Source organism: Ferruginibacter paludis, assembly GCF_030409685.1.
In the GTDB taxonomy this organism is placed as follows: domain Bacteria; phylum Bacteroidota; class Bacteroidia; order Chitinophagales; family Chitinophagaceae; genus Ferruginibacter; species Ferruginibacter paludis.
In genome coordinates this window covers 346,028-461,370 of record NZ_JAUFQJ010000015.1, presented here as the reverse complement: position 1 = coordinate 461,370, position 115,343 = coordinate 346,028, and the positions used below count along the sequence as shown (strand labels likewise).

Below are 115,343 nucleotides of genomic sequence, written 5' to 3'. Positions count from 1 at the left end.
TCAAAAATTGAATGGGTTAGAAAACTTCAAGCTTGCTAATCAGATCGTAATATCTTCTACCTTAAATTTTAACAGGCCCACAGGTACGGTTACTTCAGCTACGTCGCCAATTGCTTTGCCCAGCAATCCTTTTCCGATGGGAGAAGTTACTGAAATCTTGCCCAGCTTTAAATCAGCCTCTTTCTCCGACACAATCTGGTAGGTAACTTTCTTTTTGGTACCCAGGTTGGTTACAGTAACCTTCGTTAGAATAGATACTTTGCTGGTATCTATATTGTTTTCATCTAAAATACGGGCAGTCGCAATTACTCCTTCCAGGTATTTTATTTTGGCTTCCAGCATGCCCTGGGCTTCTTTTGCGGCATCGTACTCCGCATTTTCTTTCAGGTCACCTTTTTCACGTGCTTCGGCAATGGCTTTACTGGCAGCAGGGCGCTCTACACTTTTCATATGGTGCAGCTCAATTTTCATTTGCTCGAAGGTTTCTTGTTTTACATAGTTCATTCCGCTCATAACACTTCTTTTTAGATAATAGAAAAAAATACAACGCCCCGGGCTGTACCAAGGCGTTGTATTTGAATGCAAATATAAACAAATAATTAAATACCCAACTTTTGCAGAATTACAGCAGCCATTTTGTAAAAAGCCTCATTACTGTAGCCCGCTATATGAGGTGTAATAATAACATTGTTTTGTGAAGTTAAAAAGTCTAATTGTGCTTGTTGCAGAGGCGTTAAGGTAGCCAGATTTTCGTTTTCAAGTACATCCAGTGCTGCACCCGCAATTTGATTTTGCTTTAATGCCTCAATCAGGGCAGCAGTATCAGTCACCGGTCCCCGGCAGGCGTTGATAAAGAAAGGTTTTTCTTTAAGGGCGTTAAAAAAACCGGCGCCCGCCATGTACCTTGTCTCTTCCGTAAGCGGCACATGAAAACTTATTACATCTGCGTAACGGCAAATTTGCTCCATATTTGCTTCCTTTATAAACCCGGCGCCAAAGTCAAACTTATATTTATCATAGGCCAGTACGGTCACTTCAAACGCCGCCAGCAACTTTGCCAGCGCTGAACCTGTATTACCAAACCCTATAATACCTACCGTTTTACCACTCAATTCCGTGCCACGATTGGCATCCCTGATCCATTTTTTTTGCTTTACTTCATCCGCACTGAAAGATATCCGGTTCATCAAATTGAGTAAAAGCCCCAAAACATGTTCGGCCACAGCGTTACGATTACCTTCAGGACTGCTAACGCACGTAATGCCCTTGCTTTGCGCATACTCCACATCAATCAATTCCATACCACTACCCAGCCGGCCAATCCATTTCAATTTCGTAGCTTTTTCAAGCAATGGCTCATCAATTTTTAAACGGGTAGTTACAATTAAGCCGGTTGCCTGCCTAATTTGGATCGCTAACTCTTCGTATGTAATTTCTGGTAAATACAGTACATCATAACCCTTTTGTGCCAGGGTATTTTCTAGAAAAGGATGTGTTTTAGCGGTTATTATAACAACCTGTTTTGTATTATTCATAGTTGTATTTTCATCGGTATAAATAAAGAAGATAAGAGGTGGACAAAATTAGAAACCTTTTAAATCATTACTAGAGGATGTCGATGTGAACAGTAACCTTTTCAACGGCCTGCAGTTGCGCTCCATTGTGCAAAAGATCGATTTAGTGAATTCCTTTCCTCCGGTTTGATTATGGATTACATATCAATGGCGAAAGAAGCTTGATATCAGATGGCTGCGATTACACTGATTTCAACGTTGGCATTTTTAGGAAGTCCCTTTACTGCCACCGTTTCCCTGGCCGGAAAATCTCCGTCAAAATATTTCGCATAAATTTCATTTACCCGGCTAAACAAGTCCATATCACTTAAAAAAATGGTTGTTTTTACAATATTGCTAAAATCCATCTCAGCTTCGGCCAATATACTTTTTATATTTTGGAGTACCTGGTGAGTCTCTTCAATAATATCTGTATTGGCAAGGTCGTTTGTGCCGGGCTTAATGGCTACCTGGCCGGATACAAATAATAAATTACCGGCTTTTACAGCCTGGTTATATGGCCCGATTGGTGCCGGTGCATTGTTAGTCTGAATAATCTGTTTGCTCATGATTTTACTTAAGATTTACAAATATATCTTTTATCAACCACCTATTTTTGTAAAAATTTTCGTTAGATGGCCATTAGAACAATATCATTTATTCGAAAAAACAATGACTTAATAGATGAAGCATTAGGTTGTCAAAAGTTAAATCAGCCTTTGAAAAATCAACCTTCTGCTTAAAATTAAAAGGGAAAGAAAACTGTTGTTAGATAAATAATAAATGATTTAAATGAGCCTACTGTTAAATATCGATACGGCTAGTAACATAGCGGTTGTAAGCATTGCAAAGGATGGTTATATTTTGCAGGAAGCAACCAACAAGGAACAAAAAGACCATGCCTCCTTTTTACATATTGCAATCAAATCCATTTGCCAAACAGCAGGAGTCAATTTAAATCAACTAAATGCTATTGCGGTTGTTGCCGGCCCGGGAAGTTATACCGGCCTGAGGGTAGGCATGGCAAGTGCCAAAGGTCTCTGTTATACCTTACATATTCCACTAATAGCAATTGGAGCATTGGAGTTGATAGCCTGGCAGGCAATCAATGAAACTAAAAATTTACAACTTCCGTTACCAGTTTTATTTTGTCCCATGATAGATGCCAGGCGTATGGAAGTATTTACTGCAATATTTGACGCCAATCTTCAATCACTGCTAAAACCCGCAGCGCTCGTACTTGAAAATGATTTTTTTGCAAATTTTTTGTTAACGAATAAAATAGTTTTTTCTGGAAATGGTTCCACGAAATGGAGAGGGATATGTAGCAATGCAAATGCTTATTTTATAGAAAATGAAACAAATGCACTGTATATGAGCCAACTATCCTATAAAAAATTTATTAATAATAAATTTGAAGATATCGCCTACGTTCAGCCGCTGTACGTAAAGGAATTTTTTAATCCGTCTTAACGAAAAATATTAGTAAAAATCTAAATTATTCCAATAAGCATTTTCATAAATATTAAATGGTTTGTATCTTTGTTCTTTCAAGCACAATTAAAATTTAATTTCTATGACAAATCTCACAGCCTCAGCTCCGCCGGAGCAGCATCCAGCTTTACCACAAACTCCTACCACAGGTAGTATCAAAATTGATTACTACAGTGTAAAAAAAGCAGCCCTTATTTTAAGAGCGCTCAACCACAAATTACGCCAGCAATTGCTGAAACTAATCGAAGAAGAAAAGAAGATCACGGTAACCGAAATTTATGTTCGGTTAAGATTGGAGCAATCAGTAGCATCTCAGCACCTGGCCATCTTACGTAAGGCAGGTGTAGTTAGTACCCAGCGTGATGGCAAGTTTATTTTTTACATTATTAATCATAAAAGAATTGACGAAATAAGCAATTTTGTAAATGAACTTGTTGCATAATTATACAATTATTTGCAATTTAAAAGCGGGTGCCCAACAGCATCCGTTTTTTGTTTTTTATATTTGCAACCTTATTATTTTTAATGGGTATCGAGATATATTGAATTAGATGCAATAACCGGTTTACGCCAAATAGTTGCGCTCGTTTTTTCAGGTATACTGATTTTAAAAAATTCTTTTTTATGTTTATTAAACAGATATATACAAATTGTATAAGTGAGGCTGCCTATTACATTGAAAGCGATGGCGAGGCGGTAGTAATAGATCCGTTACGGGACACGGAAGAATATATTGCCCTGGCTGCTGAAAGGGATGCTGTTATCAAATATATTTTTGAAACACATTTTCATGCAGATTTTGTAAGTGGTCACTTAGATCTGGCTAAAAAAACCGGGGCAACTATTATTTACGGACCGGAGACATCCACTAGTTTTCCAGTACACATAGCAAAAGATGGTGAGGTATTTAAAGCAGGAAAAATTTCTTTTAAAGTACTGCATACACCCGGCCATACTATTGAAAGCAGCTGCTATTTATTGCAAGACGAATCAGGAAAAGACCATGCGCTTTTTACCGGCGATACTTTATTTGTAGGTGACGTTGGACGCCCGGATTTAAGCAGCGGCGACATGAGCAAAGAAGAACTCGCAGGCATTTTATATGATACCATCCAGAATAAAATATTGCCCCTGGCCGATGATGTTTTAGTGTACCCGGCACATGGCGCAGGAAGCAGTTGCGGTAAAAATTTAGGTCTCGATACACACAGTACAATCGGAGATGAACGCAAAAACAATTATGCTTTACAGCAACAGACGAAAGAAGATTTTATTGCTGCGATTACAGACGGGCTGGAAGATGCGCCAAGGTATTTTCCCATCAACGCCAAAATTAATAAGGAGGGATATGAGAGCCTGGATGCAATAAAATCAAATGGGCTTATTGCATTAACGATAACAGCATTTAAAAATAAATTAAAAGAAGATGTAGTTATAGCAGACACAAGGCATGCCGATATATTTACGGAAGGATTTATTCCTGGCAGTATTTTTATTGGGCTTGAGGGCCGCTTCGCGGAGTGGGCCGGCAGTTTGCTGCCCTTTGATAAACCACTACTACTTGTTACTGAAAAAGGCAAAGAAGAAGAAACAGTTGTGAGGCTGGCAAGGGTTGGATTTTCAAAAATTGATGGTTACCTGAAAGGCGGCTTTGATGCCTGGCAGAAAGCCGGTGAAAAAGTGGATATGATTATAAGTGTTGAAGCAGACGAGCTGGCAATGGATATTCCGTTTGATCCCAATTTGCAGGTGGTGGATGTGAGAAAAGAAATTGAATTTGCAGACGGGCATGTAAAAAATGCAATTAACATGCCGCTCGCCGATATGACAGACGTGGCGCTGATAGCAGGTTTTGAAGAAAATCAGAATTTATACCTGCATTGCGCCGGTGGCTATAGAAGTGTAATAGCTTGCTCCATATTAAAAAAACAGGGATTACATAACTTAAGAAATATCACCGGGGGCTGGGCAAAAATTAAAGAAGAAAACCGCATTAAAATTGAGAAGGATGCCAGTGTTTTGAATTAAAAAAAGGCCGGCAAATTGTTCTGTAAGAAAGCTGTTCTGCAGCCTTCTTACAGAACAATATTCTGCACCTTATCACTTTTTGCTGGATAATCCGTGTTAAAATGCAGCCCCCTGCTTTCGTGCCTGAATTCTGCACTTTTTACAATTAAATAAGCCACCGTGATCATGTTACGCAGTTCACATAATTGCGGTGACACAATCGTTCTTTTGAACAGTCCTTCGGTCTCTTCATGCAGCAAATCAAGGCGGCGGTTGGCCCTTTGTAAACGTTCATTATTACGCACAATGCCTACATAATCACTCATCAGTAATTTCATTTCTTTTAAACTCTGCGTAATCAAAATCATTTCCTTTGGGGCACTGGTGCCATCCGCCTTCCAGTCAGGGATGTTCTGCTGAAATGCAACCTGGTTAATTTTGTTTACCGCATCTAAATAACTGCGATGGGCAAACACCATGGCCTCCAGCAGACTGTTACTTGCCAGGCGGTTAGCGCCGTGTAGACCGGTACACGCACATTCGCCTGCCGCATATAAATTGCTGATGGAAGTTTTACCGGTCTCGTCGGTTTGTACGCCTCCGCAGCTGTAGTGTGCTGCCGGGGACACGGGTATCATGTCCTTCGTAATGTCAATACCAATGCTGATGCATTTATCATAAATATTGGGGAAGTGTTCTGTAAATTTCTCCTTACTAAAATGGCGGCAATCCAGGTAAACATGTTCGGTACCATTTATCTTCATCTCATTATCAATAGCTCTTGCAACAATATCCCTTGGCGCCAAATCTTTTCGTTCATCATATCGCTCCATAAATGCCTCGCCAGCATGGTTGCGCAAAATACCGCCATCGCCACGTACCGCTTCTGTAATTAAAAAGTTTTGTCCACGCACGCCAGGCTCGTACAAGGCTGTGGGATGAAACTGTATGAACTCCATATTTTCAATTCTTCCTTTGGCCCTGTACACCATTGCTACGCCATCACCTGTTGCAATGGCGGGATTGGTAGTGGTTCGGTAAACCTGGCCGTTACCTCCTGTTGCAAGCAACGTTATTTTTGCTACTATCTTTTCGATTTTATGGGTATTTAAATTCAACACATACACACCATAACATTCAATAGTTGGAGTAGCTTTTGTAACCAGGTAGCCGAGATGATGCTGTGTTAAAATATCCAGCACAAAACAATGGCTGATGAGTTGAATGTTGGGCTTGCTTTTTATAGCTTCCAATAAAGCTCTTTCCATTTCCTTACCCGTTACATCTTTGTGATGCAATATTCTAAATTCACTATGTCCGCCTTCTCTTCCCAAAGCATAATCGCCCTCTTTGTCTTTGTCAAAATTAGCACCCCATTCAATCAGTTCTTTTATTCGCTCCACGCCTTCCTTTACCACAATTTCTACTACAGCTCTGTTGCACAAACCATCACCCGCTATCAATGTATCCTCAATATGTTTTTCAAAACTATCATTGTCAAAATCCATCACACCTGCAATACCGCCTTGTGCATACTTGGTATTAGTTTCATCACTTTGGGTTTTAGTGAGTATGGTAATGGTTTTATCAGGACAAGCTTCTGCTACTTTGAGGGCATAGGTTAACCCAGCTATGCCGCTACCAATTACTAAAAAATCTGTCTGCATAATGTTGTTTGTAATTAACTGAACATTAAAATTAACAGATTAATGATTAATAATTTATTTTGAGTGGTGTTGCTTTTCCATACACTTTAATTTGTTTCTTTAAATTACAAAAGTCAACAGTTGCAATCAAGATCTCGTGGATTGCATTTTTTATTTTATCACAGCTTAATTGAAAGTTCAGGTAGCATTTCAGCTACAACATACATGGTTTCAATTTCAGCAGTTATCACTTTAGGGTATTTATTTAGTGGAGACCATTTTTTAAAATCATCACTTTGTGGTATTGCTACAGGCAAATTTTAATTGTAGGTTTACATCCTATTTAGCAATCAAGAAAGCTACTAACCCCCGATTCCTACCGACAGGTTACATCTGAGCATCTTAGAAGAACCCCCATAATTTTTACAGAGAGGATATAAAAAAACGAAGCGTTATTCGACAGGTATTCCTATGCGGGTGACTGAATAAACACACATTCTTAAAAAATAAAAATACAATCATGGCAAACGAAAAAGATGCTGCTGCAATTCCCTGCTGTCCTGACTTAATGAAAGATGATCATTGCGATGTCATCAATTTTAGCAGGGTACTTACCTACCCTACCGGTAACAACGATAACCGGCGAAGGGTGAACGTTGAGGTAATTCTTCACTTCAAACTTACGAGGTGTACACTGGGTCTCACCCTTGGCGATCCGGCCTATAGTACCACACTCTTACCCGGCGAAAAAGTGCGCCTTTCAACAACCGATAGAAGGAGCCGCTTTACGTACGACAGTGAAACGAAACTGAGCTACCGGAGTGAACAAATTTCAGAAGAACAATATTTTATGACGGCCACGCAAAAATACCTGGCCGATGCTTCCGCTTCGCAATCAGGCAACGCAGAAACTTCATCTGAAGGTAAATGGGATTTTCATGGCGATGCAGGCGGAAGTATCAATCCATTTAGTTTAAGTGCCAGTGCAAGCACAAGTGCGGGCGGAAGCCACAACAGCTCTTCGGTGGCTGATTATTTAAACCAGCAAAAATCGCATGTGCAAAGTTCAGCCACCCAGGCGGTAGGTGCTACGAGGAAAGCACACTCGATCTCCATCGGTGAAGTCAGCAGTCGCACCCATATCCAGGGCGAATCAGAAGATCATTTTGAAGCCGCTTCGCGGGAATTCAGCAACTACAATAAATGCCATGCGGTAACCTATATGTTTTACCGCATCAACAAAAAACAAAAAATAAATTTTGAACTGGTGGCTATTGAAAGAAGGGTGGCTGACAGCAATGCCCCTATCGGCGGTATTTTACAACCGGGTGCTGCAAAACTTCCCATTGCACTGGTACCGCAGGACATACCGGCCACTACCCTTTTAAGAAGAACAACAGTAGCAGCCAGTGCAACGGCTTTTGCAAATATTGATACGGCATCCCTGTTGAATGTTAATCAAACCCTTAACAGGTCTGCATTTGCTACTGAACAGAATTTTGGAATACCATTAGACGAAGCAACAAGAATGGCTGCATTGAAAGAAGTGGATCAGCAATTAATTGCAAAAAATCTGCTTGGAAAAGATGGTAAAGTTTCGCAGGAAACAAAACTCTCTATCAACTTCGACATGGAATTTTCACTTCCCACACCCGGCATTGTTGTTAAAGGTTGCCTGGATGATTGCGATACATGTGAGCCTCTTGTAAAAGAAAGGATGCAACTGGAAAATGACCTGTTGCGCAAGCAAATAGAACTGCTGGAAAAATCTCAGGAGTACAGGTGCTGCCCGGTGGCTTCGACAGACACCGATAATTAATTCCCTGAAGAAGATCATACGTTAAACACCACATTAATAATCATTTAAAAAATTAATCATGGCAAAATTAAAACAGCTATCAATTAAGGTGAGTTTTGAACAAACTCCAGAAAAAGAAATAGCACTAACAGGTTTTTTATTTTACTGTAACGGGTTGCTTTTACAGCAGCAGGCAGTAAGAGATAACACGCTTCAATTTAATTTTGAAAAATCAACCACGGGTAATTTCCCTGCAGAAATAGACTCAAATGAATTGAGGTTATTTATTGCACCTGCCGCGGACAAAAAACTCCAAAGCGTGAGTAGCATTGAAGAATTACAAAAGTACAAACCTTATGAACCCGTGCTTACCACAGATGCAAATGGTGGAATAAGTATCCTTCCTATCCCCCAAATCATAGTGCAATTCTGGCCTTTTTGCAATTGCAGGGTAACCGGCAAAGTATTAAAATGGTTTCAAATCGGCAATAACTGGAAGGAACGGTCCATTTGCAGGGCAAGGGTACACATTTGTGAAATTGATGCTATCCGGTATTGGATTTACCATATACCGGATACAATTATTGCAAAAATTCCTGAGGTAATTTTAACTCCAAAGGAAGTAATTAAATTTCCTGTTCCAACGCCTGACCCCGCTCCTTTTTTCAGAAATAAAGTTGCTGCTTCTACACAACAACCAGCTGATATATTTAAGACAGTTTCGATAGACCAGCAATTAATGGAAGCTGCCGCTACCTTACCTGAATTAAGTCTTGATATCCGGCAGAATCTTGCATCTGGTAACCTGAACCTGATCCGGGAAACTATTCTAAACAACTATACCCTCTTTCATCCGTGGTTTTGCTTATGGCCATGGTGGTGGCCATATTTCTATCGCTGCAATGAATTGGCCATTGTTTATACAGATGCCAATGGCCGTTTTGATACCAATGTTTCTTATTGGTGCTTTGGTGATAAACCAGATATTTATATCTGGGTGGAATATATGATTAATGGTGTATGGACTACTGTATACAATCCACCGATACCTTGCTATACGTTATGGAATTATGTCTGTGGCAGCAATATTAATATCCTTGTTACTGATCCACGTGTGCCGGGTGATTGTTGTTGCAATTGTCCAATACCTGGCGAACTGGTATGGATAAGAACTGTAGGAGGAAATGGAACAAGTGTTTCGCATATCAATCAATCAGCACTGATATCGCAACCACCGCCCGGACAAAACGTAGCCTACAACCGCATTGGATTAACAGATGCTGCGGCTAATGGTGATGGATTTTTTGCCACTGCAGTGGGAGACTTTAAACGCCCCTTTGGAGGTAGCCCCACGTTTTATATGGGCTTCGGCAGTGACCTTCCGAATGCGGGCATTTATTATTACCGATGGAGATATCAACAGGTTAGCAGAGCAGATTTATCTTCTGTTACTGGTTCGATAGAATATTTGACCAACCTTGAAATGAAAGGATATGATTTTGAATATATTGATTCAAATAGTGATGTACAAATTGGGTACAACAGTGTAAAACTTGGACCACAACTTCCTGTTGGCGGCACCAATAACCTGTATATCATTCCACCTACACAACCTAATTTACCACCATTCAATGCGCCTGAAGCGAGCCCACAATGGTATGAGCGTACACATAATACCAGGACTATTGCTTTCGATTCAACTGCATTGATGAATGGAACAATGCCGGGTGGCGATGGGTTATATGAGTTTACATTAGAATTGTTTGACCAGGCGGGGAATTTGCTGACCAATATTCCAAGGTCAACCTTTAAAGTGCCGGATTATAATGATGCAGGACTGAGTGTAAATGCACCGGATGAATTATTAGACGGCCCTACTGCCACCACCGCAAATGCTTTCAAGGTGCTTGTGCGAATTGATAATTCAAAATGTCAGTCAGATATTTATACAGTAAATGTAAATGGCTTACCTGCATCTACTGACTGTTGTGGATTTGTTAGCTATAAACCTGGAGGAGTAGAAGCAGATCTTGACTTATCATTTAAAGCCACACATCCTAACAACTTTGCAGTATTTAGTTTTGGCGTTACAAAAGGTACTTGTGGTGGTGTTCCAAATGCCGGTGCAAGCGGAATGGTGATCGATGACAGTCCATCTGGCTATGCACTAAACAGTGGCATTTACGATAAACATTTTACGCCAATACAATTATTAGATACTTGTTACATTGATGGCAAAGCTGCCTTTGCAGAAACATTGAGCGTAATTGCTATGGCAACAGATGGTAACAGTCGCGTTAGTGCTAATGATGCGCCTTACAGAATAGCAGCATTTGCATTAGAGCCTTAATAGTGACATTAATAAATTGCAACAATGAGCGCATTCCCGTTTATATTATTGGCTTTGGCCACCTGGCGCATCACGCATTTGTTTAGCAAGGAAGATGGCCCGTTTGATGTGATTTATTTAGTTAGAAAAAAAGCGGGGGCAGGCTTCTTCGGGAGCCTGCTCGATTGCTTTTACTGTGTGAGTGTTTGGGTAGCTTTTCCATTTGGTTTATGTCAGGGAAATAACTGGTGGCAAAAATTATTGTGTTGGTGGGCATTATCAGGTGCTGCCTGTTTGCTGGAACAAGCTACTACAACATTAAAAAACAATAAGGAGAATACTCCTGATTATAAAGAAGATTAAAAACTACAATAATGTGCAACTGCGGTAATAAAAGAACGGAGTTGGCAGGAACGCCATCATCTAAATTAAGCAATCAAATTTTTGAACCACAAAAACGCAGCATGTGGCCCGAAGTATATTTTGAGTACATTGGTAAAACCGCCATGACTGTAACTGGAAATATCAGTGGCAAACAATATCGCTTTAATAACCCTGGCGATAAGCAAATGGTGGACTACCGTGACGCATCGGGGATGATGAAAGTGCCTGTTTTAAAAAGGGTATTTAAGTAGTAGATAAATTTTACCCGGCAATGATCGTTACTGATGGCTATTTTTTGAAGATTGAAGCAGATTAATAATTGACAGCTGAACGGAGCGTCGCTAATAAAGCCAAATCATGGTTATTGGCCGATATTATAATTGTATTATTTCATTGCAATCTAAAATCGTTTTATTTTTCTTAACCTGCATCAATCCATACATCGCTTTCCTTTAGCAAATTGATTAGTTCATCTACTGCTATGGCACTGTCAATATTTCTTTTTACCACCTCTTTTCCGCGGTACAAAGTGATCTTGCCAACGCCGCTGCCAACATATCCAAAATCTGCATCCGCCATTTCGCCGGGTCCATTTACTATACATCCCATAATAGCGATTTTTAAGCCTTTTAAATGATTGGTAACTGCACGTATTTTACCGGTAGTTTCCTGCAGCTCAAATAAGGTTCTACCGCAACTTGGGCAACTGATATATTCTGTTTTAGATATTCTCGTACGCACTGCCTGTAAAATAGAAAACGATGTATTGTTGATAAACTGGTGGTTGTTTTTTGTCTGCAGATAAGTTCTTCCGGATACCTGCTGATGGATCAGTTTGGAGGGATCATTCATCAGCCAGATACCATCGCCCATTCCGTCCAAAAATAAAGCACCGGCTTCTGTGCTAAAGTGAATAAGCTGTTCATCAATAGAACTGTCACTGCTTTCAACAGATACAATTACCGGGCAATTTATTTGCTGTTGCATCAGCTTAGCAATACATGTTCTAACTTTTTGCATTGCATTTTGAGCAGTAGAATAAATACATAAAACAGCTGTTACATCTTCTTTTATTTTGTCAAGAAAGGTGTCAGAAATATCATGCACATTTGTTGCAATAAAGTTAACCGTACCTGATTTTCTTCCTGCCTTTAAATATTCATCCGGCTGAAAAAGCGGAAAATATTTTATATTATCTGCCTCTGTTAACCAGGTTGCATAATCACAAATAATCTGCAGTGTTCCAGGTAAAGCAAAGTCAATTTTTTTATTGGCGGTGTAGATATAATCTGCGGCGGCATCACTGATGCCCCATTTATCTGTACTGGAATTGTAAGTGTAACCGATCGCCTGTAAATCAGCATGGGTAATGGCTTGAGCCAGCATAAAATCTGCTATAACAACAGGCACATGCTTGTTACCGATGTTCACCACCTGGTTTGTATATCTTCTCTTATATTCAAAGGGAGAATAAGGAAGCTTAATTTCATCTGCCTTTTTAATATCATTTTGCGCACTAATTGAAGTGTATCTTTTTACCAGATCTTTACAAACCGGAATTTCGAATTCCGGATCTTCAGTAAGGCTTACCCGGATAGTATCGCCGATACCATCCTCCAGTAAAGTTCCGATACCGATTGCTGATTTTATCCTTCCGTCTTCTCCATCACCCGCTTCCGTTACGCCGAGGTGCAGCGGATAACATTCGCCAAATTCTTCCATCATATGATTGATAAGTAAACGGTAAGCCTGCACCATCACCAACGGGTTGCTGCTCTTCATACTCAAAATAATGTTGTGATAATCCAGCGCTCTTGCTATGCGTAAAAACTCCATGGCACTTTCAACCATACCCATGGCAGTATCGCCATACCTGCTCATGATGCGGTCGCTTAAACTGCCATGGTTGGTACCTATACGCATGGCCGTTCCATGTTCCTTACAAATCAGCACCAATGGTGAAAAGCGTTCCCCGATACGTTCTATCTCTTCTGCATATTCAGCATCGGTATATTCAATCTGCTCAAACTTTTTCTTATCAACATAATTGCCGGGATTAACCCTTACTTTTTCTACTATTCTTGCAGCAATTTCAGCCGCATTGGGTGTAAAATGAATATCTGCTACCAGCGGCACAAAATATCCCCGGCGGTTCAGTTCATCTTTAATATTTTGTAAATTCTCTGCCTCCTTTTTAGACGGTGCTGTAATCCGAACCATTTCAGCACCAGCTTCAATACAACGAATGGTTTGTTCCACTGTGGCAATAGTATCCATCGTATCCGTGGTGGTCATAGTCTGTACACGAATGGGATGGTTGTTTCCCAAAAGCAGGTTACCAATTTTGACTTCTCTTGTTTTTAGCCGTTTATATTCAGTAAGCGATTCACAGTAAAATTGCATATTTCTAATTTATCGCAACAGGTCACGAACGCATTGCTTTACAAAATAACAACAAAAAAGCAGGGGTTGTTTGCCCTGCTTCATTTCTTTTTAATTACCAATCCTTTTCAGGTTTGTCCGGCGAGGCCACATCTACTCGTCTTAATTTATTTTGAAGATTTTTTTCCTGCTGCAGCAAGGCTTTTAGTTTTTCCTCAGCTTCTTTTTTTGTCATTTTAGAAGGTTGCGGTTTGGGTTGCTGCTGCTCTTTCTCCTGCTGTTGTTTGTTTTTCTGCTTATCATCCTTAGGCTTCTTTTTTTCCTTGTCCTGCTGCTCTTTTTGCTGCTGTTCTTTTTGTTGCTGCAACAATGCTTTTTGCAGGTTAAACCTGGCATCTTCATCGGCCGGGTTTAGCTTCAGTGCATTTTTATAGGCATCTATACATTCTGGCAATTTCTTATTATTCTGTAATGATACGCCTTTGTTATACCAGGATGCAGATTGATCGCTTTTTGATTTGCTTGATTTTATTGCCGCATCATACGCCTGTAGTGCATCATCTGCGTTTCCCTTTTTGTAAAAGGCATTACCTAGATTGTATTGTGCCTTTTCATTGTTGGGTTCTTTATCAGCCGCTTTTTTATAATTGTCTGCAGCTACATCATATTCCTTTTTGTTATAAGCGTCATTGCCGTTTTTAATAAGGGTATTACTGTTTTGGGCAAACAACAAGGAAGGCAGTATAAATAATACTGTTAGCACTGCTACTTCCTTTTTTACAATTACTTTTTTTACTTTGGCGATTTTTTTTACTTCCGAAATAAAAAATTCTGTTAGTAACAGTGCCAGTGAAAGTCCCAGCAACCACGGAAAAAAGTTCCTGAAATTGACCAATGAATTTTCTGTAACCGACCGCTGCCCCATGCTTTGCAATTGTTTATCCATTGCATCCACTATTTCATCTGTATTGGTAAAAAGCTGGTATAAGCCGTTCCCGTTACCAGCAATGGACTTCAATTCCTGCTCATTCAGCTTTGTTATTACCGGGCGCCCCTCGGCATCCATTTTTGTTTCGCCGGTAGCCGGGTCAATAATAGTAGTTCCTTCGGGTGATCCAATCCCAACCGTATTGATCATTACCCCTTCATCAGCCATTGCCTTTGTTATTTTTTCGGCGGCTTTATCATGATCTTCTCCGTCGCTGATCAACACAACAGATTTATATTTCTTTTCTTTGGTGTTAAATGCATTGTAACACATTTTTAAAGCGTCACCAATTACTGTACCCTGTGTAGGCACAACGTCTGGTGTTGCTGAGGATAAATACATTTTAGCTGCGGAATGATCTGTTGTCAGCGGCATCTGCAAATAAGCTCTGCCGGCAAAAACAACAATTCCGATGCGATCATTGGGTAATTTATCAATCAGTTTGGCAATAAATTGTTTGGCACGTTCCAGCCTGTTTGGTTTTATATCATCGGCCAGCATACTCTTGCTTACATCCAATGCAATCATTACATCAATGCCGCTGCGGTTTACCATCGTACTGCCCTGCGGCATTCGCGGATTAGCCAGCGCTATAACGCCCGCTACAAAAGCAACAACAATCAAAAGGAATTTTAAAAGAAATTTCGATGGACTGTAATCTTTAATCAGCTGATTTACCAGGGCCGGATCGCCTATCTTTTTGATAGTATTTTTTTTACTGCGGAGCACATATAAAAATACCAGTACCATTAAGGGTACAAGTGCCAATGCCAATAAATACTCTATATGCTGAAAGCGGACCATCTGATGTTAATTCAAAAAAAATAAAATGGATAACATGTTTATTGCTGATTCAAAAATATCACCTTAAATGCTGCAACGCTGTGAAAACAATCACAAATTATCTGGCTGATTACTACTTCCTGCCATCAAAAAATCCAAGGTGTTTTAAAATGCCTTTTGTAATATTTAACCGAACAGCCTTCATATCAATTGCAGCATCGGCAGATTTTACCATTGTTACAAAAAAATAAGGATGTTTATTTTCTTCTATCCAGCCCACTATCCAGCCAATATTATTTTTCTTTTCGTCAAAACCCCAGCCTGTTTTATAGCTCAGGCTATAAGCTGTATTCTCTTCCTGCAACATAACATCCCGTACAATTTGCTGGGTTCTTTTTTGGAAAGGCAGTTGATCAAAATACAAACGTTTCATCAGTCCCAGTTGCTCATCGGGGGAAATCTTTAAATGATTGTCCAGCCAAAAGGTATCGATTTTATCGCCAATATTCTTATTACCGTAGCTTAAAGAATCTATCCACAGCTTCATGGTATCTTTTCCAATACGCCTTGCTACTTCCTGATAATAAGGCACACAACTTACTTTAAATGCTTCCAGCATATTCATATCCTTGTTCCAGTCCGCATTGGCCCGTTGAATTCCATCCCACTTAATCACCATCTTTTCATCTGTAATAACGCCGGTTTCCAAACCAATTAATGAGTTAACAATTTTGAATGTTGATGCCGGCAAAACCCGGGCCGTATCCAGCGCAAGATTGTAAACTGTTACCTTACCGTCGCCATTGCTAAGCATGGTAAAACATCCTTCCACCTTGTTATCATCAAAATACTTTTTAAGGCTGTCATCAACATTGGCCCTGTTTACCGAGCAGGAAAAAATTGTAACCAGTAATACAAAACAGGTAAGCTGCAACAGGGTATTTAATATTTTTTTCATGGTAGAAGTAGAATTGTTGCCATTTCAGCAACGCATTTGATTGTATGTCAGGATTTGCTTTTTAGGTGTTCGGCGGTCGCTTCCAGGGTTGCATAAAATTCGGTGCCATATTTTCTTGTTAATGCGTCTTTTAAAAAAACGTACACCGGCACCTTTAATTTTTCACCCAGCGTACAGGCGGCACTGCAAAGATCTTCTCTTGGTTCATAGTTTACATATTCAGTTTGCTTATCCCTGCTTTGTTGTATTCGTATCGGAAACAGGTGGCAACTGATTGGCTTTTTCCATTGTACCTTACCATCATTATACGCCTGCTCAATGCCACATTTAACAATGCCATTTTTGTCCACAATGCCATAAACACAAACCTTGCTTTCAATGGTAGGTGTTACCCAGCCAAACTCTTTATCATAAACGTATCTTCCCTGGCGTTGCAATTCTTTTTTGCTTTCTTCCGGCAAATAGGGCAACACCGCGTCGAAGACTTCGTTTATTTTTTCCAGTTCATCTTTATTAAGCGGAGCTCCGGCGTCACCATCCACACAACAACCTCCCTTACATTTGTTGAGGTCGCAAACAAATTGTTCCTGCACAATTTCATCACTTACTAAAATATTGTCTATAGCTATCATATCAGGTGCAAAAGTAATGCAAAGGCGGTAGCAATAAAAAGCTGTTTTAAAAGTTAGATAACAGGGTAAAAAACTTTGTCCGGGCCGTAAAGCCCTGTGATACTTCATATGCGTCGCACTCTTGTGCTGCAATTTTATGGCGTCTTTTACCGAAGCGAAGCTGGGAGGCCATTTAATACAAATAACCTTGCCTGATCCTGCTATTTATTCTTCCACTTAAAAGTATTGATCATATGTTCCATATCAACCTGCAAAAAGTCCTGCACGGGCTTCAAGGAATCTGCATTTGGCGTAACGTCAAAATATAGGGCGCCCCTTATAAAATTTTTTGTTGTATCGCTCAGGAAGAATTGTTTAGCCGTAGCTGCATTGCCTCCCACTTTAAAAAATACGCCGTGTATGCCGTTGGGCGTATGTATTAAACTATCGTTGATGGAATTGGATACCACGTTGTTTTTGTTTGTAAGCGTAAAGGCATCTGCTACCATTTTGTCAAATACATTTACAGCAAACGAATCTTTATACTGGCCGTTAGGCTGTTTTATTTTGTACATGGCTTTTCCTCCTATCTCTTTATAACTCAAAAATATTCTTGCATGAAATTGTGGAAAGTCGATATTTCTCCAGTAGGAGTTTTCAGGATTGTTGTCAAAATAAGTTGTGTCCTGCATAACGGTGGCGTAAACAGGATATTCAAAACTGTAAGGAAAACCGGGCTGATTGAATTGTTGATACTGGCGGCTGGGAAGATCAATAGTGTAGTATCCTCTTTTTTTAGAAACATAAGGGGAATTGCAGGCCACAAAAAAAACGCAGGAGCAGATAATAATAAAACCAAAATGAAATCGCCTGGCAGTAAATCTCCTTCTATTTTGCATCTAAACTTATTTGTTGTTTTTCAATTTTGGGCTGGCTGCTCACCATTAAACATTGATGATTACTTTCACTTTATCAATGCGGTTTTTGTTAATTTCCAAAGGTATAAATGTAAACGCACCGCTGGACACCTCTTCATTTACCTGGGGAAATTCACCTGCAATTTCTAACACCAGGCCAGCCAGTGAATCACTGTCTCCTCTTGCATCTTCAAAAGTATCACCCGGCAGCTGCATGGCTTTGCAAACATCATTGATCATTGTTTTACCTTCAAAAATATAGGTGCTGTCATCAATCTTTTTATTGATGCTTTCCTCATCGTCAAATTCATCTTTTATTTCCCCTATAATTTCTTCCATAATATCTTCCAGTGTAACAATGCCACTAGTGCCGCCAAATTCATCCACCACCACTGCAAAGTGTATACGGCGGTTACGAAACTCCTGCAGCAGATCTTCTATCAATTTTTGTTCATGAACAAATAAAGGTGCACGCATTAAACTATGCCAGTTGTAATTTTCCACTTTACTGGCATTCACATGCGGCAATAAATCTTTGGTATGTAAAATGCCTACAATTTCGTCCAGGTTACTCTTATATACCGGCAAACGGGAATAGTGCAGCTCTTCTACTTTTTTTATCACATCTTCAAAACTGCTGTTGTGATCAATGCCACTAACGTCAAGGCGTGTTCGCATTACCTGCTTAACAGTTGTGTCTCCAAATTTTCGGATACCCTTTAAAATTTGTTTTTCTTCACTGGTCGCTTCATGCTCAGGCAGTAAGTCAATGGCATAATCAAGCTGGCTGTTGTCCAGCAGGGAAGACCGGCTAACAGAAAGTTTTCTTTCAATTCCATCACTAAACCCAACCATTCTTTTGCTGAACCGAAAAAATAAAATATTAAAAATTTCTATTACCATCGAGGCAGTAGAAGCAAACCAAATTTTATGATGATTGGCCCATACTTTCGGCAATACTTCTGCAAATAGTACAAGTAAAAACGTAACTGATAAAACCTTTATTAAAAACTTTATCCAAAAACTCAAGTCCACTACTTCCAGCCATCCATCCATCACAATATTAGAAATTAAAATGATGCCGATATTTATAAAACTATTCGCAATCAGCATTGACGCAAGCAGTGTTTTAGGCTGCTCCAGCAAATTCACGATGCGCCTGAAGGACGGCTGTTTTTTAGTTTTCAGCATATTAATATCCTTATAAGTCAGCGAGAAAAACGCTACTTCAGCACCGGCCAATAAAAAGGAAATGATAAACAATAATACAATTATAAAGATCAGCACTGCAGATGCAGCAGGAGTTATTGCCAGTAAAGGGAAATGTAAAAACCTGGTATAATCAATGAACGGATGGTAATCCAAAATGATTCAATTTTAATGAAAAATATTTAACTGCAACAATTAACTGGCTGTTGCAGCACTGTAATTAAAAAGGCAGCCTCTCCGGGCCATCGTCTATTGGCGGTATATCGCCTTCAAGCCCTTCCATTCCATCAATGTTCCCCATTGCAGCACTTCCATCATGGCGCTTATCCAGCATGATAAGATTATCGCCCACTATTTCAGTTGCAAATTTTTTATTGCCTTCTTTATCTTCCCAACTCCGGGTTTTAAGGCGACCTTCTATATAAACCAAACTTCCTTTGTGTAAATATTTTTGTGCCAGTTCGGCTAATCCCCGCCACAGTACCACGGTATGCCATTCTGTTTGCGAAATAAGTTTTCCGCTTCTGTCTTTATAAGTTTCAGTAGTAGCCAGTGAAAACTTAGCTACGCCAATATTGCCTTCCAGAAATTGCATATCTGGGTCCTTCCCTAAATTGCCAATTAACACTACCCTGTTTACCCCTCTCATGTTGTTAACTTTAATCTGTTAAGTCTTACTGCTTACTACTCTAAAACAAATTTAAAGATACATTTTTATCTTTCAAATAGGCTGTTATAAATTTCGGAAATGGAAGGGTGTTTATTTCTTCAGCCGTAAAAAGTTTATAGTCGTCCACCGCCAGTTTTTTTTCAATTATAACCTTTATAAACTGCCCCTGAATTGTTTGATGAGTTAGCAGTTGTTTATATACCGGGGATATCTGGATAATCTCAAAACTAACCGACTTGAATATTTCTTTTACTTTTTGTAACCCGGCTATTTTTTCCGGCTGTACAGGTTTATCATCCTCTATCAGAATAAATTCATATAAGTTTTCCCATATATCCTTTGCGGCGCGTTTTCTTACATACAGTTTATTCTTGTACTCCACCACCAGGTAGTAAAACCACCTTGTAGTTTTTTTAATCTTTTTTTCCTTCACTGGAAGCTGGTTTACCTGGTCATCGGTATAGGCAACGCATTTATTTTTAAGAACACATGTTGCACATAGAGGAAGTTGCGGCTTGCATATAACCGCTCCAAAATCCATCAGCGCCTGGTTGTAAATGCCGGGCTGCTGTTTATCAAGTAATTCATTTGCCAATAAGGTAAATTGCAGCTTCCCCTGTAAACTATCTGTGGCTGTTGCAATGCCAAAGTAGCGGGCTAATACTCTAAACACGTTGCCATCAACTACTGCATGTGGCAGGTTGAATGCGAAAGACGCAATTGCAGCTGCAGTATAAGGGCCGATGCCTTTCAACTGTAATATTGCTTCATATTGATCAGGAAATTGACCGTTCAATTGCTGAGAAATAAATTTTGCCGTAGCGATGATATTTTTACAACGCGTATAATACCCCAGCCCTTCCCAAAGTTTAAATACGGTTGTCTCAGGAGCTGCGGCCAATTGATGCACATCCGGAAATGTAGCGATAAAACGATTGTAATATTCCAGTCCCTGGTCTACTCTTGTCTGTTGAAGAATTATTTCACTGAGCCATATTTTATATGGATCTTTTTCCCCTTTCCATGGCATCTGTCTGGTGTTCTGCTGCCGGTTCCATTCTAAAAGGTGCTTTACAAAAAAGTGGTTGTGTCCTGTAATTGTCATTATTGTCAAATTTGATTCATTTTCGGGGGAAACTAACTATTTTTAATCTAGAAGTTATAATATTAAATATCAGTACGTTGCATGCCTTTTTAAAAAAAATTGTAGCTTTGAAAATTATTAATATTACCTGATTATCAGTTTTTAGTATTGTTTTTTACAATTTAATGTGCTATCTTTCTGATAGATAGCTATTTACAAAAATATTATCAACATGAGAAAAGCAGATCTTATTTCCGAAATTTCTGATAAAACAGGAATTCCAAAAGTGGACGTGATGGTAACGCTGGAAACAATGTTTAAGGAAATAAAGTTGTCCCTGATTGCAGGAGAAAATATTTATATCCGTGGCTTTGGCAGTTTTATTACAAAAAAAAGAGCAGCAAAAATAGGGCGTAACATAAAGAAAAATATTGCCGTAGAAATTCCCGAGCATTATATCCCCGCTTTTAAACCTGCAAAAGAATTTGTGCAGGAGGTAAAAAATAAAAATTTGCCCGATAACGAACCCTCCGTATAGCTTACCTTTGCGCCTCAATATTTTTCTCCGTGAAAAGACAGCAACTTATTCTTACAGGCGCAGGCATTGTACTGATAGCTTCGTTATTCTTTTTTGGTACAACCGTTACCAAAAAAGAAAATACTGGCATGCCCGGTCCTGCAGCATCGTCAGTCCCTCTTTTTAACTGGAACAATTACCTGCAGGCCGCAAGGCAAAAGTTGCCTGTATACCAGCAAAACTATCTAAACAATCTTGAAAATAGTGTGAAAAGAGGCGATGTAAAAGACCAGCAAATCAAGTTAAATAACCAGTTGGCTTCATTTTGGAAAGACTCGGTTCATCAAAATGATTTTTATATTTTTTACACTGCAGAAGCTGCTAAGTTGGTAAATTCTGAAAAAAACCTCACCTTTGCCGCCCGACTGACTTTAAAAGACCTGCGTAACGAGGAAGATAATGCGAAAAGGGGCTGGAAAGCAGAACAGGCGATTAGTTTATTTGAAAAGGCAATTGATTTAAATCCTAATAACGACAGCTTGCAGGTAGAGCTTGGAAGTTGTTATGTTTTTGGTAAAGGAATGGCTGGCGATGCACAATCAACCATGAAGGGGATACAGCAACTTTTGCAGGTTGTTAAAAAAGATTCTGCTAATATGGAAGCACAACTGGTGCTGGGTATTGGCGGTGTTATTTCTTCACAATACGATAAAGCCGTTGACCGTTTACTAACCGTTATTAAAACGGAGCCTGGCAATATAGAAGCCATTTCATGGCTGGCAGATGCTTACGCAGGTAAAGGCGATAAGACAAACGCTTTAAAATGGTATGAAGTAAGTAAAAAGATGGTCAATGATCCGGCTTATACCAAAGCAGTAGATGAGCGTATAAAAATGCTAAAGTAAAAAAGTACATCGAAATTTATTTTCGATTATTAAGATATCGGGATTAAATTTCGAGCATACATAAAATTATTATTCAACAAAAAAAGACTTATTATGCCTTGTGGTAAAAAAAGAAAACGTCATAAAATTGCAACGCACAAGCGTAAAAAACGTTTAAGAAAGAATCGTCATAAAAAGAAATAGTGTCTTTTTATACCTCGTGACGGCATCTCCGCCGGCACCTGTTTATCAGCAATATTTTTATGCTTGCCCTATCGGTAAATCATAAAAATATTGCTGTACATTATCCTTCCGTGTGATGTACTCGTAGCTACTTAAATGTGTTTTTTTGACAAAGGAATTAATTATAAATGCTGCACCACAGGGCGTAGAAATAGCCTTGCTGGAAGATAAAAAACTGGTGGAGTTGCACAATGAAAAAGCTGATGCCAACTTTGCTGTGGGAGACTTATATCTTGGAAAAGTTAAGAAATTAATCCCCGGATTAAATGCTGCCTTTATAGATGTAGGTTTTGAAAAAGACGCCTTTTTACATTACACTGATTTAAGCCCCTACGTAAAATCGATATTAAAATTTACCAATGTAGCCATCAACGATAAAACCGAAGCTGGTCTTGATTTTGGTAGATTTTCAGTTGAGCCTGAAATTGTAAAGACAGGTAAAATTGCGGAAGTATTAAGTGGAAGGCCTAATATATTGGTACAGATTTTAAAAGAACCCATAGCAGCAAAAGGTCCGCGCCTTAGTTGTGAATTATCTTTACCAGGCCGTTTTGTTGTGATTACACCCTTCAATGATATTATTGCGGTATCGCGTAAAATTCATTCAAGCGATGAAAGAAAAAGACTTCAGAAAATTATAGAAGCGATTAAGCCCAAAAATTTTGGTGTCATCGTTCGTACAGCGGCAGAAGGTAAGCATACTGCTGAACTACATGAAGATCTGTTATCCCTGGTAAAAACATGGCAAACAATACAGGCCAATCTTAAAGATGCTACCCCTCCTTCAAAAATATTAAGTGAACAGGGCAAAGCCAACAGTATGTTGCGTGATTTACTGAATGAAGACTTCAACCGCATTGTGGTAAATGATAAAACCATTTTTGCAGAAACTAAAAGTTACATTCAGCGCATTGCTCCTGAAAAGGCCGACATCGTGACTTTTTATAACAATGGTTCCCCCATATTTGATAGCTTTGGTATTACAAAGCAGGTAAAGGCTGCTTTTGGCAAAACTGTTAACCTGCCAAGTGGTGCATACCTCATCATTGAGCACACAGAAGCTTTACATGTAATTGATGTAAACAGTGGCTATAAAAGCGTAAGCAATAACCAGGAACAAAACGCTTTGGAAACCAACCTGGAAGCTGCAGAAGAAATTGCAAGACAGCTTCGTTTAAGGGATTTAGGCGGTATTATAGTAGTTGATTTCATTGATATGAAATTGATGGAAAATAAAAAGCGCCTTGCTGATTCAATGGAAGTATTTATGAAAACAGATCGTGCAAAACACGCTGTTTTACCAATCAGTAAATTTGGTTTGATGCAAATTACCCGGCAGCGCATGAAGCCGGAAATGAACATCAATACTTCAGAAATTTGCCCCAGCTGCAATGGAAGTGGAAAGATTTCATCTACATTGATACTGGAAGATGAAATTGAAAAGAACCTCAGCTACTTAATAATGCAAAATCACAAGGGACTTACCATTGAGGTAAATCCTATTTTGTATACATTCCTCACCAGTGGTATAATTTCCAAACGCAGAAAATGGAGCTGGAAATACAAGCAAAAAATTAAGGTAGTTTCAAAGTCAACTTATCATTTAACTGAGTTTCGCTTTTTTGATGACAGCGATGAAGAGATTAAATTATAATGCCTTCTTCCAGCTTTTCAACTTTAACTAAGTCTATCCGATCAGCTTTGCGTCTGATCAAATTTAATTGCTTAATCCCTGTTTCTGCCTGAATAAATCATGATATAATACGCCAGCATTGCAACTGATGAAACTGCTGCCACCACATAAGTCAGAGCGGCCCATTTCAATGCATCCTTTGCTTTATCATGCTCAACAGATGTAGCAAGATTTGTTCCTTCCAGCCATTTTAATGCTCTTGCAGAGGCATCAAATTCAACAGGGAGCGTTACAATTGTAAATAAGGTGGTTACCGCAAATAAAAGAATCCCTATTAATAAAATAGTCTGACTTCCGCCACCAAAACCCATCACGCCTAAACCTGCCAGAATAATCCATTGGGAAAGTGTAGTGCTTATTTGTGTTACGGGTACCAGTTTACTCCTTAGCATAAGCATAGAATAGGCTGTTGCATGTTGTACTGCGTGGCCACATTCATGCGCAGCAACAGCCGCTGCAGATATATTTCTGCCTTCAAAAACATCAGCACTCAGGTTAACCGTTTTTTTTACCGGATCGTAATGGTCAGACAAGAAGCCATCAACAGAAATCACCTGTACATCATAAATGCCATTGTCCCTTAACATTTTTTCTGCTATTTCCTTTCCGCTCAAACCACTGCTGGTAGCTACTTTGCCGTATTCAGTAAACTTACTTTTCAACTGAAATTGCACCATCATCCCGATTAACATAAAAAGCAGTGATATTGCAATAATGCCTATTGTCATACCTCAATTGATTTATATTGAAAAGTTACAGCATATTGAATAAATAACAAAAGGCAACCTTTTACAGCTGCCTTTTGTTTAATTACTTTATAAAAAGCTTATAATTTTTGCAATTTTGAATTGTAATTGATTTCGTCATTTACAATTGTTACGTAATAAATGCCTGAGCCCAAAGAAGATGGCAGATTAGTAATTACGAGTGAATTGTTACCCTTATTCAGGTTAATATTTTTACTGTAAACCAACTGACCTGAGGTATTCTGAATTTTTAAAGTTGCGAAGTTTGTTTTAGTAGTATTAATAGTAACTGTGAAATTGTTTGTGAAGGGATTAGGGAAAATATATGCACCTGTACTTGCACCCATTGAAAGGCTTACGATTGAAGAAAAAGTTTCTTTACCATCTTTATCTACTTGTTTTAAACGATAGTATACATGGTTGCTTCCCGAAGCATGATCCTGGAAACTATAATTTTTAATTGTGTTGCTGGTGCCTGCACTTTTTATTTTTGTAACACTTGTAAAATCTGCACCATCATAACTTCTGAATAATTCAAAATGATCGCTGTTCAGCTCCTGGCTTGTTTGCCAGTTTAAAGTAGTCAGCCCATTTGAATAACTTCCGGTAAATGAAGTTAACTGGATCGGTAATGCACCGCCTGTTGCAACAATCAGGGTAAAATCATTAAAATAAGTACAAACCGGATCAGTCAAACCTGATTCTGTAGGAGAAACAATTAACCTGTATTTGAACCCATTCATGTTAGCACTAACAATACCAAGAGACAATGGTAAAGAAAAAGTATTACCGGTAAATGTAGTCTGGGCGGCTGAACCAAAGTCACTGAAAGTGGCGCCGCCGTTAGTGCTTTTCTGTAATTTATACCAGGTGTTAGTATGTGTTGGGTCAGTAACCACATAATTAACGGTTACAGCATTGCCTTCCATCACAGAAGAAGGGGCATTTACTGCTATCTGCGACTGGCATACATTGATTGAGATATCGTCAATTCCCAAATCATTTCCGCTTGCAACGGATGTTGCGTTTACAACCTGCAAATCAACAAAACTTGTAGTTGCTATAAAGGAACCGCCAACTTTTACCCAGGTTGGTGTATTGGTATAAGCTATAGCTCCCGAGTTGCCGATTATTGTACCATTTACTTTAAAAGATAGATTTGGTTCAGAACCTGCATTTGCAGATGGGCTTGAAGCAGGCAATACATTTAATACCCAGGCTGAAAATTCATATGTTGTTCCAATACAAACAGGGATGTGTTTGATTTGATAAAATATAGGGCTATAAGTTGTATTAGGAGCCCCATTAACAACCATAAAGTAACCGCCGTCGCCGGTGTGTTCCGAGCCTCTCCAATCGCCCTTTAAACAATTACCGCCGGTGCTGTTTCCAATTGTCTTTACAATTGAATAAGTAAATTCAGGCAGCAAACCGTCCTTGGAAGCTGTATAATTATAATCAGAGCAGGGAATAGAATTTCCGATGGCTGAAGTACAACCGGTTAATGCATTTCCTACATTTTCAACAGGACTATATATACTTGAACCGGATTCAGCGCAGTTGGAAGCATGTGTATTAATTGTGATGGCTGGTGAACTGAACGTTCCTTTTGCACCTAACAGGTTAGGCCCTTTAACACCGGTGCATTGAGCATTGGTGATGTGGTAGCTGTATAAGCTGATAACAGTTAAAATAATTGTGTAAAACTTTTTCATCTCTTTAAGGTTTAGAATTAACTAAAATTGTAAGCGGAGATACAAAAGATAAGTGGATAGGGTTACACGGATGATTAGCCGTTAATCTTTACAGACTAAATAAAACAGCTAATAATCAGGTGCTGATTAACTAAAATAAAAAGAGGATGTGTGGTAATTTTTCTTGTGGTAATTGTGTAGGATGGGGGATCTGGCTGGGTACGATTCGTATTTCTCTGGTAAAGGTAGACAGGAAAATGAAATCAACAAATCCTTTCGTCGAAAATATGCAAAATATCGTTTTCAGTATAAAAGGCAGTGATTAGTAGCCTTGACTTACAAACAAAAAGAGTTGCCTTCGCAACTCTTTTTGTTATTTCATTAGTTTTATGCCAGTTATTTATACTGAGCAGCCAAGCCTTTTGCAAGGTCGCCCATTTTATTTAAGCCATCCTGTGGCAAATTACCTTTTTTAAATTCAGCCAATAATTCAGGCATTGTACTTTCCATTTCCATTAAAAAATGTTCTTCAAATGCTTTTACATTTTTAACAGCAACGTCTTTTATCAACCCCTGTGTACCTAAGTAAATGATAGCTACCTGCTTTTCAACAGTCATTGGAGAATATTGCAATTGCTTCAAAATTTCCACGTTACGTGCACCTTTATCAATTACGTTTTTTGTAGCCGCATCCAGGTCGCCACCAAATTTCGAAAATGCTTCCAGTTCCCTGTATAACGCCTGATCCAGCTTCAATGTACCAGCTACTTTTTTCATTGATTTAATCTGCGCATTACCACCCACACGGCTAACAGAAATACCCACGTTAATAGCCGGACGAATACCTGCATTAAATAGGTTACCTTCCAGGAATATCTGTCCGTCCGTAATAGAAATAACGTTAGTAGGAATATAGGCTGATACGTCACCGGCCTGTGTTTCAATAACAGGTAAAGCAGTTAATGAACCTCCTCCTTTTACAAGATGTTTGATAGACTCAGGCAAATCATTCATCTGCTTTGCGATATCATCTCTTGCAATTACCTTGGCAGCTCTTTCCAGTAAACGGCTATGCAGATAAAACACATCACCCGGGTAAGCCTCACGGCCTGGCGGACGACGCAATAACAACGAAACTTCACGATAAGCCACCGCCTGCTTTGACAAATCATCATAAATAATCAAAGCCGGCCTTCCGGTATCCCTGAAAAATTCACCAATCGCTGCACCCGCAAACGGAGCGTAAAATTGCAAAGGAGCAGGGTCTGAAGCTGATGCGGCAACAATCGTTGTGTATGCCATCGCGCCATTTTCTTCCAGCGTTTTCATGATACCTGCAATGGTTGAAGCCTTCTGGCCAATCGCTACATAAATACAATAAACAGGCTTACCTGCAGCATAAAATTCTTTCTGATTGATAATGGTATCAACGCAAATCGCTGTTTTACCAGTCTGACGATCACCGATTACCAACTCCCTCTGACCGCGGCCAATTGGAATCATTGCATCAATCGCTTTGATACCTGTTTGCAGTGGTTCTTTTACAGGCTCCCTGAAAATTACACCCGGTGCTTTACGCTCCAGCGGCATTTCATATAGTTCACCCTGTAAAGGTCCTTTACCGTCTATCGGTTCTCCCAACGTATTAATTACGCGGCCGCTCATGCCTTCGCCCACACGGATAGAAGCAATCTTGTTAGTACGCTTTACTTTTGCACCTTCTTTAATTTCACTGCTTTCTCCCATGAGTACCACACCCACATTGTCTTCTTCAAGGTTCAATGCAATTGCCTTTACTCCGTTTTCAAATTCCACCAATTCACCGCTGCGCACATTGTTCAGTCCGTATACACGGGCAATACCATCTCCTACCTGCAAAACAGTTCCTACTTCTTCCAAACTTGCACCAGCATTAAAATTGCTTAACTGCTGACGGAGTATTGCTGAAATCTCATCCGGTTTAATTTGTACCATAACTATTTATTTTTAAAAAGTTGTTTTATCTGAGTTTATGGATGTATTGGTTGTCCATAAATTGTTTTTTAATATCCTTCAGGTCTTTTAAAATACTGGCGTCAATTAAAGAACCTTCCATTTCCAGCATATACCCGCCAATGAGTTCTTCCTTTATGTCTGTTTCAACTTCAATATGTTGGAAGGATGTAGATGCCTTTACCTTACTAATAATTTCATTTTTCAATTCATCACTGATGGGTGCAGCAGTTGTTATCTTTAGCTGGTGAATTCCTCTTGATACATTGAACTGATCTATATACGCATTCGCAATTTCAGGTAAATTTGTTTCTCTTCCCTTGCGAACCAACAGCCTTATGAATGCGGCAGTTGTATTATTTACCCTGCCCGTTGTGATGGATTCTATAATTTTTTCTTTAGTAGCCGGCTTAATTACCGGGCTGCGCAATACCAATACAAAGTCAGGATTGCTTTTGCAAATACTTTGCACGAATTTCATATCTGTACACACATCGTCTACCTGATTTAATTCTGCTGCCAGATCAATAAGACTTTTTGCGTACCTGCCTGCTAAACGTGGGTTATTCATTGTTTACTTTATGTGCTGATTAACTGATTGCCAAACCATTTTGGCTGCCCGTTTAATAACCATTAATTAAAATTTTGCTTCGTCTGCCAATTGCTTTATGTAAGTTTCCTGCTCTGCCTTACCAGCTAATTCCCTGCGCAGAATTTTTTCACTTACTTCAATCACCAGTTTACCTACCTGGTTTTTCATGTCTGTAATAGCAGCCATCTTTTGTTCATTGATAGTCACCTGCGCATCGGCTACAATTTTAGCAGCCACTTCTTTCGCCTGTTCTTTTGCCTCGCTGATAATTTTATCCTTGGTATCCTTGGCTTCTTTCAACATAACTGCTCTTTCTTCACGTGCTTTAACCATAAAAGCTTCGTTCTCATTTTTCAACTGCGCCATTTCAAGTTTTACTTTTTCAGCAGTAGCTATTGATCCGGCAATATTTGCTTCCCTGTCGCTCAACCCCTTGATAATAGCAGGCCAGGCAAATTTTTTCAGAATAAAGAAAACGATTAAAAAAGCTAACAGTGTCCAAATTAGTAATCCCAGATCCGGTGTTAATAATTGCATTTTTTTTGCCCTCCATTCTCCCTGGGGGAGTATTTATTTATAAGATTTTATCAATTCAACTTGTCGTACCAAAGCCCCATAATAACAGGTGCTGAAGTTTTAAAATTACTGCATCCTCCGTCCTGTACTTTGGATGCAGTAAAGAGTTGTAAAGTTTTAATCAAACAGATAAAATGCAATTGCACACACCTGCTGATAAAACTTAAACACTTGCTTACAATACCATTGCAAGGAAACCAATGATGATTGCAAACAGTGCGGCACCCTCAACAAGGGCAGCTGCAAGAATCATGTTTGCACGTATGTCATTGGAGGCTTCGGGCTGGCGGGCAATGGCTTCAACAGCGCCTTTACCAATCTGGCCAATGCCGATACCTGCACCCATTGCTGCCAAACCGGCACCAACAGCACCACCTGCGTTAGCAAGCGCACCAGCACCTGCTAAAAAAACGGTCATTAAACTCATACTTCTGTTTTATATTGATTAAAAAATAAACTATTAAACTATTACCGCATCATCAGGAAGATGTTCATCTTTCGGATGCTCGCCTTCAAAAGCCTGACCAACAAAAACGGCAGTAAGCACGGTAAAAATAAAGGCCTGTAAAAATGCTACCAGTAATTCTATAAAATAGATGAATATGGTAAACGCAATCGAAACGGGAGAAGCTCCCCATCCAATTGCAGGTTGTATTTGTGCAAAAATGAAAATAAGGGAGATAAGGCAAATGATAATGATATGCCCGGCAACCATATTTGCAAATAACCTGATGATTAATGCAAAAGGTTTAATAAAAACGCTTAAAAATTCCACCAACACCAAAATCGGTTTTACAAATCCAGGCACTCCGGGTGGGTTAAAAATATGCCCCCAGTAATGGCTGTTTGAGCTGGCCAATATCACCACAAAAGAGATAACGCCCAATACTATTGTAAAAGCGATATTACCTGTTACATTAGCAGTACCTGGTATTAATCCAACCAAATTATTTATCAGTATAAAAAAGAAAACCGTAAGCAGGTAAGGTAAATATTGATTTGCTTTATGTCCCAGGTTAGGCCTTGCTACTTCATCTCTTACAAAGGAAACCAACACTTCTACAAGATTTTGCTTGCCCTTGGGTGCAGATGTAACACCCTGACCTGTACCGTAACTTTTGGCTACACTTAACATCAGCCAAACCAGCAACGTTAAAGCAAGAATCATTTGAACCACATTACGGGTTAAAGAAAAGTCATATACTTTTACCCCTTCTTCTGTGGCTTCAATTTTACCATCTTCATTTAGCTTATATCCATTCACTTCTTTATGGCCATGCTCAAATGCGGAAGACATGAAAAAAGACAGGCCTTTTTGAGGAGAGTATAAAATAACGGGTAAAGGAATTGAAACAGGGTGTTTTTGACCATCACTTCCTTCAAATTCTAAAAAATGAAATTCATGGGCATCCATGATATGACCAAATATTACCTCTTTGGCATTGAATTCACCCTTTTTCTCCGTTCCATGTTCTTCGGTGGTTTTTACTTCACCTTCCTGCGCAATAAGACTTAAGGAAGAAAACAGTAAAACTGTGCTAAAAGCCAATACCAGTATAGTTTTGAAGCGCTTAAATGCCATATAGTACCTGAAATTTGGCGCAAAGATAGGGGTTTAACAGATAAATGGCGAAGGAGAAAAGAGAAATTATTGGGTATTTTTTTACTGTGTGCACGCTGCCCTATTGTATAAAATTATATTTTTTAATTATGCTTTAAACGGTGCATCTTTTCACAAAATGTGATTACTTAAAAGGGCTGATATTATTTTTTATTAAAGCACCGGATAAAAAAATTCATAAAAAAAATGATTAATCAGGTGACGAGCAATTTTTAAAGGGATTCTCCTCTATCAGGTGACTGCTACATTTTGATGTCTGTTACTTCCTGTTTTTCGAATTGCATTTTATGCAGTTGGTAATAGAAACCCTTTTTAGCAATTAGCTCATTGTGGGAGCCGATTTCCATTATTTCACCCTTGTCCAATACAATAATTTTATTTGCTTTGCGGATGGTAGACAAACGGTGCGCAATTACAATGGAGGTTCTGCCGGCAATTAATTTATCAATTGCATGCTGAATCAGCTGCTCGCTTTCGGTATCTACAGATGAAGTGGCTTCATCCAGGATAAGTATGGCAGGATCGTATAATAAAGCCCTTACAAATGACAGCAATTGCCGCTGGCCTAAAGACAGTGTTGCTCCTCTTTCCATCACATTATAATTGTAGCCACCGGGCAGTTGCATAATAAAGTCATGTATGCCTATCATTTTGGCGGCTTCTATCACTTGTTCCATTTTGATGCTGTCATTTCGAAGGGTAACATTATCATATACGGAGCTGCTGAACAAAAACACATCCTGTAAAACCACTGCAATCCGGCTTCGCAAATAAAAAAGATCATAGGATTCGATGTTCTGCCCGTCTATTGTTATTGCTCCTTCACGGATGTGGTATAAACGGTTTACCAGGCTGATGATGGAAGTTTTGCCGCTGCCGGTATTTCCAACAATGGCGAGAGTTTCGCCTGCCTTTATGTGGAAGGAAATATTTTTGAGTACATAATCTTTATCGTTGTAGGCAAACCAAACTTTGTCAAATTCAATACTTCCCTTTATCACATTTTGCTCCATGCCTTTTGCTGAAGAATTGTCTGTTACATCCGGATTGTCTAAAATTTTAAATACTCTTTCACTTGCAATCATGCCCATTTGCAAAACATTAAACTTATCTGCAATAACTCTTAACGGACGAAACAACAGGTTTAAACACAAAATAAAAGAAGTGATTACCCCGGCAATGGCGGGCTTTTCTATGTCAGGCAAATGCAAAGATTCCCTGGCTGCCCACCACACCAAAAGACCCACGGATAGTGCAGAAACCAATTCCACCACGGGAAAAAAAACAGAATAGGCAAAGATGGATTTTACGTTAGCGTTGCGGTGTTCTTTATTGATAGCATTGAATTTTTTAAACTCCCGGTCTTCAGCGGCAAAAGCCTGTACTATTCCCATACCCGTTATATGTTCCTGAACAAAGGCGTTCAGCTGTGCTACCGCATTGCGCACACGGATGAATGACCTGTTTACACTTTCTTTAAAATAATAAGTAGCAACAATCAATGCCGGAAATGGTGCAAGACAGATCAGGGTTAATTTCCAGCTGATAAAAAGCATATAAGCAAGTACGGCAAAAATGGACAGGAGGTCAGCGATGATTGGTATCAGCCCGTCGCTGAAAATATCATTGATAGATTCAATGTCATTAATAGTTCTGGTAGTAAGTGTGCCGATAGGTGTTTTATCAAACTGGGAAAGGTTAAGGCTGATTATTTTTTTATAGGTAGTTACCCGCATGTCTTTCACCACGCTTTGTCCCAGAGACGCGGTAAAAAAAGTAAAAATAAAACGGCAAGCAGTTTCAATTAACAGCAGTACCACCTGGATAACTGTGATGCCGATTATTACCGGGCCGGCACCCTTTAAAAACCAGAAATGATTCCCCGCCTGCAACCCCCGGTTGATTGTAAGTTGTATCAGCCACGGCCTTATTGGAGAAATTACAGCTAAAAAAACGGCTAAAAAAAGCGACCAGTAAAACTTATTTTTATAGGGCGAGGCAAATTGAAATACCCTTCGAAGCAATGAAAAATTGAAAATAGTTTTTGCCTTAGCCTGTTCGCTCATTTTGCAAAGTTAATTATTCGGCCGGTGCATCATGTGCCGGTTGTGTGCTTTATTATTTAAAATGTTGCAGGTATTTGTTATTACAGTTCTGTTTTTTTATTATAGGCTTTAATAAATATGGCTCCCAGGTTGCGGTAGGGCGGCACATAATCGTCCCAACTTTCCCGCACTTCTTTATTGGGATCGGCATAGAAAACCTTGTTTAATGCTGCCCACATATCTTTCCATACGATGGTGTTACCTGAAACAAGTGCCTGGTTAAGATAATTGATGATGGGCCGGTTAATATCACCTTTGCCAATTTCTTTGGTGGATATAATGTGAGCGTCAGGGCAAATCGATAATATTTTACTGAGGTTTTTATACCCGCCGCAGGAACCCAGCACAATTATTTTTGCGCTTCCTGCCATCCTGTTTATGGTGCCTGGCAACCAGTAACTATGGCCCCTGTGAATTACGATAGACGGAACAATATCCTTTTTCTCCAAATACCGGGTTAAGTGCGCCTGGGCTGTATCATCCAAATTTTTATCGCTATCCAAAGGCAGGTTGGCGTATATCCATACCTTTTTCCTTCCCTTCAATGATTTTATTTCAACCCACTCTTTCTGCTGAATTACTTTCCATTCTTTTGTATTGAAGGAATTCATAAATCCCGAAAAATTGGCTTTCCCATCATCATCACCATAAAAAAATACCTGTTGCACAATACGACCGCTGTCATCAGCCAGGTACTTATTCTCTACTGAATAAATGGAAGGAATACCAATTTCGCTGGTAAGATCAATATTGCTGCTGTCAGCTGAAAGAAAAATTGTTTTTAACAGGCTATAAATTATTTTACCCCTGCCATTGTTATCGTTCATGCTCCGTTGTTCATTGTTGCTCACATTTTTCAAAATTGTTTGTAACAAAGCCGTGTCTTTAATACTGCTGTAACTATCGGCCACATCAACGGCATCTTCCAGGTTATTGGATTTGTCAAGATTAGCAACAAACGCTTTCATCAGCACAGTCGCTTTATCCTGGGGCATTGTTTTTAAAAAAACATCCAGCTGGTTAAAGTTGGCCGCCATCTTTATAAACTTCCTAAAGAAATCCATGTTCACACTCAGCATCAGTTCATCCCCTCTTGGCGTCGTTCCCATTTTTTGCAACAACCTGGCGAAACTATGCTTGTAACTTGAAGTATAAATGTCGTTTTCTCCCATTACAATTACATAGTACAAATCCTGTGCAGACAAAGGCTCAATTGCCTTCATCCTTATGGCCAAATTGTTTTGTTCGTGCAATTCATTGATGGGATTTATAAAATATTTAATGGCTTTTGTTTGTAACATTTCTCTTAAGCCGTTTCCACCAAACATTGCTACCGGTGTATCTTTTGCTATCAGCCTTTGCTGGTAATTGATTTCCGTTTTTACCAGTAATTTAAAATACCCCACATTGTCCATTCGCTCTTCACCATCTCCTATCAGCTTTTTTATGCTGTCGATAGATTGTTTGCCATTGATAATATCATCTAAAAAAGGAAAGTAAAACAACGCATTGGGAGTATGGCTGATTTTTACAATAGCTGTCACCAGCGGGTTGGTATTTTTCTGGATTAATTTGGCCTCGGGAGAATTTCCGGAAGAGGCATAATCATACAATTGTTTGGGATTATTTAAACTGGCCAACACCACCATGCTGTCTGCAAATGGCTCATTCACAAAGGGGCGAATGGAAGAAAGTATCTTATCCGGATTCAGCGTGCAGAACTTTAGATAAATGATTTTTTTACTTTCGTTGTAACCTTTATTTGCTTTAAATATTTCAGTATTTATTTTACCTATTTCGTACGGTGCTTCTTCAATAATGGAAGCCATACTCAGGCTGTCGATATTGGCTCTCAGAATTTTTTCGAAATTATTGATCAGCAATGGAGCAAGTACCGGATTTAGTTTATGTGCTTTCCATTCCAATCTGAAATTTAACACCACTTCCTGAACATAATTTAACTGGCGTATCTTTTCATTATTAGTAGGCACTTTACTGGTTGTTTCTATGAAATCCTGCAGACCTTTTATTTTACGGAATATCGCATCCGTTACCTGCAGATTAACTTCTTCATTGGAAGAAACCTTAATCATACCATCCAGCTTTCCGTCTGCCTTATCACATTTAACCTGCTCCTCTTTTATGCGCTCGTGGTTGCGTTGGCGCTGTATCGGTACAACAACAGAATCTGCCAAACCAAAAACATCCGAAAAGAGCACGGAAAATATAATGGGTAAAAAATATTTCTTCATAAAGACATTCAACTGCAAAGATGACTAAAAATACTTGACTCTTTTTAAAGATTGATTTTAATACGGTGCAGTGCAAAGTTACTGCATGCGGTTAACAATTTGATAATATCGGAATCCCTTGTGGCTGATGCAATATTCAGCTGATAGACTACTTTTGTGCATCGAAAAAAGGTATGAGTAATGTTAAAAAAATATTAATTGCTGATGATGAACCAGACATTCTGGAGATCATACAATTTAACCTTCAACAGGAAGGGTACGAAGTAGTAACTGCAAAAAATGGCGATGAGGCGCTTGACCAGGCTAAAAAACATCATCCAGACCTGATTATTCTGGATATTATGATGCCAGGCAAAAATGGCATTGATGTGTGCAATATTCTGCGCATGCAGCCGGCTTTTAAAGAAACATTAATCATTTTTTTGAGTGCTCTGAGCGATGAAGGTACAGAAGTACGTGGCCTGGAAACCGGCGCGGATGACTACCTGACCAAACCCATCAGCCCGAAGGTACTTACCAGTAAAGTAAATGCACTTTTCAGAAGATTAAATAAAGAAGGCAGTGATGCTGTACAACTGGGTGACCTAAAAATAGACAGGGAAAAATACATTATCAACTACCAGGGAAATGATATTATTCTGGCCCGCAAAGAATTTGAATTACTTGCTTTACTGGCCTCCAAACCAGGAAAGGTTTTTTTACGCAATGAAATATTAAACCAGGTCTGGGGAACTGAAGTTATTGTAGGCGACCGTACAATTGATGTACATATCCGTAAAATTCGTCAGAAACTTGATCTGGATTGTATTACCACCGTAAAAGGTGTCGGGTATAAATTTGAATTGTAACGCTACGGCTAGTCATGCGGATTACATGACACAACTCCCCTTCTTCTATAAAAACAGTTTAACTTACACTTGTTTAATCCCAAATATTTAAACAGGTAATTGTAAAAAATGTTTTCTACCAAAAATTTAAGTCCACAGCAACTTTCAGCTATCACCGCGTTTATAATTGCAGCTCCCATCAGCGCTGCAATTTATTATTTTCATCCTGTTTGGTATGTACCTGTTCTTTCTTTTATAATCATTTGTTTGGGCAGCTATAGAATGATTTTATTTATGGTACAACGTTTTGTTTACCGTAAAATAAAATTGATTTACAAATTGATTTACCAGACAAAAGCAAGCAAAAGAGAAGAATTTTATTATAAAAATATTTTACCTCAAAAAAGCATTGATGAAGTAAGAGAAGATGTAGAAACCTGGGCCGAACAGCGTAAGGCAGAAATTGAAGTACTTAAAAAAAACGAAGTATACCGAAAGGAATTTTTGCAAAATCTGTCGCACGAATTGAAGACTCCTATTTTTGCCATCCAGGGATATGTGGATACACTCATCAATGGAGCACTGGAAAACCCGGAAGTAAACATGAAGTTTTTAAACAGCACCTCCAGGAATATTGACAGGCTGGTAAACCTGCTGGACGATCTGGATGAAATATCTAAACTGGAACGTGGTGAACAACAACTGTACAAGGAAAATTTCGTTATACAGGAACTGGTAAAAGATGTGTATGAGTCGCTGTTGATAAAAGCAGAAAAAAAGCAGATACGCATGGTAATAAAAAAAGGTTGCGAGGTACCGCTGAGTGTATTTGCTGATAAAGAAAAAATAAGACAGGTGCTGATTAACCTGGTAGAAAACGCCATTAAATATGGCAAGCAAAATGGCACCATTGAGGCAAGTGCTTACAAGATTGATGGTAAACAAATTTTAATTGAAATTAGTGATGACGGCAACGGCATTGCTGAAGAACATCTGGACAGGATATTTGAAAGATTTTACCGCACCGATCTCGCCCGCAGCCGTAAAGTTGGTGGCAGCGGCTTAGGGCTTGCTATTTGCAAACATATCATCGAAGCCCATAACCAGGCAATGCATGTACGCAGCGCAATTGATGTAGGCACTACTTTTGGATTTACGCTCGAGTCTAAAAAAGATCAATAACTACTTACTTGAATCTTTTCTTTTACGAAAGGGTCATCCACTGCATTTCCCGCAAGATTATTATTAAGGTTTTAGTAACGTACTGTTTACAATTAGTACACATTGTACAGTGAACTTTACATTAAACTATATCCGTTGATAAAAAGAAAACTTGATGTAGCTGTAATTTCTGATGTTCATTTAGGCACTTATGGCTCCCGTGCCAATGAATTGTCCCGCTATCTCTCCACGATTGATCCCGCCATTTTAATTTTAAACGGAGACATTATTGACATCTGGCAGTTTAGCAAAAAATATTGGCCTCCCGGACACATGCAGGTGATTAAACAAATTACCAGTATGCTTAGCCGTGGCATAAAAGTGTATTATGTTACCGGCAATCACGATGAAATGCTTCGCCGCTTTGAACATTTTTCAGTTGGAGATTTTCACATTGTAAATAAAATGGTAATTCATCACGGCGATGGTAAACGTAGTTGGATTTTTCATGGCGATGTATTTGATGTGATTATGCAACACAGTAAATGGCTGGCAAAGCTGGGAGCCGTTGGTTACGATACACTGATTTACATTAACGCATTCATTAACTATATCAGCAAAAAATTGGGAAAAGGAAAAATTTCACTCTCAAAAAAAATAAAAAATTCCGTAAAAGGTGCAGTAAAGCACATCAATAATTTTGAAGAAACTGCAGCCAGCATTGCTATTGAGAAAGGTTATGACTATGTATTGTGCGGACATATTCACCAGCCGGCGAACAGGACAATCAATACCGGCAATGGCAGCGTTAATTATCTCAATTCCGGCGACTGGATTGAGAATTTAACTGCTCTTGAATACGACGACAATAAATGGGCTGTGTACTATTTCCAGGAAGATAAGTTAGTGCAGGAGTTGACAGATTCTTTCTACACAGACGAAGCTGCATACCTGCGTACGGCTGAGTTGTTTAAAATAATGATGCAGGATTTTGCGATTACATCTTAAAACATTTTTATGAAAGTACTCTACGCCATCCAAGGCACCGGAAATGGACATGTAAGCAGGGCCAATGAAATTATTCCCTTCTTAGAAAAAAAATGCGACCTCGACATTTTATTGAGCGGCACCCAGGCAGATGTAGGGCTTAATTACCCCATTAAATTTAAAATGAAGGGACTGTGTTTTATATTCGGCAAGAAGGGCGGCGTAGACATGTACAAAACGTTTAAGCAAATGCAGTCGAAAAAGTTTTTATCGGAAATAAAATCACTTCCGGTTGAAGACTATGATCTTGTTATAAATGATTTTGAACCTGTAAGCGCCTGGGCGTGCAAGTTAAAAAATGTCCTCTGCATTGGTATGAGCCATCAGTGGGCCGTACTACACGAAGATGCCCCCAAACCTGCATCTAAAGACTTTTTCGGCACCATGATTTTAAGACATTATGCACCCTGTAAAACCGGTGTAGGATTTCATTTTAAGCCTTATGGCGAAAATATCTTCACGCCGGTGATAAAAAGAGAAATTCGCAATGCCCCCAAAAAAAATCTTGGTCATTATACTGTTTATCTGCCAGCTTATTCGGATAAAAAGTTAATCGCTTTTTTATCCGTCTTTAAAAATATCCAATGGCAGATTTTTAGTAAACACACTAAAAAATCTTACACCGCAGGCAACTGCAGCATTAAGCCTGTAAGCACTGCTGAATTCACAGAAAGTTTTACCACCTGTGAAGGTGTTATATGTGGAGCTGGCTTTGAAACACCGGCGGAGGCATTACAGATGGGTAAGAAATTATTGGTAGTGCCTATGAAACATCAATACGAGCAACATTTAAACGCTGCCGGCGCACAGGATCTGGGTGTGCCTGTTATAAAAAGTCTTAAGAAAAAGCACCTGCACAAAGTTGAAAACTGGCTGAAGGAAAAGAATGCATTGCAAATTTATTTTCCGGACGAAACGGAAAAAATTATTGACCTCGTATTGGCGATGCCGGCAGTAAAAATCGTTGACAAAAAACGTGCTAAAAGCTTGCCTGCCAATGGCATTTTACTTCCCCGTTGGGTATAAATTATACGGCTGCTTTTACCTAAGTACGTCATTACTCCGGATATCCTGCAACAAGCGGCTTGCCTCATCAGACAACACAGTAGCCTTTAATTCTCCAGCCTGCTTAAAGGTAAAATATTTACAGGTTGCATCGTTCATTCTAAAATCGATATCCTGTAATACCATGTTATTTTTAAAAAAATGCAACGACCCGTCATAACCACATTTCAAATCAGGCTTTGTAGTTGATGCACTGATTGCATTACTTAAACTGGTTATAGTTTTTTTATCGCGGATAATTTTTACCACAACCACGGTATCCATTGTGCCATCGCCTTTAAAAAAATTGATGGCAACACTGTCGGCGGTTATTATACGCTCTTGTAACATAGTGTTTGGTCTGCTGCAAGCAATAAAGCGACTTAAAAAGCAGACAAATAATATCATCTTCATTTTGTAAATATACAAGACCGGATTTAATATTGTAATCAAAAAACAAACCACCTGGCAGGACTACCAGGTGGTACAAGCGTTTAAATTTGTTCTTGCTTAAGGAAACTTGTTTGAGATTGCTATACTTAAAAGAAGGTTCAGGTGCCAATAGAATGGTTGCAAGTTGGTAAATGTGTGTTACCAAAATATTATTGCAGGGTTACGTAAATGTTATATGATGTACAACACCTTAGCCAACATCGATTCAAAATCTCAAAAATGAATTCAATAAAAACAAATCACCCGGTAAAATGTGCCGGGTGATTTGTTTCAGCGACTTGCTGCATATTTAAAGATGCTGATCACTCTTTCTATTAAAAATTATATTTAACTCCAAACTGTGCCTGGAAACGACTGTTTAATGGATCAACTGTATAATAGTGATTGTTTAAACCTGTTGGCGCATTAAAATTAAATGTTGGCAAATAGCCAGATGAAGGTTTACCAGCAGCTACACCATTTGCATCTTTAACAAAAGTGAGTAAGTTAGCAGTGTAGTTATTTACATTGGTAACAAAATAAACATGACCCCAATTATTATTCAGCAGGTTCAACACATTAAAAATATCGAGGCTTATTTGAATAGAGCGGCCACCCTCTTTACCAAATTTAAACTCATGCATTAATTTCATATCAACGTCATGGTTCCATGGGGTTCTTAACCCATTTCTTTCTGCATACTGCCCTCTCCTGGAGTTTAAATATTTATCACCTGATATTAGATTATTTAAGTCCGTCCATTGCTGAGCCGCAGTGTAAACCTGGCCATTTTTTGTAAAATCCGCAAGCCGGATATCATTTTGATCTCTTGGTATATATGGCAGGTTAGCATTGGCCGAATTACCAAAAGGATTGCCTCCTGAATTGTAAACAACAGAATAAGGACTACCAGATTGGCCAGCATAAAAGAAAGCAAGTGTGGTAAGATTCGCTTTATTCCATTCAAGATTTACTCCAGCTGTAGCAACTACTCTGTGACGCAAGTCAAAATTTGAATAGGCTAATTGCGGATTATTTGCAACTATCGCAGGATTAACTTCGAAGTTAGATTGGAAAGAATTACGGATACCGTTGCTTAAATCTTTGCTCATTCCGTAAGTGTATGCAGCACTCCAGTTTAAGCTTATTCTGTGCGACCCCAGCTTAGAATAATTTGAATTTTTATTTAGCTGGGCAGTTAAATTATACCGATAGCCCTTTGTAGTGTTGGTTAACAAGTAAACATTCGAGTATTGAGAATTCAATTTACCACCTACATAAACAGGTGACTGGGAAGGGCCTGAACCAAAATACTGCACGCTGTCTTTTATATTAATCTGCTGAAATTTTACATCATACAATGTTTTAGTATACAAGGCATCCAGCGTCAATTTATACCCTTTTCCGAAGCGGATATCAACCGCAATATTCGATCTCCAAACAGTGGGTAATTTAAAGTGGTTATCAATCACATCAATTTCTCTTGTGTTTGTTGCATTCGCATTTGCCAGTGCATGAGCATTAATGGTATCCTGCAGGTTAAGTGGATTGATTGCCAATGGTACGTTAACATTACCACCAATAGTATTTGTTGCAGATGGCCTGAAATCGATGTTATTATAGTTACCGCCAGACAACGTTTCCGCATAGCCTAACCATGCAAAAGGCATTCTGCCAACAAAAATTCCTGTTCCGCCCCTTACCACCAGGGTTTGATCGCCTTTTACATTCCAGTTAAATCCAAGCCTTGGCGAAATGGTAGGTTTACCAAGCCATTTATTGGTAAGCTGGTTAAATGGTGTATTGTTATAAGTTGCATTAGAGGTATTGTTTTTTGCGGTTGCAAAATCCTTATCCACCGCCACATTATTGCCAAGGAACGGATAGTCAATTCTGAAACCACCGGTCAGTTTAAAATTACGATGCAGAGAAATTTCGTCCTGTGCGTAAACGCTTGTCAGGTTCACATTGTAGGGGCTTGGTGGGTTGTTATACAAGTCGTCCCTTGTGTTAGGATATTTGTCGTTGGTAGAATATGCTCCACGAATTCTGCTGGGTTTGTCTGTCAGGAAGTTGGCCAAATTTGAGTATTCCCAACGGCCATTCCAGGAATTTACAAAACCGTAAGTAAGTTTATAAAATTCATTGTGTGTACCAAAAGTAAACTTATGAATGCCTTTTGTAAGGGTCAGATTATCATTAACTTCAATGGTCTGCTGCTTCATGTTGTAAATAGAAGCTTCACGCCATGTACCTACCCATGCCGCACCACCGCCAATATCCATAAAGGGAGACAGTACACCGGGGAAATCCCTGAACTCATGTACGTTGATATAACTTACACTTAACTGGTTACTTAACTGGTTAGAAATAGTAGTTTTTAATTCCGAAGTAAGATTTATATTTTTTGTATGCTGTGTAAAATCAGTAGAGCCAAACTGGAAGTTGGTAGAAGTGCGTTCCAGATTGTTACCTACACCATTGGTGTAAATTCCTCTTACAGTCAATGTGCTTTTAGGATTCAATTTAAAATCCAGCCTGGCAAATAACTTATCACTGTTGGTAAAGATTTTATAAGCTCCCTGGTAGGAACCTGCGTCGTAATTGTATTTGGTTTTTAATTGGTTGTAAATACTTGCAGCATCTGTTAAACTAATTGCTGCTCCAGGATCGCCTGCATTGTAAAATGTTGGTTCCTGGCGACGTGTTTGTTCAAAATTTACAATAAAGAAAGCTTTATTTTTTACGATAGGCCCGCTTAATGTTGCACCATACTGATAGTCGTGAAAATCAGCGCCAATTTTCGTTTTCAATCCATCTGCACTTTTACCCATCAGTGCCTGGTTACGGCCATAACCGTAAACAGATCCGTGTATTGTGTTGGTACCACTTTTAGTTACTGCATTAACAGAACCGCCGGTAAAATTTCCAAGCTTTACGTCAAAGGGTGAAAGTTGTACCTGTACTTCCTGTATTACATCAATGCTGTAGGGATTGGTACGTGTACCTGCACCAGCAGCACCTGACTGACCACCACCACTTGTACCACCAAAAGAGTTGCTAAAGCCAATAGCATCATTATTGATAGCGCCATCCACAGTAAGATTGTTGTACCTGAAATTACTACCGGCAAAAGAGTTGTTGTTTGATTGAGGTGTCAATCTTGTAAAATCGCCCAGGCTTCTGCCCAGGGTTGGTAAGGTATTCATTTGTGCCCTGCCGATGCTTAGTCCGTTACTGTTTTTCTTTGTTGCTGATACCACTACTGCTTCAAGGCTGCCTGTGTTAACCTTCATTACAATATTCAAATCGGGGTTGTTACCCAATGTTAAATTTACATCCTGGGCTCTTTCTTCTTTAAAGCCCACAAAGGAGATGGCGACCGTATAAGGGCCACCAGGCTTTAAGTTGGTAATACTAAAAATACCCTTTTTATTAGTTTGTGTTTTTGAAACTGCACCGGTTGGCACGTGCGTAAGTTCCACTGTTGCTCCCTGAATGATCGCTCCTTTTTCGTCGTGTATAATACCACTTAGAGATGAAACAGTTTCTTGTGCGTAACCTGTTATTCCTGCTAACATTAATAAAGCAAATATTAATTTTCTCATAAAACTTTGCATTTTTTTATTTTCTGCAAAGCACTCACTCCAATGTTAAGGCAATATGTATTTTATGTTATTGACAGGTTAATACATCCTGGCACGCTAACGTTTATTTATATAAAGACAGACCTGCTGATTTATCCAAAACTTAATTTATTAAATCACCTTAAATGACTTAAGTGAATGGCTGTTAACCGATTTTCTATTATCACAATAGTTGTTATACAATCTATGGTTTTACAATCTTTACAACATTCCCATTTGAGTCATACTCATTTTTACCTGTCAATTCGCCCAGCTGATTGTAATTTTTCCACTCCCCTTTTTTGAATCCATGCACATAATCTCCCTCACTTTCTGTATATCCATTTTCATAAAACCAGGTTGCAGGGCCGTGGTATTGCCCGAATGTATCCAGCGGAAGTTTTGCTTTCAATTGACCGTTGCCATAATACTCAGCAAAAAAAATCCGCTTGTTGTTTTTTGTAATAATAATCTGCCTGACAGTGTCCGACGCATCTTTCATTACCTGGCATACAACAGTTTCCTTACTACTAATATAATAGGTAGCTGTTGCAAATTTATTAGTGCCGTATTTTTTTACGTACGAGGTGTCGCTGCTTTTTTTAATTGAATCAAGCCAGTTGTAATTCACGCCGGTGGTCGACGGTGCTTTTTCTTTTTTGGCATTACAACCGAACATAAAAAGAAAAGCGGTAATTATTGAAACGTATTTCATTTGTAAATAATAAACGGTTAACAGTGAAAACCTAAAAAGCAGCTAACCAGTAGCTGCTTTTTTATTTGTATTAAAAGATCTTAATTAAATTTTGTCCATGTTTTCCACCATGTATCGCCAACAGCGCAAGCCCCTTTATAGCTAACACTTGTGAAACCATTCGCCAGTTTTGGATGAGTGAAAGATCCTCCAGTTACAGCAGGGGACCCTGATGTTGGATTAAAATCCGGAGTTGAATAATTAAACGGCGCGGTTAAACCTACAAGGTCGTTGGTAGCTAAAATGCTATTGCCATAGTCAGGGGTGTTAAACCAGGTAGTAATAGTTGCCGTAGTGTTAGGCGTAAGCGGCGTATTGCTATTGGTTCCCAAACTATATAGTACTGGTGTTGGGCAACCGGCAATAATTGTGTTTTGTACAAACAGTGAACCTGAAATATTGTTGTCGGTAGGAACTCCTTTGGTAGCGTCAATATACAGACCGTTCGGATACCCCATTATGATGGAATTGAACAAAGACAAGCTTGAGTTTCTTCTTATTTGTGCTCCCCAAACAAAAAGGCTATTGCCGGTATTAGTTAATTTTTCTTTAGGTCCCATTACCGTCATGTTGCTAAAAATTGCACTTGTTTGTGGCAATAGCGAACTACCGGAAGCATCATTATCACTTTCGAATGCCTCACTTTTTGAAATATCTGCAACTGATGAATCTCTTAGCGAAATACCAAACTGTACCTTACCGCTAAATCCATTATCAGTATCAAAATCATCATCCAGCGTGCGGAAAGAAATCAGGTGGGTGCAATTTACTGTACCACCAAACCATTCAAAAGAATCATCGTTTGCGTAAGATACCTGTACATTATCTATGATGGTTTTATTGCCTACACCGCCAAAAGTCAAACCGTTAATTTCTTTGTCAGGTAAAAAAGCGTACCCTGCATATTCAATGCGGACGTACCTCAGAATACCACTGTTATCTGCAGGATTCTGACCCTGAGATGCAGGAGTTCCATACAATCCAAGACCATCGCTATTGTTTACACCACCTTCAATTTCACCAATACCCTGAACTCCGTTAAAAGATGCGTTCGTTGGAGCATTGCCTAATAATATTACACCAGCCCAGTCTCCACGCTGCGGAGTTGCTGCTTCTGAAGTAAATACAATCGGCTTATCGGCAGTTCCGTCAGCTATTATTTTACAACTTCTTGTTATAATCAATCCACCGTTTTTACCATTTTCGCCTACAATCTTTGTTCCTGGCTCAATTGTAAGAATGGCGCCGTTTGTTACATATACCAATCCACGGAGCTTATACGTATAGGCTGCTTTCAAAGTAAGGTTGGCGCTTATCCTTCCTTCCAATATCGTGTTTACAGTTTGGTTATTTGTTGTGGTATCCTGCACTACTGTTGTAGGTCCGTCCATTTCTATTTTGCGGCATCCCAAAGATGTGGCAGCAATTAACACACTGTAGAGAAATAATTTTTTCATGTTGTTATTTTTGTTGTTCTGTTTTTTAGTTTGTCTTTTAAAAATTATATCCAAAACTTACACTTACGTTCGTTCCATATTTTCTTTTGATCGCAAATGCATCAATACCCTTATCGTATTTTTTATTATCATTTAAGTCATTGTAGTAAATGGCCTGCTGATTAAATATGTCCGACACATTCAGTTTTAGTTCGCCCTTATTTTTCATAATTTTTTTAGCTACCTGAAAATCCATTACGGCTCTTGGATTTTCCCAGATAGGTGGCTGATCGGAGCCGCCCACAAATACAATTCTTCTTCCAATCTGGTTAAACAGTAGCGTTGTAGTAAGGCCTGTTTTTTCAATATCGTACTGCAGACCTGCGTTTAAAAGATAGGGGCTTTGTCCCTGCATTGGCCTGTCAAGCGATGTACTTTGGCTGGTAACCCGGTTGTAGATATATGACACATTTCCCTGTACGGTGAAATTTTTAAAGGAAGGATTGAAGTCAAGCTTTTTTCTGAATTCCACTTCTGCTCCAAAGCTGTTGGCTTCATCTGCATTGATAAAATTATAAGTGCTTGCCCCGCCTGAACCCACATTAAAATAAGCTTCAATGGGGTTTTTAAAATACTTATAAAAAACACCGAGCGTAAACAATTCGCCGGCTCTTGGATACATTTCGTAGCGCAGGTCAAAATTGGTAACCTTGGTTCTCACCAATGCTGTGTTTCCTGCAACCGTTGCTCCCAAATCAAAATCATAAAATTGAAAAGTACTCAGTTCCCTGAATTCAGGACGAATAACTGTTTGCGATCCCGATACCCTGAAATTGGATTTATCTGTTAACTTGTAAGTAAGATTTACACCGGGTAAAAAGTCAGTCACTTTACTCTGTACATGTCTTGGATCGCTTTTTTTCATGCTGCCAATAACCTGGTCAAAATTCTCAACGCGTACTCCCCAAACGGCACGAAACTTATTGGTAATCTGATTATCGAATTGCAGAAAACCGGCGTTTAAAATTGAATTGGCTATGTAGCGGTATCCTTCGCCGGACAATTCATTAAAAGCAAACTTATTGTCAAAGCCAGTTCCAAAATTTTCCTGCGCAAACACCTGGTCGAGGCCCAAATGACGCAAGCCAGGATTATCAGAAGGCAGGTAAATTGCAAAAGGCCTTGCATCAAACAACCGGTCTTTAACTTGGAAAAAATAGCCGCCTTTTATTGTCTGCGTTAACCCGTTGCCTTTAAAACTTTTGCTCATATCGCCTCCTGCGGTATAAACGTAATCATTTAAAAAACCATAGTATCTGCTACCACTTTTTTGTGATGATTTTGAAGCTCCGATTAACAATGAATAAGGAGAAGCCGGATTGGTAGGATCATCCTGGTTGTACTGCACACGACGCTGATCGGGTATATACTGATCCAGGATATTAAAGCTGCCAAACCAGTGTAATTTAGCGCCGTATTTTTTAATATTATGATCGCCGGTTAGCTGTGTGTTAAAAAAAGTATTTGCTTTAAAAGCCAATTCATACGCCTTAATATTATCGCCCGTCGCAGGATTGGTTTCAAAGTCTTTTCCTGTTCTTAAAGTGGTATAATCAGTTGTATTTACATTCAACATGTTTTTGAGCGAAATTTTGGTATTGCTGCCCAGTTGAAGCGTAAAGTTGGCCAATGCTCCCGCAAGAATATCAGTTGAATATTTATTATTAAAGTAGTCGAAGTTTAAACTGGCTGTATTGTTTTGAAAAAGATTTACCTGATTTTCAAAATCTATGGCCCTGTTGCTGCGGTTATAATTTACAGCCATAATTGCTGCCAGTGTATTCTTGCCGCCTAGCTTTTTATTAAATCCCCCATTGATCAAAAAACTTTCGTTTAAAAGCGGTAAAATGTTTGAGCTATTTTTTTGTGTACTCCAGATATTGGTAAAGTCTTTTCCATAAGCAGTTTTTGCACCATTATCCAGATCAGCAAAAGCGCCTTTTAATGGGAATCCTGCAGGTAAGCCTCTTGTTCCGTTATCGTAACCCAGAAAGTCAGTGTTGCTTCCTTTGTAAGTATAAAAGTCTTTTCCGATGGTTTGTGTATTAAAACCGGTACCAACCTGGATACTCAAAAAATCTTTTGCAGGAATATCCTTCGTATTCACCTGTATCAGGCCACCAGCCCACTCTCCCGGTAATTCCGGTATAAAAGATTTATTGATAATAATATTATCAATCATAGAAGAGGGTAAAATATCAAAGCTGAATGTTTTACGGTCTGGTTCTGTACTGCTCATTAAAATGCCATTCAGCATAGCCTGATTATAACGATCCGCCAATCCTCTTACCACTAAATATTTTCCTTCCTGAACGGATGTTCCGGGAACGCGTTTTAAAACTTCCCCGGTGTTTTTATCCGGAGATCTTCTGATAGCCTCTGCACTGATCACCTGCGCTACAACCGGGGCATTTCTCTGGTAAGCAATTAGAGCCGATACTGATTCTTTTTTTGTAGTCGACCGTATTACAACCCCTGTTTCAGTTTTAGTTGAAGCTTCAAGAATAATATCGAGGTGGGTAACTTCATTGGGCTTAACCTCTACATCAGCTAATTCTTTTGTGATAAAACCAACGGAGGTAAGACGAAGGGTATATTTTTTTCCGGCATCGATATTTAACTGAAAATAGCCATCTGTATTGGTTGAGGTAATGGCTTTTGCGCCGTCAACTGCAATGCTGACTCCTGATAAATTTGATCCTGTTTTTGAATCGGTCACCTTACCTTCTATCTTGCTTTTCTGAGCAAAAGCGTTCAACGAGCCGACAATAAACAGTACTAACAATCCTCCAATTCTCATGCGTTATAATTTGTGCAAAGAGACGGTGGCTATGTTAAGCGGCTGTTAACGCAATGTTACGGAAAGGTTACGGCTGTGTTAAGCGAATGTTACCCCGCTTATATCTGTCCAAAATTTCAACTGCAGCACATCTAAAAAAATGTCTTTTACTGTAGTAAATGGAGTTGTTGAATTAACAGCAGGGAAACGGGGATTATTGGATCAGCCGTTTATAATACTTTAAAGTTGATTACAGAAATCCAACATGGTCAGCAGGTCGGTCTCTTTGTTAAAATCGGGATGATGTTGTTGAATGTATTCTTTAATAGCCAGTGCTGTACCTTCTTTAAAGGCTTTCATAAAATCCTTTGGCGTATTGATTTTGTATAAGTTATTAAAGTTTTTAAGCCAGAAATGCCTTGTTATTTCGATGGCATAATTCCCCTTAAAAGGCCGGCTAACATATACACTGGTGACTGTATTATTTACCTTTCCAGCATTTTGATTGGATATGCCATTGTTATCCGCTGCAGCCACCATAGGGTTTATTTTACTGCCATAACTAATAAGTAAATCTGTTTTGCCCGTGTGGGTTGCAACTTCGTACACTATATTTTTTACGGGTATAAATTTTTTGTCGGCAATGTAAATGGTATCCACAGTTGTTAAACCAGTCAGCGTGAAAGCTGTGCCATCTTTTCTAAAAAGAATGGATTGGTCATAAGCGCAATAGTTTAAAGGGGCCTGGTTTACCTCGCCAGATTTTAACAGTACAGTACCGTCAACAAACTGATCATACAAATAGGATTGGTGGGCAATCACACTATCATCGTAGGATTGGGCGTACAGGATAAATGATGAGCTTAAAATAATTGAAAATGCAAATATTATTTTCTTCATAATAATTTTACGGATTAGAACACGAAATATATTTAAAAGTAGCATAAATTATTCTTGAACCCTAAATACATTTATAAAAACAGGGCTCACACTTTAAAGCGTGAGCCCTGTTTCAATATCTACTTGTACTAAACGATATACAATTATTCTCAATAAAATTTGTCAGTAAGATTCCGAAGCCCTCCGGCTAAATTGTCGTAGTGGAAATTGAATTCAAATTTATGAGCCACAGGGTCTGCAGTTACAATAGTTATATCTCCAACAATAGCCACACCAGATTTCGCTACGCTTTCGGCATCAAATTTAACTTTAAAATTGCTCAATACGCCATTGTTATCTGTAAAACTTATAATATACTTTAAACCTGCAGCACCGCTAAGAGCAGAAACACTTTTTGGACTAATTGGAGAAAAAGTGCTGGGAGTAATGCTATGAATCACAGGAATTCCAGTGCCATCAAAATTATTATATCGAGTATACTCACGGGTATAAGACCCTGCAATTGGGTTACCAATAGCATGAAAATATATTGTTCCAAAATTTGAACTCACAATATTACCTTCAGCGTCCTTAATGGTTAAAGGCAACATGTAGCTTTTAAGAACACTAATTTTGGAAGGGTAAAAAACAACCTGCATTGGTGCAATGGTTTGTCCCGCCTTAATGACTGCTGCAGTTGAAACTAAATGGTAGGTAGAATCCGGCATCAATTCATAGTTAATAGAATCTCCCCCCAAATTGTCCATTAGTTTACTTGGATCAACGGCAATCGTTACGTTAAGATCTTTGCTAAAAGTGATAGGTCCAGCCAGACTTATATTATAGTTCGCCGTATCAGCTAGGTCTGTGCTTTTATAAGTTAAACCTGCACTTGCAAAATTTTGTAACCCTGAATTTATAGTATTATTTCCGGCTTGTAAATATTGCAACTCCATGATAGGGGCTGTAGTTTTATCAGGATCAATATTCATATCGCCCTTTTTTAGGCATGATGCCATGCTTAACGAAGCTATTAAAATGGCAAATGCATATTTCACTTTAAATATTTTCATGTTGATAGTTTTAAGTTTTAATTATTGTGCCCAGAAAATTAAGGACGTGAACGGTGCTATTCCGGTTGGTACATTAGCCCCATTGTACGTGCTTTCAGATACAGGATACATGATTCTTGTTGGCAATTTATCCGGACGTGTACTTTCAGACACGGTAGAAGCAAAAGTCTGGTATCCGGTTCCTCCTGGAACTATTGTGGGATAGTGTGTCCGACGATATTCATTCCAGGCCTCTTGCCCATTTACAAAATTAAGCGCAATAAATTTTTGTGTAATTATTGCTTCTTCTTTTTTATCAGTTGTATTTGCCAAGGCGAAATTAACAAGATATTTACTGCTGTTATCAGCCTTGTATTTTGTTACCAGGGCTGGAATATCTTCACTTACAGAGCCGTCAGGCAATTGAAAAGTATAATTAAAAGCCGCTGTTATTCCTTTATCGAAAAGCACTGCAGGATCACCGTCGGTGATGATACCCTTTAATGCAGCCTCGGCCTGTAAAAAATAACTTTCTGAAGCAAGCATAAGTGGCTGGCCAGCATCGGGGCCCTTTAGAATACCAACTTGATTTCCATTAGCGGTGCCGTCCCGGTCTGTGCCTGAAAACCAAAAACTGCCCGTTGGACTTGAAACAAGGTTATTGCTTTCGACACCCAGTTGATTAATACCTGTATTTGGAAATTTAAAGTAGATTGCAGTCCCTCTTGCGGTATCAATTATTGTGTTACCATCGTAAAATCCAAAAATAAACTTGCTGGGCATCCATGCCTTGTTTGCAGCACTTCCGGTATAGCCATAAGCCCAGGTATTCCAGGCAGGATTTTGTTTGCCATTATCTCTATTATATCCAGGGTTTACCAATGCATCAGTGGTTAAAAATCCGTCACTGCTGAAAGTCTTGTTTGCAAAATCTACCTTATCCCCACCGCGTATAATCAATCTTAATTTAAGCGTATTTGCAAATTTTTTCCATTTAGTTGCACTACCGCCAAACAATACGTCTGCGCTTCCCAGCGGTGTAACACCGGGTACATTTGCACCAGCATTAAATAAAGCAATCGCCGTATCAAGCTGGTTTGCAAGATCTTTATAGATATCTTTTCCAGAAGAATAAGCGGGTGTCAGATTATTTGACCCTTGTAACGCCGATTCATAAGGCACGTCATTGAATGCATCCACCAACAGTTGAAATTCGTATGCTTTCATTACTCTGGCCGCTGCATTATAATAATCATAAATATCCTGGCCGGCTGTCTTATTTAAAATAGCCTGGTAATCCTCCAGGTTATCGTATGTAATGCCCCATAAACCTGTATTGGACGTAGTGTAATTATAGGTGATTGATTCTCCAAAGCCTCCATATCCGCCAGCATTAGCAGCATACATTCCTGTTTGTGATCCGTAAGAATTATATGAATTTGTTACACTGGCAGTGTAAGTTAGTGCCTGAGGCAGAATCAATTCCGGTGTAGCCGATGTTGCCTGATTGGGATTAGTATTTATATCAAGATATTTTTTACAGGAAGTGCCCAGCACTGCGATTCCTATAAGCATACCTGCGATTGTTTTTTTCATAATTAATATTTTTTTGTTTGCCATAACTACACTGTTGGCGTATTATGGTTTTAATAATGTCGGTTGTTTTTAAGCCAGGTAAACTTAAAATTTGAAAGATATTGTGGCACCATAAAAACGGGATGGAGGCGCTGAGTCAAGGCCTGTGATACCGATACCGTTGTTATCATTACCAGCACTGCTATATTCCGGATCTGTGTATAAGTTATCTTTAGCCATCCACAAAGCAAGGTTTCTGCCCTGCAGGCTTACTGTAATTCCCTTTATTGTATTGTTCTTTTTGCCAAAAGAGCGGCCAGGAATGTCGTATGAAACAGATACTTCCCTCAATTTCCAAAAATCACCGTTCGTAACGTAGTTAGAGGTTACATCACGGTTAATACCATCCGTCCAGAAACCATTATTACCATTACCATTTGCAATAGCTACACTTGTATTCGGCATATAACTGCCTGGTTTATTCGGATCTGCAATAACAGAATTAGGATAAACAAAACTTTGCCTGTTGTAAACTGCAGTTCTGATGCCGGTACCAGACCAATCCAATTCAGTACCCATAGAGTTAAATACTTTGTAATTGCCACGATGTTCAAACAAGAATGATAAACGCAGGTTTTTATACTGAATTGAACCATCAAGACTAAGCCTGTTTTTCGCACTGGCATTACCTAACACGGAAATAGCTGAAGCCTTTGTTGGTAATCCCGTAGTGCTATTTACTATAACATGTCCAGCAGCATCTCTAACATAATCGAAACCCATGATTACTGGAAAAGCATAACCTGCAACAGCGTAAGAAGCTCCTGAACCATTGCTGGACAAAGACAATTTAGGTAATTGGGCGCTGATAAAGTTTACATTGTTGTCCAGGTAGGTATAGTTACCTCCCACAGTTACATTCCAGTCAGAATTTTTAACTAGCGCATAGTGAGCGGTTGCTTCTAATCCGCGGCTCTGTGTTTGACCAGTATTAGTCAACAAGCCGCCAAAACCAGTGGCATTAGAAACAGCTGTATTTACAGTTTGGTCATCAGTTTTGGTATCAAACCATGTAACACTTGATACAAACCGATCTTTAAATAGATTCAGATCAAATCCCACTTCGTACCCTTTTGTTATCTCAGGTTTCAGGTTGTTAGATACCAACCCATTTCCAACGGTATATCCAGCAAGACCGCCGTAAGGAAATCCATTGGCCGTACTGTAAGTTGGCAACAAGTAATATGCGCCAAAATCACCGCTGTTACCAAGATTAACCAACCCCGTTTTTGAATATCCGCCCCTGAATTTCAGATAACTGATTTTATTGCTGTTTTTTATTGCACCAATAGCGTCGCTGGCAATGAAGGACAGATCAACTGAAGGATAGAAGAAAGAACGGTTAGTAACCGATAATCTTGAGTCCCAGTCATTCCTTGCAGTAGCATGAAGAAATAATACGCTTTTATATCCCAATGTTAACTTGCCATAAGCACCTTGCTGACGAGTTTTATAATTACTTTCGTTTGCGTTTGGAGTACCAACACCATTGCTGACATTGAATAAATCTGGAATTACCAGCCCATTGGCTCCTACGCTAACAAATTTTGACTGATTTTGATTTAATTGAAGCCCTCCCAATAAACCGAAATTGAAATTGCTGAATTTTTTATTGTAGTCAGCATACAAATCAGTTAACAGATTGGTGGTATAAGAACTATAATCACTTACGGATGCAGAAATATCTGATTTGGAGCTTGCATCTGTATTTTTTGCATATTCTGTAAACTTAAAAGCTCCAACTGTACTTTTACCAGAATAATTCCTGGTGGTAATACCCTGACGGGCAACCAGGTCAAGCCCTGTTACTGGGGTAACTCTCAATTCCACATTTGCGATAAAGTAATCATTCCGTGATTTTGATCTATAGTTATCCGCTGTAAAATAGGGGTTTTGATACCATGGGTTATAATACCCTATCGGATTGGCAAACTTATCAGTTCTCCAGTTTTTATACCTGGTGATATCTACGTTCGAAGGCATATTTAACATATTACCGTACATTGATCCTGTCTGAGTGGTAACGTCATACCTGTTTTGAGTGTAGGCTGAGTTGTAAGACACATTTACTTTGTTGCCCATTCTGCGGGTACCATTTACCCTTAATGAAGTACGGTTGTATTTGTCGCCAGGCGTTGTACCAGTTACTGTTGCATATTGTCCAGACAAATAAAAAGTAGAATTTTCATCACCATTTGAAACAGAAAAATCAGACTGGTTGGTGATGCCTTTCTGCCAAAACTTAAAATGACCATCGTTGTATTTATAAGCAGCTGAATCCTGTGACCCATCTTCCAATGGTGGTCCCAATGGTCTTACAACGCCATCAAATGCGGCTCCGTAAGATTGATTCTCCAGGTAATTATAAAAAGGTTGTCCATTGGCATCCAATCCATATGCAGTGCCGCCGGCCCCAAATTTAGTTTGTATTTTAGGATAAAAAGCAACTGATTCTACAGTGGTGGTATTGCTTACAGTTATAGCAGAAACACCTCTTTTCCCCTTTTTTGTAGTTACAATCAAAGCTCCATTGGAAGCCAGCGAACCATATAGAGCAGCAGCACCGGAACCATTTAATACAACAACATTTTCAATATCCTCCGGGTTAAGATTTCCCAAAACCTCACTTGGTACAATCACGTTGTCTAACACTATCAGGGCCTGGTTATTCCCTGTTAGTGAACGCTGGCCTCTTAATATCAATCTATAACTGGGGTTAACACCACCGCCTGTTCCGCTAATCTGGAAGCCTGCTACTTTGCCCTGCAAGCCACTTGCTACGTTGGTAGCTTTACCGGCAGTAATCGTTTGCGCATTGATGACTGTTGTTGCTGTACCAATTTCTTTTCTTTTGGATTTTATACCACCCGCTGTTACCACAATCTCATCCATCATGCTTAACTTATCTGCTAACGAAACGGAATATTGATCCTTTCCCGCACTCACTGTTATTTTTTCTGCGCCATAATTCACAGATGAAATAACCAGCACATCGCCGTTTTGGGCGTTGATTTTAAAATTTCCACCCTGGTCTGCTGCGACAGTCCCCTCGCCTTTTAATTTTTTGATGGTAGCTGCCGGTACAGGATTTCCCTTGGAATCTGTTACCCTACCCGATACTAACCGGGTTTGAGCAGAAACTACTACAAATGACAGTAAGGCTACCGTCAACATTGTCATAAATTTTCTCATGTTCAATAGATTTTTTTTTATTTTTTATAATGAAAAAAATAAACGAAGACTCAGCAAGGGCAAATTTGCTGAATTAACATTTATTTAATAAAGACGCAATAAAGGAACGATTTGCTGCGTTAACAACAAAATTTTTGTTAATTTTTTATCAATTTTCAAATAATACTGGTTTATTACCCCTCCTTGTTATAATTAATTTCATTTATTAAAATCACTTTAATAAACCGCTTTCAACAAATTTTCACCTAGTTTTTAAAAATTTCGCTAAAGTTTTAACCAAACTGGTAGATATTTATTATTATGTTTTTTTGCATACAACTGCTTATTTTTTTCTAAAAAATCTGAGAAAAAATGGTAACGGAGAACCTTAGACTGAAATAGTTGGGTACTCACATTATAAATAGACTGTAATGCAAACGGCTGTCTCAAATTGAGACAGCCGTTTGCATTACTTTTAAAAATTTTCTATTGCACCTTCTGTAGGATCAATTTGTTGGGACCGTAATCACCACCGCCGTTATCTGACTGATTAATACTTAAAGTAATAAAACCTGTACAGGAAAATACGTATCCTGCAACATCATTAGCTCCTGCGCCTTCAGCAATATATTGTGTTGAATTCACTCCACCGTATCGTCCATATATGACCTTAGGAATTGAAGCAGTACCTGTTACCGGATCAATGTTTACAATGATCGGGTTAATAACAGTGCCTCCGTTTGGATAAACTTCACTCAGATTAATCTGGTTTACACCAGGGCCATCTGTAATGTGAACTATATCACCTGCGTGCCAGTCAACCCAATCATCTCTCAATACCGTATAATCGCCTGTCATACCGCCGGTATAAGGACAAACTACGTACACAGTGAAGGAGAATGCAGCCTTATATTTGGGACCTGTTATTAAACCGCCGCCGCCATTGTCACCAGCGTTATTAATATCATAAGTTTTACCACTTTTAGTAACCGCCTTGGTAAAAAATGTAAATATCGACCCAGGCTCAAATTTAGAAGCGGATACCCCAAATGCAGTTGCTAACTCTGCTGTTGTAGCTGTCAACGTAGCCGGGCTGCCTGTTGTATAAGCAATTGTTTTAACCAGTTTCCATTGTGTAGTATCAGTAGACGTGCCTAAGGTTGCATAAAGTAATATACTATTTACTTCTTCACCCGCCGGGTACTGGTGAACAATAATACCGACAGTAGAAGTGTTGCTTGTACTGTTTAAGTTGGCATTGATGATGCTATCCTGAACAAGGTAAGACCCCACGCCAAGATATTTAATATCAGTTAACGGATTGATATTCCCATCGGTCTTTTTACAGGAGTTGAGCGTAGCAAAAACTGCGCAAACCGCCATGATCATAATTAAGTATTTCTTCATAATTTCTTTTTTTAAATTATTTAATGAAATTGTCAGGATTATTATCCCAGAACACTTTGTTGGCTACATTACCAGGATCTTTCTGCGGCGGTGCGCTTGAGTTCCTGTTAACAAAAACAGATGGATAAAAGAAAGACCGCATAAACAGACCCGGATTAGGTACTGCTACTGCAAGTTGTGCGCCCAAAGGCATGCCCGTTCTTCTCAGGTTGTTATAAGATTCTACACCATTTCCCCATAATGCAATGTAATACTCAGACATAATTATATTCAGGCGGGAAAGATCGGTGCTTGCTGTATCATAATTACTTAAAACCTTTGCAACATAGTCCGTAATTTGAGTGCCTGACGGAACCAAAGCCGGATCTGGAGTAACATTTACAGTTGCCGGAAAAGCCATTACTTTACTTATTGATGAATTAACGCCTGCAGAAAGTAATGCTCTCGGTGTACCTGCAGGTACTGAGACTCCCAACACCAATGCGGCTTCTGCTTCAAGGAACGAAGTATAAGAAGACAGCCAAATAGGGTTAATACCAGCTCCTTGTCCGCCCATGGTAGATGTAACCTGTTTAAACTGGCCTGCATCAAACTGACCGCCCACAGGATAAACACCCATCGCAGTTGTGTAGTTACCGTCTGGTGGTGCACCACTGTTATCACCATGATCACGTCCATGATATCCTTTTCCTACTGTACAATACGGACTAACATCGGGTACAGATGGATACCATGAAGGGAAACTTGAACTTCCGAATTGGGATTTTGCAAAACAAGGACAAGTTGATGAAGTTGCCCAATTGTAATTGCCTACCTGCCTGTAAAAATAGTATCTAACCCGGGGATCGCCGGTAGTGTTATTTGGTATACCTCCATATTTTTGTGCAGTAACGAGCCACATGAAGTAGTTGGAAAGGTATTCACCATTACCATTATTTGTGTAATTAGATGCATAATGTGTATGTCTTGCGTCAGGCGCCGTAACAGACGTACCGTAGCGGAACACAAAATCCTGTGCCGCTGTATTCACAAGGTCATTTTCAGTAATAAGTGCCTGAATTTTGGCTTTAGCCGACGCATCTACTAGCCTCGTCTGCATATAAAGCTTCAATTTCAGCGTTTTTGCGAATGTTGTCCACTTGGCTTTGCTGCCGCCATAAAACAAATCGTTTCCTACAAATGGAGCAGAATTGGGTTTGGCAAAATCGTCAATTGCACTATCCAGCAAACTTTGAGCTGCCGCATATACGCTTGCGCCACCATCCACTTTTGGAATTACGTTGTCGTTTCCTAAAACTGCCTCTGAATAAGGCACATCACCAAAATTATCCACCAATGTTGCCACGGTGTACGCTTTTAACACTCGTGCAATTCCTGACTGCACGTATTTTCTTTGTGATTGTGCCAGCGGAATCATTGCATTTGCATTAGTTAAAACGCCGGTATATGCAATCGTCCATTGAAAATCAAAAGAAGATGGTGTATATCCATTTCTGTAAAATGGTCCGTTCCAGTGCTGTTGCCTGCTTAACTGACCACCGTAATCACCGGCTGAAGTCCAGAAGGAATTAAAATCAAGCTGCACTTCGTTCAGATATAAATCTACATCCGCTGTTGAAGCACTTGGATAATTGGGGTTGATTAACAATTTATCAAATTGCTTTTTACAGGATGAAATTCCTGCGATAGATAATATCCCAAGTATCGCTGGTAATATTTTTTTATAGTTCATAATTTGCTTTTTAATGTGTTAGAAAGTTACTCTTATGCTTGCACCCATGCGCCGTGCGGAAGGGCCGGAAAGAAATTCAAGTCCCCTGCCATTGCTTACACCTAATCCGGAAGCTTCAGGATCAAAATGAGTATACTTAGGGAAATTGGGCGCATAATACCATAAATTGGTACCGGAAAGACTCAGCGATATTGAACCGAAAGGAGTTTTGTCTAAAAACCTGGCCGGAACGCTATAGGAAAGTGAAGCTTCCCTTAACCTGATGCAAGTGGCATCATAAATAGCTGATTCATCCGCGGCGCCGTTGGTAATACTGTTACCATAATACGCCTGTGAAGATGATATCTGGATATTATTGGGCTTGCCATTTTCCAATACGCCTGGCAAAATATAAGAAGCTGCTCTGTCAAACTCCGTGTCTTTGGTTACACCTCTTCCAAGCAAAGCACCCGCAGTTCCGGAAAACATTTGCCCGCCTTGTGTATAATCCCACTGCATTCTAAAACTAAAGGATTTATAACTTAATGTACTGATACCAGAAACTTTGTACAATGGGTTTGGATCGCCAATTACACCAATATCATTTGAATTGATATAGTTTCCATCTGTTCCAACCAAACGCTGACCAGTTTTAGGATCTCTCTGAAAATAGTTGGACATGATTACGCCCAATGGATAGCCATTCTTGGCGAAAGTGCCTTCGTTCGAATATCCGGCAGTATTTACCTGTGCCAAATCGGAAGGTATATCAGAAACCATACTCTTGTTCAAAGTATATAATCCGTCAATCTGCCATTTCCAGCCCAGACTTTCTACAACCGTAACGCCTAATTGAATTTCTATTCCTTTATTGGTCACTTTACCTGCATTAATCTGCTGCGAGGTGTAACCGGTACTTGGATCAAGATCCCGTCTTAATATCTGATCACTTGCAACGCGGTTGTAAAGGGTTAAATCAAGCGAAATTCTGTTATTGAAAAACTTACCTTCTATTCCAGCTTCTGTTTCTTTCAATAATTCAGGTTTTAAATTTGAATTCGGAAGCAGGTTAGGAATTGCATTTACATTAATAGGCGTACCAGTTGCGGTCACAAAACTTCTTGATGCAATAAACAAAGAACTTCTTGTGGCGTAAGGAGGTGGAAAGTTGGCACTTGTTGAGTAGCCAATTCTTAATTTCAGGTAATTAATACTTTTATTATTCTGCAGTCCAGCGATAGCTGAGGTCGGTATAAAAGACAACGCCGCATTTGGATAGAAGATGCTCCTGTTTTTTTCTTCTACGGTAGACTTCCAGCTATTACGACCGCCAACGGTTAGGTAGGCGTAGTCTTTATAAGCAACAGTACCGGTTAAAAAACCAGCCAGCACCAATTGCTCCTGCTTATAGTTAAGCGCTGTTCCATTTTCACTGTTGGTAGTGTGGTTAATAAAATTGCCATGGTTCATCAAACCATATACTAACTGCTGAGAACTGGTCATACCAGTTTGATCGTACAAATCCTGCCTTCTGTTTACACCCGCATCTGCGTTAAGGCTGAAATTTCCGCCTAAGCTGTGACTGAAGTTTAATAACATTGTATGATCCCAAATGGTGTTGATACCGGTAGATGTTCTTAATATACCGGTTGGAGTGGCTACACCACCTTTATTTTGAGAATATTCCTGGTATTCACTGTAATTGTCGTACCCAACACGGTAGGTTAGGAAAAGCCCTTTGGCAATATCATATTTAGTACTCATCTGGCCGTAAACCCTGTTTACTTTATCTACTGTAAAGGCATTGTATAAAGTCCAGCGGGGGTTTTGAATACCGTTGTCATTCCGGTAATATACCTGCGAATGATCTGATGGCTTTTCGTAAGGAAGGCCCATCAAATCCATGGCAGTAGGGGTATACATTACGTTACCAAAAACAGATGTATTAGTGGCATTGTTACCATAACTGTTACTTGTTGGAGGCGATTTTACATTGGTACCCACATAATTCATCGTACCGCTAATAGTAAAACGATTGCTCAGTTTAGCTGTACCACCTACACCGAAATTATTCTTTAAAAGACTATTTCCCGGCAGATAACCCTTATCATCAGTATGACTGTAATTCATATTGTAGTTAACACTTCCTGCAGAACCGCCAACATTTACAGCAGTAGTACTTGTGTTACCCGTTTGGAAAAAATTGGGAACGCTGTTGTGAAACTTATAATCATATGGCACACCTTTATATTCCGGAAAATCGGCGTTCAAAGAAGCCTTATCATAAGGATGCGTTACCTGAGCAGGCGGATTCGTAAATTTTGCCCCCCAGTTACTAAAGAATAACAATCCCAGACTAAGATCAAATCCTCCGCCATAAGAAGTATTGTACTCAGGCAAAATAGCTTTGGTTTCAAACATGGATTGAGAAACAGAAATTTCCGTTTTCTTTTTGCTTGTTGATGTGGAGCCATTCTTGGTAGTGATTAAGATAACGCCATTTCTTCCGGCCTCACCGTACAACGTAACCGCACTTAGTCCTTTAAGGATACTTACGTTATCAATGTTATTGGGATCAAGATCAAGAAAACGGCTGGAAGTTTGGGTACCGTAAGTAAAATCGGCTTTGGCGTTTGTGGAACTGTTAAATGGTACACCATCCACAACGAAAAGCGGATCAGAGGTACCTGTAATGGTACTGATACCGCGGATGTTGATGTTGGTACCGCTACCACTTAGACCACTCGTAGCCAATACATTCAGCCCTGGCGCTTTACCACTTAAAATCCTGCCCAGGTCGGCTTCCGGCCTTAACTCCAGGTCTTTTTTACCAACAGTTGAAACAGCATAGCCAAGCGCTTTCTTTTCTCTTTTAATACCAAGAGAAGTAACCACAATTTCAGACAGCGCCCTTGTATCCTGGCTCATTACCACTTGTAGTACCCCCGAACCTGCCGGATTTTTTACTGTCAGTGGTGCATGTCCGACTTCGGTAATTTCAAGTGTACTGCCTGCTTTGGCTGTAATTTCAAAAGCGCCGTCAGCATTGGAAGTGGTGGATGTTTTTTCGCCTTTAACTTTGATTGTGGCACCTGAAATGGGTGAACCATCTTTAGAATCCGTTACCCTTCCCTTGACGAGGGTTTGGGCTAACACGGAAGTGCTGCAAAAGAGCACAGCCAGCATTACTGCAATTTTTCTCATAAGAATAGTTTGGTTGAAGAAATAAAAAAATGAATGTAACAAATAAAAAGAAATAACCGCTTAAATAATTTAACTATTTATTTACATTTATTTAGGGCAATGATAAATGTAATAATGCTGCGTCGCACTAAAAAACAATTTTTTAATGGTTAAATTGACAATAATAGTGAGGTAAATGATTTAAAACTTGTTTTTTCTGGCAAAAAATCAACATTTATCTGATATGTACAATAAGGTAATGTGTTAGGATTACATTTACCTACCCTTTAGTTTTGAACTGAAGGGTGTATAATTTATAAAAAATAATTTAAGTTTTCTACAAAAAACATTTTTAAATGTTTTCAAACAATGCATAAACATAAATTTATATTTGTTGTAATAATTAATGTAACATGGGCACACACCTCTTACCAAGACTGTCAGCCGGTGAATGATAATGTACCAGCCATATGCTGTCTTTACCGACATAGGGTTATATATATAAATATCATAAACACAAATAAATTCTGTTATCATACGTATAGAAACTGACTTTTTTACAAACTTTTACCTTCGTGTAAATCAGGGTACTTTAACAATTAAATTCTATGGTAATAACAATTTAATATTACTTCTGTATTACCAAAATGTTACCATTTCAAAACCGCTTTATTCTTTTAAGGCAATATGTAACCTTTGCGGAAATTTTAAACCATGGGATTAAATTCAATTTTCAAGATCTTTTTACCTAAAGACAGGGTGTTTTATCAGCTATTTGAAAGTGTTGCAGAGGAGCTTGTTAAAATGGGGTACAAACTCAAGGAAGTTGTAAATGAACCCGACTTTGATAAAAGAGGTCAATTAATACAGGAAATTGAAGACATGGAACATGTGAATGACGACTATACTCATAATATATTTACCGAATTGGGTAAAAATTTTATTACGCCATTTGACAGGGAAGACATTCATTATTTAGCTACTTCACTTGATGACATTGCCGACTATATTTATGCATCGGCAAAAAAAATAAACTTCTATCGCGTTAATCCCAATGAAACAGGCTTTCTCAAAATGGCTGAATTAATTGCCGTTGGTTGTGTTCAGGTGCATAAGGCAGTTACTGAATTGCGCAATATGAAAAATATGCGCCAGATAACAGACGCCCTGGTTGCCATAAATAGTATAGAAAACCAGGCCGATGATATTTTTGATATGAGCATTGAACGTCTTTTTGCAACCGAACCCGATGCGAAAGAAGTTATAAAAAAGAGAGAGATTTACCAGGTGATGGAAATTGTTACTGATAAATGTGAAGATGCAGCCAACGTTATAGAATCGATCATTGTGAAATACGCTTAACCGCTTAATTAAGCATTGCCAAAAAAAAATTATGGGTACGTTACTAGTTGTAATCATTATTCTTTGTGTTGCATTTGATTTTATAAACGGTTTTCACGATGCGGCTAACTCCATCGCCACCATTGTATCCACCAAAGTTTTAACCCCTTTTCAGGCTGTTATCTGGGCTGCATTTTTCAACTTTGTAGCCTTCTTTATATTTCACGATCATGGCGTTGCCAATACTGTTGCCAAAACTGTTCATAAAGAAAGCATTACCCTCATAGTTATACTGGCCGGGGTTATAGCAGCCATTTTTTGGAACCTGCTTACCTGGTGGTATGGCATTCCTTCATCCTCTTCTCATACCTTGATTGGCGGCTTTGCAGGTGCAGCTATTGCGCATGCAGGATTCAGCAGTATTGATGCGCAAAGCATTTATAAAACAATCATTTTTATTGTACTGGCACCCCTGATAGGAATGCTGATTTCTGTTTTTATTACCCTTGTAACAGTTCAAAAAAACTTCTGGCTTAAAATAAGTATTATAATTGCCCTTGTAGCGGCATGCGTCCTGTTTATTCCTTTTAAAAAAGAGTTTGAAAGATGGGCTTTGCTGGGCCTGGGTATTGTTTTTGTCATTACTTATTTTGTGAATTATATTAAAGGTGAAAACGCATATCGAACAGGCAATATGTATAAAAAATTACAGCTGGTGTCTTCCGCAGCGTTCAGTATTGGCCATGGCGGCAGTGATGCCCAAAAAGTAATGGGGATTATTTCAGCGGCTTTGGTTTATAGTCAGTCACATGGTGGTTACGGTATTGCCAGATTAGAAGACATGCCAAACTGGGTTCCACTTGTCTGTTATACTGCTATTTCTGTTGGTACTTTAAGTGGTGGATGGAAAATTATTAAAACAATGGGAACCAAAATAACGAAGGTTACCCCGCTGGAAGGTGTGTGCGCAGAAACCGCCGGTGCCATCACTTTATTTACCGCCGCTAACCTGGGTGCTCCCGTTAGTACGACGCATACTATTACGGGTGCTATCGTTGGTGTAGGCGCTACCAAACGTTTAAGTGCAGTTCGCTGGGGTGTAACAGTAAGTCTTGTATGGGCCTGGATATTAACCATCCCTGTCAGTGGTTTATTGGCTGCGCTGGTTTATCAATTGCTGAAACTATTCTTGTAGCAGTCTTAATTGCTGAAAGCGGTAATGCTTTATCGCCAGTTTGAATACCTTAAGAGTCATTCAAACTGGCGATTTTTATTTGATGAAAAACATACCCTAATTTTGCGCAACACTTAATCTAAACTCAATTAACAGACATGAGCAAAATATTGGTTACCGGTGGCTGCGGCTATATTGGGATACATACAATAGTAGACCTTGTACAAAATGGGTACGAAGTAATTTCTGTAGATAACAATTCCAGGAGTAATATATCTATATTGGAAGGCGCTGAAAAAATTATTGGCAAAAAAATTAAAAATTACGTGGTTGACCTGTGTAATTTAAAAGAAACAGAAACCATTTTTGAAGAAAACAAAGATATCAATGGTATTATACATTTTGCTGCTTACAAAGCCGTTGGCGAATCGGTTGAAAAACCGCTGATGTATTACGAGAACAATCTCGGCTCATTGGTAAACATTTTGAAGTGTGCGGAAAAATACGCGGTGCCGAACTTTGTTTTCTCTTCTTCCTGCACCGTTTACGGTAATCCTGACGCTATTCCGGTAACCGAAGAAACACCACAAAAGCCTGCTGAATCGCCTTACGGCGCTACCAAACAAATGGGTGAAGTAATTGTGACGGATGCTGTAAAAAGCAGTTCGCTCCAGGGAATTTTGCTGCGATACTTCAATCCCGTTGGAGCTCATCCTTCTGTTTTAATCGGCGAAATTCCCTTAGGCAGACCAGCCAACCTGGTACCTGCCATCACACAGACTGCCATCGGCAAATTGCCCACAATGCAGGTTTGGGGTGAAGACTATCCGACAAGAGATGGTAGCTGCGTACGTGACTATATTCATGTTTGCGATATAGCACATGCCCATACCCTTGCTTTGAATCTGCTGATCAACAAAAAAAATAAAGTAAACCCCGAAATATTTAACCTGGGTACTGGAGATGGCTTTACGGTTTTGGAGGTTATAAAAGCTTTCGAAAAAACAAGCGGCGTTAAATTAAGCTACTCTATCGGCCCCCGCCGGGCGGGTGATGTGGTAGCCATCTATGCTAACAACAACAAAGCTAAAACAGAATTGGGCTGGCTGCCAGCCAAAAGCCTGGAAGAAATGATGGATAGTGCCTGGAAATGGGAGCTTACCTTGAAAAATAATAAAACGAGCTAAAAAACACTGGGTTAATTGTCCACAAGACTTATCTTGCGCCCAATTTTAAAAAAGATAAGCAAATATTCCATGTTAAAAGAAATACAGGTTACAGGTAACAAAGATACCCGCAGCGGTTTTGGAGATGGCATTTTAGAAGCTGGCAAAAAAAATAAAAATGTAGTAGCATTAACAGCAGATCTGTTAGGGTCCATGAAGCTGAATGCATTCGTTAAAGAATTCCCGGAGCGCTTTATCCAGTGTGGTATAGCAGAAGCGAATATGATTTGCGTAGCTGCAGGTTTAACCATAGGCGGTAAAATTCCTTTTACCACTACTTTCGCTAATTTTTCTACCGGTCGTGTATATGATCAAATCCGTCAGTCGGTTGCTTACAGTAACAAAAATGTAAAAATCTGTGCTTCGCATGCTGGCCTTACTTTAGGCGAAGATGGTGCTACACACCAGATTTTGGAAGATATTGGTATGATGAAAATGTTACCAGGCATGACGGTAATAGTCCCCTGCGACTACAATCAAACCAAAGCGGCAACCATGGCCGTTGCAGAATTTGAAGGGCCAGTTTACCTGCGTTTTGGCCGCCCGGTATGGCCGATATTTACAAAAGAAAGCGATTTTATTATCGGCAAAGCTCAAAAAATTTCTGATGGTAAGGATGTAAGCATTTTTGCCTGTGGTCACCTGGTTTGGAAAGCAATTGAAGCTGGAAAAATTCTGGAAGAAAAAGGTATCAGCGTGGAAATTATAAATATTCACACCATCAAACCACTGGATGTCGCAGCCATCATGGAATCCATTACAAAAACCAACTGCGCAGTAACCTGCGAAGAACACAACATTATTGGGGGGTTAGGCGACAGTATTGCCCAGTTTGCGGCTAAAAACTTACCTATCCCCATTGAGTTTATTGGCACCAATGATACTTTTGGTGAGAGTGGTAAACCTACGGAACTATTAACCAAGTACGGTTTAGATACTCCTAATATTGTGGCCGCCGCCGAAAAGGTAATTGCTAGGAAAAAGGGATAACTCAATTAAACTTTTGATCAAAAAACCAATCTTAGATTGGTTTTTTCTATTTTTATACCTGTTAAACAATATGAGCCAACCACACTTAGACGATACTGAACTACTAATGCAGTTTAAAAATCCCGCTACAAAAGAAAAGGGATTTACAGCTATCATTAAAAAGTACCAGGAAAAATTATACTGGCATATCCGCCGCATGGTAGTTGACCATGAAGATGCAAATGATGTATTGCAGAATATGTTTATAAAGGTTTGGAATGCACTTGATAATTTCAGGGAAGACAGCCAGCTGTATACCTGGCTTTATCGCATTGCCACCAATGAAAGCCTGACATACCTGGAGCAGCAAAAGAAAAGGGCTTCGGTTTCGCTCAGCGATGTGGAGAATGGCTTAAGCAACAAATTAAAAGCTGACAAGAACTACGACAGTAACAAAATTGAATGGAAACTGCAGATGGCCATGCAACAACTACCAGAAAAACAACGGGTGGTTTTTAACCTTCGCTATTATGACGAAATGCCCTACCAGGAAATGAGTGTTGTGCTTGAAACCAGCGAAGGTGCCTTGAAGGCTAGCTATCATCACGCAGTAAAAAAAATAGAAGACTATATATTAAACCATTAAACTTTTTACCTCACTGAAGGTCTAAAAAACGCGTGAAACCAGACAATGACATATTATTTGAGTTGCAATCATTAAGTCCTCTTTTGGCAGGTTTGCCAAAGGCGAATGTATTGTCTGTACCGAATGGTTATTTTGATACCCTTGGAGATACCATTTTAGTTTGTTTAAATGAACAGGCGGGAACAAATTCTCCTATTCAACAGAATGATGTGCCTGCCGGATATTTTGACAATTTATCCTCATCTATTCTTGATAAATTAAAGGCGGTTAGTCAGCCTGATAATACGGAAGTTGGAGAAGAAGGTGTTGCCATCCCCTCCTTATGGAAAAATAAACAACCGGGTAAATTATCTGAAGTTCCACAAGGATATTTTGACAATTTACCATCCCTTATTTTAGATAAATTAAAAACAACATCGCCGGAAAATTCACTTGAGGAACTGGAAAAAATTTTGCCTTTATTGCTGACAGCGAAAAATGCCAATGTTTTTGAATTACATGTTGGCTATTTTGAAAACCTGTCTTCTGCTATGTTAAGTAAGGTTAAAGCGTTGCCAGAAAGCGCCGGAAATGAGTTGGAAACAGTATCGCCATTATTGTTGAGTCTAAAGCATTTGAGCATCTTTGAAACCCCTGCAGGATATTTTGACAACCTGTCTTCAGGAATTTTAAACACCGTAAAAGCTTTAGAGGAAAGTCCTGCATCGGAACTGAAAAAAATATCTCCATTATTGCTGAATATTCAGCACGTGAATGTTTTTGATGTACCTGCCGGTTATTTTAATACTGTCTCATATAATGTATTCAATGTAGTACAACCGGTGAAAGTGGTGCCAATGCGAGATACCCGGGTTATTGGAATGCCTAAAGTAAGAGCTTTATTCAGGTATGCAGCAGCTGCTGCTATAACTGGTGCCATAGCTTTGGGAGTTTATAAATCTGTCAACCAGCCAATGATACCCAAAACAGAAAGTACTCCGACTTCTTTTGCCAAGCTAGATCCAGCTATTGAAAAAGGGAAAAGTATGAATGAAGAAGAATTCAATGCGGAATTAAATAATTTAACTAAAGATGATATTACCAGTTATCTTGAAAAAAATGGCAGCGAAGAAGATGTATCCTTGTTAACGTCAAGCCCTGATGAAATTGATTTACCAAATCAGGATGACTATTTGCTGGATGATAAAACGCTGGATAATTACCTGGATAAAATCAATTTTAAAAACTAAACAGTAAAGGAGAAGAGATATGAAAAAGCTATACTTTTTGCTGTTATTTATAACCATCACAGGTTTGGCAAAAGCGCAGGACGAACAGGATTTTGCTGGTAAAAAACAAGCGGATATTGAAGCACTTAAAGTAGCTTTTATCAGCAGGGAACTGGCGCTTACGCCACAGGAAGCGCAACAATTCTGGCCAGTATATAATCAATATTCACAGGAATTGGCTGCCACCAAAATTGACAACCCGGATGTGCTGGAAAGAGATGAAAAAGTGCTGAATCTTAGAAAGAGTTACAGGGACCGGTTTACTAAAATATTAGGTCCGCAGAGGGTGAATAATATGTACAACGCAGAAGGCAGATTTCGTCAGTTATTGTTTAAAGCTATGCGTAAACAAAACCAGTTGCAAAACCGGCCAAACAGACCCTTCAGAAGAAATTTTTAGGAGCTCCGTTGTTGAGTTGTTAAGACTTAAAGGAAGTTCGTATTTATTACTATTAGTCTAATTCAACAAAAGGCGTTTTAATATCATGGTAAAACAGAAAAGTCCAATGTTCTTCTTGTCCTGTTTGCCACCATTGCTGCCTTAATTCCATACATTTTTTCCCGTCGAAATCATACTTGGCAATAAAACGGCTTTTCATTTGTTGTAACTGCGGTGCCACGTCACCTCCGAAAAAAGCGGTTTTGCTATCTTCTTCAATCCAGAAAACCTGATGAAAGGGTGAATGTGCGCCAGTAACTTCATACCGGATATAGCCATCAATCACTCCGTTGCCTTCTGTAAAAATTACCTTGTCGCTGTTGGAAAGAATTTCAAAATCTTCTGTAATGTATGAGCTGTTGGACTTATCCAGGCCAAATGCAAGTTCTTCTTTATTAACGTAATATATTGCGTTGGGGAAACTAAGAAAGTGATGATGCAATACTTTGTCTTCGACGCTAATACCGCCGGAATGATCTTTATGCAGGTGACTTAGTAAAACTTTGGTAACATCCATTGGGTTTATGCTATTATCCAACAAGTTATGATGTATCTGCAATACGCCGTCTGGTTTGGTAAATCCCAGGCCGGTATCAATGACAATAATGTCTCTTTTTGTAACAATACAAAAGGGCTGTACTTCAACAAGCAAACTGCCTGCAGAACGCTGCTGCAGATCATCATTTTCTTTATCGAAAGCAACAAATTTTTTCGTTTTGTCAACAGTAAAAGCACCTTCACTCAGTGGTATAATCTTCATTAATGGTTTTGTTATCAGTCTGAATTTTAAACTCCAAATCATCCGGGAGTAATGATAAATAAAATCGTTTGCGGCAGATATCGTTTATCGCAGTACCATTTGCCGGTCCGCATCCAGCCTCACTAATATAAAAAGTAAAATAGTAAAAGTTAACAGGGACGAACCGCCATAACTTAGCAATGGCAGTGTAATGCCTATTACCGGTGCCAGGCCTATAGTAACAGAAATATTTACGGCCACATGAAAAAAGAAAATACTTGCAACACTATACGCATATACCCTGCTAAAAGTGCTGCGTTGTCGTTCTGCAATGGTAACAATGCGTAATATTAAGCCCAGGTAAATCAGCATCAGCAAAGTGCTGCCCCAAAAACCAAAATTTTCGCCAACGGATGTAAATATAAAATCTGTATGTTGCTCGGGTACAAAATCGCCCTGTGTTTGCGTGCCTTTTAAAAAACCTTTACCTGCCAAACCTCCTGAGCCAATAGCAATTTTTGATTGCTTTACGTTGTAATTCTGCTGATCATTCTTCTTTTGCTTAGCCTTTTCATCGGCTGTATTAACCAGTTCGCCGGTGTTTTTACCGGCAAAAGGGTTATCAACGCCCACCATACTAAATATACGGTCGGCCTGGTATTTTTTAAATACATGTTTAAATGTAAATGGAACAATAACCCCTACAAACAAAATACAAAAAGCCCAACAGCCAATAATCATCAGCAATAATCCATTGTTACGCCTGATTTGCTTTTTATTTATAAAAAGTGCCAGCACGCCCAATGCGCTGAAAGCAATCAGCAATGTTTTGGTACTTAACAATAGCGAGGCGACTAACAATACTGCCATCGCAGCGCCTACTATCAGGTATCCCGGCGGCAATCCTTCGCGGTACATAGGGATCAGAAAAGAAAAATATACGAGTGCCAATCCGGTTTCTCCCTGCAGTATTGACAGTGCTGCCGGCGTAAAAGAAATTGCAGCAGCCACCAGCTGTGCCGCCGGCCTGGTAAAATTCGTTTCCGTCATCGACAGGAATTTTGCCAGTGCCAAAGCCGTAAATATTTTACATAATTCAACCGGCTGCAGATTCATAAAACCCAATGGTATCCAACTTTTGGATCCCTTAATCTCCTTTCCTACAACAAAGGTGGCCAATATCAATGCAATGCCTATCAGGTAAGATAAATTGGCAGTGGCAGTAAATAACTTACTGTCGGTTAACAAGATAAAAGAAGCGAGTATTATACAGGCACCAAAATAAAATAATTGCTTACTATAGTTTTTTTTAAACCCTAAAAAACTTTGCAATACTCCGTCTCCATTCCGGTATTCTACAGAAAAGATGCACAACAGACCTATGGCCACCAACGTGGCGTACAGCCATATCAACAACCAGTCAACTCCTTTTCCTATTTCCGGACTTTTCTGATACATTTCATTTTAATTTTTTACAGTGTCTTTCGGCTCTGTCTTTCTTTTTTCGTTAGGCAAAACTGCATCTGTATTCATTCCGGGTAAATTATTGTTGCTGTCTTTTTTGGGCAATTCTTTTTTTGTGGTACTGTCAGCATCTTTCTTGATTTTATCCAATAAATCTGATTCATCGTCCTGCTCCAGTTCCATGGTATCTTTTATCCCTTTAAGATAGCCTTTTGCAACCATGTAAGCTGAATCTTTCAAATGCCGTAATGAGTCCTGGGTTTTTATGGCAGCATAAATACGGGCAGGTATTAAATTAAGGTTAGACAACTGTTCAACTTGTGCCAGCCTTGCTGTGCCAGTAATAGAGTCTTTTAGATATTTTTCAATCATCAACCCAACAATTGGCGCTGCATAAGTGCCCCCAAATTTTCCGCTGTTTTCTACAACACACATTATAGCAATTTTGGGATTATCTCTTGGGGCAAAGCCACAAAAGAACGCATGGTTAGGTTGTTTCACCAAACCAATATAATTTTCAACTGTACCCGTTTTACCACAAATGCTAATTCCTTCTACTTTGGCTCCTAAACCTGTACCCCTTTCAACCACTCCCTCCATACCATCATGAACCGCCTCGAAAACACTGTCTGGAATATCAATGGCGTTGTGTTGTTCTTTAAAAGCTGCCAACATATTAAATTTGTCGCCACCTTCAATAGAATCAACCACATGAGGAGTTTTATACCACCCTTTATTGGCAATATAAGCCATCTCGTTGGCAACCTGTAAGGGAGTAACATTTACCTCGCCCTGCCCAATACTCACAGAAACAAAATTGCAATAGTTCCATCTTCCTTCCCCATATCTTTTTGGACTGTTGAAATAATCCGCTGTTGGAATAAATCCCTTTTTTTCTGCGGGCACATCTACACCCAGTCGATGTCCCAGACCAAAGGCATACATATACCTGTCCCAATTGGAAAGACTGCTGTCGATAGTTGGGTATTTGGGATTGTTGATCACTTTTTGCATAACTGTGGCGAAATAAGTATTATCGGACACAGTTATAGCCCCGCGCAGATCAAAAACACCTTTATCTAAGCATTTTGGCTTCCCTGTTCCGCAACCATAAAAGGCTCCGGAGCAGGCTACTTTAAAATGAGTATTGATAACACCTTCATGCAGACCTATCAATGCCTGAAGCGTTTTAAAAGTTGACCCCGGGGAATAGGTTGCACCCACAGTTCTGTTTAACAATGGAAGGGCAGGGTTCAAAAAAAGTTCCGAAAAATGCTTCCTCCTCTCACTGCCTGAAAGAAATTTCGGCTTGTAAGTTGGGGCGCTTACCATTGCCAATATACCACCGGTTCTGGGGTCGAGGGCTACGATAGAACCTAATTTATTTTGCATCAGTTTTTCGCCCAGTTCCTGCAATTCAATGTCAATGGATGTATGCATATTTTGGCCTGCAATTGCTGCTGTGTCAAACTTTCCATTCTCTAATTTTTCCGTCAGACGGTTTTTGTTATCTCTTTTCCAATATTCAATGCCTCTTACTCCCATCAATACTTTTTCATAACTGCGTTCAATGCCCGTCATACCGGCATAATCGCCGGATACATACCCTTCATCCTTATGTTTTTTTAAAAAATTAGTATCTACTTCTGCCGTATATCCCAGCACATTGGCGGCGGCATCGTACGGATAACTTCTTACAGACCGTTCCTGCAAATAAAAGGCCGGGGCGAATTTGTACATCACCTCATTGAGCATAGCCATCTTTGAATCGCTTAACAGTGGTTCAAAAACAGATGGCCGGGTTCTGCCATTTTTAATAATTAGCTCCACAACTCTTTTGTTAAACTGGGCTGTATCTATATCCAATATTCTGCACATGGCTAAAGTGTCAACGCCTTTTAATTTATTAGGTGCCAGCATTAAATCATAGATGGTAGTATTTTGCAACAGTACGTTATTATGGCGATCGTATACTATTCCCCTGTCAGGATAAACTACCTTGCGGAATTTTCCCTGGTCATCGGCCATAATTTTGTATTTGGATGAAATCACCTGCAGGGAAAAAAGCCTTGCGATGATCACCACAAACATAACAGCAAAGGTTAAGCGGATTACGTTTTGGCGGGACTGGTTAAAAACAGACAATTTTTATGGTTTAATTTATTCTTAATTGAATTTAAATGCCGGCGTACTTAACCAAATTTAAACTATAGTCGGGCCATTTAAACAAACCTGAAGCATTATAATTCAAATAGTGTTGGTACGGAATTTTTGTTTTCTTGAAAACAGTAATTCAGCGACTACAATAAGTAGCAGGCTGATGAGTGTAGAAAACATTGTTTTTACGATAAATTCCCAGAAATTCCCAAATTGCAGGGCTTCGAGCATAAAAAGCCAGCTATTATGCAGCAGGGTTAGTACGCCGGCATATACCATATAGGGTATAAAACCGCCCATGCTTTTCAGCGATGGTTCTTCGTAGTTGGTATCTGCGCCTTCATGCGGCAACATAATATTTATTATAAAGGGCCGCACATAGGCTATCAGTACACAGGCTGACGCGTGAAAACCGGGATTATGCCGGAAACTGTCCAATGCAAAACCAAGTAAAAAAGCCAGCACCATTTGCAGGGTGCGGCTGAAATTAAAGGGCATCCAGAAGATAAATAAAATGTAGATATAGGGCGTTACCATGTAACTTAAATGCACCCTGTCCAGCACAAAAAATTGTACCAGTATCAGTAAAATAAACCGCAGAATATTTTTAACCAGAGTACTCATCGATGCCGCCGCAGCAATTAATTATTAATTTTAGATTTTGCTTTTTCCACCAATTTATTAATCTCTTCCCGCTGATAATTATCAATAGCATATACGTGCTGAAGATTATAAAAATTAGCTGTTGATTTTATTTTGATGATGTAGTTATTGGAACTTTTTTCCGGTAATACCTCTTCCACCGTGCCAATCATTAATCCATACGGAAAAGTAGTAGTGATGCCGCTTGTAACCACTGTATCTCCTTTGGCTACTTTTGCACTTTTTCTTACATTAATCATAGACAAATAATTAGGTTCCTTACCATCCCAAACAATCGTACCACCCCCCTGCGGATCATTCTTTAGCAACGCATTGATGCGGCTGTCTTTATGCAGCATGCTCATAACTACGGCGAAATTGTCACTTACATCCGTTACAATTCCCACTACGCCATTGTTTGTATCTATTACGCCTTCGTCTTTTTTTAGTTGCTGTGCGGCACCCCGTCCTAAAACAATAAAATTACTTTGTGACGTAACAGAATTTGATACTACCTTGGCCGCCTGGTAAGCCCATTTACGGTGATTGCCAAGTGTGTCATATGGAATTGAATCAGTTACGATTTTTACTGAAGTATCCGGTGTTTCAAAATCTGTTTTAGCCGCATTGCGTAGCCGCTCATTTTCTTCTACCAGTTGCTGATTTGCTTTCTTTAACTGCAGATAATAATCTACTTTGTTGTATTGTTCATTTACCCGGCCTGTTACTTCATTTACATACACAGAAGCTATCGCATTGTGGTAACGGTTATAATGAACAATTATATAAATGCAAAACACCTGTAGCAACAGGAAGAAAATGAAATTAAAATACCTGCGAATGAAAAGAAAGATATTACGCATGAAGCAGTCCTCCAAATCTCTCAAAGGGAGAGCAACTTGAGTATATGATATGTAGCACAGTTTTCAAAACAAAAGAACTTAACGCACGAACAATAAAGAAGATAATTCAGGCAAAAAGCTGTGCCGTGGCTATCGCATTACAAAAGGATATTTATCATAATTTTTTAGTGCGATGCCTGTGCCTCTTACCACGCTTTTCAGCGGATCGTCCGCAACGTGTACCGGTAATTTTATTTTCGCGGCAATGCGTTTATCCAACCCACGCAGCAAAGCGCCGCCACCAGTAAGATAAAGGCCACGGCGGTAAATATCGGCAGCCAGTTCCGGAGGTGTTGTTTCCAATGCCTTTAGTATAGCCTCTTCTATTTTAAAAATACTTTTATCTAACGCTTCAGCCACTTCCTGAAAACTTACCATCACCTGCTTTGGAATACCTGTTACCAAATCACGTCCATTTACAGGGATGTCATCCGGTGGATTTTCGAGATCTTTCATTGCTGCACCCACCTGTATCTTAATCTGTTCTGCAGTGCGTTCGCCAATCAGCAGGCTATGGTAACGGCGGAGCGCTTCCATAATATCAGCTGTAAATTCATCACCAGCAATACGAATGCTTTGATCACACACTATACCCGCCAATGCAATTACAGTAATACCAGTAGTACCACCGCCAATGTCAATGATCATATTTCCAACAGGTTCTTCCACATCTATGCCAATACCCAAGGCAGCCGCCATTGGTTCGTGCAAAAGATAAACTTCTTTGGCCCCGGCCTGTTCAGCACTGTCACGCACCGCACGCTTTTCAACTTCAGTAATACTGCTGGGTATACAAATCATCATCCGCCAGCTGGGCGCAAATAGTGGTTTCTTGGGATAGATCATTTTAATCATTTCCCGTATCATTAATTCCGCAGCATTAAAATCGGCAATTACACCATCTTTTAATGGTCGTACCGTCCGTATACTTTCATGGGTTTTTTCATGCATCATCAATGCCTTTTTACCCACCGCTAAAATATTTTTAGGATTGTTTCTGTCTAGGGCAACAATGGAAGGCTCGTTTACAACAACTTCATCGTTAAAGATTATCAGGGTATTTGCAGTGCCCAAATCCATGGCAATTTCCTGTGTGAAAAAATTAAAAAGACCCATAAATTATTTTAGAGAAAAAAGAATGTGAGATAATGAACGCAAAGTTGAACTAATTTATTTGAATTAACAATGACAAATACTTTATTTTCAAACAATTTACAGAATGGTTTTAACTAATCACCAAAGGATGAAAACCGTGTCCTGCAAAGTGTCCTGCTAATTTTTTTAGTTGTTGTTATAAACCTCTCCGATCGGGTTACTTTACCTGATAGTTTTATTACAAGAATGATAATAGATACGATACAGACTACCTGAATTCAAATCCAATATCTTCCCTGAAATACATGCCATCAAAATGTATCTGCTCCAGCATATAATTCGATTGCTCCGCAGCCTCAACAAGATTGTTTCCAAAGGAAGTTACGGCTAAAACTCTTCCACCGCTGGTTACTACCTGATCACCATTCAGCCTGGTTCCGGCATGAAATATCATTGTGTTACTAAGCCTTGTATCATCAAGACCATTTATCACTTTGCCTGTTTCATGATCATTGGGATATCCCCCGCTAACCGCCATCACTGTTACCGCACTTTGTTTACTGGTAATGATTTCGATCTCGTTTAACCGTTGTTGTGCGGTAGCGGATAAAACTGCTATCAGGTCATTTTCAATCCTTGGAATAATTACTTCAGTTTCCGGATCTCCCAGGCGGCAGTTGTATTCTATCACGAAAGGTTCTCCCTTTACATTAATCAGGCCAATAAAAACAAATCCTTTATAATCGAGTGCTTCTTTTTGCAAACCTTCAATGGTAGGCCTGATAATTTTTTCGGTAACAGTCTTCATGTAAGCCGCATCAGCAAATGGCACCGGACTTACAGCACCCATACCACCGGTATTAGGGCCGGTATCTCCAACGCCAATTTTTTTATAGTCTTTGGCCTCAGGCAGTACAACGAAATTTATACCATCAGTCAGTACAAAAACGCTTAGTTCAATACCATCCAGAAATTGTTCTATTACCACCCTTCTACCAGCTTCGCCAAATTTTGACTGCTGTATCATTAACTGAAATTCTGCCAGGGCCTCGATGTGGTTATTGCAAATAAGTACCCCTTTTCCGGCTGCAAGTCCATCTGCCTTCAAGACAATCGGCAAGGAATGATTGCGGATATAAGCAATACCTGCCTCATAAGAATTGGAATCAAACTCCTGGTACGCCGCTGTTGGAATATTATGCCGTTGCATGAATGCTTTTGCAAATGCCTTGCTTCCTTCCAGTTGGGCAGCTTCTTTTGAAGGCCCGATTACCTCTATGTGAGCAGTATCCGGCCGGTTTTTAAAATAGTCGTAAATGCCTTTTACCAATGGCTCCTCGGGACCTACAATCAGCATAGTAATATTATTGGCAATACAAAAAGTTGCCTGCCCTTCAAAATCGGTTACAGCAATTGGTACGTTAATTCCAAACTGCGGAGTGCCCGCATTTCCGGGCGCTATAAATAACTGATCACAAAGGGAACTTTTGTTTATTTTCCAGGCCAGTGTATGCTCTCTTCCTCCGCCGCCCACTAATAATATGTTCATGTATTTAATTTAATTGTTGGGTGAAATCTATGGGCTGCGAAATTAAAGCAGCCACCACAGTAAACCATAATTTTTTTAAACGCAATGGTACTGCGGTTTATATTTTTTGAGAAATAATGGTATGGGTTGTTTTACTTAAAAGAAATTGGCTACTTTGAGCGATAAAAATCAACATTCACCAGCAAAAAAAACATATGAATGAAAAGGTAAAAACCGCAGGCCACCCAAAAGGATTGTATGTACTGTTTGCAACAGAAATGTGGGAGCGGTTCAACTTCTATGGCATGAGGGCACTGCTGATACTCTTTATGACCAAGGCTTTACTTTTTGATGATCATTTTTCGTCCAACCTGTATGGTAGTTATATCGGCTTTATTTATCTATCCCCTTTATTGGGTGGGTATATCGCCGATCGTTTCTGGGGTAATAAAAGATCCATTTTGGTTGGTGGTTTAGTAATGGCAATTGGTGAGTTGATTTTATTTTTTTGTGGGTCTGTTTATGCTTCTTCACCGGGTTTGTCACAGGTTCTTTTTTATTCTGGCCTTGGTTTTATGATTGCAGGTAATGGCTTTTTTAAACCAAATATTTCTTCGCTTGTTGGACAGCTTTACCCGGATGGTGATAATCGTAAAGATGCTGCATATACTATTTTTTACATGGGAATTAATGTTGGAGGAATGGTAGGACCACTTATTTGCGGACTGGTGGGTCAAACCGGTAATCCGGCGGATTTTAGATGGGCATTTTTGGTTGGATGTGTAGCAATGTTATTGAGCCTGGTGATCCAAAAACTTTTTCATGATAAATACGTAAAATCTCCGGATGGAAATATTCTTGGCTTAACGCCGGGAGCCACGCCGGTAGTTATTGATCCTTTAACAGGTATTGAACACAAGTTGGTTAAAAAACCATCGGCCATCTGGCTCAATCCAGCTTATATTGCGATAGGTACTTTGCTATTTGCCGCAGTTATGATTGGCGCCATGTATCTCGATACAAAATGGAGCTATCTTTTCTATCTTCTTTCGGCGAGTTTTCTATTTATTCTTATCCTCATTTTTTCCGATAAAAACCTTACTGCTCATGAAAAGCAGCGGATATGGGTAATGGTAATTATAGCAGTGTTTGTTATTTTCTTTTGGGGTGCTTACGAGCAAACCGGTGCTTCACTGGTGTTTTTTGCAGACCGTCAAACCAATCTCAATTTATGGCCTGGTTACACAATGCCTTCCAGCTACTTTCAGTCTTTTAACTCTGCTTTCATCATTATACTTGCCCCCATTTTAGCTTGGATTTGGCTGAAAATGGGAAAAAAACAACCCTCAACTCCTGCTAAAATGGGCTTAGGTCTTATTTTACTGGCTTCTGGTTATTTCTGGATCGCCTATGGCGTAAAAGACATACAAGCCAATGTACAGGTGAGTATGATCTGGCTTACAGGAATGTACCTGTTACACACTTTGGGCGAGTTGTGTCTTTCCCCGATTGGTCTTTCATTGTTCAATAAATTATCGCCACTTCGATTTGCTTCACTGTTAATGGCTGTATGGTTTTTGGGGAATGCGGGTGGTAATAAACTGGCTGGTGTTTTAAGCTCTCTATATCCCTCAGCAGGAAAAACAACTTCTTTTCTTGGATACCAGATTTCAAATCTTTATGAGTTTTTTATGTTGTTTGTTATAATGGCCGGAATAGCAGGCATCATTCTCCTTTTGTTATCTAACCGACTAAAGAAAATGATGTCCCTGATTGAAGAGTAATATTAAAATAGTTTATCATGAGCGATCAGAAAATATTTAAACCTTTTATTAGCGCCGATACCAACATGAAAGAGTTTACCGTAAAAGCGCTGGTAATGGGCAGCATTTTCGGGATTTTATTTGGCGCCGCCAATGTATACCTGGCATTGAATGCCGGACTTACCGTTTCTGCTTCCATTCCAATTGCGGTGCTGGCAATCACACTTGGCAAGCGATTGTTTAAAACGACTATTCTTGAAAACAACATCATTCAAACTACCGGTTCAGCCGGCGAAAGTATTGCATCCGGTGTAGTATTTACTTTGCCAGGCTTTTTGTTTTTAACAGCAAAAGATTCCGTTCATTATTTTGATTATGTGATTATACTGGTGCTGGCTATTTTTGGCGGCTTGCTTGGTACACTGATGATGATTCCATTGCGGCGTTCGCTGATTGTAAAAGAGCATGATACATTACCCTACCCCGAAGGCACCGCCTGTGCGGCTGTTTTAAAAGCAGGTGAGAAAGGTGGTGCGGTTGCCAGAACTGCTTTTTATGGTTTAGGCGTTGCTTTTGTTTATGCCCTGCTGCAAAGAGCATTTAAGGTAGTTGCAGAAACTGCTTCGTTTGCCACAAAAGCATCCAATAAAATTTTCCCTTCGGCAAATGTGGCTGCTGACATTACTCCTGAATATCTTGGCGTAGGTTATATTATTGGTTTTAGAATCGCAGGCATTTTAGTTGCAGGTGGGGTGCTAAGCTGGCTGGTATTTATACCGTTATTATCTTCTTTAATTCCAGACCAGGTAATTGCATTGCAACAAATCAAACTGGGCTTTATGGCCGATCTTACCCATACCACCAAACACTATGGCAACTGGGATCCTGTCACTTTAACTTTCGCTGATAAAGCAGATGCGATCTATCGGGCGTACATCAGGCAAATAGGTGCGGGAGCGGTTGCCGCCGGTGGAATGATCACGCTGATAAAAACCATTCCTACCATTATTACTTCTTTTAAAGAAAGTGTTGCTTCGGTGAAAGATAAAACCGGCGCCACCATTAGCAGAACAGATAAAGACCTGAATGTTAAGATTGTTTTATTTGGCAGCATCGCCCTGGTTGTATTGATGGCTGTATTGCCCATTATACCTGGCAATAATATTTTTAATAAAGCATTGGTTGGAATTTTGGTGATTGTGTTCGGGGCATTTTTTGTTACCGTTTCTTCCCGCATTGTGGGACTTATAGGATCATCCAACAACCCCATCTCAGGGATGACGATTGCAACTGTAATGATCACTTGTTTAATTTTTGTGGCGGTGGGCTGGACTGGTCAATCCTATGAGCCAATGGCATTGGTGGTTGGTGGCATGGTTTGTATTGCTGCCGCAAATGCCGGTGCTACGTCGCAGGACTTAAAAACAGGTTATTTAGTTGGATCCACACCGAAATACCAGCAGCTTGCACTTTTTATTGGCGCTATTGTTTCTTCCATTGTTATCGGCATTACAATAAAAGTGCTGGATACGCCCAGCACCGCCATGTTATCGCAGGGCATTACACATGCGATAGGCACCAAATACAATGCGCCGCAGGCCACGCTGATGGCTACTTTGATAAAAGGCATTCTCTCTTTTAACCTTGACTGGAATTTTGTTTTGGTAGGTGCTGCACTGGCTTTGGTGATGGAGTTGTGCGGCGTTAAATCGCTGAATTTTGCCATCGGAGTTTATCTGCCTTTATCCACCACGCTACCGATATTTATTGGCGGCGCCATCCGGGGTATGGTTGATAAAGTAAAAGAAAAACAAAAAAATACTTTAAAAGAAGGTGAAGAAGATTTGCAAACAGGCAATTTGTTTGCCACAGGTTTGGTTGCAGGGGGATCTTTAATGGGCGTAATTTTTGCTTTTTTAGGCGTGAACGAAGCCATTGCTGCGGGTATGGACAAAATAAGCCTGCAAGGCTGGCTGATAAAAACATTCACTGAAAATGGGTATTACCTGCTTGGTGCTTTTTTGTTTGGAGTGATGGGCTGGATGTTGTATAAAACTGCGATGAAAAAAAGTGAAATTGAGATGGAGTAGTGACTGACCCGGTCTTCACGAGCCTTATGTAAGCGCACAAATGTTGATATCTAACGACGTGCAAAAGCATAATTTATAATCTTAATTAATATATTTACTTGGAACTTTTTTAACCAAACTTTAAACATGAAAAGAATTAGCTTTTACCTCTTATCAGGCGTGATGTTTTTTGCATCCTGTACTAAAGTCGATAATCAAAAGCCTGCAACTATTAATGGCGAAGCTGTAGCAATTGCATCACCATTACAAGGGCGTACCTGTGGTTCAATGGAAGTTTTGCAAGCAAACCTTGCAGCAGATCCGGGATTACGCAAACGTATGGATGACATTGAAAACTTTACCAGCAGAATTATGGCCAGCCCTGATGCGGCAAGGTTGCTTGCAGATGGAACCATTGAAATTCCCGTGGTAGTAAATGTATTGTATAGCTCTGCGGCTGAAAATATCTCTGATGCGCAAATTAACTCCCAGATTACTGTTTTGAATGCAGATTTTAAGGCGATGAATTCGGATTATGGTAATACACCGACATTATTTCAAAGTGTACTTTCTGGCAATGTGGGAGTAAGTTTTGTATTGGATAAAATCATTCGAAAAGCCACTACAAAAGCAAGCTGGAGAACGGATGATGCAATGAAAAAAAGCAAACGTGGCGGTATTGATCCTACCAACCCAACCACTGAATTAAATTTATGGAGCTGCAACCTCAGCGGCGGTATTTTAGGTTATGCGCAATTTCCCGGCGGCAGCACAGCAACCGATGGCGTAGTAATAGACAACAATGCTTTTGGCAATACCGGCACTGTTACTGCACCTTATGATAAGGGAAGAACTGCTACTCACGAAGTAGGGCACTGGATGAATTTGCGCCATATTTGGGGCGATGCCAATTGCGGCAGCGATTTGGTAAACGATACGCCGACCCACAATGCAGCCAATTTTGGTTGCCCTGCGTATCCACATTACAGTACCTGTACAGGCACACCTGTTGAAATGACTATGAACTATATGGATTATACTGATGATGCATGTATGTACATGTTTTCTGCAGGACAAAAAACCAGGATGCAGGCTGTATTTGCAACTGGAGGACCAAGGGCCGGCTTTAGAGTACTTTGATAAATCTTACTGTCATAAAAAAAGGAGCTTGCCATTAGCAAACTCCTTTTTTATGATTTACATTTCGTCTTACCGAATTATGGCATTGCCATAATATGCATGCAGTACAGGTGGCAATTTAATGCCAGCATCGGTTTGATTGTTTTCCAGCAGGCAGGCAACAATTCTTGGCAGCGCCAGGGAAGAGCCGTTTAAAGAATGCAGCAATTGAGTTTTACCTTCGGCATTTTTGTATCTTATCTTCATCCTGTTGGTTTGAAAACTTTCAAAATTACTTACAGAACTTACTTCCAGCCATTTTTGCTGGGCAGCGCTGAATACTTCAAAGTCGTAGGTGAGTGCACTGGTAAAACTCATATCGCCGCCGCATAAACGCAGTATGCGATAAGGCAACTGTAAATGGTTCAATAATGTTTCCACGTGCCGCACCATTTCTTCCAATACATCATAACTTTTATCGGGATTTACCAGTTGGATGATCTCTACCTTATCGAACTGATGTACCCGGTTCAGGCCTCGTACGTCGCTGCCGAAACTGCCTGCCTCTCTTCTAAAGCAAGGTGTATAAGCCGTCATTTTTACCGGCACGTCTGCTTCCTTTACAATTTCATCGCGGTAAATATTTGTTACCGGTACTTCCGCGGTTGGTATCAGGTAAAATCCGTCTGCTGCAGCGTGATACATTTGACCTTCCTTGTCCGGCAACTGGCCCGTACCATAAGCGCTGGCTTCATTTACCATTAACGGGGGCAGGTACTCGGTATATCCGGCCGCCGTATTGTAATCTAAAAAATACTGTATCAGCGCACGTTGCAGTTTGGCTCCCTTTCCTTTATACAAAGGGAAACCACTGCCGGTTATTTTAGCCCCCGTTTCAAAGTCAACCAGGTCATATTTTTTTATCAGTTCCCAGTGCGGTACTGCATTTGAAGGCAGCGAAGGTTTTAACCCGCCTTCTCTTACAATTTCATTTTCTTCCGGCGTTTTGCCGGGCGGTACGGATACGTGCGGCAGGTTGGGGAATAATATAATTGCATCCTGTAATTGTTTTTCGGCTAGGTTTAATGATTCGCTGAGCTGCTGCAAGGTTGATTTGTGCTGCGTTACTTCCTGCTTTTTTAGTTCGGCCTGCTCTTTTTCTCCTTTGCCCATCAACTGGCCGATGGCCTTACTGGCAGCATTCATTTCTGCCTGTAATGTTTCAGACTCAACCTTTAATTTGCGTACCTGTTCATCCAGTGCTATTACTTTATCTACCAGCAACACGTCGCCAAAATGTTTAACGCTAAGCCGTTCCTTCACCAATGCCGCGTTCTGACGTATAAATCCAATCTGTAACATGTTTAAATTTTTGCCAAAGATAGAACACTGATGATACGGATTAAGCGGATAAGTACAGATTTTTAGTGGCTGACTGTAATAAAGATTTGACAGGTTTGTATTTAATCGATTTGTCCGTCTGAGATTTACCGGTGTAAATCAGTTCAATCAATGCCATCCATATTCTATCACCAATCGCATTTTTAAATTTATATTTGCCCGATGGAACATGCAAAAGAGGATTTACAGGTAAGGTGGTTAAAGCTCCGTATTTTTTTAAAAGAAAAATTCGCCATTAAGCCGGATATGGACGGCATACTTTTTTTGATTGGTGTGCAGGAACTGGGCACAGGCAAACAGGTATACACCAAAGAACAAAAGCAAGACCTGATGCACATTGCCGTTTGCACAGTTTTGTCGCAGAGTGGTTATTATGTGATGGAAGGATTGGATGATGAAGGCTGGCCGCATTTTAAACAATTAAAGCCATTGCCTGAATTCAATGTTTTTGAACAGGAGAATTTTTTAAAGGACCATGTTTTGCTTTACTTTGAACAGATTTATAAAAAAGAAGATTAACAATGAAGTTATTTTTAAGGCTAAGTTTGATGATGGTATTATGTGTCGCTGTTTGTTTGTCTTATGCGCAGAACAAAAAGAAACCGGTTAAAAAACTCCCTGTTCGTACAACAAAAACAGTTGCTGCCGTCGCAAAAAAAACTATAACCGACAGTGTAAAAATTGCGACGCCTGTAAGAATTAAAATAACCACCAGCGTGGGTGAGATTATAGTTAAACTGTCGGATAAAACACCCTTACACCGGGATAATTTTGTAAAACTGGTGAACAGCCATTTTTACGACAGCCTGCTTTTTCACCGTATTATTGCCGGCTTTATGATACAGGGCGGCGACCCGACAAGTAAAAATGCTGCGCCGGGCATACTGATTGGCAACGGCGGCGCGGGATACACCATACCGGCTGAATTTGATTCCACACTGTATCATAAAAAAGGCGCATTGGCGGCAGCCAGGGATAATAACCCGCAAAAAGCAAGTAGTGGTTGCCAGTTCTATATTGTACAGGGAAGAAAGTATAGCAACAGTGAACTTGACGTGATTGAAATGCAGAAAGGCATTTATTTTTCACCTGCTAAACGAATGACCTACTCCATGAATGGCGGTACGCCAAATTTAGATATGAACTATACGGTTTTCGGCGAAGTAGAAAGCGGAATAGAGGTAGTGGATGAAATTGCACAATCTGCAAAGGATGGTAATAACCGCCCGCTTACCAATATTAGCATGAAAATGGAAGTGATAAAAGAAGATGGAAAATGATTTAATTTGCAGACCGGAAACAAGTATCAAGTATCAGGCATAAATTTCAACACCTAAAATATACAACATGAATGTTCCTTCAAATCTCCGCTACACAAAAGACCATGAGTGGATTTCGTTAGAAAATAATATTGCCACCATTGGTATTACAGATTTTGCACAGGGCGAACTGGGTGATATTGTGTACGTAGATATTGCTACCAAAGGAAAAGCATTGGCCGCCGAAGAAGTTTTTGGTACCGTAGAGGCCGTTAAAACCGTGAGCGATCTTTTTTTACCTGTGGCAGGAACAATCACTGAGATTAATCCCAAGCTGGAAGCAGCACCAGAACTGGTTAACAGCGATCCTTATGGTGATGGCTGGATGATAAAAATGACTGTTGATAACACCGCCGATGTGGAAGCTTTGCTGACTGCGGAAAATTATACTGCCTTGGTGGGTTAATTTATAACCCGAATTTTTCATTTATTTCTTTTCAGAAATCAGTAACTCCTTACCGATGCAGGCAGTAAATAAAGTCGCTTTCAAAAAATTTATTCCGGGTATTATTTGGCTGGGCGTTGTATTAGGCCTGGTGATGATACCTGGAAAACAATTGCCTGAGTCAGAATTTTTATTTGAAATTGATTTCGACAAATTTGTGCATGTGGGCATTTTCGGTTTGCTGGCTGTTTTGTTCTGCTGGCCATTTTATAAAACTGATACTCCCCGAAAAAATAGGATCATTTATTTTATCGTTATTGCTTTGCTTACAAGCGCCGTGGGCTATTGCACTGAGCTGATGCAAAAATATTGGGCCGAAGGCAGAAGCTACGATTTAATGGACTGGCTGGCTGACAGCACGGGCGCCCTGGGCGCATTTATTTTTAGCAGGATTATTTTTTTAAAGAAGTAACCCGGCTGATTTACAGTTTTTACGGAACTATCTTAATTGTAAACACACGTCAACAACGCAAGCACCGCTCCCAAAAGCTTAAAAAGTACAAGTGTGCGACGCGACCAATGACCATGAAGGCTTACCTGCCCGAACAATAATTCATTTTTCCGGATTATTTTTTATGATACAAAAAACATTCATTAATTGCTGCTTGCGACAGTTTTTAGTACATTTGCCTATATGATGAACGTAGAGAATATGGAATACAATACCACACGTAGTTATTTAACGATGAGGGAGTATGGCCGCCATATACAAAAAATGGTCGATTATTTATTGACTATTGAGGATAAAGAGAAGCGGCAGCGCAATGCGATGAGCCTGATTGAGCTGATGGGATTTTTAAATCCGCATTTGAAAAATGTGGAGGATTTCCGTCATAAATTATGGGACCATTTGTTTTTAATCAGTGACTTTAAACTGGATGTAGAAAGCCCTTATCCAATCCCTACAAGGGAAACATTAAAGGCAAGGCCGGAACCATTAAAATATCCCAAAAGATATCCCAAGTTTAATCACCTGGGAAAAAATATTGAAGTGGTTATCAACAAAGCTTTAAAAGAAGACAATCCTGAAAAACGCCAGGGATTTGCCAACGCCATTGCTTATTACATGAAGCTTACTTACAGCAACTGGCATAAGGAACTGGTGCATGATGATAATATTCAATCGGAGTTGCAAAGTATTACGGGCGGCCAGCTTGAGTTTAACAACAGGCCTTTTGTAAAACATCGTACCGACAACAGGCCAGACCGTGATGATTACAGAAGTACCGGCACAAGCACAGGTGGTTATCGCAAGAACTTTACTGGAAGAAACAATAACACCAACGCAGGCAGAGATAACAGGGGCAGCAATGCGGGGCGTGATAACAGAACCGGCGGCGGAAACAGTAACAGGCCGGGAGGCGGAGACAACAGAAATAATAACAGAAACTTTAAAAAGCGGTTCTAAACGCTTTTATTTTACATAAAAAAAACCGCTTCAAAATGAGGCGGTTTTTTTGTAAAGTCAATTACCAATTAGTTTGCAGTAGTCGTTTTTGTTTTACCGCAGCTTTTGCCTGATTTTGAACAGCAGGATTTGGTGCATTTTTTCTTTTTGCCATTGTCGGCAAATGTTACACCTGATATCATAATAAATGCGGTTGCTAACAAGAATGCTTTTTTCATATTTTATTTTTTACTTCGACGTAAATGTAACAAGAATATTATTTTTAACCAAACCCGTAATTTGAAGGTTTAAGCGTTTTGCAAAGTAGCAATTACAGTTACACCACCCTGTACGACCTGGTTGAGTTCTACATTTATTTTTGTCCCTATGGGCAACAACAAATCTACCCGGCTTCCAAATTTAATAAAGCCAAATTCCTGCGCCTGGCTTACCTTTTGCCCAACCTGCAGGTAATTTACAATACGTTTTGCCAGGGCACCTGCAATTTGCTTTACCAAAATTTCTGTATTGCCCTTTCTTAACACAACAGAGTGACGCTCATTATCAGTGGAAGATTTAGGATGCCAGGCCACCAGGTATTTACCATTGTGATATTGATTGTACACTACCGTGCCGCTAAGCGGGTTGCGGTTAACATGTACGTTTGCCGGGCTCATAAAAATAGAAACCTGCAGGCGTTTATCTTTAAAATATTCCGGATCAACTGTTTCTTCTATAACCACTACTTTGCCATCAGCGGGTGCTACAATAGCATTATCGTTAATGGTTAATGTGCGGTTGGGTATCCGAAAAAAAGAGATGAGGAAAAGCAGCAGAAACAGCGTAGCAAAAAATATAACATAGCCCAGCCAGGCATTGCTGGCGCTGAAAAAATAAAAGTAGATTAAATTAATGGCCCCGAAAATAAGTGTTCCGATGGCAATTGATTTATAGCCTTCCCTGTGAATCGTCATGCGTTAGAATTGAGACGGCAAATGTACGTTGCAGAAACACAAAATTTTTAGTTTTGGTTACAAATGTTTCACACAACGGCCGTAAAGAAACCAAAGTAAACAAAGCCATTCGTCAAAATAAGTTTATAACTGTAATAACTGTAAAATAATATTCTCCGATCAGCTGGTGTAAATAAACAGAATTACATACAACCACACAAACGGAACCGCTACGAGCAAAGAATCAAAACGGTCTAAAAAACCGCCATGGCCGGGCATTATGGACCCACTGTCCTTTACATCCGCCATGCGCTTTATTTTACTTTCCAGTAAATCACCTGCAGTGCCAAATATGGCGCAGATGGCCGCAATAGCGATCCAATGACGTGTCGCGATTTCTTTTGCAACAGGGATAAAAAAACCTAATAAAGCAATTACTAATACACAAAGTATCGCTCCTCCCAACGTTCCTTCCCAAGTCTTCTTAGGTGAAATTTTTGAGAAAGGCGTTTTACCAATGAAGGAACCTACAATGTATGCCATTGTATCATTTATCCAGATAGAGAAAATAATCCCACAAGGAATTACTCTTGCGTCAAAGTATTGTAGTGTAATTTCCGGCGCAGGGTAAGGTAAGTTGGGAGTTGTATATTGGGCGTAAATTCCTATCATCAGAAGTATGGGCATTGTAATATAAACCAGTCCCAGCAAACAATGCATCAAATACTGTTCTCCATGTATCTTCTTCATCAGCTTTACAAACTCGTACCAGCATCCAAAATGAATGATGGTAAACAACGCAATAAAACTCCATTGGTTCCATAACAAACCGGTTAGCATTACTGCTACAAAAACGACCGCTGTTAGCGCCCGGGTTTTTAAAACTTCGACATTTATTGCCATTTATCAGGATTGATGAGTGTCGCCAATATTTTCTGAATTGGCTAAAAAAGGATTATTGGTATCAATATAACCGGGTATCAGTACCTCTTCGCCTGGCCGGTCAATATCAGCTTTACTTATTTTTTCAAAATATTTAAACAACCAGTACACCAATGCAATACCTACCACGCCAAACCACAATGGAAAATGATCATCTATTTTTGAAGGGTCCGTTTTTGCTCCCGGCTTGGTTGAAATGAACAGCATCGTAATTGCAAAAGCATTATTAAAAAAATGCCCGATGATGTTTAACCAGATATTGCCGGTGCGGTAATACACCCAGCCGAGCACAAAGCCCAGGGCGAACCTGCTTAAAAATCCTAGGTACGATCCGTGTATAGCACTAAAAATAATGGACGTAACTATGATAGCCAAAATCGGCTTTTTAAACCAGCGGGATAATAAATTTTGCAAACCTCCCCTGAACATTGTTTCTTCAAAAACAGCCGGTAAAAAAGCGATCATCACTACAGACACCAGGTAATCCAAAAAATTATCCATCCTTGCGATAACGGCCACCTGTTTATTGTAAGCATCTTCTGCTTCTTTAAACTGCAGCAAAGTTGCCTTTGACCAGGGTATCAGTTCAGTCAGTTCCTGCAGGGCGCCAACAATTGGCAGGCTTGCAAACATAACCAGTATTACAACTCCTGCCTGCTTTATATCTACCTTATGTGTAAATCCCAGGTGCAGCCATGGCTTCCTGTGACATAACAAAGCGTAAAAAAAAGGCGGTAAAAAAAACAAAAATAAAGTGCTGATAAATTGCATCCATCTCAATGCAGTCGCATTTTCAGGTACCAGTATTTTATCCATAATTGCTGCAGAAGATCCGCCGGAAAGATCTTTCAGGTGGATTTTACCAATCAATGGAATCAAACTGATAAAGCCGCCAAAAATGAGCCCCACCCCGCAGAAAACGGCTAAAATACCCAGCTGGCCCCAGTAATTATAACGTTTGGTAGCAAAATGCGCCATAGTAAATGCTTATAAGTGCGTAAATTTACAGCCTAAAAGTTTACAGTTTGCAGTTTATTACTGCCGTTACTTTATAAATCATTTTAAACAGTATCCCGGTAATCAGCAACATCAACAGCAATTAATATTTATGCCTTCTATCGGTAACATACAACTTCCGGAATTTCCTTTATTGCTTGCGCCTATGGAAGACGTAAGCGACCCGCCATTCAGGGCCGTTTGCAAAGACAAGGGTGCAGACTTAATGTATACTGAATTTATCTCTTCGGAAGGATTGATTAGGGATGCTATCAAGAGCCGGCAAAAACTTGATATTTTTGATTATGAAAAACCGGTAGGCATTCAGATTTTTGGTGGCGACGAAGAAAGTTTGGCGATGGCTGCTAAAATAGTAGATGTAACCAATCCTGATTTACTGGATATCAATTTTGGTTGTCCTGTAAAGAAAGTTGCAATGAAAGGCGCAGGAGCAGGTGTTTTAAAAGATGTTGACCTGATGGTTCGGCTGACAGCCGCCGTGGTAAAATCTACTTCATTACCGGTAACGGTTAAAACACGGCTTGGCTGGGATGATGAACACCGGAATATTGAAGAAGTGGCGGAACGTCTGCAGGACGTGGGTATACAAGCACTTGCTATACATGGCCGCACCCGTGCACAAATGTACAAAGGTAGCGCCGACTGGGAACTGATTGGAAAAGTGAAAAATAATCCGCGGATCAAGATCCCCATATTTGGTAACGGTGATATTGACAGTCCGCAAAAAGCACTGGAGTACAAAGATAAATTTGGCGTGGATGGTATTATGATTGGCCGTGCTGCAATTGGTTACCCATGGATATTTGATGAGATAAAACATTTTCTTAAAACAGGTGAAATTTTACCGTCACCAACTATTGAGGACCGGGTAGAAGTATGTAAAAAGCATTTGCATAAATCGTTTGAATGGAAGGGTCCTTTAGTTGGTATTTTTGAAATGCGCCGGCATTATGCCAACTATTTAAAAGGGCTTCCTGGTATTAAAGATTATCGTTACCAGCTGGTAACGTTGAAAACAGTAGAAGAAATTGATGCCGTGCTGGATGAAATTGTTATTAAGTACGCCGGCTACCAGTTTGAAAAAACACCGATAGAATTAATCAATTACCACGAAAAATGTCCATTGTAACTAGCACCGGGCTTCTTTCTTTTTATTGCCCGGTTTGCCCATGCTGATTGCTTTGTTGATGTATTTGATAGCATCAGGCTCTTTACAGGCAGTATCGCCCATATTTACTGTAACCAGGCCTATTTCTTTTGCGGCTTCTTTTGCTTTATTGCCAAGCGGAACAACATAAGAGCCTGTTGCTATCACGAATTGATTCATCGTATGCCTTACTCTATTGGCTGATGTATGAATTTTTTTTGTAACCGTTTTTAATAGCTCTTCCAGTTTTTTAATATCAAGTAAATCGTCAGGTTGTATCGCAACAATATTGGCGAATGTTGCCCAGCCCGATGCGGCTATCTTTTCCGTGGATGATTCAATCCATTCCAATGCCAGCTTCCAACCGTGCTTGCTTTCAGCTGCAATCCATGCAACCGTATATTCGTTGATCATGGAATAATTGGCGTTTTTAACCCAGGCCGCCAAATCTTTTTTTGTCATTTTTGATTCATCGGCTATCAGTCCTGCAAAGTATTGGGCATCTGCGTTACCGGTAGCAAACAGGTCAAGGGCTAGTGAATAATCTTTTTTTATTTTTTTTTGAATTGGTTTCATGTCACCCACCTTCACGCCAAAAACCGGCTCCCTCGCACCATGGCGTGTAAATGTTTTTTTGGTTTGTTCACTGCCCAGGGTTGCCAGCGTTTTAATCACTTCATCTTTTGTCATTGGATAACTATTTAAGTTGATCAAGATAAGTTTGAAGACCTGTTGTATATTGATGTGCTCTTTTTTCAGCAATAAAATCTGCCCCTAAACTAATGGCGGCTTCAATAGCCAGCGCCATTCCAAGTCCTGCCCAAAAAGATTTTTCTGTATGGTTCCGAAAGTAAAAAAAAATGCCGGCTCCTGCAAGCAACAGCGCAATTTCTGTAAAGCGGTAAATAACAAAATTTGCATTCACCTTTTGTATGCGGGGGATTTCATTGGTTTTAATCTCGCCTGGATTCATATCATAAGCGTATACATTTCTTTTACGGTCAGCATCACATCTTTTATATACTGTAAAGCCAATGGTTAAATGCATCAGCCCCACGATTAAAAAAGGAAGTGCAAACCCTTTGTACCAATTGGTTTTAAGATAAAAGAAAAAAATCAATGCCAGTAATATAGCGGCTATGCCAATGATTATAAACAGCAGGCTTTCGGATTTTTCTGCGTTAAAATATTTTTCAATATCCGCTTTTGTAAACATAGATTTATTTGATGGGTAATATATACAATAAAAAAATTATCCAATGGCTGCCAGCATCTCCGTGCCAAGCGGCGATACCGAAGGATCAAAATAATGAGTCAGTACGCCCTCTTCATCCACCAGGTACTTTGAAAAATTCCAAACAGGTGCTTTATTGTTCCAGCCGTTTTTATCGGCGCTGCTTAACCAGTTAAAAACAGCGTTTTGGTCAGCGCCTTTTATAACCCGGCTCTTTTTCATCAAAGGAAAACTTACGCCATAATTAATTTTACAGATTGATGCGATGTCTTCATCGGTGCCTGTTTCCTGCTCTTTAAAATCATTGGCCGGAAAGCCAAGTATTATTAGTTTATTGTTGAACTTTTTATATAGTTTTTCCAACGCTTCGTATTGATGTGTATACCCGCAATCGGAAGCCGTATTTACCAGCAGGATTTTTTTCCCTTTTAGGTCACTTAATGAAAGCAGTTCATTATTACTTTTTAACAGCTTCAGTGTGTAAATGGAAACTACCGGCGGTATTTTTTGTCCGTTAATTTTTATGCGATCCTTTTTAAGGCCGCTTAATTTCATCAATGCAGGGTAGAACACTTTTAGTAACCTTTGTTTAATAGTCATACGTTTTTTATTAGCACCTGGAATTACTTCATCAGCCATTTGAATATATTTAGTTTGCCTTTATAAGATGGGTATTTCATTTTAGGATCAAACCAGGTGGGTGTTTTTAAAATCCCCTTCCTATGACTGAACGTATCAAAAGAAAATTTGCCATGATAATTGCCTGTACCGCTTGTTCCCCGCCCGCCAAAAGGCAGCTGGTGGTTGGTTAAATGCAAGGCCGCATTGTTAATACAGCCTCCACCAAAAGGAATAGCATTAATCCATTCTTGCTCTTTTTCACTACTCCCGGTAAATATGTAAAATGCAAGCGGGTTGGGATTTTTTGCAATGATATCCCTGGCTTCTTGCATGGTTGTAAAACTAATAACCGGCAACACAGGTCCGAATATTTCTTCTTTCATAATGGGCATACTCATTGAAACCTGATCTATTAAAGAAGGTTCAATGTATAGGGCGGATCTGTCTGTTTTACCACCGGCCAGCAAATTCCCCTGCGCCAGGTAAGTCACTATCCGGTCGAATTGTTTTTCATTAATGATTCGCCCATAATCGTAACTGTCTTTCGCATCCAACCCCATAAACTGAGTCAGTGTTTTTTTAAGTGCGGTTATCAATGCTTCTTTTTGCGAAGCATGTACCAGCACATAATCCGGTGTAACACACATCTGTCCTGCATTGGAAAACTTGGCCATTGCAATGCGGTTCGCTGTAACTGCAATATCGGCATCTGCTTCTACCACGCAGGGGCTTTTACCGCCCAGTTCAAGGGTAACCGGTACTAAATTTTTGGCAGCCATCTGGTAAATAATTTTACCAACTGCAGTACTGCCTGTATAAAAAACATGATCAAATACAAAGTTGTTCATCATCTCCGGAATTACGGTGGCGCCATCCCCTTCTGTAAATAAAACATACTGCGGGTCAAAAGTTTCAGCAATGATCTGCTTCATCAATGCCGCAGTTGCCGGGGCAAATTCAGATGCCTTTAAAACAACACAATTACCAGCAGCAATGGCCCCCGTTAGTGGAGTAAACAACAGTTGCAGCGGGTAATTCCAGGGGCCAATTATTAACACTGTTCCTAAAGGCTCTTTTACAATAAAACTTTTTGAGGGAATATTCAATAAGTTGGTACCAACCGATTCCCGTTTCATCCATTTTTTTAAGTGATTGATTGCATATGAAATTTCTGATAACAAAAACCCTGTCTCTGTCACCCAGGTCTCTTCCGGACTTTTTTTAAGGTCTTTGTAAAGTGCTTCCTGTATTGATTGCTCGTATTTTAAGATGGTTTGTTTTAACCGCGTTAGCTGTTCCCTTCTGAATGCAAATGATTTTGTAGCGCCGCTTTCAAAATATTGGCGCATCTTTAAAAGATCATTTATTACTGGCATGATGATAATTTTGCAGCAAGGTAATTAAACCATTTGTATGACGGATGAACAGTATATGCAGCAGGCTTTGAAAGAAGCACACAAAGCTTTTGATGAAGGCGAAGTACCAGTAGGTGCTGTAATTGTAATGAATGACCGTATTATTGCGAGAGGCTATAACCAGGTAGAAAAATTAACTGACAGCACGGCTCATGCAGAGATCATTGCATTGACCGCAGCCTTTAATTTTTTAGGAAGCAAATATCTTCCGGAAGCTGTATTGTATGTAACTGTGCAGCCTTGCCTCATGTGCAGTGGCGCTTTATACTGGAGTAAAATCGGGCGGGTTGTATATGGAACCGAGGACGAAAAAAATGGTTACAAAAGGGTGGCGCAAGATGTCTCCCCGTTTCATCCTAAAACAACTGTCACCGGTGGCATTTTGCAAAACGAGTGCGCACAACTAATGAAAGATTTCTTCAAACAAAGGCGGTAGCATGCAATTGGCTGATCATGTGGCCAGCCTAAAATATCACGAGCTTTTTCTTTACCACTTTATCTTTTTGATTGATTGAAATAAAATAGATCCCGGGCATCAGCGATAAAAACATAGCAATTTCTTCCTGCCCGTTTGTGAGTAAACGGTTGTCCTGCCGGCATAACTTTCCTTTTGTATCCGTAATTTTTACCTGGGCTATACCGGGCTCAAAACCCTGCACCTGCAATGAAATTTTATTTTTAGCGGGATTGGGATAAATCTTCACCGACGTATGGTCTTCGGTTCTCACTATTTTTTCCGGAATGGCATTTACAACGGCAGTAGTGGGAATACTGTCGGACACTTGCATAGCTTGCACAGACTGTGCAAGACAGCAGCAGCTATAGAGGCAACAAAGAATAAACAGTAATGGTTTGAACATCGAATTTAATTATGGGGTATATGTCAACGCAATTACCATGTCAATATTTCATAACAGTTTCTTAAAAAATGAAACGGCATTGTATTTGACATCTCGGTATAAGGCTACTAAATTTGTAAAAAATAATAGGTTACGCGTTATATTAAATAAGTATTTACATTAAAATCAATCTATAAAACAACAATTATGGCATTTACATTACCGGCATTACCATATGCTCACGACGCATTGGAGCCACATATTGACACCTTAACCATGCAGATACATCATGGAAAACATCACCAGGCATACGTTGATAATTTGAACAAGGCACTTGCTGGAACACCTAATGAAGGCAAGACGTTGGAAGAAATTGTAGCTGTTGCAGGAACCATCAGCGCACCCGTTCGCAATAATGGAGGTGGTCACTGGAACCACAGTTTTTTTTGGGAGACAATGGCACCTAATGCAGGCGGCGCACCAACCGGCGCATTGGCTGATGCTATTACCGCGGCCTTCGGATCTTTCGATGCATTTAAAGAAAAATTTGCAGCAGCAGGTGTTGGCCGTTTTGGAAGTGGCTGGGCATGGCTGATTGTTAAAGATGGCAAACTCGAAATTTCTTCAACCCCTAATCAGGATAACCCGTTGATGGATGTTGCCGAAGTAAAAGGTAAACCTGTATTGGGAGTGGACGTTTGGGAACATGCTTATTATTTAAAGTACCAGAACAAGCGCCCTGATTACTTGGCCGCATTTTGGAATGTGATCAACTGGAAAAAAGTAGCCGAGCGTTTTGAGGCTGCTTCAAAATAATTTCAGATAATTTTTTTACAGCTGCAGTAGAAATATTGCAGCTTTTTTTGTGCGGAACTTGGCCCGCAAGGCGAAGAAATTTCTACATAACACGGCAACAGAGCTCATAATATAGCTTGTACTTACTGGCAACATTGTTGATATAGTTATCCGGTAACTATATTGTTTCATTTTTAATTTTATTATTATGCCATTTATAACATCCAATCAAAATAATGCCGAACCTGTAAATATTTATTATGAAGATTGCGGAAAAGGTAAGCCTGCGGTTTTTATTCATGGCTGGCCTTTGAACGGCGCTATGTGGGAGTACCAGGTAACACAACTGACGCAACAAGGTATACGTTGTATAACTTACGACCGGCGTGGTTTTGGTAAATCGGACTGGCCTTATGAGGGCTATGACTATAACACGATGGCCGGAGATTTGAAAGCTTTATTAGATGAGCTGAACCTGGAAGATGTGACCCTTGTTGGATTTTCGATGGGTGGCGGTGAAATTGCAAAATATTTCTCTTTATACGGAGGCCCCCGTGTTACGAAGGTAGTGTTGGTGAGTGCGGTGGTGCCTTACATGTTACACACTTCCGACAACCCGGAAGGTGTTCCACAAGAGCAATTTGATGAAATGGCCAATGGAATAAAACAGGACCGGCCAGCTTTTATGGAAAGTTTCGGTAAAGATTTTTTCGGCGTTTCGTTGCTAAATCACCCGGTTAGCGATGCATTTCTAGCCAATAATTTAACGCAGGTGATGAAGTCTTCGCCGATTGCTACACTGCAATGTGCACAGTCATTTTCTTCTACCGATTTCAGGAAGGATGTAATAAAAATAAACGTGCCCACTCTAATAATTCATGGCGACAGCGATAAAACAGTCCCGATAAAAGTTACAGGTGAAGAAAGTGCAAAATTAATTCCGAATGCAACGTTTATAGTTTATGAGGGTGAGCCACACGGTTTATGGTATACGGCTAAAGAAAGGCTGAATGAGGATCTGCGTGATTTCATTTTAATTTCTGCCGACCAGGCAGGTAGCAAATTCAGGGAAAGAGAAATTGTAAGAGAAAATAGCGAACCTTATCACGCATTTTAAGATAGCATAATCAAGCAAGGAAAATGCTTGACGCCATTTTACAGAATCATTTGTGGTTTTGTAAGATGGCTTTTTTATGGCACCGGGTCATGTCCATGTCCACCCCAGGGATTGCAACGCACAACTCTTTTTGCAGTTAACCAAAAACCTTTGAGTGGGCCATATTTTTTAAAAGCTTCTATTCCATATTGAGAACAGGTAGGCGTAAAACGGCAGCGGCTGGGTAACCAGGGAGATATGATTAACTGATATAACCTTATAATCCATATAAAAGGGGCGCTAATTATTTGCTGTACTGTCTTCATGCACCATTTTTTGAAGCCTGCTTAAAACGGTTTTTATTTTTTCCGTAATCAGTGAGTATTCCGGTATTTCCTTGCCGACGTACATCAAAAAAATAACCAGTTGTTTGTCACTTTGTTCAACTTGCAGCTGAAGATTATTTTTTTGTAACCGGTACGCTTCTTTCATCAGCCGCCTGATGCGGTTACGATGGACCGCTTTTTTAAAATGTTTGGAACTTACCGTAAATCCAGCCTGTAAACTGGTGGATGTTTTTTCCCGGTACTGCCAAACAATCCTTATTGGAAAAACAGAAAAAAATTTTCCTTCTTTAAATAATTGATCAATTATTTTACGGCTCTTAAGCCGCTCCTGTTTGCCCAGCGTATATCGTATTGTAGATTGCAATTATAACAAAAATAAAAAAAGCCTTCCAAAAGGAAAGCTTATATTTTGATGCTTGGTATCCCCTTTCAGGAACTGGAGCGGTTTATTTTTTTCCGAAACGTTCGTCAGAAACGGTCAGCTTTGCACGACCTTTTTTGCGGCGGCTTGCCAATACCTTGCGGCCGTTGGCAGTTTGCATGCGCTGACGAAATCCATGAACATGTTTTCTTCTGCGTACATGTGGTTGGTATGTTCTTTTTTTACCTGGCATTGTATTAAGTTTTTTCCTTTACAAAATTAGTTACAAAAGCATTTTTAATCTACATTCATCAGGGCACCATCCCTGCTGCTTGTGAAAGGACGGCGAAGGTAAGGTAAAATTGTGATTTGGATGGTGTGATTTCAAAATTTTTTATACTTAAAGAACCAAATGTTCAGACTGGATGGAGTTTCCATAAAAAATGGTCGCCTTCTGGTTAAAATCGTCGGCTGAATCTGTTGTAAAGAAAACAGAATTGCCCTGCTTATTGCATTTGCTTTCAATTTCAGGATGGCGTTCTAAATAATCCACCAGGCTTTTAGCAACAATATCGCCCTGTGATACAATTGAAATAGCCGGACGCAGGTAAGCCCGTATTTTATCAATCAACAATGGATAATGCGTACATGCCAACAACACGGTATCAATTTCATTCGACTGATCGAGCAACTGATCCAGGTATTTTTTTATAAAGTAATCAGCCCCCGGAGAATTGTATTCATTGTTCTCCACCAGCGGCACCCACATGGGGCAGGCTTGCTGAAATACCTGGACAGAGGGAAAGAATTTTTCGATCTCAATCGGGTAGGATAGAGATTGAACTGTTCCCGCTGTTCCTAATACGCCTACTTTATTAGTATATGTATAATGGCCAATTATTTCTGAAGTAGGGCGTATAACACCCAATACTCTCTTAGAAGGATCAATTAAGGGCAGATTAAGCTGCTGTATGCTGCGCAAAGCCTTGGCTGACGCTGTATTACAAGCCAATATCACCAGTGGACATCCCTGTTTAAAAAACCACTCAACACACTGCAACGTGTATTGGTAAATGGTTTCAAAACTTCTTGAGCCGTAGGGTGCTCTTGCATTATCACCCAGATAAACATAATCATAACCAGGAAGTTGGCTTTTTATCTCCCTTAAAACCGTTAAGCCTCCATAGCCGCTGTCGAATACTCCAATTGGTCCTTTTACCATATACCAAAAATACAAAAGCCATCCCGTTTACAAGATGGCTTTTGTATAATTTATAATTTAAATTAAGGCTTTGGCTTTGCTGCCGGTGCTTTTGGCGCTTCCTTATCCTTAATGTTTAATTTCTTCTTTACCAGTGGCAAAATATCATCTCCGGGAGGGCCAACAATTACTGCATTTTGGTCTAACACGTACGTGTAAGCATTTTCTTTACCAACTACTTTAATTGTTTCCAAAGCTTTGTTACGTATTGGCATCAATAACTCCTGTTGCTTTTCCTGTAATTTCTGCTGGGTTGCTTGCTGGAAGCCCTGTAATTTTTGGTACAATTCAATTAAGGCAGATCTTCTTAATTCTTTAGTAGCAGAAGATAATTTGGCCGAATCCCTTACGAAAGCACTGTCTTTTTCCTGTAACTCTGAATTTAAATCAGTGTATTGCTGTTGCAATGCTGTCTGGTAATCCTGTAACTGGGTAGTAGCTGTGGCTGCTTCCGGCATTGCACCGATTAATTCTTCGGTATTGATGTAGCCGATTTTTTGTGAAAAAGCCGTATTGGTCAATCCTAAAATTGAGACAACTAATACAACTACTGCGAATAATTTTTTCATCGTTGGTTTAAATGTTTAATTGTTTTGTTTATAGTTTATTTTTTGTGGTTTTTGGCTGCATGCCAATATTTGATTGTGATTTATTTAACACCCAGCAACTTCAATACATCGTCGCTTTTGTCAAGTTTTGGGTCGGCAAATATAACGGTAATTCCTTCACTTTTGTCTAAAATAAAATCATAAGATTTCTCCACAGCCAATTTCTGGATGGCTACATAAACCCTGTCCTGTATGGGTTTTATCAATTCCTGTCGTTTTTTAAACAAGTCGCCTTCAAAACCAAAGCGCTTTTTTTGCAGGTCCCTTACTTCCTTTTCCCTGTTAAATAATTCATCTTCTCTTTTCTTTTTTAAATCGTCACTCAACATAACCTGTTCAGCGTCATAATCCTTATACATCTTATCCAGGTCGGCCTGTTTTTTTTCAATTTCCTGCTGCCACTGAGCGCTAAACTGGTCTAACTTGGTCTGGGATTCCTTGTAATCAGGCATTTTTTCCAGTATGTATTTTGAATCAATTACTGCATATCGTTGTGCCAGGGCAACAAAAGAAAACAACAGTAAGGCACTTACAAGCGTTAATATTTTTTTCATCTTCAGACTTTTTATACAAATTAAGGGATAAAATTTAAGCTGTTAATAATTATTCAGGCTCCTGACCCAGCATAAAGGTGAATTTGAATGCGTTTTTAACCGGTTGTCCAGCCTGTATCCTGTCTATACCAAGACCATAATCAAATCCCAACAAGCCAAACATAGGCAGAAAGAAACGCATACCCACGCCAACAGAACGGCGTAACTTAAACGGATTATAATCTTTAAAATCATACCATCCATTGGCAGCTTCAAAAAAAGCAAGACCATAAATTGTACTGCTTGGGTTGGTACTGAAGGGGTACCTTAATTCAACCGTATATTTATTAAAAATGGTAAAGAACTCAGAAGGCGTTACGTTATCAGGATTCACTTTCGGGTCAGAAGAATTATACACCGGGTATCCCCTGTGGGCAATGATATCATATCCCAATATGGCAAAGTTGTTACTTAAACCTGCATCTCCCAATTGAAAACGCTCAAATGGCGAAATCTGGAGTTTGGAATTATAGCGGCCTATAAAACCATATTTGGCGGAAGCCTTTAATATAAACTGTTTATTTTTATCCGCACCATGCGCTATACCCAGTGGTACATAATAATCGCCGTTAAAGCGCCATTTATGAAACTCCGGCCATCTGTAAGGATTTTCAGTTTCGTTCACGAGACCAAGTGCTGAGTAAGGCAATGTAAATTGTCCGCTCACCATAAAGTTCGATCCGCCCGTTGGGAAAATAGGATTACCCTGTGTGGCACTACGCGCCAGTGCCAGTTTTAAACTGATATTGGTAGAAGTACCATTGCTAATTCCTTTAAAGATGTTAGCATAATTTTTCAGTTTGTATTGCTGCACATTTAAAGAGGTAACAAAAGAAAAATAATCATCCGGCCATTTTAATTGTTTACCTAATGATACACCGGCACCAATTGTTTTCAGGTATGAGCTATCACCGCAACTGTTACAATATTGTCCATATGCGTTGTATGCGTTGGCATATTTCGTATTGTACAGGCTCACAGAAAAGGAATTTCTTTTTTTACCTCCGAGCCATGGTTCTGTAAACGAAAGGTTATACGACCTGTATGCACGTCCATTGGACTGCACCCTCGCACTCAATTTTTGTCCGCTACCCGATGGTAAAGGATCCCATGTTTTTTTATTAAAAATATTGTCGATGGAAAAGTTGTTGAAGGTAATCCCCAATGTACCTGTTAAACCAATACCGCCACCAAAGCCGGCAGATAATTCCAACTGATCATTCGATTTTTCTTCCACACCCCAGTTGATATCCACTGTTCCATTGTCAGAATTGGGAACGATATTAGGAGTGATTTTTTCAGGGTTAAAAAAGCCTAACTGGCCTAATTCCCGTTGTGTACGGATAATATCCTGACGGCTGAATTTTTCACCGGGTACTGTTCTTAATTCCCTTCTTACCACATAGTCTTTCGTTTTTTCATTGCCTGAGATTTCCACTTTGCCAATAGTGGCCTGGGGGCCTTCCTGCATACGAATTTCAAAGTTGATGGTGTCATTGTAAACAGATGTTTCTATTGGATCAACTTTAAAAAACAGGTAACCATCATCCATGTATAAACTACCTATATCACCACCTTCTGCCGTTAACTGCTTACCTAAGCGTTTATTCAATAATTCAAGGTTATAAATATCTCCTTTACGGATACCCAGCAACAGATTTAAAACTGAATCGGAATATTTTGTGTTTCCTCTCCACACCATGTCGCCGAAATAATACTTATGCCCTTCGTTTACTTTTACATACACATCCAAATTTCCTTCTGCATTGGGCACTTTAGCATCTTCTACAATATTGGCATCTCTAAAACCCTGGGAATTGTAATAATCAAGCACGTGTTCTTTATCTTCTTCGTACTTAACCGGGTTAAACTTTGCTGAACTGAATAATTTAAAGCGGAACCAGGGATCCAGATAAGATTTTGTTTTGGATAGGGACAGGTAACCGTAATCTTTGAGGTAGTCGCCAAAAGAAATTCTATTGCTGCTGTCGCCAAAAGGGCTGGTACTTTTAGGTGGATACAAAGTAAATCTTGTCATCTCATGTGTACCCTTCATCTGCTTTTTTAATTTCAGGTCGCCGATATTATCGTTACCTGAAAAGTCAATTGAATTTACTTTGACCTTGTTGCCCTTGTCAATATTAAATTCTAAAATAACCGCATTTACCGAGGAAGGAGACTTCTCTTCCTTAACAACAGTTTTTACATTGCGATATCCTTTATCTGCAAAAAATTTCTGGATGGCATCCATGGCACTCATCTTCATATTATCGGTTACCACCCTGTCTTTTACCAATCCGCTCTTGGTGGCCAAATCATCTTTTTCCCCCTTCTTAATCCCATTGAATTTGAAATCAGCCAAACGGGGTCTTTCAGTAATTGCTATTTCTACATAGAGGTCTTTGCCTTCCAGCCTGGTGAAATAAATAGCAACATCAGCTATCAGATTTTGTTTCCATAATTTGGTAATGGCTTTACTAAAAATATCTGTGCCTGGAAGCTGCACCTTATCACCCACTGCAAGGCCAGAGATAGAAATAATAAGATTGCCATCAAAGCCTTTATTTCCCGTTACTGTAATTCCAGCGATCGTATATGGTTTGGGGGTTTTAGCATTTAAGATTTCCAGCAATTCGGGATTTGCAGAAACCGGGTGCGAAGTATCAGGAACTACCTGGGCAACTGCTGCATTGCCAATAAAAGCGATAAAAACTATCAATAAAAAGTTCTGGTAAATCCTGTGCATTAATTGGTTTTTTTACTATCCGGCAAATTACTTGCTATAATGAAAACTATTTGTTAAACAATCACCCTGTTTTTAACAGTGCTTTTAAATAAAAATTACAATCTTCTTACCCTTTTTAATGTGCAATATGATATATTGCTGCAGGGTTGCTTACATACCTGTTCATCCTGCAGATTTGTGGCTTCAAAATATTAAGCACTGCAGAATAAAGCATACAATTATGAAATGGGTATTTCTTCCTTGATCTGATCACCGGTTTTACCAAATCTTCTTTCCCTGTTTTGAAAATCTATAATGGCTTCATAGAGGTTATCTTTTCTAAAATCCGGCCAACGGGTATTTGTAAAATACAATTCAGCGTAGGCAAGCTGGTATAATAAAAAATTGCTGATACGGTATTCGCCACTTGTACGAATCATTAATTCAGGATCAGGAAAACTACTGGTTGATAAGTATTGTTGTATGGTATCTTGTGTAATTTGTTCAGGCTGAAGCTTTCCTTCTTTTACGTCCGTTGCAATTTGCTTTACCGCAGCCATTAGTTCCCAGCGGCTGCTGTAACTAAGTGCCATAATGAGGTTAAGACCGGTGTTCGCACTTGTTTCTTCAAACGCTTCGTTCAATTCCTTCCTCGCATTTTCGGGTAGCATACTCATATCGCCGATAGCATGCATCTTAATATTATTCTTATTTAATGTTGGGACTTCCTTTCGGATAGTATCTACCAGTAATTCCATCAAACCGGTTACTTCGTATGCAGGTCTGTCCCAGTTTTCGGTACTGAATGCGTATAAGGTAAGGTACTCAATGCCTAATTCGGCACAGCCTTCCACGATATTCCGAACACTTTCCACCCCGTGCATATGGCCAAAAAGACGGTCTTCGCCTTTTTCTTTTGCCCATCTTCCATTGCCGTCCATAATGATGGCAATGTGACGGGGCAATTTTTGCATGTTGATTGTATCCTTCAAACTCATATAAAATAGCATCAGCGACAGTGACTGACTTTGGGCTGCAAAAGTAATAAAATTTAGTTGCAATAAGCGTTTTAACCGAATCTTAACCGTTAATGCTTCAGCCAAAAAAAAACGCCGGAATTATCTCCGGCGGCAATTTTTATATTTTGGAAAACACTAATCAGGGTTTTGGACACACATAACTGCTGATGTTAAACGACAGTCCAACTTCAAAAATAATGTATTGATCTTTTTGTTTGCTCCAGCCACGCTGCACGCCTTCGTTTCCGATAGGCACCGGCACTTTTTCGTAACTTCTGTCCTGCAAAAGACCGGCTGTAGACGGCTGTCCGTTTAAAGGCGGAAATTTATCCGCTCCAACATAAGTAGTACTTACATCATCCAGGTAATCGGTGGTAGTAAGGCGTTCGGCAATTTGGAAAGAGAGGTTCATGCTGCTGTTGATACTGTATTTTATACCCATACCAATTGGAATACACATAGCCGTACTTCCATAGGGTTTTCTTACTTTACCGTCTGCACCAACATATTTTATATTCTGTCCTTCTGTGCCAAGCGGGCGTAGAAATATTTTTTTGTTGTTTAAGTATGCATAAGGATTGTAGCTAAAAATCCCCAATCCGAGTGTTACATAGGGAGTGAAGGAAAAGTCGGGGTCACCAGGGATATATTTTAAAAAGTTAAAATCTCCGTGAACGGCAAATTCCAGGATATCAGAGTTAAAGCTTAGATTCCTGGTATTTTGAAAACTATTTTTACTGTAAATGTCGCTGTAACCAAGCTGAGCATAGTGTGCACTCACTCGCAGGCCCAGGTAATTATTGAACTGTTTTCTGTAAAAAATACCCAGGGCCGGTTTCAGCCTGTTAAGTTTTGCCCTTGTGTTTAAATCGCCAAAATAATGCGCCACACCAGCTGTGAAGCCAAACTCGCCCTGCTGAACAGTACCATATTCTTTTTGAGCCATCACCCCAGATACCAGGGAAAAAAGCAACGATACAGAAAGGATGGTTTTTTTCATAATTACAAAGTAAATAATTGTTTTAAAATAAGTCAGCCTATTCCCCTGCCAGATGAAAGAAGTTTATGCAACAGCAGTTAACGACAGGAACCAAAATTAATTGCGCTTATCGAGCCCCCAGGAAAGTTTATTTCGCAGGGTTTGTAAAAAATTATTTTCATTTAACCTCACCAGGTTTATTGAGAACTCTTCTTTTTTAACAGCGAGTTGTACTTCCTTTGGTACCAATTCTCTCCTGCTATCCAGGCTGCATAAAAACCCGTCGCTTCTGCTTTCCACTTCAAACGAAATTATATTATCATCAGACACCACAATGGGCCGTATGTTTAAATTGTGAGGCGCTACCGGTGTAATTACAAAGTTGCCGCTTTCAGGAAACACTACTGGCCCGTTACAGCTTAGTGAATAACCGGTTGACCCGGTAGGCGTAGCAACAATTAAGCCATCCGCCCAGTAGGTATTTAAAAATTCTCCATTTAAGTACGTATGAATTTTTATCATTGATGACGTATCTTTTTTATGGATAACAAACTCGTTTAAACAAAATGGCGCATTGCCAAACAAGGGAAGATCGGCATCCAGGTGAATGAGGGTTCTCTCATCAAGCACATAAGTTCTGTCCACTAATGCCTTAATGGCCGAGCCTAAATCTTCTTTGCCTATTGTGGCAAGAAATCCCAGCCTTCCGTAATTAATTCCTAATACCGGTATTCCTTTATCCTGTATCAGGGTAACCGTATCCAGCAATGTGCCGTCTCCACCGAGGCTAATCATGAAATCATAACTGTCGTCCAGATCTTCCGCAGCATTGAAAGTGCCGTATTTGCCCCGCATATTTACGGCAGAATAAAACTGGTTAAAAAAATCCTGGAAAAAAACAGGCTCAACATTGTAGGTCTTCAGTTCCTCCATAAAAGTTTCAATATCCTTATGCTGGTCGTTTTCTATACCCCGGCTATATATTGCAATTTTCATTTTTTTATTTTTATCATTACCTTATACAAACACCTGCATTGCCATACAATTAGTGTCGTTGTATTTATAAAACATTGATTAGTTAGTGGTAAAATATTAGTCTGCTAATTTAATCGAAAATTATTTACTAATTTTTTAAATACGCCTCTTTGAAAACAGAAGGAGCTAATTACTACAAAAGGAAGGGGTCAAAAAATCTATCTAAGATCAGCCTGTAAAAAAGGAAACCAATAGGAGGAATGGAAAGACGATACTTAAATATCCAGGTAGTTCATCAAGTGGCGATAGTTGGTATCAATATTATCTTCAAATTTTTCGTCTCCGAAAGAATAGAGCACACTATACTCATACCGCTCAAATGCAGTAACGATAGCAGAAACTTCCTGTTTGTTCAGATGGAGCGTCACAGTCAACATTCCAGAATCCGCATGCCTTGTAGTGTTGAGATTCAAAATAACGGCATCGTTGCTTTCTACAATTCTGCTTATTTGCGAAACGGAAAACTGCTGCCTTTCCATTTCCAGTACGATTATGCCACCAAATTCGCTTGATCCTGAAAAGGCGGCCATCGCCTTTAATAAATCAGGTGCAGTTATCACACCGGTTAATGCATTGGTTTTACTTATAACTGGCACAATGGAAGTTTCGTGGAGGCTGGTATAATTTACCGCATTTAAAAAGTGGACATCATCTTTTACAGAATCGTGTACAAAATGCTCCTGTAGTATTTCAATACCCGATTTTTCATCATAAGCATCCAGCAAATCGTCCTCACTGATCATCCCCAAATAAATTTCCTCATTTACCACAGGAAGGTGCGTAACTCTGTAATCATTGATAAGACGAATGGCCTTACCAACAGAATCCTGCAACTGCAGTCTGGGAATATTATTATTAATCAGTTCTGCTGTAAGCATAAAAGAGCAATTGTAGCAATACTATAACGGTAAAAAAGTTATTTTAAGTATAGGACAATTAAATTTGTTTAACTGTTGCAGCGGGCGCTTTTTGTTTTGCTAAAAAATCATCTAACACCCTGTTAAATTCTTCCGGAACTTCCATCATAGGTGCGTGCCCGCATTTGTCGATAATATGCAATTCGCTGTTTGGAATCAGGTTATTAAATTCTTTGCCTACAAAAGGGGGAGTGATACTATCGTTATTACCCCATATAAGGCAAGTGGGTTGTTTAATATCCTTTAATTCTTCGCCCAGGTTATTACGAATTGCGCTTTTCGCCAGCGCAATTATTTTTATTACCTTAATACGGTTGTTGGTTATTTCAAATACTTCATTCACCAACTCTTCCGTTGCCATGGCAGGATCATAAAAAGTAAGCTCCGTCTTCTTTCGGATATACTCTTTGTCGCCACGCTTTGGGTAAGTATCTCCCATGCCGTTTTCGAATAAACCAGAACTGCCGGTTAATATCAATGATTTTATTCTTTCCGGATGTTTTAAAATATGTACCAATGCAACGTGACCACCTAGCGAATTTCCTAATAAGTGAATATTATTATAATTGCGGTGCTCTATAAACCGGAAAACAAATTTTTCCAATCCACCTACAGATGTATGAAGCAAATCAAGATCCAATAATGGAAGAATAGGCACAATCACTTTGTGCGTTAAGCGAAAATGTTCAATCAGGTCTTTAAAATTACTCAGTGCGCCAAATAATCCGTGCAGCAACAATAATGGTTCCCCCTCTCCAACTTCTATGTACTTAAATTTTCCGTCTTGTTTAAATTCGTAACTCATTGTTGGAACTGATAAATGCAGGTGATATAACTAACCGCTAAAATAGTGATTCGGGTTAAAATTACAGTAAATAAAATAATGCCTCAAATTAATGAGCCACTTTGGAAGACAAGCTTTCAAAATATCCCTCCAGTTGTGTAAACATATCTTTAAACACCGGGACGATTTTTCCAAAACCATCTATTACAAACGGCGCCCAGGGCTTAACGAAGGGAAATACTTTGGATGATTCCATCGCAGTTTCACTGAACAGGTGTATTTTATCTGCATAAAATAAAAACACGCTGAAAATGATGATGTATAAAACAATATATAATAGTATGCCGCCAATTCTGTTAAGCCATCCCAGCATGGCCATTTCAAAAGTTTTTTCTATCAGCTTGCCGCCCATGTTTACCAATACGGCCACTACAACAAATACGATGGCAAAAGAAATAAAAGGTAGCCAGGAGGCTGATATGGTTGCATTGTTTTGCAGGTAAACTGCTACAACTGATGATAATTTTAGTGCAGCAGCCAGGCCAAGTATAAATGCCACGATAGAAAAAACTGCCACAATAAAGCCCTTCTGATATCCCTTAATAACGGCTATTACAATCAATATGGCAAAAATAATGTCTATCAAAAAATGTTATATTATTTGCTCAATAAATCTTTTACAATGGCGCTGATTACTTTTCCATCAGCAAGGCCTGCCAGTTGTTTACTGGCCACACCCATTACTTTGCCCATATCCGCCGGCGAACTTGCCCCGGTTTGAGCAATAATTGCAGCAACAGCCTCCTTAATTTCACTTTCAGTCATTTGCTTTGGAAGAAATTTTTCTATAACAGCAATCTCTTCCCGCTCTTTTACCGCCAGATCTTCCCGCCCCTGTTTTTCAAAAATTTCCAGTGAATCCCGGCGCTGCTTCATCATTTTTTGTAAAAATTTCTGTTCGGTTGCAGCATCAATCTCACCGCCGGCTCCCGGGTCTGTCTTCGCCTTTATGATTTCTGCTTTAATAGCACGCAGGCCTCTTAAAACGCCTTCGTTCTTTGCTTTCATTGCATCTTTCATTTCACTCATTATCTGCTGTTCAAGATTCATATGTTTAATTGCCGGGCATCTATATGCCGGACTTTTTTATATCGTTAATAATGATTTTATTTGATACAACCACAAACAGGTGGCGTTATTTTTTATTGCTGCTCTTTCAACTGTATTGCCCTGAATTTGTCAAAAAACTCTTTGGCAAATTTTTTCATATCATCACTCAGTTCATGCTGATGTGTAGCTCTTTTAAAAGTATCGGCCATCGTCATCAGCATCTGGTAATAAAAGTCCGCCATTTCATCCATCATCATATCTTTTGTCCAAAGATCAATTCTTAAGGCTGTTTTATCCGCGCCATCCCAAAAAGCAATACACATCGCTTTGGCTTGCTGGGCCATATCGGCTGTACTGTCGCTGGCCGCCCAGCTTATTTTTTGTGGAATTTTATCCGGATCCAATAATACATCAATTTTTATAGTAGACTGGTTCATACAATTTTAATATTACCTGTTTTCCAGATTGCTTTATTTGAATGATAAATTTACAGATGCAAAGATAAAGCCTTTGTGTTTAATCATTTAGGGTAGCGCATTTTTCAAGACATTGCCAAAGTAATTGGCTGGCCCTGGCAGCATCAAAATTTGCCGCATTTAATTTGCATTTTTCAACCAATACATTTCGGAGGGTTTCATCTTTAAAAATCAGCATCATTTTATCTGCCATATTTTCAAAAACGGCAGGTTCCGTAAATAATGCCGCATCATCACAAATTTCATTCATCAGCAGCGAGTTGCTTACAATCACTGGTACTCCGCACTGCATCGCATTAAGTACCGGAATATAGGAAGTATTTTGTCGTGTCGCATAAACAAATGAATAGGCTGCAGCAGTTATTATTCCAAGGTCTGTGCCGTTAAGGTTAGGCAGTACTTTTACCTCGTTTCTGTATTTGTATGTCTGCAAGCTTTTTTCAAACACATTATCGGCACTGTAATTAGTAGCGGCAATCAGCAGCAGCATGTTGCTTTGTTGTCTTTTTTTAAAAAATGAAAATGCCTTTAATAAATTCGTGAGGTTATTGTCGCCCGTTAATTCACCGGTAAATAAAAAATATTCCTTACCGTCAGCATATTTGTTTTTGCAAATCTCTTTTTCCGACTGGTCAAGCGGTTTAAAGTTGTTATCTCCGTTATTATAAATCACCCGCACTTTTTCTTCATCAATTTGGTATTGAGTGCAAATATTATTTTTAAAACACTGGGCACTGGTAATGATTTGTGCAGCTTTATCAAAATGAACCGTCATTTTTTTCTGTGACCTATATGAGTCAGGCACCACTGAAAAATGCGGTAACGCCAAACATTGCGGCACAGTGGTTCTGAAAGAACAAACAGCCTCCAGATTTACAAACAGTGAAGCTTTAACTTTTTTTAAGATAACAGGCAACCGGTAGTCATACCACATTGATTGCAGCAAACGATTCCTGTAATATGGCACATGAATCAGGGAACTGTTTTTTAAGGAAGCCACAAGGTCATTTTGGTCTGCAGCCAGTAAAAAAAAATGGTGTTGAGGGTGATCTTTAAACAATTGATTAAAACGATCCTTTATAAAATTCACTTCAGCAAACGCCGCCGCCTTTTTTATCGAATTGATATTTACTACTATGTTCATTACTGCAAAAATAGGCCTGTCAAACTTATCCTGCTAATTGTACAACTGTCTGTCAACTAATCTGCTTAACCGGTCGTTAACTTTTGTTAATAAACGCTTAACCAAAGCCCAGTCTATATTTGCCCATTGATGAAAAATCTATCATAACCCCATGCAAAAGATTTCGCTTTTTTTTATTATCACAGTGTTGTGTTTTTTCAGGGTAAACGCACAAACTAAGGTCGACACCCTGTCCCTGTCATTCCCTGCAGCAGAAAAAATATTTTTACAAAACAACCTGTCATTGCTGGCGGCAAGGTATAATGTGGATGTAAATAAAGCTCTGATCAAACAGGCAAAACTGTGGGATAACCCGGTGCTGACGACAGACCAAAACATTTATGACGGTAAGTTTTTTCAGCACAACGCGACAGCCGGGCAAGTATATGTACAGGTAATGCAACTGGTAAGAACTGCAGGCAAAAGAAATAAGGCAGCGCAGCTCGCCGCGGATAATACCACTATTTCCCAGGAACAGTTTGATGACTTGTTGCGTACGCTTCGTTACACGCTGCACAATGATTTGCTGGAAGTGAGTCATTTGCTGAAAATTAAAAAAGTATATACCGGAGAAATAGATGAGGTCAATAAACTTTCCAAAGGAATGGATCTTTTACTGCAGGCCGGTAATGTTTCTGTGAAAGATAACCTGCGTATAAAAGCATTGCTGTTTAGTTTGCAAAACGAACTGGTAACCACCGACGCCCAGTTGATAAACATTGAGAGTGAAGTGAAATTATTGCTCAACAACAACGAGCAAAAATTTATAGCGCCTTACTTTGATTACAAATTTGGAGATCTTACAACCGTGGCTATTCCCGATACAAGTGCTTTGCTGCAACAGGCCATTGCAAACCGTCCCGACGCCAGACTGGCACAAACCGCACTGGCTTTACAAAACCATAATCTTATATACCAGAAAGCATTGGCAAAACCTGATATCAGTATCGGAACGGAATATGATCAGCGCAGCAGTTATGCCAATAATTACGTAGGGCTGGCGGTTTCACTACCGTTAAATATTTTTAATAAAAACCAGGGTAATATTGCAGCCGCCAAATTTTCTATACAGCAACAGCAGGCTGTTACAGACCTTACCACCGAAAGAATAAAAAATGAAATTTCAAATGCGGCCAGCAAATTTACTTTTTACCAAAGTGTAAACAACAGGCAGCAGTTAAATTTTTCTCAGCAGTATGATACGTTGTTTACCAATATGTTGCAAAGTTATCAGCAACGCCAGTTAAGCCTGCTGGAGTTTATCGATTTTATGGATGCTTATAAAGACACCAAATTAAAACTGCTTGAACAACACAACGGTTTAGTGCATGCTGCGGCTGACCTCAATTATACCGTAGGCAACGACGTGATAAAACTCGATTAATTTATAACCCGTCTTCAGTAAAAAGGCTAATTGATTCACAGAATAGCCCCATCTTTTTTAAACAGAACGCTCTTAACAAAACTCATCAACATACAAAACATACAATGAAAGTAACCCCAATAGTCACCTTGCTTTTTTTCGCTGCGATTTTATTCTCCTGTAAAGACAAGAAAGAACCCGAAGCAGATCCAAACGCAAAAATTTGCATTACGGATTCCATGGAACAGATCATACACATTGATTCTGCATCCAGTGGCAACATAGAAAATGCATTAAAACTTTCCGGTGAAATTAGTTTCAGCGACAGTAAAGTGGTTAAAGTGTTTCCTTTCAGCAGTGGCAAAGTGATGGAAGTAAAAGTATCGCAAGGGGATAAAGTAAATAAGGGACAAGTATTGGCAACAATCAAGAGTGTGGAAGTGGCTGGCAATTACAGTGATCTTTCAACCGCGGAAAATGACTACAATATATCCAAAAGACAATTGGATAATGAGGCTTCGCTGTATAAAAATGGTATTGCAAGTGAAAGAGAATATAGTGAGGCAAAAGAAAATTATAGTAAGGCGGCTACAGCTGTTCAAAAGCTGAAAGAACAAATCAGTATCAATGGCGGCGGCCATACCAACATAGGCGGCTCTTACGTAATAACCGCTCCTATTGCTGGTTACGTGGTTGAAAAAAAGATCAATGCCGGCGCATTTATCCGTGCCGACAATACGGAAAACATGTTTACCATTGGCGATATCAGTGAAGTTTGGGTTTGGGCAAATGTGTATGAAACAGATATTACCAAAGTAAAAGAGGGTTATACTGCCAACGTTACAACCCTTGCGTACCCTGATAAAATTTTTACCGGTATTATCGATAAAGTGAGCCAGATACTGGACCCTGAGACAAAAGTGATGAAGATAAGAGTTCGCTTAAAAAATGATAACCTGCAACTGAAGCCGGAAATGTTCGCTAACATCACGGTCTTAAATAAGGAAGGCCAGGATGCGATCAGTATTCCTGCAACAGCCATTGTTTCAGAAAACGGAAACAATTATGTAGTGCTGTACCGTGGTAAATGCGATTTAAAAGTACAGCAGGTAGAGTTGCTTAAAATTTCCGGTGATAAAGCTTATCTGAAGTCCGGTTTGCAGGCGGGCGAAAAAGTAATTTCTGCCAACCAGATATTGCTTTACCGTGCATTGACGGAAAAATAACATCCATCCTATTACACACCGCTTTCTTAAAAGTTTTTTACACCTGTTATGAATAAGTTCATCAAACAAATAATATATTTTTCTTTACGGCATCGTATACTGGTGTTTTTTCTGACTGGCATTCTCGTGGTCATAGGGGTAATCAGTTATAAAAATACGCCCATAGAAACCTTTCCGGATGTAACCAATACACAAATTATTATCATCGCTCAATGGAGCGGCAGAAGCGCAGAGGAAGTTGAAAAATTCATCACCATCCCAATGGAAACGGTGCTGAATTCTGTGCAGAAAAAATCCAACCTGCGCACAACTTCAGCTTTTGGTCTGTCCTACATCCGCATTATTTTTGATGATGATGTAGATGATGCTTTTGCACGCCAGCAGGTAATGAGCCGATTAAGCGGCGCAGATTTGCCGGACGGTGTAAAACCCGATGTACAACCTCCCTATGGCCCTACCGGCGAAATATTCCGTTACACATTAAGCAGTGCAACCCGCTCTATACGTGATTTAACTACTATACAGAATTGGGTACTTGACAGGCAGTTTAAAAGCGTAGCCGGTGTAGCAGATGTAAATAGTTTTGGCGGCGAAGAAAAAACTTTTGAAGTAAGTGTCAATCCTGACCTGTTATTGAAGTACAATCTTACTTCGCTGGATGTGTACAATGCCATCGCCAAAAGCAATGTGAATGTGGGCGGCGATGTGATTGAAAAAAATGGCCAGTCTTACCTGGTAAGAGGAATTGGTTTATTAAATAATGTGGATGAAATTCAAAACATCATCATCACAAAAACACATGGCGTTCCATTGCTGATAAAGAATGTAGCCAATGTAGTGGAAGCAGGCAAACCCAGGCTGGGACAAGTTGAAAGAGCAGATAAAAACGGCAAACAAACGGATGTTATAGAAGGCATCATTGTGATGCGAAAGGGTGAAAACCCAAGCGAAGTATTGGATAATGTACGGGCGAAAATAAAAGATCTCAACGATAATATTTTACCAAAGGATGTAAAAATTAATACTTTTTACGATCGTACCAACCTGATGGATTTTGCGCAGGAAACAGTTATTCATAATTTGATTGAAGGTATTATTCTGGTAACACTTATCGTACTATTGTTTATGGCCGACTGGCGTACAACCGTTACCGTTAGCATCATCATTCCGCTCTCGTTACTATTTGCTTTTATCTGCATGCGCATTAAAGGCATGAGCGCTAATTTACTTTCGATGGGTGCCATTGATTTTGGTATTATCATCGACGGCGCCGTCGTAATGGTAGAAGGATTATTCGTTGCCATGGACCACAAGGCCCGCGAAGTGGGTATGGAGAAGTTTAATAAGTTAGCGAAACTCGGCCTCTTTAAAACTACCGGAACAGAAATGGGGAAGTCCATTTTCTTTTCCAAACTCATTATCATAACCTGCCTGATTCCCATTTTTGCTTTTCAGAAAGTTGAAGGCAAAATGTTTTCGCCACTGGCATATACATTAGGCTTTGCGCTGGTAGGTGCATTGCTGTTCACCCTTACATTGGTACCGGCGCTGTCAAGTATTTTGCTTCGTAAAAATGTTAGGGAAAAGCACAATCCCATTGTATTGTTTTTCGAAAACGGCGTTGCAAAATTATTGGCCATTGTTTACCGAAATCAAAAATTAAGCGTACTCATTGCCATCATTGTAATGGTACTTACTTTTTTCTCTGCCAAATTTTTAGGTTCAGAATTTTTACCGGATCTGAATGAAGGTGCGTTATGGGTAGAAGCAGAATTGCCTATGAGTGTTTCACTATCAGAAGCCAATCTTGTCAGCAATAAAATGGTTGACATCCTGCAAAAATTTCCCGAAGTAAAACAAACGCTTTCGCAGGTGGGGCGCACCAATGATGGTACAGATCCCAAAGGATTTTTTAATGTACAGATACAGGTAGATCTTCAGCCACAAAAAACATGGAAAAGGAAAATAACCGAAGACCAGTTGATAGATGAAATGGATGTGCAGTTGCGTAAATTTCCCGGCATCGTGTTTAACTATTCACAACCCATCCGTGATAACGTAGAAGAGGCTGTTGCAGGTGTGAATGCTGCCATGGCAGTTAAAATTTTCGGACCTGATTTTCTAACACTCGATAGCACCGCCAATGCCGTAATGGACGTGTTGAAAAAAGTAAAAGGCATTGAAGACCTTGGCGTGTTGCGTAACCTCGGCCAACCGGAATTTCGCATTGAACTGGATCAGCAAAAAATGGCTTTTTATGGTATCAATACTG

The 115,343-nt window shown here is 39.5% G+C and carries 101 protein-coding genes (1 of these 101 cut by a window edge); 36 read left to right on the top strand and 65 right to left on the bottom strand.

Features of this window, described 5'->3' with window-relative positions:
• Positions 1–39: 39 nt before the first annotated feature.
• The 3 genes from greA to QWZ08_RS22865 all read right to left on the bottom strand — a co-directional run bounded on the left by greA (position 40) and on the right by QWZ08_RS22865 (position 2,122).
• Positions 40–513: a transcription elongation factor GreA gene (gene greA, locus QWZ08_RS22875; protein WP_290339915.1), complete on the bottom strand. Its 474-nt coding sequence runs from the start codon at positions 511–513 to the stop codon at positions 40–42.
• 86 nt (positions 514–599) lie between these two features.
• On the bottom strand, positions 600–1,535 hold the full coding sequence (locus QWZ08_RS22870) for an NAD(P)-dependent oxidoreductase (RefSeq protein ID WP_290339914.1): 936 nt from the start codon (positions 1,533–1,535) through the stop codon (positions 600–602).
• 206 nt (positions 1,536–1,741) lie between these two features.
• The gene (locus QWZ08_RS22865; RefSeq protein WP_290339913.1) at positions 1,742–2,122 is read right to left on the bottom strand and encodes a RidA family protein; all 381 of its coding nucleotides are present in this window, start codon (positions 2,120–2,122) and stop codon (positions 1,742–1,744) included.
• Between the two features lie 223 nt (positions 2,123–2,345).
• Here QWZ08_RS22865 and tsaB point away from each other — a divergent pair, with 223 nt between their 5' ends.
• From tsaB to QWZ08_RS22850, 3 genes are all read left to right on the top strand, one after another.
• The gene (gene tsaB, locus QWZ08_RS22860) at positions 2,346–3,026 is read left to right on the top strand and encodes a tRNA (adenosine(37)-N6)-threonylcarbamoyltransferase complex dimerization subunit type 1 TsaB (RefSeq protein ID WP_290339912.1); all 681 of its coding nucleotides are present in this window, start codon (positions 2,346–2,348) and stop codon (positions 3,024–3,026) included.
• Positions 3,027–3,129: 103 nt separating this feature from the next.
• Positions 3,130–3,489: an ArsR/SmtB family transcription factor gene (locus QWZ08_RS22855; RefSeq protein WP_290339911.1), complete on the top strand. Its 360-nt coding sequence runs from the start codon at positions 3,130–3,132 to the stop codon at positions 3,487–3,489.
• 182 nt (positions 3,490–3,671) lie between these two features.
• Positions 3,672–5,075 carry an MBL fold metallo-hydrolase gene (locus QWZ08_RS22850; RefSeq protein WP_290339910.1) on the top strand — a complete coding sequence of 468 codons (1,404 nt, stop codon included), beginning with the start codon at positions 3,672–3,674 and terminating at the stop codon, positions 5,073–5,075.
• A gap of 47 nt (positions 5,076–5,122) precedes the next feature.
• Here QWZ08_RS22850 and nadB read toward each other — a convergent pair whose 3' ends face one another.
• Positions 5,123–6,721 carry an L-aspartate oxidase gene (gene nadB, locus QWZ08_RS22845; RefSeq protein WP_290339909.1) on the bottom strand — a complete coding sequence of 533 codons (1,599 nt, stop codon included), beginning with the start codon at positions 6,719–6,721 and terminating at the stop codon, positions 5,123–5,125.
• A 499-nt stretch (positions 6,722–7,220) separates the two neighbouring features.
• Between nadB and QWZ08_RS22840 the strand changes: the two genes are divergently transcribed.
• The 4 genes from QWZ08_RS22840 to QWZ08_RS22825 are packed head-to-tail and all read left to right on the top strand — an operon-like array spanning position 7,221 to position 11,462.
• Positions 7,221–8,519 carry a hypothetical protein gene (locus tag QWZ08_RS22840; protein ID WP_290339908.1) on the top strand — a complete coding sequence of 433 codons (1,299 nt, stop codon included), beginning with the start codon at positions 7,221–7,223 and terminating at the stop codon, positions 8,517–8,519.
• Between the two features lie 58 nt (positions 8,520–8,577).
• Positions 8,578–10,848 carry a hypothetical protein gene (locus QWZ08_RS22835; protein WP_290339907.1) on the top strand — a complete coding sequence of 757 codons (2,271 nt, stop codon included), beginning with the start codon at positions 8,578–8,580 and terminating at the stop codon, positions 10,846–10,848.
• A 24-nt stretch (positions 10,849–10,872) separates the two neighbouring features.
• Positions 10,873–11,190 (top strand): hypothetical protein, encoded by a 318-nt coding sequence (locus tag QWZ08_RS22830; RefSeq protein ID WP_290339906.1) that lies wholly within the window; start codon positions 10,873–10,875, stop codon positions 11,188–11,190.
• Between the two features lie 11 nt (positions 11,191–11,201).
• Complete coding sequence (locus QWZ08_RS22825; RefSeq protein ID WP_290339905.1) at positions 11,202–11,462, top strand: hypothetical protein; 261 nt, start codon at positions 11,202–11,204, stop codon at positions 11,460–11,462.
• A 169-nt stretch (positions 11,463–11,631) separates the two neighbouring features.
• Here QWZ08_RS22825 and ispG read toward each other — a convergent pair whose 3' ends face one another.
• The 8 genes from ispG to mutY form a co-directional block, all read right to left on the bottom strand.
• On the bottom strand, positions 11,632–13,614 hold the full coding sequence (gene ispG, locus QWZ08_RS22820) for a (E)-4-hydroxy-3-methylbut-2-enyl-diphosphate synthase (RefSeq protein WP_290339904.1): 1,983 nt from the start codon (positions 13,612–13,614) through the stop codon (positions 11,632–11,634).
• Between the two features lie 94 nt (positions 13,615–13,708).
• Entirely contained in the window at positions 13,709–15,385 is a 1,677-nt protein-coding gene (locus QWZ08_RS22815) for a VWA domain-containing protein (RefSeq protein WP_290339903.1), read from the bottom strand.
• A 112-nt stretch (positions 15,386–15,497) separates the two neighbouring features.
• Positions 15,498–16,322, bottom strand: a complete 825-nt coding sequence (gene blaOXA / locus QWZ08_RS22810; protein WP_290339902.1) for a class D beta-lactamase — start codon at positions 16,320–16,322, stop codon at positions 15,498–15,500.
• Positions 16,323–16,369: 47 nt separating this feature from the next.
• Positions 16,370–16,954, bottom strand: coding sequence for a DUF3109 family protein (locus QWZ08_RS22805; RefSeq protein WP_290339901.1), 585 nt, complete (start codon positions 16,952–16,954; stop codon positions 16,370–16,372).
• 200 nt (positions 16,955–17,154) lie between these two features.
• The gene (gene gldD, locus QWZ08_RS22800) at positions 17,155–17,832 is read right to left on the bottom strand and encodes a gliding motility lipoprotein GldD (protein ID WP_290339900.1); all 678 of its coding nucleotides are present in this window, start codon (positions 17,830–17,832) and stop codon (positions 17,155–17,157) included.
• A 45-nt stretch (positions 17,833–17,877) separates the two neighbouring features.
• Complete coding sequence (gldE, locus tag QWZ08_RS22795; RefSeq protein ID WP_290339899.1) at positions 17,878–19,215, bottom strand: gliding motility-associated protein GldE; 1,338 nt, start codon at positions 19,213–19,215, stop codon at positions 17,878–17,880.
• Positions 19,216–19,279: 64 nt separating this feature from the next.
• Complete coding sequence (locus tag QWZ08_RS22790; RefSeq protein WP_290339898.1) at positions 19,280–19,708, bottom strand: single-stranded DNA-binding protein; 429 nt, start codon at positions 19,706–19,708, stop codon at positions 19,280–19,282.
• Between the two features lie 40 nt (positions 19,709–19,748).
• Entirely contained in the window at positions 19,749–20,834 is a 1,086-nt protein-coding gene (gene mutY, locus QWZ08_RS22785; RefSeq protein ID WP_290339897.1) for an A/G-specific adenine glycosylase, read from the bottom strand.
• 211 nt (positions 20,835–21,045) lie between these two features.
• Here mutY and QWZ08_RS22780 point away from each other — a divergent pair, with 211 nt between their 5' ends.
• From QWZ08_RS22780 to QWZ08_RS22770, 3 genes are all read left to right on the top strand, one after another.
• On the top strand, positions 21,046–21,351 hold the full coding sequence (locus QWZ08_RS22780; RefSeq protein WP_290339896.1) for an HU family DNA-binding protein: 306 nt from the start codon (positions 21,046–21,048) through the stop codon (positions 21,349–21,351).
• Positions 21,352–21,380: 29 nt separating this feature from the next.
• Positions 21,381–22,235: a tetratricopeptide repeat protein gene (locus QWZ08_RS22775; protein ID WP_290339895.1), complete on the top strand. Its 855-nt coding sequence runs from the start codon at positions 21,381–21,383 to the stop codon at positions 22,233–22,235.
• A 328-nt stretch (positions 22,236–22,563) separates the two neighbouring features.
• On the top strand, positions 22,564–24,111 hold the full coding sequence (locus QWZ08_RS22770; RefSeq protein WP_290339894.1) for an Rne/Rng family ribonuclease: 1,548 nt from the start codon (positions 22,564–22,566) through the stop codon (positions 24,109–24,111).
• 71 nt (positions 24,112–24,182) lie between these two features.
• Here the strand turns inward: QWZ08_RS22770 and QWZ08_RS22765 are convergent, their stop codons facing one another.
• The 9 genes from QWZ08_RS22765 to QWZ08_RS22725 all read right to left on the bottom strand — a co-directional run bounded on the left by QWZ08_RS22765 (position 24,183) and on the right by QWZ08_RS22725 (position 35,728).
• Positions 24,183–24,878, bottom strand: a complete 696-nt coding sequence (locus tag QWZ08_RS22765; RefSeq protein ID WP_290339893.1) for a zinc metallopeptidase — start codon at positions 24,876–24,878, stop codon at positions 24,183–24,185.
• A 98-nt stretch (positions 24,879–24,976) separates the two neighbouring features.
• Positions 24,977–26,611 (bottom strand): T9SS type A sorting domain-containing protein, encoded by a 1,635-nt coding sequence (locus QWZ08_RS22760; protein ID WP_290339892.1) that lies wholly within the window; start codon positions 26,609–26,611, stop codon positions 24,977–24,979.
• A 375-nt stretch (positions 26,612–26,986) separates the two neighbouring features.
• Positions 26,987–28,564 (bottom strand): F0F1 ATP synthase subunit alpha, encoded by a 1,578-nt coding sequence (atpA, locus tag QWZ08_RS22755; RefSeq protein WP_290339891.1) that lies wholly within the window; start codon positions 28,562–28,564, stop codon positions 26,987–26,989.
• Between the two features lie 25 nt (positions 28,565–28,589).
• Entirely contained in the window at positions 28,590–29,153 is a 564-nt protein-coding gene (gene atpH, locus QWZ08_RS22750; protein WP_290339890.1) for an ATP synthase F1 subunit delta, read from the bottom strand.
• 66 nt (positions 29,154–29,219) lie between these two features.
• Complete coding sequence (gene atpF / locus QWZ08_RS22745) at positions 29,220–29,711, bottom strand: F0F1 ATP synthase subunit B (protein WP_290339889.1); 492 nt, start codon at positions 29,709–29,711, stop codon at positions 29,220–29,222.
• Positions 29,712–29,925: 214 nt separating this feature from the next.
• On the bottom strand, positions 29,926–30,177 hold the full coding sequence (gene atpE / locus QWZ08_RS22740; RefSeq protein ID WP_290339888.1) for an ATP synthase F0 subunit C: 252 nt from the start codon (positions 30,175–30,177) through the stop codon (positions 29,926–29,928).
• A 33-nt stretch (positions 30,178–30,210) separates the two neighbouring features.
• Positions 30,211–31,332 (bottom strand): F0F1 ATP synthase subunit A, encoded by a 1,122-nt coding sequence (gene atpB, locus QWZ08_RS22735; RefSeq protein ID WP_290339887.1) that lies wholly within the window; start codon positions 31,330–31,332, stop codon positions 30,211–30,213.
• Between the two features lie 281 nt (positions 31,333–31,613).
• Positions 31,614–33,437, bottom strand: a complete 1,824-nt coding sequence (locus tag QWZ08_RS22730) for an ABC transporter ATP-binding protein (protein ID WP_290339886.1) — start codon at positions 33,435–33,437, stop codon at positions 31,614–31,616.
• Positions 33,438–33,517: 80 nt separating this feature from the next.
• Positions 33,518–35,728: a hypothetical protein gene (locus QWZ08_RS22725; RefSeq protein WP_290339885.1), complete on the bottom strand. Its 2,211-nt coding sequence runs from the start codon at positions 35,726–35,728 to the stop codon at positions 33,518–33,520.
• A gap of 173 nt (positions 35,729–35,901) precedes the next feature.
• Here QWZ08_RS22725 and QWZ08_RS22720 point away from each other — a divergent pair, with 173 nt between their 5' ends.
• The 4 genes from QWZ08_RS22720 (at position 35,902) to QWZ08_RS22705 (ending at position 39,789) form a co-directional block, all read left to right on the top strand.
• On the top strand, positions 35,902–36,576 hold the full coding sequence (locus tag QWZ08_RS22720) for a response regulator (RefSeq protein WP_290339884.1): 675 nt from the start codon (positions 35,902–35,904) through the stop codon (positions 36,574–36,576).
• Positions 36,577–36,684: 108 nt separating this feature from the next.
• Complete coding sequence (locus QWZ08_RS22715) at positions 36,685–37,737, top strand: sensor histidine kinase (RefSeq protein ID WP_290339883.1); 1,053 nt, start codon at positions 36,685–36,687, stop codon at positions 37,735–37,737.
• 135 nt (positions 37,738–37,872) lie between these two features.
• On the top strand, positions 37,873–38,724 hold the full coding sequence (locus tag QWZ08_RS22710) for a UDP-2,3-diacylglucosamine diphosphatase (protein ID WP_290339882.1): 852 nt from the start codon (positions 37,873–37,875) through the stop codon (positions 38,722–38,724).
• Between the two features lie 9 nt (positions 38,725–38,733).
• Positions 38,734–39,789: a glycosyltransferase family protein gene (locus QWZ08_RS22705; protein ID WP_290339881.1), complete on the top strand. Its 1,056-nt coding sequence runs from the start codon at positions 38,734–38,736 to the stop codon at positions 39,787–39,789.
• Between the two features lie 15 nt (positions 39,790–39,804).
• Here the strand turns inward: QWZ08_RS22705 and QWZ08_RS22700 are convergent, their stop codons facing one another.
• From QWZ08_RS22700 to QWZ08_RS22645, 12 genes are all read right to left on the bottom strand, one after another.
• Positions 39,805–40,158, bottom strand: a complete 354-nt coding sequence (locus tag QWZ08_RS22700; protein ID WP_290339880.1) for a hypothetical protein — start codon at positions 40,156–40,158, stop codon at positions 39,805–39,807.
• 416 nt (positions 40,159–40,574) lie between these two features.
• Complete coding sequence (locus QWZ08_RS22695) at positions 40,575–43,847, bottom strand: TonB-dependent receptor (protein WP_290339879.1); 3,273 nt, start codon at positions 43,845–43,847, stop codon at positions 40,575–40,577.
• Between the two features lie 223 nt (positions 43,848–44,070).
• Positions 44,071–44,580: a toxin-antitoxin system YwqK family antitoxin gene (locus tag QWZ08_RS22690; RefSeq protein WP_290339878.1), complete on the bottom strand. Its 510-nt coding sequence runs from the start codon at positions 44,578–44,580 to the stop codon at positions 44,071–44,073.
• An 80-nt stretch (positions 44,581–44,660) separates the two neighbouring features.
• Positions 44,661–46,076: a beta-helix domain-containing protein gene (locus tag QWZ08_RS22685; RefSeq protein WP_290339876.1), complete on the bottom strand. Its 1,416-nt coding sequence runs from the start codon at positions 46,074–46,076 to the stop codon at positions 44,661–44,663.
• A 37-nt stretch (positions 46,077–46,113) separates the two neighbouring features.
• Positions 46,114–48,915 (bottom strand): TonB-dependent receptor, encoded by a 2,802-nt coding sequence (locus QWZ08_RS22680; RefSeq protein WP_290339875.1) that lies wholly within the window; start codon positions 48,913–48,915, stop codon positions 46,114–46,116.
• Between the two features lie 219 nt (positions 48,916–49,134).
• Positions 49,135–49,794, bottom strand: coding sequence for a hypothetical protein (locus QWZ08_RS22675; protein WP_290339874.1), 660 nt, complete (start codon positions 49,792–49,794; stop codon positions 49,135–49,137).
• A gap of 149 nt (positions 49,795–49,943) precedes the next feature.
• On the bottom strand, positions 49,944–50,846 hold the full coding sequence (locus tag QWZ08_RS22670; RefSeq protein WP_290339873.1) for a DUF1735 domain-containing protein: 903 nt from the start codon (positions 50,844–50,846) through the stop codon (positions 49,944–49,946).
• A gap of 21 nt (positions 50,847–50,867) precedes the next feature.
• Complete coding sequence (locus tag QWZ08_RS22665; protein ID WP_290339871.1) at positions 50,868–52,421, bottom strand: SusD/RagB family nutrient-binding outer membrane lipoprotein; 1,554 nt, start codon at positions 52,419–52,421, stop codon at positions 50,868–50,870.
• Between the two features lie 84 nt (positions 52,422–52,505).
• Positions 52,506–55,652, bottom strand: a complete 3,147-nt coding sequence (locus tag QWZ08_RS22660; RefSeq protein WP_290339870.1) for a SusC/RagA family TonB-linked outer membrane protein — start codon at positions 55,650–55,652, stop codon at positions 52,506–52,508.
• 465 nt (positions 55,653–56,117) lie between these two features.
• Positions 56,118–57,038, bottom strand: a complete 921-nt coding sequence (locus QWZ08_RS22655; protein ID WP_290339869.1) for a hypothetical protein — start codon at positions 57,036–57,038, stop codon at positions 56,118–56,120.
• 16 nt (positions 57,039–57,054) lie between these two features.
• On the bottom strand, positions 57,055–58,770 hold the full coding sequence (locus tag QWZ08_RS22650) for a SusD/RagB family nutrient-binding outer membrane lipoprotein (RefSeq protein WP_290339868.1): 1,716 nt from the start codon (positions 58,768–58,770) through the stop codon (positions 57,055–57,057).
• Between the two features lie 18 nt (positions 58,771–58,788).
• Complete coding sequence (locus QWZ08_RS22645; protein ID WP_290339866.1) at positions 58,789–61,953, bottom strand: SusC/RagA family TonB-linked outer membrane protein; 3,165 nt, start codon at positions 61,951–61,953, stop codon at positions 58,789–58,791.
• A 693-nt stretch (positions 61,954–62,646) separates the two neighbouring features.
• On the opposite strand from QWZ08_RS22645, the gene QWZ08_RS22640 reads away from it, so the two are divergent.
• From QWZ08_RS22640 to QWZ08_RS22610, 7 genes are all read left to right on the top strand, one after another.
• Positions 62,647–63,294, top strand: coding sequence for a DUF47 domain-containing protein (locus tag QWZ08_RS22640; protein WP_290339865.1), 648 nt, complete (start codon positions 62,647–62,649; stop codon positions 63,292–63,294).
• Between the two features lie 31 nt (positions 63,295–63,325).
• Positions 63,326–64,468, top strand: coding sequence for an inorganic phosphate transporter (locus QWZ08_RS22635; RefSeq protein ID WP_290339864.1), 1,143 nt, complete (start codon positions 63,326–63,328; stop codon positions 64,466–64,468).
• A gap of 137 nt (positions 64,469–64,605) precedes the next feature.
• Positions 64,606–65,634, top strand: coding sequence for a UDP-glucose 4-epimerase GalE (gene galE / locus QWZ08_RS22630; RefSeq protein ID WP_290339863.1), 1,029 nt, complete (start codon positions 64,606–64,608; stop codon positions 65,632–65,634).
• Between the two features lie 69 nt (positions 65,635–65,703).
• Positions 65,704–66,663 carry a transketolase family protein gene (locus tag QWZ08_RS22625; protein WP_290339862.1) on the top strand — a complete coding sequence of 320 codons (960 nt, stop codon included), beginning with the start codon at positions 65,704–65,706 and terminating at the stop codon, positions 66,661–66,663.
• Positions 66,664–66,733: 70 nt separating this feature from the next.
• Positions 66,734–67,288, top strand: a complete 555-nt coding sequence (locus QWZ08_RS22620) for an RNA polymerase sigma factor (protein ID WP_290339861.1) — start codon at positions 66,734–66,736, stop codon at positions 67,286–67,288.
• A gap of 32 nt (positions 67,289–67,320) precedes the next feature.
• Positions 67,321–68,517 carry a hypothetical protein gene (locus QWZ08_RS22615; RefSeq protein ID WP_290339859.1) on the top strand — a complete coding sequence of 399 codons (1,197 nt, stop codon included), beginning with the start codon at positions 67,321–67,323 and terminating at the stop codon, positions 68,515–68,517.
• A 19-nt stretch (positions 68,518–68,536) separates the two neighbouring features.
• Positions 68,537–68,956: a hypothetical protein gene (locus QWZ08_RS22610; RefSeq protein WP_290339858.1), complete on the top strand. Its 420-nt coding sequence runs from the start codon at positions 68,537–68,539 to the stop codon at positions 68,954–68,956.
• 52 nt (positions 68,957–69,008) lie between these two features.
• Here the strand turns inward: QWZ08_RS22610 and QWZ08_RS22605 are convergent, their stop codons facing one another.
• The 7 genes from QWZ08_RS22605 to purD form a co-directional block, all read right to left on the bottom strand.
• Entirely contained in the window at positions 69,009–69,755 is a 747-nt protein-coding gene (locus QWZ08_RS22605) for an MBL fold metallo-hydrolase (RefSeq protein ID WP_290339857.1), read from the bottom strand.
• Positions 69,756–69,839: 84 nt separating this feature from the next.
• Positions 69,840–71,192: a rod shape-determining protein RodA gene (rodA, locus tag QWZ08_RS22600; protein WP_290339856.1), complete on the bottom strand. Its 1,353-nt coding sequence runs from the start codon at positions 71,190–71,192 to the stop codon at positions 69,840–69,842.
• Positions 71,193–71,198: 6 nt separating this feature from the next.
• A complete protein-coding gene (locus tag QWZ08_RS22595) occupies positions 71,199–73,289 on the bottom strand; it encodes a peptidoglycan D,D-transpeptidase FtsI family protein (protein WP_290339854.1) in 2,091 nt (696 codons plus the stop codon).
• Positions 73,290–73,445: 156 nt separating this feature from the next.
• The gene (locus QWZ08_RS22590; protein WP_290339853.1) at positions 73,446–73,979 is read right to left on the bottom strand and encodes a rod shape-determining protein MreD; all 534 of its coding nucleotides are present in this window, start codon (positions 73,977–73,979) and stop codon (positions 73,446–73,448) included.
• A gap of 17 nt (positions 73,980–73,996) precedes the next feature.
• Positions 73,997–74,860 (bottom strand): rod shape-determining protein MreC, encoded by an 864-nt coding sequence (gene mreC, locus QWZ08_RS22585; protein ID WP_290339852.1) that lies wholly within the window; start codon positions 74,858–74,860, stop codon positions 73,997–73,999.
• Positions 74,861–74,989: 129 nt separating this feature from the next.
• Positions 74,990–76,015 (bottom strand): rod shape-determining protein, encoded by a 1,026-nt coding sequence (locus QWZ08_RS22580; RefSeq protein ID WP_290339851.1) that lies wholly within the window; start codon positions 76,013–76,015, stop codon positions 74,990–74,992.
• A 247-nt stretch (positions 76,016–76,262) separates the two neighbouring features.
• A complete protein-coding gene (gene purD, locus QWZ08_RS22575; protein ID WP_290339849.1) occupies positions 76,263–77,543 on the bottom strand; it encodes a phosphoribosylamine--glycine ligase in 1,281 nt (426 codons plus the stop codon).
• Between the two features lie 194 nt (positions 77,544–77,737).
• On the opposite strand from purD, the gene QWZ08_RS22570 reads away from it, so the two are divergent.
• The 3 genes from QWZ08_RS22570 to QWZ08_RS22560 all read left to right on the top strand — a co-directional run bounded on the left by QWZ08_RS22570 (position 77,738) and on the right by QWZ08_RS22560 (position 82,494).
• A complete protein-coding gene (locus QWZ08_RS22570) occupies positions 77,738–79,306 on the top strand; it encodes a peptide MFS transporter (RefSeq protein WP_290339848.1) in 1,569 nt (522 codons plus the stop codon).
• 17 nt (positions 79,307–79,323) lie between these two features.
• Complete coding sequence (locus tag QWZ08_RS22565; protein ID WP_290339847.1) at positions 79,324–81,375, top strand: OPT family oligopeptide transporter; 2,052 nt, start codon at positions 79,324–79,326, stop codon at positions 81,373–81,375.
• A gap of 126 nt (positions 81,376–81,501) precedes the next feature.
• Positions 81,502–82,494, top strand: a complete 993-nt coding sequence (locus QWZ08_RS22560) for a zinc metalloprotease (protein ID WP_290339846.1) — start codon at positions 81,502–81,504, stop codon at positions 82,492–82,494.
• Positions 82,495–82,563: 69 nt separating this feature from the next.
• Here QWZ08_RS22560 and serS read toward each other — a convergent pair whose 3' ends face one another.
• Positions 82,564–83,835: a serine--tRNA ligase gene (gene serS / locus QWZ08_RS22555; protein WP_290339844.1), complete on the bottom strand. Its 1,272-nt coding sequence runs from the start codon at positions 83,833–83,835 to the stop codon at positions 82,564–82,566.
• Between the two features lie 201 nt (positions 83,836–84,036).
• Here serS and QWZ08_RS22550 point away from each other — a divergent pair, with 201 nt between their 5' ends.
• The 5 genes from QWZ08_RS22550 to QWZ08_RS22530 all read left to right on the top strand — a co-directional run bounded on the left by QWZ08_RS22550 (position 84,037) and on the right by QWZ08_RS22530 (position 87,046).
• Positions 84,037–84,393, top strand: coding sequence for a hypothetical protein (locus QWZ08_RS22550; RefSeq protein WP_290339843.1), 357 nt, complete (start codon positions 84,037–84,039; stop codon positions 84,391–84,393).
• A gap of 2 nt (positions 84,394–84,395) precedes the next feature.
• On the top strand, positions 84,396–85,154 hold the full coding sequence (locus tag QWZ08_RS22545; protein ID WP_290339842.1) for a peptidylprolyl isomerase: 759 nt from the start codon (positions 84,396–84,398) through the stop codon (positions 85,152–85,154).
• 67 nt (positions 85,155–85,221) lie between these two features.
• Positions 85,222–85,599: a glycine cleavage system protein GcvH gene (gene gcvH, locus QWZ08_RS22540; protein WP_290339841.1), complete on the top strand. Its 378-nt coding sequence runs from the start codon at positions 85,222–85,224 to the stop codon at positions 85,597–85,599.
• A gap of 55 nt (positions 85,600–85,654) precedes the next feature.
• Positions 85,655–86,050 (top strand): VanZ family protein, encoded by a 396-nt coding sequence (locus QWZ08_RS22535; protein WP_353960500.1) that lies wholly within the window; start codon positions 85,655–85,657, stop codon positions 86,048–86,050.
• Between the two features lie 222 nt (positions 86,051–86,272).
• The gene (locus tag QWZ08_RS22530; protein WP_290339840.1) at positions 86,273–87,046 is read left to right on the top strand and encodes a DUF4290 domain-containing protein; all 774 of its coding nucleotides are present in this window, start codon (positions 86,273–86,275) and stop codon (positions 87,044–87,046) included.
• Between the two features lie 287 nt (positions 87,047–87,333).
• Here QWZ08_RS22530 and QWZ08_RS22525 read toward each other — a convergent pair whose 3' ends face one another.
• The 3 genes from QWZ08_RS22525 to QWZ08_RS22515 all read right to left on the bottom strand — a co-directional run bounded on the left by QWZ08_RS22525 (position 87,334) and on the right by QWZ08_RS22515 (position 89,898).
• Positions 87,334–87,999, bottom strand: a complete 666-nt coding sequence (locus tag QWZ08_RS22525) for a phosphatidylserine decarboxylase family protein (protein WP_290339839.1) — start codon at positions 87,997–87,999, stop codon at positions 87,334–87,336.
• 159 nt (positions 88,000–88,158) lie between these two features.
• Positions 88,159–88,881, bottom strand: a complete 723-nt coding sequence (locus tag QWZ08_RS22520; RefSeq protein ID WP_290339838.1) for a phosphatidate cytidylyltransferase — start codon at positions 88,879–88,881, stop codon at positions 88,159–88,161.
• Positions 88,882–88,884: 3 nt separating this feature from the next.
• Positions 88,885–89,898 (bottom strand): CPBP family intramembrane glutamic endopeptidase, encoded by a 1,014-nt coding sequence (locus QWZ08_RS22515; protein WP_290339837.1) that lies wholly within the window; start codon positions 89,896–89,898, stop codon positions 88,885–88,887.
• Positions 89,899–90,028: 130 nt separating this feature from the next.
• Between QWZ08_RS22515 and dusB the strand changes: the two genes are divergently transcribed.
• Entirely contained in the window at positions 90,029–91,066 is a 1,038-nt protein-coding gene (gene dusB, locus QWZ08_RS22510; protein WP_290339836.1) for a tRNA dihydrouridine synthase DusB, read from the top strand.
• Here the strand turns inward: dusB and QWZ08_RS22505 are convergent, their stop codons facing one another.
• The 4 genes from QWZ08_RS22505 to QWZ08_RS22490 are packed head-to-tail and all read right to left on the bottom strand — an operon-like array spanning position 91,067 to position 94,315.
• Complete coding sequence (locus QWZ08_RS22505; protein WP_290339834.1) at positions 91,067–91,774, bottom strand: DNA alkylation repair protein; 708 nt, start codon at positions 91,772–91,774, stop codon at positions 91,067–91,069.
• Positions 91,775–91,781: 7 nt separating this feature from the next.
• The gene (locus tag QWZ08_RS22500; protein WP_290339833.1) at positions 91,782–92,300 is read right to left on the bottom strand and encodes a hypothetical protein; all 519 of its coding nucleotides are present in this window, start codon (positions 92,298–92,300) and stop codon (positions 91,782–91,784) included.
• A 36-nt stretch (positions 92,301–92,336) separates the two neighbouring features.
• On the bottom strand, positions 92,337–92,918 hold the full coding sequence (locus QWZ08_RS22495) for a glutathione peroxidase (RefSeq protein ID WP_290339832.1): 582 nt from the start codon (positions 92,916–92,918) through the stop codon (positions 92,337–92,339).
• Between the two features lie 23 nt (positions 92,919–92,941).
• Complete coding sequence (locus tag QWZ08_RS22490; protein ID WP_290339831.1) at positions 92,942–94,315, bottom strand: aldehyde dehydrogenase; 1,374 nt, start codon at positions 94,313–94,315, stop codon at positions 92,942–92,944.
• Positions 94,316–94,352: 37 nt separating this feature from the next.
• Here QWZ08_RS22490 and QWZ08_RS22485 point away from each other — a divergent pair, with 37 nt between their 5' ends.
• The gene (locus QWZ08_RS22485; RefSeq protein ID WP_290339830.1) at positions 94,353–94,790 is read left to right on the top strand and encodes a nucleoside deaminase; all 438 of its coding nucleotides are present in this window, start codon (positions 94,353–94,355) and stop codon (positions 94,788–94,790) included.
• A 28-nt stretch (positions 94,791–94,818) separates the two neighbouring features.
• Here the strand turns inward: QWZ08_RS22485 and QWZ08_RS22480 are convergent, their stop codons facing one another.
• Entirely contained in the window at positions 94,819–95,142 is a 324-nt protein-coding gene (locus QWZ08_RS22480) for a T9SS type A sorting domain-containing protein (protein WP_290339829.1), read from the bottom strand.
• Positions 95,143–95,400: 258 nt separating this feature from the next.
• Between QWZ08_RS22480 and QWZ08_RS22475 the strand changes: the two genes are divergently transcribed.
• Complete coding sequence (locus QWZ08_RS22475; RefSeq protein WP_290339828.1) at positions 95,401–96,009, top strand: superoxide dismutase; 609 nt, start codon at positions 95,401–95,403, stop codon at positions 96,007–96,009.
• Positions 96,010–96,196: 187 nt separating this feature from the next.
• Positions 96,197–97,105 (top strand): alpha/beta fold hydrolase, encoded by a 909-nt coding sequence (locus QWZ08_RS22470; RefSeq protein ID WP_290339826.1) that lies wholly within the window; start codon positions 96,197–96,199, stop codon positions 97,103–97,105.
• 74 nt (positions 97,106–97,179) lie between these two features.
• Here the strand turns inward: QWZ08_RS22470 and yidD are convergent, their stop codons facing one another.
• The 16 genes from yidD to QWZ08_RS22390 form a co-directional block, all read right to left on the bottom strand.
• Positions 97,180–97,410: a membrane protein insertion efficiency factor YidD gene (gene yidD / locus QWZ08_RS22465; RefSeq protein WP_290339825.1), complete on the bottom strand. Its 231-nt coding sequence runs from the start codon at positions 97,408–97,410 to the stop codon at positions 97,180–97,182.
• On the bottom strand, positions 97,385–97,795 hold the full coding sequence (gene rnpA, locus QWZ08_RS22460) for a ribonuclease P protein component (protein WP_290339824.1): 411 nt from the start codon (positions 97,793–97,795) through the stop codon (positions 97,385–97,387). The genes yidD and rnpA overlap by 26 nt, the downstream gene beginning before the upstream one ends.
• Positions 97,796–97,877: 82 nt before the next feature.
• Positions 97,878–98,045, bottom strand: coding sequence for a 50S ribosomal protein L34 (rpmH, locus tag QWZ08_RS22455; protein ID WP_290339823.1), 168 nt, complete (start codon positions 98,043–98,045; stop codon positions 97,878–97,880).
• A 147-nt stretch (positions 98,046–98,192) separates the two neighbouring features.
• Positions 98,193–99,014, bottom strand: a complete 822-nt coding sequence (gene murI, locus QWZ08_RS22450) for a glutamate racemase (protein ID WP_290339822.1) — start codon at positions 99,012–99,014, stop codon at positions 98,193–98,195.
• Between the two features lie 62 nt (positions 99,015–99,076).
• Positions 99,077–99,622, bottom strand: coding sequence for an OmpH/Skp family outer membrane protein (locus tag QWZ08_RS22445; protein ID WP_290339821.1), 546 nt, complete (start codon positions 99,620–99,622; stop codon positions 99,077–99,079).
• Between the two features lie 80 nt (positions 99,623–99,702).
• Positions 99,703–100,215: an OmpH/Skp family outer membrane protein gene (locus tag QWZ08_RS22440; protein WP_290339820.1), complete on the bottom strand. Its 513-nt coding sequence runs from the start codon at positions 100,213–100,215 to the stop codon at positions 99,703–99,705.
• A gap of 49 nt (positions 100,216–100,264) precedes the next feature.
• Positions 100,265–103,000, bottom strand: coding sequence for a BamA/OMP85 family outer membrane protein (locus QWZ08_RS22435; protein ID WP_290339819.1), 2,736 nt, complete (start codon positions 102,998–103,000; stop codon positions 100,265–100,267).
• A 218-nt stretch (positions 103,001–103,218) separates the two neighbouring features.
• Positions 103,219–104,040 (bottom strand): undecaprenyl pyrophosphate synthase, encoded by an 822-nt coding sequence (gene uppS, locus QWZ08_RS22430; RefSeq protein ID WP_290339818.1) that lies wholly within the window; start codon positions 104,038–104,040, stop codon positions 103,219–103,221.
• 97 nt (positions 104,041–104,137) lie between these two features.
• Entirely contained in the window at positions 104,138–104,998 is an 861-nt protein-coding gene (gene porG / locus QWZ08_RS22425) for a type IX secretion system protein PorG (protein WP_290339817.1), read from the bottom strand.
• 96 nt (positions 104,999–105,094) lie between these two features.
• Complete coding sequence (locus QWZ08_RS22420; protein ID WP_290339816.1) at positions 105,095–105,973, bottom strand: NAD kinase; 879 nt, start codon at positions 105,971–105,973, stop codon at positions 105,095–105,097.
• Positions 105,974–106,227: 254 nt separating this feature from the next.
• Positions 106,228–106,890, bottom strand: coding sequence for a CBS domain-containing protein (locus tag QWZ08_RS22415; protein ID WP_290339815.1), 663 nt, complete (start codon positions 106,888–106,890; stop codon positions 106,228–106,230).
• A gap of 58 nt (positions 106,891–106,948) precedes the next feature.
• Positions 106,949–107,734 carry an alpha/beta fold hydrolase gene (locus QWZ08_RS22410; RefSeq protein ID WP_290339814.1) on the bottom strand — a complete coding sequence of 262 codons (786 nt, stop codon included), beginning with the start codon at positions 107,732–107,734 and terminating at the stop codon, positions 106,949–106,951.
• 88 nt (positions 107,735–107,822) lie between these two features.
• Positions 107,823–108,359 (bottom strand): CvpA family protein, encoded by a 537-nt coding sequence (locus QWZ08_RS22405; protein WP_290339813.1) that lies wholly within the window; start codon positions 108,357–108,359, stop codon positions 107,823–107,825.
• A gap of 11 nt (positions 108,360–108,370) precedes the next feature.
• A complete protein-coding gene (locus QWZ08_RS22400) occupies positions 108,371–108,823 on the bottom strand; it encodes a GatB/YqeY domain-containing protein (protein WP_290339812.1) in 453 nt (150 codons plus the stop codon).
• Between the two features lie 92 nt (positions 108,824–108,915).
• Positions 108,916–109,260, bottom strand: a complete 345-nt coding sequence (gene gldC / locus QWZ08_RS22395) for a gliding motility protein GldC (RefSeq protein WP_290339811.1) — start codon at positions 109,258–109,260, stop codon at positions 108,916–108,918.
• Between the two features lie 79 nt (positions 109,261–109,339).
• Complete coding sequence (locus QWZ08_RS22390) at positions 109,340–110,443, bottom strand: glycosyltransferase (protein ID WP_290339810.1); 1,104 nt, start codon at positions 110,441–110,443, stop codon at positions 109,340–109,342.
• A gap of 151 nt (positions 110,444–110,594) precedes the next feature.
• Between QWZ08_RS22390 and QWZ08_RS22385 the strand changes: the two genes are divergently transcribed.
• From QWZ08_RS22385 to QWZ08_RS22375, 3 genes are all read left to right on the top strand, one after another.
• Positions 110,595–111,866: a TolC family protein gene (locus QWZ08_RS22385; RefSeq protein WP_290339808.1), complete on the top strand. Its 1,272-nt coding sequence runs from the start codon at positions 110,595–110,597 to the stop codon at positions 111,864–111,866.
• 104 nt (positions 111,867–111,970) lie between these two features.
• Positions 111,971–113,071 carry an efflux RND transporter periplasmic adaptor subunit gene (locus QWZ08_RS22380; protein ID WP_290339807.1) on the top strand — a complete coding sequence of 367 codons (1,101 nt, stop codon included), beginning with the start codon at positions 111,971–111,973 and terminating at the stop codon, positions 113,069–113,071.
• Between the two features lie 48 nt (positions 113,072–113,119).
• Positions 113,120–115,343: the 5' portion of an efflux RND transporter permease subunit gene (locus tag QWZ08_RS22375; RefSeq protein ID WP_290339806.1), read on the top strand. The gene runs 944 nt beyond the window's last position; the window shows 2,224 of its 3,168 coding nt (coding positions 1–2,224); the start codon lies at positions 113,120–113,122; the stop codon falls past the right edge of the window.

Bases quoted from the DNA above. Each gene is read 5' to 3' on its own strand.
- QWZ08_RS22840 (WP_290339908.1), top strand. From the start codon at position 7,221: ATGGCAAACGAAAAAGATGCTGCTGCAATTCCCTGCTGTCCTGACTTA.
- QWZ08_RS22830 (WP_290339906.1), top strand. From the start codon at position 10,873: ATGAGCGCATTCCCGTTTATATTATTGGCTTTGGCCACCTGGCGCATC.
- murI (WP_290339822.1), bottom strand. From the start codon at position 99,014: ATGGTAAAAGGACCAATTGGAGTATTCGACAGCGGCTATGGAGGCTTA.
- QWZ08_RS22720 (WP_290339884.1), top strand. From the start codon at position 35,902: ATGAGTAATGTTAAAAAAATATTAATTGCTGATGATGAACCAGACATT.
- mutY (WP_290339897.1), bottom strand. From the start codon at position 20,834: ATGACAATTACAGGACACAACCACTTTTTTGTAAAGCACCTTTTAGAA.
- QWZ08_RS22865 (WP_290339913.1), bottom strand. From the start codon at position 2,122: ATGAGCAAACAGATTATTCAGACTAACAATGCACCGGCACCAATCGGG.
- rpmH (WP_290339823.1), bottom strand. From the start codon at position 98,045: ATGCCAGGTAAAAAAAGAACATACCAACCACATGTACGCAGAAGAAAA.
- QWZ08_RS22435 (WP_290339819.1), bottom strand. From the start codon at position 103,000: ATGCACAGGATTTACCAGAACTTTTTATTGATAGTTTTTATCGCTTTT.
- QWZ08_RS22595 (WP_290339854.1), bottom strand. From the start codon at position 73,289: ATGTTTGTGGTGATCATCGCAAGGCTTTTTTCCCTGCAGGTGATTTCA.
- QWZ08_RS22780 (WP_290339896.1), top strand. From the start codon at position 21,046: ATGAGAAAAGCAGATCTTATTTCCGAAATTTCTGATAAAACAGGAATT.
- atpH (WP_290339890.1), bottom strand. From the start codon at position 29,153: ATGAATAACCCACGTTTAGCAGGCAGGTACGCAAAAAGTCTTATTGAT.
- QWZ08_RS22475 (WP_290339828.1), top strand. From the start codon at position 95,401: ATGGCATTTACATTACCGGCATTACCATATGCTCACGACGCATTGGAG.
- QWZ08_RS22675 (WP_290339874.1), bottom strand. From the start codon at position 49,794: ATGAAGAAAATAATATTTGCATTTTCAATTATTTTAAGCTCATCATTT.
- QWZ08_RS22805 (WP_290339901.1), bottom strand. From the start codon at position 16,954: ATGATAGCTATAGACAATATTTTAGTAAGTGATGAAATTGTGCAGGAA.
- gcvH (WP_290339841.1), top strand. From the start codon at position 85,222: ATGAATGTTCCTTCAAATCTCCGCTACACAAAAGACCATGAGTGGATT.
- QWZ08_RS22495 (WP_290339832.1), bottom strand. From the start codon at position 92,918: ATGACTATTAAACAAAGGTTACTAAAAGTGTTCTACCCTGCATTGATG.
- blaOXA (WP_290339902.1), bottom strand. From the start codon at position 16,322: ATGAAAAAAATATTAAATACCCTGTTGCAGCTTACCTGTTTTGTATTA.
- QWZ08_RS22545 (WP_290339842.1), top strand. From the start codon at position 84,396: ATGAAGTTATTTTTAAGGCTAAGTTTGATGATGGTATTATGTGTCGCT.
- QWZ08_RS22580 (WP_290339851.1), bottom strand. From the start codon at position 76,015: ATGGGTCTTTTTAATTTTTTCACACAGGAAATTGCCATGGATTTGGGC.
- QWZ08_RS22870 (WP_290339914.1), bottom strand. From the start codon at position 1,535: ATGAATAATACAAAACAGGTTGTTATAATAACCGCTAAAACACATCCT.
- QWZ08_RS22400 (WP_290339812.1), bottom strand. From the start codon at position 108,823: ATGAATCTTGAACAGCAGATAATGAGTGAAATGAAAGATGCAATGAAA.
- QWZ08_RS22505 (WP_290339834.1), bottom strand. From the start codon at position 91,774: ATGACAAAAGATGAAGTGATTAAAACGCTGGCAACCCTGGGCAGTGAA.
- QWZ08_RS22850 (WP_290339910.1), top strand. From the start codon at position 3,672: ATGTTTATTAAACAGATATATACAAATTGTATAAGTGAGGCTGCCTAT.
- QWZ08_RS22645 (WP_290339866.1), bottom strand. From the start codon at position 61,953: ATGAGAAAAATTGCAGTAATGCTGGCTGTGCTCTTTTGCAGCACTTCC.
- QWZ08_RS22670 (WP_290339873.1), bottom strand. From the start codon at position 50,846: ATGAAAATATTTAAAGTGAAATATGCATTTGCCATTTTAATAGCTTCG.
- QWZ08_RS22420 (WP_290339816.1), bottom strand. From the start codon at position 105,973: ATGAAAATTGCAATATATAGCCGGGGTATAGAAAACGACCAGCATAAG.
- QWZ08_RS22530 (WP_290339840.1), top strand. From the start codon at position 86,273: ATGATGAACGTAGAGAATATGGAATACAATACCACACGTAGTTATTTA.
- atpE (WP_290339888.1), bottom strand. From the start codon at position 30,177: ATGAGTTTAATGACCGTTTTTTTAGCAGGTGCTGGTGCGCTTGCTAAC.
- atpB (WP_290339887.1), bottom strand. From the start codon at position 31,332: ATGGCATTTAAGCGCTTCAAAACTATACTGGTATTGGCTTTTAGCACA.
- QWZ08_RS22640 (WP_290339865.1), top strand. From the start codon at position 62,647: ATGGGATTAAATTCAATTTTCAAGATCTTTTTACCTAAAGACAGGGTG.
- QWZ08_RS22790 (WP_290339898.1), bottom strand. From the start codon at position 19,708: ATGAGAGGGGTAAACAGGGTAGTGTTAATTGGCAATTTAGGGAAGGAC.
- QWZ08_RS22700 (WP_290339880.1), bottom strand. From the start codon at position 40,158: ATGTTACAAGAGCGTATAATAACCGCCGACAGTGTTGCCATCAATTTT.
- QWZ08_RS22525 (WP_290339839.1), bottom strand. From the start codon at position 87,999: ATGACGATTCACAGGGAAGGCTATAAATCAATTGCCATCGGAACACTT.
- QWZ08_RS22550 (WP_290339843.1), top strand. From the start codon at position 84,037: ATGGAACATGCAAAAGAGGATTTACAGGTAAGGTGGTTAAAGCTCCGT.
- yidD (WP_290339825.1), bottom strand. From the start codon at position 97,410: ATGAAGACAGTACAGCAAATAATTAGCGCCCCTTTTATATGGATTATA.
- ispG (WP_290339904.1), bottom strand. From the start codon at position 13,614: ATGCAATTTTACTGTGAATCGCTTACTGAATATAAACGGCTAAAAACA.
- QWZ08_RS22705 (WP_290339881.1), top strand. From the start codon at position 38,734: ATGAAAGTACTCTACGCCATCCAAGGCACCGGAAATGGACATGTAAGC.
- QWZ08_RS22605 (WP_290339857.1), bottom strand. From the start codon at position 69,755: ATGAAGATTATACCACTGAGTGAAGGTGCTTTTACTGTTGACAAAACG.
- gldC (WP_290339811.1), bottom strand. From the start codon at position 109,260: ATGAACCAGTCTACTATAAAAATTGATGTATTATTGGATCCGGATAAA.
- galE (WP_290339863.1), top strand. From the start codon at position 64,606: ATGAGCAAAATATTGGTTACCGGTGGCTGCGGCTATATTGGGATACAT.
- QWZ08_RS22570 (WP_290339848.1), top strand. From the start codon at position 77,738: ATGAATGAAAAGGTAAAAACCGCAGGCCACCCAAAAGGATTGTATGTA.
- QWZ08_RS22520 (WP_290339838.1), bottom strand. From the start codon at position 88,881: ATGGCAATAAATGTCGAAGTTTTAAAAACCCGGGCGCTAACAGCGGTC.
- QWZ08_RS22500 (WP_290339833.1), bottom strand. From the start codon at position 92,300: ATGTTTACAAAAGCGGATATTGAAAAATATTTTAACGCAGAAAAATCC.
- QWZ08_RS22560 (WP_290339846.1), top strand. From the start codon at position 81,502: ATGAAAAGAATTAGCTTTTACCTCTTATCAGGCGTGATGTTTTTTGCA.
- QWZ08_RS22565 (WP_290339847.1), top strand. From the start codon at position 79,324: ATGAGCGATCAGAAAATATTTAAACCTTTTATTAGCGCCGATACCAAC.
- QWZ08_RS22825 (WP_290339905.1), top strand. From the start codon at position 11,202: ATGTGCAACTGCGGTAATAAAAGAACGGAGTTGGCAGGAACGCCATCA.
- purD (WP_290339849.1), bottom strand. From the start codon at position 77,543: ATGAACATATTATTAGTGGGCGGCGGAGGAAGAGAGCATACACTGGCC.
- QWZ08_RS22725 (WP_290339885.1), bottom strand. From the start codon at position 35,728: ATGAAGAAATATTTTTTACCCATTATATTTTCCGTGCTCTTTTCGGAT.
- QWZ08_RS22650 (WP_290339868.1), bottom strand. From the start codon at position 58,770: ATGAACTATAAAAAAATATTACCAGCGATACTTGGGATATTATCTATC.
- QWZ08_RS22410 (WP_290339814.1), bottom strand. From the start codon at position 107,734: ATGAGTTACGAATTTAAACAAGACGGAAAATTTAAGTACATAGAAGTT.
- dusB (WP_290339836.1), top strand. From the start codon at position 90,029: ATGCCTTCTATCGGTAACATACAACTTCCGGAATTTCCTTTATTGCTT.
- QWZ08_RS22380 (WP_290339807.1), top strand. From the start codon at position 111,971: ATGAAAGTAACCCCAATAGTCACCTTGCTTTTTTTCGCTGCGATTTTA.
- QWZ08_RS22635 (WP_290339864.1), top strand. From the start codon at position 63,326: ATGGGTACGTTACTAGTTGTAATCATTATTCTTTGTGTTGCATTTGAT.
- mreC (WP_290339852.1), bottom strand. From the start codon at position 74,860: ATGCGTAATATCTTTCTTTTCATTCGCAGGTATTTTAATTTCATTTTC.
- QWZ08_RS22515 (WP_290339837.1), bottom strand. From the start codon at position 89,898: ATGGCGCATTTTGCTACCAAACGTTATAATTACTGGGGCCAGCTGGGT.
- QWZ08_RS22715 (WP_290339883.1), top strand. From the start codon at position 36,685: ATGTTTTCTACCAAAAATTTAAGTCCACAGCAACTTTCAGCTATCACC.
- QWZ08_RS22835 (WP_290339907.1), top strand. From the start codon at position 8,578: ATGGCAAAATTAAAACAGCTATCAATTAAGGTGAGTTTTGAACAAACT.
- QWZ08_RS22685 (WP_290339876.1), bottom strand. From the start codon at position 46,076: ATGAAAAAATTATTTCTCTACAGTGTGTTAATTGCTGCCACATCTTTG.
- QWZ08_RS22660 (WP_290339870.1), bottom strand. From the start codon at position 55,652: ATGAGAAAATTTATGACAATGTTGACGGTAGCCTTACTGTCATTTGTA.
- greA (WP_290339915.1), bottom strand. From the start codon at position 513: ATGAGCGGAATGAACTATGTAAAACAAGAAACCTTCGAGCAAATGAAA.
- QWZ08_RS22385 (WP_290339808.1), top strand. From the start codon at position 110,595: ATGCAAAAGATTTCGCTTTTTTTTATTATCACAGTGTTGTGTTTTTTC.
- QWZ08_RS22625 (WP_290339862.1), top strand. From the start codon at position 65,704: ATGTTAAAAGAAATACAGGTTACAGGTAACAAAGATACCCGCAGCGGT.
- QWZ08_RS22490 (WP_290339831.1), bottom strand. From the start codon at position 94,315: ATGCCAGTAATAAATGATCTTTTAAAGATGCGCCAATATTTTGAAAGC.
- QWZ08_RS22610 (WP_290339858.1), top strand. From the start codon at position 68,537: ATGAAAAAGCTATACTTTTTGCTGTTATTTATAACCATCACAGGTTTG.
- QWZ08_RS22765 (WP_290339893.1), bottom strand. From the start codon at position 24,878: ATGACAATAGGCATTATTGCAATATCACTGCTTTTTATGTTAATCGGG.
- QWZ08_RS22390 (WP_290339810.1), bottom strand. From the start codon at position 110,443: ATGAACATAGTAGTAAATATCAATTCGATAAAAAAGGCGGCGGCGTTT.
- QWZ08_RS22535 (WP_353960500.1), top strand. From the start codon at position 85,655: ATGCAGGCAGTAAATAAAGTCGCTTTCAAAAAATTTATTCCGGGTATT.
- QWZ08_RS22730 (WP_290339886.1), bottom strand. From the start codon at position 33,437: ATGAGCGAACAGGCTAAGGCAAAAACTATTTTCAATTTTTCATTGCTT.
- QWZ08_RS22665 (WP_290339871.1), bottom strand. From the start codon at position 52,421: ATGAAAAAAACAATCGCAGGTATGCTTATAGGAATCGCAGTGCTGGGC.
- atpA (WP_290339891.1), bottom strand. From the start codon at position 28,564: ATGGTACAAATTAAACCGGATGAGATTTCAGCAATACTCCGTCAGCAG.
- porG (WP_290339817.1), bottom strand. From the start codon at position 104,998: ATGAAAAAAACCATCCTTTCTGTATCGTTGCTTTTTTCCCTGGTATCT.
- QWZ08_RS22470 (WP_290339826.1), top strand. From the start codon at position 96,197: ATGCCATTTATAACATCCAATCAAAATAATGCCGAACCTGTAAATATT.
- QWZ08_RS22680 (WP_290339875.1), bottom strand. From the start codon at position 48,915: ATGAGAATTGGAGGATTGTTAGTACTGTTTATTGTCGGCTCGTTGAAC.
- rodA (WP_290339856.1), bottom strand. From the start codon at position 71,192: ATGTATCAGAAAAGTCCGGAAATAGGAAAAGGAGTTGACTGGTTGTTG.
- atpF (WP_290339889.1), bottom strand. From the start codon at position 29,711: ATGCAATTATTAACACCGGATCTGGGATTACTAATTTGGACACTGTTA.
- tsaB (WP_290339912.1), top strand. From the start codon at position 2,346: ATGAGCCTACTGTTAAATATCGATACGGCTAGTAACATAGCGGTTGTA.
- QWZ08_RS22855 (WP_290339911.1), top strand. From the start codon at position 3,130: ATGACAAATCTCACAGCCTCAGCTCCGCCGGAGCAGCATCCAGCTTTA.
- QWZ08_RS22655 (WP_290339869.1), bottom strand. From the start codon at position 57,038: ATGAAGAAATACTTAATTATGATCATGGCGGTTTGCGCAGTTTTTGCT.
- QWZ08_RS22485 (WP_290339830.1), top strand. From the start codon at position 94,353: ATGACGGATGAACAGTATATGCAGCAGGCTTTGAAAGAAGCACACAAA.
- QWZ08_RS22590 (WP_290339853.1), bottom strand. From the start codon at position 73,979: ATGAGTACTCTGGTTAAAAATATTCTGCGGTTTATTTTACTGATACTG.
- QWZ08_RS22480 (WP_290339829.1), bottom strand. From the start codon at position 95,142: ATGCAAGTGTCCGACAGTATTCCCACTACTGCCGTTGTAAATGCCATT.
- serS (WP_290339844.1), bottom strand. From the start codon at position 83,835: ATGTTACAGATTGGATTTATACGTCAGAACGCGGCATTGGTGAAGGAA.
- QWZ08_RS22815 (WP_290339903.1), bottom strand. From the start codon at position 15,385: ATGGTCCGCTTTCAGCATATAGAGTATTTATTGGCATTGGCACTTGTA.
- QWZ08_RS22440 (WP_290339820.1), bottom strand. From the start codon at position 100,215: ATGAAAAAAATATTAACGCTTGTAAGTGCCTTACTGTTGTTTTCTTTT.
- QWZ08_RS22445 (WP_290339821.1), bottom strand. From the start codon at position 99,622: ATGAAAAAATTATTCGCAGTAGTTGTATTAGTTGTCTCAATTTTAGGA.
- nadB (WP_290339909.1), bottom strand. From the start codon at position 6,721: ATGCAGACAGATTTTTTAGTAATTGGTAGCGGCATAGCTGGGTTAACC.
- QWZ08_RS22760 (WP_290339892.1), bottom strand. From the start codon at position 26,611: ATGAAAAAGTTTTACACAATTATTTTAACTGTTATCAGCTTATACAGC.
- QWZ08_RS22620 (WP_290339861.1), top strand. From the start codon at position 66,734: ATGAGCCAACCACACTTAGACGATACTGAACTACTAATGCAGTTTAAA.
- QWZ08_RS22695 (WP_290339879.1), bottom strand. From the start codon at position 43,847: ATGAGAAAATTAATATTTGCTTTATTAATGTTAGCAGGAATAACAGGT.
- QWZ08_RS22690 (WP_290339878.1), bottom strand. From the start codon at position 44,580: ATGAAATACGTTTCAATAATTACCGCTTTTCTTTTTATGTTCGGTTGT.
- QWZ08_RS22415 (WP_290339815.1), bottom strand. From the start codon at position 106,890: ATGCTTACAGCAGAACTGATTAATAATAATATTCCCAGACTGCAGTTG.
- gldD (WP_290339900.1), bottom strand. From the start codon at position 17,832: ATGCAAAATAGAAGGAGATTTACTGCCAGGCGATTTCATTTTGGTTTT.